The sequence below is a fragment of the Mycobacterium aquaticum genome, assembly GCF_002086485.1.
Lineage (GTDB): Bacteria > Actinomycetota > Actinomycetes > Mycobacteriales > Mycobacteriaceae > Mycobacterium > Mycobacterium aquaticum.
In genome coordinates this window covers 1-113,442 of the sequence record NZ_MVHF01000005.1, presented here as the reverse complement: position 1 = coordinate 113,442, position 113,442 = coordinate 1, and the positions used below count along the sequence as shown (strand labels likewise).

114 protein-coding genes and 2 tRNA genes (1 of these 116 only partly in view) are annotated in these 113,442 nt (G+C 67.4%); 42 read left to right on the top strand and 74 right to left on the bottom strand.

Annotated elements, in window-relative coordinates; genetic code table 11:
• Together BST13_RS07450 and mutT1 are read left to right on the top strand one after the other, a co-directional pair.
• Nucleotides 1-417: the 3' end of an RNA degradosome polyphosphate kinase gene (locus BST13_RS07450; RefSeq protein ID WP_083162173.1), read on the top strand. It extends 1,794 nt beyond the left edge of the window; 417 of the gene's 2,211 nt are visible here — the last part of the coding sequence; its start codon lies off the left edge, out of view; it ends in the stop codon at nt 415-417.
• A gap of 55 nt (nt 418-472) precedes the next feature.
• Nucleotides 473-1,405 (top strand): 8-oxo-(d)GTP phosphatase MutT1, encoded by a 933-nt coding sequence (gene mutT1 / locus BST13_RS07445; RefSeq protein ID WP_083162172.1) that lies wholly within the window; start codon nt 473-475, stop codon nt 1,403-1,405.
• Nucleotides 1,406-1,468: 63 nt separating this feature from the next.
• On the opposite strand, the gene BST13_RS07440 is transcribed toward mutT1, so the two are convergent.
• The 3 genes from BST13_RS07440 to leuC form a co-directional block, all read right to left on the bottom strand.
• Nucleotides 1,469-2,086 (bottom strand): HU family DNA-binding protein, encoded by a 618-nt coding sequence (locus tag BST13_RS07440; RefSeq protein ID WP_083162171.1) that lies wholly within the window; start codon nt 2,084-2,086, stop codon nt 1,469-1,471.
• A gap of 203 nt (nt 2,087-2,289) precedes the next feature.
• Nucleotides 2,290-2,883, bottom strand: a complete 594-nt coding sequence (gene leuD, locus BST13_RS07435; RefSeq protein WP_083162170.1) for a 3-isopropylmalate dehydratase small subunit — start codon at nt 2,881-2,883, stop codon at nt 2,290-2,292.
• A gap of 11 nt (nt 2,884-2,894) precedes the next feature.
• Nucleotides 2,895-4,337: a 3-isopropylmalate dehydratase large subunit gene (leuC, locus tag BST13_RS07430; protein ID WP_095533441.1), complete on the bottom strand. Its 1,443-nt coding sequence runs from the start codon at nt 4,335-4,337 to the stop codon at nt 2,895-2,897.
• A 98-nt stretch (nt 4,338-4,435) separates the two neighbouring features.
• Here leuC and BST13_RS07425 point away from each other — a divergent pair, with 98 nt between their 5' ends.
• Nucleotides 4,436-5,137, top strand: a complete 702-nt coding sequence (locus BST13_RS07425) for an IclR family transcriptional regulator (protein ID WP_083162169.1) — start codon at nt 4,436-4,438, stop codon at nt 5,135-5,137.
• Between the two features lie 155 nt (nt 5,138-5,292).
• Here BST13_RS07425 and BST13_RS07420 read toward each other — a convergent pair.
• The 5 genes from BST13_RS07420 to BST13_RS07400 form a co-directional block, all read right to left on the bottom strand.
• Nucleotides 5,293-5,365: transfer RNA gene (locus BST13_RS07420), tRNA-Glu, on the bottom strand.
• 58 nt (nt 5,366-5,423) lie between these two features.
• Nucleotides 5,424-5,498 (bottom strand) — tRNA-Gln (locus BST13_RS07415).
• A 115-nt stretch (nt 5,499-5,613) separates the two neighbouring features.
• Entirely contained in the window at nt 5,614-7,065 is a 1,452-nt protein-coding gene (gene gltX, locus BST13_RS07410; protein WP_083162168.1) for a glutamate--tRNA ligase, read from the bottom strand.
• Between the two features lie 37 nt (nt 7,066-7,102).
• Nucleotides 7,103-7,879, bottom strand: coding sequence for a fumarylacetoacetate hydrolase family protein (locus BST13_RS07405; protein WP_083162166.1), 777 nt, complete (start codon nt 7,877-7,879; stop codon nt 7,103-7,105).
• A 37-nt stretch (nt 7,880-7,916) separates the two neighbouring features.
• On the bottom strand, nt 7,917-9,092 hold the full coding sequence (locus BST13_RS07400; RefSeq protein WP_083162164.1) for an alpha/beta hydrolase family protein: 1,176 nt from the start codon (nt 9,090-9,092) through the stop codon (nt 7,917-7,919).
• Between the two features lie 140 nt (nt 9,093-9,232).
• Between BST13_RS07400 and BST13_RS07395 the strand changes: the two genes are divergently transcribed.
• On the top strand, nt 9,233-10,396 hold the full coding sequence (locus BST13_RS07395; protein WP_425436994.1) for an MFS transporter: 1,164 nt from the start codon (nt 9,233-9,235) through the stop codon (nt 10,394-10,396).
• A gap of 13 nt (nt 10,397-10,409) precedes the next feature.
• Here the strand turns inward: BST13_RS07395 and BST13_RS07390 are convergent, their stop codons facing one another.
• Together BST13_RS07390 and BST13_RS07385 are read right to left on the bottom strand one after the other, a co-directional pair.
• Nucleotides 10,410-11,165, bottom strand: a complete 756-nt coding sequence (locus tag BST13_RS07390) for a lytic transglycosylase domain-containing protein (RefSeq protein WP_083162160.1) — start codon at nt 11,163-11,165, stop codon at nt 10,410-10,412.
• Nucleotides 11,166-11,168: 3 nt separating this feature from the next.
• Complete coding sequence (locus BST13_RS07385; RefSeq protein WP_083162158.1) at nt 11,169-12,167, bottom strand: VWA domain-containing protein; 999 nt, start codon at nt 12,165-12,167, stop codon at nt 11,169-11,171.
• A gap of 117 nt (nt 12,168-12,284) precedes the next feature.
• Here BST13_RS07385 and BST13_RS07380 point away from each other — a divergent pair, with 117 nt between their 5' ends.
• Both BST13_RS07380 and BST13_RS07375 read left to right on the top strand, forming a co-directional pair.
• Complete coding sequence (locus BST13_RS07380) at nt 12,285-13,244, top strand: VWA domain-containing protein (RefSeq protein ID WP_083162156.1); 960 nt, start codon at nt 12,285-12,287, stop codon at nt 13,242-13,244.
• Between the two features lie 116 nt (nt 13,245-13,360).
• Nucleotides 13,361-13,555: a hypothetical protein gene (locus BST13_RS07375; protein WP_083162154.1), complete on the top strand. Its 195-nt coding sequence runs from the start codon at nt 13,361-13,363 to the stop codon at nt 13,553-13,555.
• 25 nt (nt 13,556-13,580) lie between these two features.
• Here the strand turns inward: BST13_RS07375 and BST13_RS07370 are convergent, their stop codons facing one another.
• From BST13_RS07370 to serA, 4 genes are all read right to left on the bottom strand, one after another.
• Nucleotides 13,581-14,141, bottom strand: a complete 561-nt coding sequence (locus BST13_RS07370) for a hemerythrin domain-containing protein (RefSeq protein WP_083162152.1) — start codon at nt 14,139-14,141, stop codon at nt 13,581-13,583.
• Nucleotides 14,142-14,266: 125 nt separating this feature from the next.
• Nucleotides 14,267-14,833, bottom strand: coding sequence for a hypothetical protein (locus BST13_RS07365; protein WP_083162150.1), 567 nt, complete (start codon nt 14,831-14,833; stop codon nt 14,267-14,269).
• Between the two features lie 106 nt (nt 14,834-14,939).
• Entirely contained in the window at nt 14,940-15,950 is a 1,011-nt protein-coding gene (locus BST13_RS07360) for a 3-isopropylmalate dehydrogenase (RefSeq protein WP_083162148.1), read from the bottom strand.
• Complete coding sequence (gene serA / locus BST13_RS07355; protein ID WP_083162146.1) at nt 15,947-17,533, bottom strand: phosphoglycerate dehydrogenase; 1,587 nt, start codon at nt 17,531-17,533, stop codon at nt 15,947-15,949. Before serA ends, BST13_RS07360 begins: the two co-directional genes overlap by 4 nt.
• Nucleotides 17,534-17,592: 59 nt before the next feature.
• Between serA and BST13_RS07350 the strand changes: the two genes are divergently transcribed.
• The 3 genes from BST13_RS07350 to BST13_RS07340 are packed head-to-tail and all read left to right on the top strand — an operon-like array spanning nt 17,593 to nt 20,004.
• On the top strand, nt 17,593-19,020 hold the full coding sequence (locus tag BST13_RS07350) for a phytoene desaturase family protein (protein WP_083162144.1): 1,428 nt from the start codon (nt 17,593-17,595) through the stop codon (nt 19,018-19,020).
• Nucleotides 19,017-19,616 carry an NAD(P)H:quinone oxidoreductase gene (gene wrbA, locus BST13_RS07345; RefSeq protein WP_083162142.1) on the top strand — a complete coding sequence of 200 codons (600 nt, stop codon included), beginning with the start codon at nt 19,017-19,019 and terminating at the stop codon, nt 19,614-19,616. Before BST13_RS07350 ends, wrbA begins: the two co-directional genes overlap by 4 nt.
• A 46-nt stretch (nt 19,617-19,662) precedes the next feature.
• Entirely contained in the window at nt 19,663-20,004 is a 342-nt protein-coding gene (locus tag BST13_RS07340) for a hypothetical protein (RefSeq protein ID WP_083162140.1), read from the top strand.
• Nucleotides 20,005-20,075: 71 nt separating this feature from the next.
• Here BST13_RS07340 and ilvC read toward each other — a convergent pair whose 3' ends face one another.
• The 3 genes from ilvC to BST13_RS07325 are packed head-to-tail and all read right to left on the bottom strand — an operon-like array spanning nt 20,076 to nt 23,511.
• A complete protein-coding gene (gene ilvC, locus BST13_RS07335) occupies nt 20,076-21,077 on the bottom strand; it encodes a ketol-acid reductoisomerase (RefSeq protein ID WP_211296035.1) in 1,002 nt (333 codons plus the stop codon).
• Nucleotides 21,078-21,136: 59 nt separating this feature from the next.
• Nucleotides 21,137-21,649: an acetolactate synthase small subunit gene (gene ilvN / locus BST13_RS07330; protein ID WP_083162136.1), complete on the bottom strand. Its 513-nt coding sequence runs from the start codon at nt 21,647-21,649 to the stop codon at nt 21,137-21,139.
• Nucleotides 21,649-23,511 (bottom strand): acetolactate synthase large subunit, encoded by a 1,863-nt coding sequence (locus BST13_RS07325; RefSeq protein WP_083162134.1) that lies wholly within the window; start codon nt 23,509-23,511, stop codon nt 21,649-21,651. Before BST13_RS07325 ends, ilvN begins: the two co-directional genes overlap by 1 nt.
• Nucleotides 23,512-23,807: 296 nt before the next feature.
• Between BST13_RS07325 and BST13_RS07320 the strand changes: the two genes are divergently transcribed.
• The gene (locus tag BST13_RS07320; protein ID WP_095533440.1) at nt 23,808-24,206 is read left to right on the top strand and encodes a PH domain-containing protein; all 399 of its coding nucleotides are present in this window, start codon (nt 23,808-23,810) and stop codon (nt 24,204-24,206) included.
• Nucleotides 24,207-24,241: 35 nt separating this feature from the next.
• Here BST13_RS07320 and BST13_RS07315 read toward each other — a convergent pair whose 3' ends face one another.
• Nucleotides 24,242-25,093, bottom strand: coding sequence for a DoxX family protein (locus BST13_RS07315; RefSeq protein WP_083162132.1), 852 nt, complete (start codon nt 25,091-25,093; stop codon nt 24,242-24,244).
• A gap of 146 nt (nt 25,094-25,239) precedes the next feature.
• Here BST13_RS07315 and BST13_RS07310 point away from each other — a divergent pair, with 146 nt between their 5' ends.
• Nucleotides 25,240-26,361: a PQQ-dependent sugar dehydrogenase gene (locus tag BST13_RS07310; protein WP_170064265.1), complete on the top strand. Its 1,122-nt coding sequence runs from the start codon at nt 25,240-25,242 to the stop codon at nt 26,359-26,361.
• Nucleotides 26,362-26,454: 93 nt separating this feature from the next.
• On the top strand, nt 26,455-27,081 hold the full coding sequence (locus tag BST13_RS07305; RefSeq protein ID WP_083162510.1) for a TetR/AcrR family transcriptional regulator: 627 nt from the start codon (nt 26,455-26,457) through the stop codon (nt 27,079-27,081).
• Between the two features lie 3 nt (nt 27,082-27,084).
• Here the strand turns inward: BST13_RS07305 and gatB are convergent, their stop codons facing one another.
• Nucleotides 27,085-28,590 (bottom strand): Asp-tRNA(Asn)/Glu-tRNA(Gln) amidotransferase subunit GatB, encoded by a 1,506-nt coding sequence (gatB, locus tag BST13_RS07300; RefSeq protein ID WP_083162130.1) that lies wholly within the window; start codon nt 28,588-28,590, stop codon nt 27,085-27,087.
• Nucleotides 28,591-28,614: 24 nt separating this feature from the next.
• Entirely contained in the window at nt 28,615-29,088 is a 474-nt protein-coding gene (locus BST13_RS07295) for a MarR family winged helix-turn-helix transcriptional regulator (protein ID WP_083162128.1), read from the bottom strand.
• A 74-nt stretch (nt 29,089-29,162) separates the two neighbouring features.
• On the opposite strand from BST13_RS07295, the gene BST13_RS07290 reads away from it, so the two are divergent.
• A complete protein-coding gene (locus BST13_RS07290; protein ID WP_083162508.1) occupies nt 29,163-29,855 on the top strand; it encodes an NAD(P)-dependent oxidoreductase in 693 nt (230 codons plus the stop codon).
• Between the two features lie 106 nt (nt 29,856-29,961).
• Here BST13_RS07290 and BST13_RS07285 read toward each other — a convergent pair whose 3' ends face one another.
• The 3 genes from BST13_RS07285 to gatC form a co-directional block, all read right to left on the bottom strand.
• Nucleotides 29,962-30,993: an ATP-dependent 6-phosphofructokinase gene (locus tag BST13_RS07285; protein WP_083162126.1), complete on the bottom strand. Its 1,032-nt coding sequence runs from the start codon at nt 30,991-30,993 to the stop codon at nt 29,962-29,964.
• A gap of 94 nt (nt 30,994-31,087) precedes the next feature.
• Nucleotides 31,088-32,569 carry an Asp-tRNA(Asn)/Glu-tRNA(Gln) amidotransferase subunit GatA gene (gene gatA / locus BST13_RS07280; protein ID WP_083162125.1) on the bottom strand — a complete coding sequence of 494 codons (1,482 nt, stop codon included), beginning with the start codon at nt 32,567-32,569 and terminating at the stop codon, nt 31,088-31,090.
• Nucleotides 32,566-32,865 carry an Asp-tRNA(Asn)/Glu-tRNA(Gln) amidotransferase subunit GatC gene (gene gatC, locus BST13_RS07275; RefSeq protein ID WP_083162124.1) on the bottom strand — a complete coding sequence of 100 codons (300 nt, stop codon included), beginning with the start codon at nt 32,863-32,865 and terminating at the stop codon, nt 32,566-32,568. The genes gatA and gatC overlap by 4 nt, the downstream gene beginning before the upstream one ends.
• 113 nt (nt 32,866-32,978) lie before the next feature.
• On the opposite strand from gatC, the gene BST13_RS07270 reads away from it, so the two are divergent.
• The gene (locus BST13_RS07270; RefSeq protein WP_083162506.1) at nt 32,979-33,638 is read left to right on the top strand and encodes an ACT domain-containing protein; all 660 of its coding nucleotides are present in this window, start codon (nt 32,979-32,981) and stop codon (nt 33,636-33,638) included.
• A 16-nt stretch (nt 33,639-33,654) separates the two neighbouring features.
• On the opposite strand, the gene BST13_RS07265 is transcribed toward BST13_RS07270, so the two are convergent.
• On the bottom strand, nt 33,655-34,122 hold the full coding sequence (locus BST13_RS07265; RefSeq protein WP_083162123.1) for a hypothetical protein: 468 nt from the start codon (nt 34,120-34,122) through the stop codon (nt 33,655-33,657).
• A 194-nt stretch (nt 34,123-34,316) separates the two neighbouring features.
• Between BST13_RS07265 and BST13_RS07260 the strand changes: the two genes are divergently transcribed.
• Nucleotides 34,317-34,604 (top strand): hypothetical protein, encoded by a 288-nt coding sequence (locus BST13_RS07260; protein WP_083162122.1) that lies wholly within the window; start codon nt 34,317-34,319, stop codon nt 34,602-34,604.
• A gap of 47 nt (nt 34,605-34,651) precedes the next feature.
• On the opposite strand, the gene BST13_RS07255 is transcribed toward BST13_RS07260, so the two are convergent.
• The 9 genes from BST13_RS07255 to ligA all read right to left on the bottom strand — a co-directional run bounded on the left by BST13_RS07255 (nt 34,652) and on the right by ligA (nt 46,648).
• Nucleotides 34,652-37,417 (bottom strand): helix-turn-helix transcriptional regulator, encoded by a 2,766-nt coding sequence (locus tag BST13_RS07255; RefSeq protein WP_083162121.1) that lies wholly within the window; start codon nt 37,415-37,417, stop codon nt 34,652-34,654.
• A 145-nt stretch (nt 37,418-37,562) separates the two neighbouring features.
• Nucleotides 37,563-38,645 (bottom strand): hypothetical protein, encoded by a 1,083-nt coding sequence (locus BST13_RS39020; protein ID WP_095533438.1) that lies wholly within the window; start codon nt 38,643-38,645, stop codon nt 37,563-37,565.
• Nucleotides 38,642-39,706: a vWA domain-containing protein gene (locus BST13_RS07240; protein ID WP_083162118.1), complete on the bottom strand. Its 1,065-nt coding sequence runs from the start codon at nt 39,704-39,706 to the stop codon at nt 38,642-38,644. Before BST13_RS07240 ends, BST13_RS39020 begins: the two co-directional genes overlap by 4 nt.
• A complete protein-coding gene (locus BST13_RS07235) occupies nt 39,703-40,788 on the bottom strand; it encodes a hypothetical protein (protein WP_083162117.1) in 1,086 nt (361 codons plus the stop codon). Before BST13_RS07235 ends, BST13_RS07240 begins: the two co-directional genes overlap by 4 nt.
• A complete protein-coding gene (locus BST13_RS07230) occupies nt 40,779-41,252 on the bottom strand; it encodes a hypothetical protein (protein WP_083162116.1) in 474 nt (157 codons plus the stop codon). Before BST13_RS07230 ends, BST13_RS07235 begins: the two co-directional genes overlap by 10 nt.
• Entirely contained in the window at nt 41,245-42,114 is an 870-nt protein-coding gene (locus BST13_RS07225; RefSeq protein WP_083162115.1) for a DUF58 domain-containing protein, read from the bottom strand. Before BST13_RS07225 ends, BST13_RS07230 begins: the two co-directional genes overlap by 8 nt.
• A gap of 31 nt (nt 42,115-42,145) precedes the next feature.
• Nucleotides 42,146-43,150, bottom strand: a complete 1,005-nt coding sequence (locus BST13_RS07220; RefSeq protein WP_083162114.1) for an AAA family ATPase — start codon at nt 43,148-43,150, stop codon at nt 42,146-42,148.
• A gap of 56 nt (nt 43,151-43,206) precedes the next feature.
• Nucleotides 43,207-44,421 (bottom strand): DUF4878 domain-containing protein, encoded by a 1,215-nt coding sequence (locus BST13_RS07215; RefSeq protein ID WP_083162112.1) that lies wholly within the window; start codon nt 44,419-44,421, stop codon nt 43,207-43,209.
• Nucleotides 44,422-44,578: 157 nt separating this feature from the next.
• Entirely contained in the window at nt 44,579-46,648 is a 2,070-nt protein-coding gene (gene ligA, locus BST13_RS07210; protein WP_083162110.1) for an NAD-dependent DNA ligase LigA, read from the bottom strand.
• A 53-nt stretch (nt 46,649-46,701) separates the two neighbouring features.
• Between ligA and BST13_RS07205 the strand changes: the two genes are divergently transcribed.
• Together BST13_RS07205 and BST13_RS07200 are read left to right on the top strand one after the other, a co-directional pair.
• Nucleotides 46,702-47,112, top strand: a complete 411-nt coding sequence (locus tag BST13_RS07205) for an MmcQ/YjbR family DNA-binding protein (protein WP_083162108.1) — start codon at nt 46,702-46,704, stop codon at nt 47,110-47,112.
• Nucleotides 47,109-48,686 (top strand): 4-coumarate--CoA ligase family protein, encoded by a 1,578-nt coding sequence (locus BST13_RS07200; RefSeq protein WP_083162106.1) that lies wholly within the window; start codon nt 47,109-47,111, stop codon nt 48,684-48,686. Before BST13_RS07205 ends, BST13_RS07200 begins: the two co-directional genes overlap by 4 nt.
• 3 nt (nt 48,687-48,689) lie before the next feature.
• Here the strand turns inward: BST13_RS07200 and BST13_RS07195 are convergent, their stop codons facing one another.
• The 12 genes from BST13_RS07195 to BST13_RS07140 all read right to left on the bottom strand — a co-directional run bounded on the left by BST13_RS07195 (nt 48,690) and on the right by BST13_RS07140 (nt 58,597).
• Complete coding sequence (locus BST13_RS07195) at nt 48,690-49,028, bottom strand: ArsR/SmtB family transcription factor (protein WP_245839431.1); 339 nt, start codon at nt 49,026-49,028, stop codon at nt 48,690-48,692.
• Complete coding sequence (locus tag BST13_RS07190) at nt 49,025-49,519, bottom strand: SRPBCC family protein (protein ID WP_083162104.1); 495 nt, start codon at nt 49,517-49,519, stop codon at nt 49,025-49,027. Before BST13_RS07190 ends, BST13_RS07195 begins: the two co-directional genes overlap by 4 nt.
• A gap of 100 nt (nt 49,520-49,619) precedes the next feature.
• Entirely contained in the window at nt 49,620-50,630 is a 1,011-nt protein-coding gene (locus tag BST13_RS07185) for a uroporphyrinogen decarboxylase/cobalamine-independent methonine synthase family protein (RefSeq protein ID WP_083162102.1), read from the bottom strand.
• On the bottom strand, nt 50,627-51,697 hold the full coding sequence (mnmA, locus tag BST13_RS07180) for a tRNA 2-thiouridine(34) synthase MnmA (RefSeq protein ID WP_083162100.1): 1,071 nt from the start codon (nt 51,695-51,697) through the stop codon (nt 50,627-50,629). The genes BST13_RS07185 and mnmA overlap by 4 nt, the downstream gene beginning before the upstream one ends.
• Entirely contained in the window at nt 51,694-52,899 is a 1,206-nt protein-coding gene (locus tag BST13_RS07175; protein WP_083162098.1) for a cysteine desulfurase family protein, read from the bottom strand. Before BST13_RS07175 ends, mnmA begins: the two co-directional genes overlap by 4 nt.
• Before the next feature lie 47 nt (nt 52,900-52,946).
• On the bottom strand, nt 52,947-53,729 hold the full coding sequence (locus BST13_RS07170; protein ID WP_245839427.1) for a lysophospholipid acyltransferase family protein: 783 nt from the start codon (nt 53,727-53,729) through the stop codon (nt 52,947-52,949).
• 110 nt (nt 53,730-53,839) lie between these two features.
• The gene (locus BST13_RS07165) at nt 53,840-54,676 is read right to left on the bottom strand and encodes a GNAT family N-acetyltransferase (RefSeq protein ID WP_083162094.1); all 837 of its coding nucleotides are present in this window, start codon (nt 54,674-54,676) and stop codon (nt 53,840-53,842) included.
• An 88-nt stretch (nt 54,677-54,764) separates the two neighbouring features.
• On the bottom strand, nt 54,765-55,424 hold the full coding sequence (locus BST13_RS07160; protein WP_083162092.1) for a nitroreductase: 660 nt from the start codon (nt 55,422-55,424) through the stop codon (nt 54,765-54,767).
• Nucleotides 55,424-55,834, bottom strand: coding sequence for a cupin domain-containing protein (locus tag BST13_RS07155; protein WP_083162090.1), 411 nt, complete (start codon nt 55,832-55,834; stop codon nt 55,424-55,426). Before BST13_RS07155 ends, BST13_RS07160 begins: the two co-directional genes overlap by 1 nt.
• Before the next feature lies 1 nt (nt 55,835).
• Nucleotides 55,836-56,570: an SDR family oxidoreductase gene (locus BST13_RS07150; protein WP_083162088.1), complete on the bottom strand. Its 735-nt coding sequence runs from the start codon at nt 56,568-56,570 to the stop codon at nt 55,836-55,838.
• Between the two features lie 226 nt (nt 56,571-56,796).
• Entirely contained in the window at nt 56,797-57,753 is a 957-nt protein-coding gene (locus tag BST13_RS07145; RefSeq protein WP_083162086.1) for an electron transfer flavoprotein subunit alpha/FixB family protein, read from the bottom strand.
• A gap of 52 nt (nt 57,754-57,805) precedes the next feature.
• The gene (locus tag BST13_RS07140; RefSeq protein WP_083162084.1) at nt 57,806-58,597 is read right to left on the bottom strand and encodes an electron transfer flavoprotein subunit beta/FixA family protein; all 792 of its coding nucleotides are present in this window, start codon (nt 58,595-58,597) and stop codon (nt 57,806-57,808) included.
• A gap of 211 nt (nt 58,598-58,808) precedes the next feature.
• Between BST13_RS07140 and BST13_RS07135 the strand changes: the two genes are divergently transcribed.
• From BST13_RS07135 to BST13_RS07115, 5 genes are read left to right on the top strand one after another with little or no spacing between them, the layout of a single operon-like run.
• A complete protein-coding gene (locus tag BST13_RS07135) occupies nt 58,809-59,582 on the top strand; it encodes a class I SAM-dependent methyltransferase (protein ID WP_083162082.1) in 774 nt (257 codons plus the stop codon).
• The gene (locus tag BST13_RS07130) at nt 59,579-61,123 is read left to right on the top strand and encodes a 1,4-alpha-glucan branching protein domain-containing protein (protein WP_083162080.1); all 1,545 of its coding nucleotides are present in this window, start codon (nt 59,579-59,581) and stop codon (nt 61,121-61,123) included. The genes BST13_RS07135 and BST13_RS07130 overlap by 4 nt, the downstream gene beginning before the upstream one ends.
• 26 nt (nt 61,124-61,149) lie before the next feature.
• Nucleotides 61,150-62,391 carry a glycosyltransferase family 4 protein gene (locus tag BST13_RS07125; RefSeq protein ID WP_083162078.1) on the top strand — a complete coding sequence of 414 codons (1,242 nt, stop codon included), beginning with the start codon at nt 61,150-61,152 and terminating at the stop codon, nt 62,389-62,391.
• Nucleotides 62,392-62,443: 52 nt separating this feature from the next.
• Entirely contained in the window at nt 62,444-63,820 is a 1,377-nt protein-coding gene (locus tag BST13_RS07120; RefSeq protein ID WP_083162076.1) for an MFS transporter, read from the top strand.
• Nucleotides 63,813-64,571: an ArsR/SmtB family transcription factor gene (locus tag BST13_RS07115; protein WP_083162074.1), complete on the top strand. Its 759-nt coding sequence runs from the start codon at nt 63,813-63,815 to the stop codon at nt 64,569-64,571. Before BST13_RS07120 ends, BST13_RS07115 begins: the two co-directional genes overlap by 8 nt.
• Nucleotides 64,572-64,574: 3 nt before the next feature.
• Here the strand turns inward: BST13_RS07115 and BST13_RS07110 are convergent, their stop codons facing one another.
• Nucleotides 64,575-65,420 (bottom strand): GntR family transcriptional regulator, encoded by an 846-nt coding sequence (locus BST13_RS07110; protein WP_083162072.1) that lies wholly within the window; start codon nt 65,418-65,420, stop codon nt 64,575-64,577.
• Between the two features lie 225 nt (nt 65,421-65,645).
• On the opposite strand from BST13_RS07110, the gene BST13_RS07105 reads away from it, so the two are divergent.
• Genes BST13_RS07105 through lysA form a run of 10 tightly spaced genes read left to right on the top strand, consistent with a single transcriptional unit; the run spans nt 65,646 to nt 77,216 of the window.
• A complete protein-coding gene (locus BST13_RS07105) occupies nt 65,646-67,283 on the top strand; it encodes an ABC transporter substrate-binding protein (RefSeq protein ID WP_083162070.1) in 1,638 nt (545 codons plus the stop codon).
• Nucleotides 67,284-67,299: 16 nt separating this feature from the next.
• Entirely contained in the window at nt 67,300-68,268 is a 969-nt protein-coding gene (locus BST13_RS07100) for an ABC transporter permease (protein WP_083162068.1), read from the top strand.
• Entirely contained in the window at nt 68,265-69,155 is an 891-nt protein-coding gene (locus BST13_RS07095) for an ABC transporter permease (protein ID WP_095533437.1), read from the top strand. Before BST13_RS07100 ends, BST13_RS07095 begins: the two co-directional genes overlap by 4 nt.
• Entirely contained in the window at nt 69,152-70,162 is a 1,011-nt protein-coding gene (locus BST13_RS07090; protein WP_083162066.1) for an ABC transporter ATP-binding protein, read from the top strand. Before BST13_RS07095 ends, BST13_RS07090 begins: the two co-directional genes overlap by 4 nt.
• Nucleotides 70,159-71,184 (top strand): oligopeptide/dipeptide ABC transporter ATP-binding protein, encoded by a 1,026-nt coding sequence (locus tag BST13_RS07085; protein ID WP_083162064.1) that lies wholly within the window; start codon nt 70,159-70,161, stop codon nt 71,182-71,184. The genes BST13_RS07090 and BST13_RS07085 overlap by 4 nt, the downstream gene beginning before the upstream one ends.
• Nucleotides 71,181-72,371, top strand: coding sequence for a M20 family metallopeptidase (locus tag BST13_RS07080; protein WP_083162062.1), 1,191 nt, complete (start codon nt 71,181-71,183; stop codon nt 72,369-72,371). Before BST13_RS07085 ends, BST13_RS07080 begins: the two co-directional genes overlap by 4 nt.
• Before the next feature lie 28 nt (nt 72,372-72,399).
• On the top strand, nt 72,400-73,764 hold the full coding sequence (locus tag BST13_RS07075; RefSeq protein WP_083162060.1) for an aspartate aminotransferase family protein: 1,365 nt from the start codon (nt 72,400-72,402) through the stop codon (nt 73,762-73,764).
• Entirely contained in the window at nt 73,761-75,197 is a 1,437-nt protein-coding gene (locus BST13_RS07070; protein WP_083162058.1) for a xylulokinase, read from the top strand. The genes BST13_RS07075 and BST13_RS07070 overlap by 4 nt, the downstream gene beginning before the upstream one ends.
• A 2-nt stretch (nt 75,198-75,199) precedes the next feature.
• Nucleotides 75,200-75,967, top strand: a complete 768-nt coding sequence (locus BST13_RS07065; protein WP_083162500.1) for a glucosamine-6-phosphate deaminase — start codon at nt 75,200-75,202, stop codon at nt 75,965-75,967.
• A 37-nt stretch (nt 75,968-76,004) separates the two neighbouring features.
• A complete protein-coding gene (gene lysA / locus BST13_RS07060) occupies nt 76,005-77,216 on the top strand; it encodes a diaminopimelate decarboxylase (RefSeq protein ID WP_245839426.1) in 1,212 nt (403 codons plus the stop codon).
• Here the strand turns inward: lysA and BST13_RS07055 are convergent.
• Genes BST13_RS07055 through BST13_RS07045 form a run of 3 tightly spaced genes read right to left on the bottom strand, consistent with a single transcriptional unit; the run spans nt 77,213 to nt 78,644 of the window.
• Nucleotides 77,213-77,527 carry a DUF202 domain-containing protein gene (locus BST13_RS07055; protein WP_083162056.1) on the bottom strand — a complete coding sequence of 105 codons (315 nt, stop codon included), beginning with the start codon at nt 77,525-77,527 and terminating at the stop codon, nt 77,213-77,215. The two genes, lysA and BST13_RS07055, sit on opposite strands and share 4 nt — an antisense overlap.
• Nucleotides 77,524-77,907, bottom strand: coding sequence for a YidH family protein (locus BST13_RS07050; RefSeq protein WP_083162496.1), 384 nt, complete (start codon nt 77,905-77,907; stop codon nt 77,524-77,526). The genes BST13_RS07055 and BST13_RS07050 overlap by 4 nt, the downstream gene beginning before the upstream one ends.
• The gene (locus BST13_RS07045) at nt 77,904-78,644 is read right to left on the bottom strand and encodes an acyltransferase (protein ID WP_083162054.1); all 741 of its coding nucleotides are present in this window, start codon (nt 78,642-78,644) and stop codon (nt 77,904-77,906) included. The genes BST13_RS07050 and BST13_RS07045 overlap by 4 nt, the downstream gene beginning before the upstream one ends.
• Before the next feature lie 171 nt (nt 78,645-78,815).
• Here BST13_RS07045 and BST13_RS07040 point away from each other — a divergent pair, with 171 nt between their 5' ends.
• Entirely contained in the window at nt 78,816-80,099 is a 1,284-nt protein-coding gene (locus BST13_RS07040) for an outer membrane protein assembly factor BamB family protein (protein WP_083162052.1), read from the top strand.
• 12 nt (nt 80,100-80,111) lie between these two features.
• Here the strand turns inward: BST13_RS07040 and BST13_RS07035 are convergent, their stop codons facing one another.
• The 8 genes from BST13_RS07035 to BST13_RS39290 form a co-directional block, all read right to left on the bottom strand.
• Nucleotides 80,112-80,801, bottom strand: a complete 690-nt coding sequence (locus BST13_RS07035) for an esterase (protein WP_083162050.1) — start codon at nt 80,799-80,801, stop codon at nt 80,112-80,114.
• Nucleotides 80,802-80,876: 75 nt separating this feature from the next.
• Entirely contained in the window at nt 80,877-82,079 is a 1,203-nt protein-coding gene (locus tag BST13_RS07030; protein ID WP_083162494.1) for a THUMP-like domain-containing protein, read from the bottom strand.
• Nucleotides 82,037-83,029, bottom strand: a complete 993-nt coding sequence (locus BST13_RS07025) for a class I SAM-dependent methyltransferase (RefSeq protein ID WP_083162048.1) — start codon at nt 83,027-83,029, stop codon at nt 82,037-82,039. Before BST13_RS07025 ends, BST13_RS07030 begins: the two co-directional genes overlap by 43 nt.
• 32 nt (nt 83,030-83,061) lie before the next feature.
• Nucleotides 83,062-83,727: an enoyl-CoA hydratase gene (locus BST13_RS07020; RefSeq protein WP_083162046.1), complete on the bottom strand. Its 666-nt coding sequence runs from the start codon at nt 83,725-83,727 to the stop codon at nt 83,062-83,064.
• Nucleotides 83,724-84,551, bottom strand: a complete 828-nt coding sequence (locus tag BST13_RS07015) for an NUDIX hydrolase (protein WP_083162044.1) — start codon at nt 84,549-84,551, stop codon at nt 83,724-83,726. Before BST13_RS07015 ends, BST13_RS07020 begins: the two co-directional genes overlap by 4 nt.
• On the bottom strand, nt 84,548-85,420 hold the full coding sequence (locus BST13_RS07010) for an ABC transporter ATP-binding protein (RefSeq protein ID WP_170064267.1): 873 nt from the start codon (nt 85,418-85,420) through the stop codon (nt 84,548-84,550). Before BST13_RS07010 ends, BST13_RS07015 begins: the two co-directional genes overlap by 4 nt.
• A gap of 80 nt (nt 85,421-85,500) precedes the next feature.
• Entirely contained in the window at nt 85,501-86,151 is a 651-nt protein-coding gene (gene yczE / locus BST13_RS07005; protein ID WP_083162042.1) for a membrane protein YczE, read from the bottom strand.
• The gene (locus tag BST13_RS39290; protein ID WP_095533447.1) at nt 86,151-86,297 is read right to left on the bottom strand and encodes a hypothetical protein; all 147 of its coding nucleotides are present in this window, start codon (nt 86,295-86,297) and stop codon (nt 86,151-86,153) included. Before BST13_RS39290 ends, yczE begins: the two co-directional genes overlap by 1 nt.
• 65 nt (nt 86,298-86,362) lie before the next feature.
• Between BST13_RS39290 and yczR the strand changes: the two genes are divergently transcribed.
• Nucleotides 86,363-87,802, top strand: a complete 1,440-nt coding sequence (gene yczR, locus BST13_RS07000) for a MocR-like transcription factor YczR (protein WP_083162040.1) — start codon at nt 86,363-86,365, stop codon at nt 87,800-87,802.
• Between the two features lie 6 nt (nt 87,803-87,808).
• Here the strand turns inward: yczR and BST13_RS06995 are convergent, their stop codons facing one another.
• Genes BST13_RS06995 through ctaD form a run of 3 tightly spaced genes read right to left on the bottom strand, consistent with a single transcriptional unit; the run spans nt 87,809 to nt 91,180 of the window.
• Nucleotides 87,809-88,105: a hypothetical protein gene (locus tag BST13_RS06995; protein ID WP_062830330.1), complete on the bottom strand. Its 297-nt coding sequence runs from the start codon at nt 88,103-88,105 to the stop codon at nt 87,809-87,811.
• 59 nt (nt 88,106-88,164) lie between these two features.
• The gene (serB, locus tag BST13_RS06990) at nt 88,165-89,430 is read right to left on the bottom strand and encodes a phosphoserine phosphatase SerB (protein ID WP_083162039.1); all 1,266 of its coding nucleotides are present in this window, start codon (nt 89,428-89,430) and stop codon (nt 88,165-88,167) included.
• A 22-nt stretch (nt 89,431-89,452) separates the two neighbouring features.
• A complete protein-coding gene (ctaD, locus tag BST13_RS06985) occupies nt 89,453-91,180 on the bottom strand; it encodes an aa3-type cytochrome oxidase subunit I (RefSeq protein ID WP_083162492.1) in 1,728 nt (575 codons plus the stop codon).
• A 165-nt stretch (nt 91,181-91,345) separates the two neighbouring features.
• On the opposite strand from ctaD, the gene BST13_RS06980 reads away from it, so the two are divergent.
• Nucleotides 91,346-92,413, top strand: coding sequence for an iron-siderophore ABC transporter substrate-binding protein (locus tag BST13_RS06980; RefSeq protein WP_083162037.1), 1,068 nt, complete (start codon nt 91,346-91,348; stop codon nt 92,411-92,413).
• Here BST13_RS06980 and BST13_RS06975 read toward each other — a convergent pair whose 3' ends face one another.
• From BST13_RS06975 to BST13_RS06930, 10 genes are all read right to left on the bottom strand, one after another.
• Nucleotides 92,414-93,454 (bottom strand): isopenicillin N synthase family dioxygenase, encoded by a 1,041-nt coding sequence (locus tag BST13_RS06975; RefSeq protein WP_083162035.1) that lies wholly within the window; start codon nt 93,452-93,454, stop codon nt 92,414-92,416. It abuts the gene before it with no gap.
• Nucleotides 93,451-93,987 (bottom strand): hypothetical protein, encoded by a 537-nt coding sequence (locus BST13_RS06970; protein WP_083162033.1) that lies wholly within the window; start codon nt 93,985-93,987, stop codon nt 93,451-93,453. Before BST13_RS06970 ends, BST13_RS06975 begins: the two co-directional genes overlap by 4 nt.
• Complete coding sequence (gene alc / locus BST13_RS06965) at nt 93,978-94,991, bottom strand: allantoicase (RefSeq protein WP_083162031.1); 1,014 nt, start codon at nt 94,989-94,991, stop codon at nt 93,978-93,980. The genes BST13_RS06970 and alc overlap by 10 nt, the downstream gene beginning before the upstream one ends.
• Nucleotides 94,988-96,358, bottom strand: coding sequence for an allantoinase AllB (gene allB, locus BST13_RS06960; RefSeq protein WP_245839425.1), 1,371 nt, complete (start codon nt 96,356-96,358; stop codon nt 94,988-94,990). Before allB ends, alc begins: the two co-directional genes overlap by 4 nt.
• Nucleotides 96,355-97,197, bottom strand: a complete 843-nt coding sequence (locus tag BST13_RS06955) for an N-acyl homoserine lactonase family protein (RefSeq protein ID WP_083162029.1) — start codon at nt 97,195-97,197, stop codon at nt 96,355-96,357. The genes allB and BST13_RS06955 overlap by 4 nt, the downstream gene beginning before the upstream one ends.
• Complete coding sequence (locus BST13_RS06950; protein WP_425436993.1) at nt 97,197-98,738, bottom strand: ABC transporter substrate-binding protein; 1,542 nt, start codon at nt 98,736-98,738, stop codon at nt 97,197-97,199. Before BST13_RS06950 ends, BST13_RS06955 begins: the two co-directional genes overlap by 1 nt.
• A 62-nt stretch (nt 98,739-98,800) precedes the next feature.
• A complete protein-coding gene (locus tag BST13_RS06945; RefSeq protein ID WP_083162025.1) occupies nt 98,801-99,442 on the bottom strand; it encodes a cysteine hydrolase family protein in 642 nt (213 codons plus the stop codon).
• On the bottom strand, nt 99,443-100,447 hold the full coding sequence (locus tag BST13_RS06940; protein ID WP_083162023.1) for an ABC transporter permease: 1,005 nt from the start codon (nt 100,445-100,447) through the stop codon (nt 99,443-99,445).
• Nucleotides 100,448-100,460: 13 nt separating this feature from the next.
• The gene (locus BST13_RS06935) at nt 100,461-101,330 is read right to left on the bottom strand and encodes an ABC transporter permease (RefSeq protein WP_083162021.1); all 870 of its coding nucleotides are present in this window, start codon (nt 101,328-101,330) and stop codon (nt 100,461-100,463) included.
• Entirely contained in the window at nt 101,330-103,318 is a 1,989-nt protein-coding gene (locus BST13_RS06930; protein ID WP_083162019.1) for an ABC transporter ATP-binding protein, read from the bottom strand. The genes BST13_RS06935 and BST13_RS06930 overlap by 1 nt, the downstream gene beginning before the upstream one ends.
• A gap of 211 nt (nt 103,319-103,529) precedes the next feature.
• Between BST13_RS06930 and BST13_RS06925 the strand changes: the two genes are divergently transcribed.
• The 3 genes from BST13_RS06925 to BST13_RS06915 all read left to right on the top strand — a co-directional run bounded on the left by BST13_RS06925 (nt 103,530) and on the right by BST13_RS06915 (nt 105,730).
• Nucleotides 103,530-104,231, top strand: coding sequence for a TetR/AcrR family transcriptional regulator (locus BST13_RS06925; protein ID WP_083162017.1), 702 nt, complete (start codon nt 103,530-103,532; stop codon nt 104,229-104,231).
• A gap of 9 nt (nt 104,232-104,240) precedes the next feature.
• Nucleotides 104,241-104,516 carry a YciI family protein gene (locus BST13_RS06920; protein WP_083162015.1) on the top strand — a complete coding sequence of 92 codons (276 nt, stop codon included), beginning with the start codon at nt 104,241-104,243 and terminating at the stop codon, nt 104,514-104,516.
• Between the two features lie 164 nt (nt 104,517-104,680).
• Nucleotides 104,681-105,730, top strand: a complete 1,050-nt coding sequence (locus BST13_RS06915) for an NAD(P)-dependent alcohol dehydrogenase (RefSeq protein WP_083162013.1) — start codon at nt 104,681-104,683, stop codon at nt 105,728-105,730.
• Here BST13_RS06915 and BST13_RS06910 read toward each other — a convergent pair whose 3' ends face one another.
• Nucleotides 105,731-106,066, bottom strand: coding sequence for a DUF3349 domain-containing protein (locus BST13_RS06910; protein WP_083162011.1), 336 nt, complete (start codon nt 106,064-106,066; stop codon nt 105,731-105,733).
• Nucleotides 106,067-106,217: 151 nt separating this feature from the next.
• Here BST13_RS06910 and BST13_RS06905 point away from each other — a divergent pair, with 151 nt between their 5' ends.
• The 3 genes from BST13_RS06905 to BST13_RS06895 all read left to right on the top strand — a co-directional run bounded on the left by BST13_RS06905 (nt 106,218) and on the right by BST13_RS06895 (nt 108,607).
• Nucleotides 106,218-107,669 (top strand): LLM class flavin-dependent oxidoreductase, encoded by a 1,452-nt coding sequence (locus tag BST13_RS06905; protein WP_083162009.1) that lies wholly within the window; start codon nt 106,218-106,220, stop codon nt 107,667-107,669.
• A gap of 105 nt (nt 107,670-107,774) precedes the next feature.
• A complete protein-coding gene (locus tag BST13_RS06900; RefSeq protein WP_083162007.1) occupies nt 107,775-108,146 on the top strand; it encodes a hypothetical protein in 372 nt (123 codons plus the stop codon).
• Nucleotides 108,143-108,607, top strand: a complete 465-nt coding sequence (locus BST13_RS06895) for a hypothetical protein (protein WP_083162005.1) — start codon at nt 108,143-108,145, stop codon at nt 108,605-108,607. Before BST13_RS06900 ends, BST13_RS06895 begins: the two co-directional genes overlap by 4 nt.
• Here the strand turns inward: BST13_RS06895 and nrdF are convergent.
• The 3 genes from nrdF to BST13_RS06880 form a co-directional block, all read right to left on the bottom strand.
• Nucleotides 108,604-109,566, bottom strand: coding sequence for a class 1b ribonucleoside-diphosphate reductase subunit beta (gene nrdF, locus BST13_RS06890; RefSeq protein ID WP_036422030.1), 963 nt, complete (start codon nt 109,564-109,566; stop codon nt 108,604-108,606). The two genes, BST13_RS06895 and nrdF, sit on opposite strands and share 4 nt — an antisense overlap.
• A gap of 64 nt (nt 109,567-109,630) precedes the next feature.
• Nucleotides 109,631-111,172, bottom strand: coding sequence for a flavin-containing monooxygenase (locus BST13_RS06885; protein ID WP_083162003.1), 1,542 nt, complete (start codon nt 111,170-111,172; stop codon nt 109,631-109,633).
• Between the two features lie 82 nt (nt 111,173-111,254).
• A complete protein-coding gene (locus BST13_RS06880) occupies nt 111,255-111,995 on the bottom strand; it encodes a TetR/AcrR family transcriptional regulator (protein WP_083162001.1) in 741 nt (246 codons plus the stop codon).
• Between the two features lie 151 nt (nt 111,996-112,146).
• Here BST13_RS06880 and BST13_RS06875 point away from each other — a divergent pair, with 151 nt between their 5' ends.
• Nucleotides 112,147-113,325 (top strand): NAD(P)/FAD-dependent oxidoreductase, encoded by a 1,179-nt coding sequence (locus tag BST13_RS06875; protein ID WP_083161999.1) that lies wholly within the window; start codon nt 112,147-112,149, stop codon nt 113,323-113,325.
• The last annotated feature ends 117 nt before the right edge of the window (nt 113,326-113,442 follow it).

Sequence of the window (113,442 nt, the reverse complement as noted above, 5' to 3'; positions counted from 1 at the left end):
GTGATCGACGCGTTGTACCGCGCATCGCAGGCCGGCGTCCCCGTCGAGATCGTGGTGCGCGGCATCTGCGCGCTACGGCCAGACGGCGCCGGTTATTCGGAGAACATCACGGTGCGGTCGATCCTCGGCCGCTTCCTGGAACACTCGCGGATTATTCACTTCCGCGCCATCGACGAGTTCTGGATCGGCAGCGCCGACATGATGCATCGTAATCTCGACCGGCGTGTCGAGGTGATGGCTCAGGTGAAGGACCCGCGGCTCACCGCGCAACTGAACGACGTATTCGAATCAGCCATGGACCCCGCCACCCGGTGCTGGCAACTGCAGCACGACGGCCATTGGACGGCGCTGCCGCAGGAAGGCCAGACGGTTCGCGACCACCAGGTGTCGCTGATGGAACGTCACCGGCAGCGCTGATCGGGTCGGAGCACGGGCCAGCAGCGGCGCCGGAGAATGACCTGCAGGAGTTGAGGTGTCGAACAACAACACGACCACCGGTAAGAAGGTCGTGCCCGCCGCCGGTGCGGTGCTCTGGCGCCGCAACGGCAATGTGACCAACGACAGCGCCGCTGTAGAGGTCGCTCTGATCCACCGGCCACGCTACGACGATTGGTCGCTGCCCAAGGGCAAAGTCGACCCCGGCGAAACCGAACCGGTGACCGCGGTGCGCGAGATCTACGAGGAGACGGGCCACGCCGCGCTGCTCGGCCGCAGGCTCGGTTCGGTCTCATACCCGATCCCGCCGGGCACCAAACGGGTCTGGTATTGGGCGGCCGAGGCGACCGGCGGAGACTTCGCCCCCAACGCCGAAGTGGACAAGCTGATCTGGCTGCCCGTCGAGGCGGCGATGGATCAGCTGCGGTACCCGTACGATCGAAAAGTGTTGCGGCGCTTCGTCAAATACCCGCCTGACACCAAGACCGTGTTGATCGTGCGGCACGCCACGGCGGGCAGCCGGTCGCGCTACAAGGGCGACGACCGGGCGCGTCCGTTGGACAAACACGGCCGGGCCCAGGCCGAGTCGTTGGTAGGCCAGCTGCTGTCATTCGGCGCCAGCACGCTCTACGCCGCCGACCGGGTGCGGTGCCATCAGACCATCGAGCCGCTCGCTCAGGAACTCGCGGTGGACATTCACAACGAGCCCGCGCTGACCGAAGAGGCATACGCGAGTGACCACAAGGCGACCCGCAGCCGGGTCGTCGAGATCGCCACGCGCGCCGGCACCCCGGTGATCTGCACGCAGGGCAAGGTGATTCCCGATCTCATCGCCTGGTGGTGCGAACGCGACAAGGTCCGCCCGGAGACGACCGGCAACCGCAAGGGCAGCACCTGGGTGATGTCGCTCGTCGACGGGCGACTGGTGGCCGCCGATCACCTCGGCAGTCCCCTGCCCACGAAGAAGTAACAGCCCGCACAGAAAGGCACGCCGTGAGCGCGGTAGCGGCTCACGGCGTGCCTGTCAGGGAATCTACTTGCGGCCCTTCCGAGCCGGAGCCTTGGTCGCGGCCTTCTTGGCCGGAGCCTTGGCGGCGGCCTTCTTGGCCGGAGCCTTGGCGGCGGCCTTCTTGGCCGGAGCCTTGGTCGCGGCCTTCTTGGCCGGAGCCTTGGTCGCGGCCTTCTTGGCCGGAGCCTTGGTCGCGGCCTTCTTGGCGGGGGCCTTCTTCGCCGGAGCCTTGGTGGCAGCGGCCTTGGCCGGGGCCTTCTTGGCGACGGCTGCCCGCTTGGCCGGGGCCTTCTTGGCTGCGGTGCGCTTGGCCGGGCCTGCGGTCACGCCACGCTTGACCGCGGGGCCGTCCGCCGGGAGACGCTGTGCGCCAGAGACAACCGCCTTGAACTGCGCGCCGGGACGGAATGCCGGCACCGAGGTGGGCTTGACCTTCACGGTCTCACCCGTGCGCGGGTTGCGCGCCACACGGGCTGCGCGGCGGCGCTGCTCGAAAACGCCGAAGCCGGTGATCGTGACGCTCTCGCCCTTGTGCACCGCGCGCACGATGGTGTCGACAACGTTCTCCACCGCGGCGGTAGCCTGCCGACGATCGGTGCCCAGTTTGGTTGTGAGTACGTCGATGAGCTCCGCTTTGTTCATCCAAAACCTCCGAAACCAGTGGTCCACTTTGAACCGACTAGTGGACACGGTAAACCCTGTGACCACTGATTTCCAAGAGCCACGCGCAATTTCGGGGGTAGCTAGCGAACATTCCGGCAATCCGCTTGCCCCCCTTGGACTCCTGCCGGGAGGGTGCAGAACCGGTTTGGTGGGCGGCGAATTCGGGTCGCCGAGGCCCGTGATCAGCCCTGCAGGGTGCGCGGCTTCCAGGCCGGTCTGCCCTGCTCATAGGCCTCGATCTCGGGGAGTTTCCGCAGCGTAAGGCCTATATCGTCGAGTCCTTCGAGCAGCCGCCAGGCGGTGTAATCGTCAATCCTGAACGGCACCACGACCGTTCCCGCGGTGATATTTCGATCTTGAAGATTCACAGTGATTTCCAAGCCCGGGTGCTGCTCGATGAGCTTCCAGAGCAGCTCGACGTCATCCTGAGAAACTTCCGCCGCCAATAGCCCGGCTTTGCCCGCATTGCCCCGGAAAATGTCCGCGAAGCGGGATGAGATAACCACCCGGAAGCCGTAGTCCATCAGCGCCCAGACGGCGTGCTCGCGCGACGATCCGGTGCCGAAATCGGGCCCGGCCACCAATACCGAGCCTTTGTCGAATGGCGCGAGATTCAAAATGAATGACGGATCGGAACGCCAGGCGGCGAACAACCCGTCCTCGAAACCCGTTCGGGTTACCCGCTTCAGGTAGACGGCCGGAATGATCTGATCGGTGTCGACATTGGACCGCCGCAGCGGAACGCCGATGCCGGTGTGGGTCTGAAAGGCTTCCATCGTGTACTCCTCTAGCGGGTGGTGGCGGCGGGCAGGTCGGCGGGAGATGCCAGCGTGCCGCGGACGGCAGTGGCGGCGGCGACGGCCGGCGACACCAGATGGGTCCGACCGCCCTTGCCTTGGCGGCCCTCGAAATTCCGGTTGGACGTCGAGGCGCAGCGCTGCCCCGGCGAGAGCTGATCGGGGTTCATGCCCAGGCACATCGAGCAGCCGGCCTGGCGCCACTCGGCTCCGGCGGCGATGAATACCTGGTCCAGTCCTTCGGATTCGGCCTGGGCGCGGACCCGCATCGAGCCGGGCACCACGAGCATCCGGACGCCTTCGGCGACCTTGCGGTCCCGCAGGACGTCGGCCACCACCCGCAGGTCCTCGATGCGGCCGTTGGTGCACGAGCCGACGAACACGGTGTCCACGGCGATGTCCCGCATCGCCGTACCGGGGCGAAGATCCATATAGGCCAAAGCCTTTTCCGCGGCCTGACGCTCGCCGTCGTCGCCGATCAGCTCCGGATCCGGCACCGACGCCGACAGCGGCACACCCTGGCCGGGGTTGGTACCCCAGGTCACGAACGGGCTCAACGTCGCGGCGTCCAGGTAGATCTCGGTGTCGAATTCGGCACCCTCGTCGGTACGCAGTTGACTCCACGCGGCCACCGCGGCGTCCCAGTCCGCACCCTGCGGGGCGTGCGGGCGTCCCTTGAGGAACTCGAACGTCGTCTCGTCGGGAGCGACCATACCGGCCCGCGCGCCCGCCTCGATGCTCATGTTGCAGATCGTCATCCGGCCTTCCATCGACAGGGATTCGATGGCGCTGCCCCGGTATTCGATGACGTGACCCTGACCACCGCCGGTGCCGATCTTGGCGATCACCGCCAAAATGATGTCCTTGGCGCTCACGCCGGGCGGCAGCACGCCGTCCACGTTGACCGCCATGGTCTTGAACGGCTTGAGCGGCAAGGTCTGCGTCGCCAGCACGTGTTCCACCTCAGAGGTGCCGATCCCCATCGCGATCGCACCGAACGCGCCGTGGGTGGAGGTGTGGCTGTCGCCGCACACCACCGTCATCCCCGGCTGGGTGAGGCCCAACTGGGGCCCGATGATGTGCACGATGCCCTGCTCGGCATCGCCCATCGGGTGCAGCCGGATGCCGAATTCCTCACAGTTGCGCCGCAATGTCTCGACCTGGGTGCGCGAGACCGGATCAGCGATCGGCTTGTCGATGTCGATGGTCGGGACGTTGTGGTCCTCGGTGGCGATGGTCAAGTCGGGCCGACGGACCGGCCGGCCGGCCATCCGGAGACCGTCGAAAGCCTGCGGACTGGTGACCTCGTGCACGAGGTGCAGGTCGATGTAGATCAGGTCGGGCTCCCCCTCCTGGGAGGCCACAACATGGTCGGCCCACACCTTTTCGGCCATGGTGCGCGGCTGTGCAGACGTCGGTGTCGATTGGTCCATCGCTACTACTCGATTCGATTCGGGGCACTGCTGGGCTGCAGTCAACGGGCTGGGAGCTACAGTCGCCATCTCAGTATTCGAGACGTTAGTATCTCTCTGTGAGAAATGATAGCGGCATCGGCGTGCTCGACAAAGCGGTGGGTGTGCTGCATACGGTGGCCGAGTCCCCGTGCGGGCTGGCCGAACTGTGCGAGCGGACCGGGCTCCCCCGCGCGACCGCGCATCGACTGGCGGCCGGGCTGGAGACCCATCGGATGCTGGCGCGCGACGGCGACGGTCGCTGGCGCCTGGGTCCCGCCCTGACCGAATTGGCCTCCCACGTCAACGATCCGCTCCTGGCGGCCGGTGCGGCCGTACTACCCCGGCTCCGCGAAATCACCGGCGAGAGCGTCCAGCTGTACCGCAGAGAGGGCCTGTCGCGGGTGTGTGTGGTGGCTTTGGAGCCGCCTTCGGGTCTGCGCGACACCGTGCCGGTCGGCACGCAGCTTCCGATGACGGCCGGATCGGGTGCCAAGGTCTTGCTGGCGTACGCCGACGCCGCAACGCAACAGGCGGTGCTGCCGACGGCCAAATTCACCGACCGCACACTGGCCGAGGTTCGCAAGCGCGGATGGGCGCAGAGCGCGGCCGAACGGGAGGCGGGCGTGGCGAGTGTGTCGGCACCGGTCCGCGATGGGCGGGGCAACGTGATCGCGGCGGTTTCGGTGTCGGGACCGATCGACCGGATGGGCCGTCGCCCCGGAGCCCGCTGGGCGGCCGATCTTCTCGCCGCCGCAGACGCCTTGACCCGGCGGCTGTGAGACACCTCTCATCGCGCGGAGCCGGTGTGTCGAGCCGGCGGCCCGGTGGCGGATTCGCACGAGAGTGACGTTCGCCACTACGCCGCCTGGCGGGCTCTGTTGTCCGCGCAAGCAAAAGGCGCCCGGTCCGTGTGGACCGGGCGCCTTTGCTTCTGTACCCCCGATGGGATTCGAACCCACGCTACCGCCGTGAGAGGGCGGCGTCCTAGGCCGCTAGACGACGGGGGCTAGAACTTCCGGATGGTCAGCATAGCTCAGGTGATCACGCTGACCTAATCGCTCCGGATGGCTGGGGTACCAGGACTCGAACCTAGAATGGCTGAACCAGAATCAGCTGTGTTGCCAATTACACCATACCCCATTGGCTGCCCATCACCGCAGGTCACGGGCATTTGGCCTAGATCACTCGGCGGGGATGTCCCCCGCTTGTGCTTTCCGGGCCGACGAGCAGACTACCAAAGATTTCGACCCACTTTTCACACCCCTTCCCGAGCAGCATGTAGACGCGCCAAACTGCGGTCCCGCCCGAGCAGTTCCATCGACTCGAACAGCGGCGGGCTGACCGACGCACCGGTGACGGCCACGCGGATCGGGCCGAAGGCCTTCCGCGGTTTGAGCTCGAGACCGTCGATCAGCGCACTCTTGAGCGCCGCCTCGATCGATGCCGTCGTCCACTCTCCGGCCGCCTCAAGGGCACCCAGCGCGGCATCGAGCACGGGCGCGGCCTCGGGCTTGAGCTCCTTGGCCGCGGACTTCTCGTCGAGCTCGTAGTCGGCGTCGTTGAAGAACTTCAGCAGCCCCCACGCGTCCCCGAGCACGACGATGCGGGTTTGGATCAACGCGGCCGCTTCGGCGAACGACGCGTCGTCCAGGCCCGTGTCGTGGCCGTGGGTCACGAAGTACTCACGCAGTCGCGCAGTGAACTCCTCAGGGGCCAACAACCGGATGTGTTCGGCGTTGATGGCATCGGCCTTCTTCTGGTCGAATCGGGCCGGGTTGGAGTTGACGTTGGCGACATCGAACGCGGCCACCATCTCCTCGAGGCTGAACACGTCGTGGTCGTCGGCGATGCCCCAACCCAGCAGGGCCAGGTAGTTCAGCAGCCCCTCGGGAATGAACCCGCGGTCGCGGTGCAGGAACAGGTTGGACTGCGGGTCCCGCTTGGACAGCTTCTTGTTGCCCTCCCCGAGCACGCTTGGCAGGTGCGCGAATTCGGGAACCCGCTCGGCGACGCCGATGCGCATCAGCGCGCGGTAGAGCGCGATCTGACGCGGGGTCGAGGGCATGATGTCCTCGCCGCGCAGCACGTGCGTGATCTTCATCAGCGCGTCGTCGACGGGATTGACCAACGTGTACAACGGATCCCCGTTGGCGCGCGTGATGGCGAAGTCCGGAACCGAACCGGCCGGGAACGTCGTCGGGCCGCGCACCAGATCGTTCCACGACAGGTCCTCGTCGGGCATCCGCAACCGCAACACCGGTTTGCGGCCCTCGGCGGCGAAGGCCGCGCGCTGCTCATCGGTGAGGTCACGGTCGTAGTTGTCGTAGCCCAGCTTGGGGTTTCGGCCCGCGGCGATGTGCCGGGCTTCGACCTCCTCGGGCGTCGAATACGCCTCGTACACCTCGCCGGCCGCCAACAGTCGCGCGATCACGTCGAGGTAGATCTCGCGGCGCTGCGACTGCCGGTAGGGCTCGTGCGGACCGCCTACCTCGGGCCCCTCGTCCCAGTCCAGCCCGAGCCATCGCAACGCATCGAGGATCGCGTCGTAGCTTTCCTGGCTGTCCCGTGCGGCGTCGGTGTCCTCGATGCGGAACACGAACGTGCCGCCGGTGTGTCGCGCGTACGCCCAGTTGAACAACGCGGTACGGACCAGCCCCACGTGCGGGGTACCGGTGGGTGACGGACAGAACCGAACCCTGACGGTCATTATTTCGCTCCTCGCGTCCGCGGCATCTGCTCTACCGCTACTTCTTCTTGCGCACAACAGGATTGGTGAGGGTGCCGATGCCCTCGACGGTGATGCTGACGGTGTCGCCGTCCTCGATGGGGCCGACGCCCTCGGGGGTTCCGGTGAGGATCAGATCGCCCGGCAACAGGGTCATGACCGCCGAGGCCCACTCGACGATGGCGCCGATGTCGTGGATCATCAGCGATGTGCGGCTGCGCTGCCGGACCGCTCCGTTCACCTCGGTCCGTATCTCAAGATCCGTTGGGTCGATCGAGGTGTCGATCCACGGACCCACCGGGCAGAACGTGTCGTGGCCCTTGGCGCGCATCCACTGTCCGTCCTTCTGCTGCTGATCGCGCGCCGACACGTCGTTGGCGATCGTGTACCCCAGGATGTTCTCGGCAGCCCGCGCGGCGGGGACGTCCTTGCACGGCCGTCCGATGACAACGGCGAGTTCACCCTCGTGATGGACGGGGAAAGCGTCGGCAGGCAGTTGGATCGGCACCCCTGGCCCGATGATCGCGGTGTTGGGCTTGAGGAAGATCACCGGATCCTCGGGCGCCACCCCGCCCATCTCCTCGGCGTGCGCCGCGTAGTTCTTGCCCATGCAGATCACCTTGCTGGCGAGGATGGGCGCCAGCAGCCGGACGTCGGCCAGCGGCCAGGTACGTCCGGTGAAATTGGGCGTACCGAACGGATGCTCGGCGATCTCTTTGCAGACGGCGTCTGCGTCGTCGCCCTCGATACTCACGAAGGCGACCCCGGCGGGACTGGCGATTCGACCTAGACGCATGCGGCCAGCGTAGTGACGGGCCGCAGGCCGATTGCCGTCAGCTCCCGTCGAACAACGACCGCAGGAATCCGGTGGAATCGCGCATGGACGCCAACACGGTGCCCGAGTGATCCTCGTCGGGATAGATCTTGAGGGTGACGTCCTGCCCGTTGGCGACCAGCTGATCGTTGAAGTCGATCGAGAGTTTCGGTGGCACATCGCGGTCCAGCAGCCCGACCCCGAGGAAGATCGGCCGGTCGTAGCCGCTGGTCGGCGTTCCCATGTAGGCGTCGAGCGCGTCGTCGATCCCGGGCAGGCTCGCCAGTGGGGCACGGAAGAATCCCGTCGGCGTCATCCCTGCCAGCGCCCGGTCCAGGTCGCTCTTGCAGAGCGTCTCGGACTTGGCCACCGCGTCCGATCCGGCCGGGGTCAGCACACTGTTGATGTCGAGGTCCGGTCGCGCGTCGCGCACCCCGGCGAGGATGTAGGCGGTGTAGCTGTTGGCCGCGGGCCCAAGATTCGGCGGCAAGGCCATGTCGGGGCCGGCCTGCTCGACGATCTTCTGAACATTGGCCGGCGTCCCGGTCGCCACCACACCGCGGTAGTCCAGCCCGCTGCCTCGGCTGAATTCGGTGGCCCACCGGGCGCTGTCGACAGCCGCCGCGCCACCCTGAGATTGGCCGATGATCGCCCACTTGGGCGACAGCGGTAGATCCATGTGGTGCATGGCGATCACCGAGTCGACGACACTGTGCGCGGTGGCCACGCTGTTGAGGTAGCTCATCAGGCCCGGGGTGCCCAGCCCCGCGTAGTCCGAGCCCACCACGGCGTACCCCTCGTCGAGCCAATGGGTCAGGTACTCGTCGTCGCGCTGGCTGCGTGGGTGCGCCGAAGGCGTGCAGTCGTCACCGAGCCCGACGGTGCCGTGCGCCCAGGCGACCGTCGGCCAGCCTCCCGGCGGCGCCTCGCCGTGCGGCACGAACACCGCCGCGGTGCTGACCGCCGGTGAATCATGCTGATCCACAGTCGAATACAGGATGCGATAGGCACGCGCGGCGCCGGACACCGACAAGGCCGGGTCGAGCGGCACCGTCGCGATGAGGGTTCCCGGCGCCGGGATCGGACCCGCATGGTGACGGGCGTCCAGTCCCGACCAGTTCGGCGCTTCCGCCGCCGTCGCCACCGCAGCCGTTCCGGACAACAGCGCACAGCTCACGGCTACCACGCCTGCCATCAACCGTAGTTTCACCGTGCCAGGCTATGGCTTTCGCACACCACGTCCATATATTGGGATATCAGTTCGATATTTTGAGACAGTGGTGCGACCATGGCCAGGTGGCACGCACAACGCTGGGAACCGTGCGCCGCTGGTCCATGTTGGTGATCGCCCTGTCTTCGACGACGTGCGCCAACGTGTTCATCAACGGTGCCGCATTCCTCATACCCACCCTGCACACCGAACGACACCTCGACCTGGCCCAGGCCGGCCTGCTGTCCGCCATGCCCAGTTTCGGCATGGTGACCACGCTCATCGCGTGGGGCTATGTGGTGGACCGCGCCGGCGAGCGGCTGGTTCTGGCCCTCGGCTCGGCCTTGACCGCGGCGGCCGCATTCGGCGCCGCCGCGGCGGATTCGCTTGTGGCCACGGGGGTTCTGTTGTTTCTCGGCGGCATGGCCGCCGCCAGCAGCAATTCGGCCAGCGGCCGATTGGTGGTCGGATGGTTCCCACCAGAACAGCGTGGCCTGGTCATGGGCATCCGACAGACCGCGACGCCGTTGGGAGTCGGCTTGGGCGCGTTGGTGATTCCGCGGCTGGCCCAGGCGTACGGTGTTGCGCCGGCCCTGCTGTTCCCCGCGATCGTCTGCGCGGTGGCCGCCGTCGTCAGCGCGGTCGGCGTCATCGACCCGCCGCGGCCGCCGCGGGCCGAAGCCCCGGCCGAGCATCTGGCCAACCCGTACCGGGGCTCGGCGCTGCTGTGGCGCATCCATGCCACGTCGGTGCTGCTGGTGATACCGCAGGCGCTGCTGTGGACATTCGCGTTGACCTGGTTGATCGCCGACCGCGGATGGTCGGCCGCCTCGGCAGGCGCCATCGTCACCGTGGCGCAGCTGCTGGGTGCCGGCGGCCGCATCGCCGCGGGTCGCTGGTCGGACGTCGTCGGCGAAAGGCTGCGTCCCATCCGCACAATCGCGATGGCGGCGTCGGTCACCATGGCCCTGCTGGCGCTGACCGACTGGCTGGGTTCACCGATCAGCGTCGCCCTGATGGTGATCGCCTCGGTGATCACGGTGTCCGACAACGGATTGGCCTTCACCGGTATCGCCGAGATCGCCGGGCCGTTCTGGAGCGGGCGCGCGCTGGGGGCCCAGAACACCAGTCAACTCCTGGCTTCCGGGCTCACCTCACCGATCTTCGGCGGGGTGATCGGACTGGCCGGCTACCCGGCGGCATTCGCGGTGTGCGCGGTACTACCCGCGCTGGCCGTGCCGCTGGTTCCGGTGCGGGCCGAACCACTGCGCGAAACCGCTTCGGACTGACCGGAATCGGGGCTCAGAGCGCGTGCCCGGCCGCGTAGGCCGTGGCCCAGTCCCTCACCGTACGCAGATACAACCCCGAATTGTTGTACGCCAGTAGCGCGTCCATCCACCCGATCGGATTGGACAGATCGTGTCCGCGGTAGCACAGGTAGCCCGCGGCGGCCAGGGCGGCGTCGTCGATGTTGTCGACGTTGACCACGCCGTCGTTGTGGGCGTCGACGCCGTAGAGCCGCCAGGTCTCCGGGATGAACTGCATCGGCCCCATGGCCTGGGCATAGTCGGGTGTGGCTGCGCCGGAGTCGACGATGCGCAGATTGCCGTTGGTGCCATCGAGTTTCACGCCACGGATCGGCGGCACGACGTCGCCGTTCGGCCCGATGCGGGCGCCCCGGTAGGTGCCGTTACGGCTTTCGACGGTGCCGATCCCGGCCAACGTGGTCCAGCCGATGTGACATCCCGGGTTGACGATCTCGGCCACCTTGGCCGCATACGCATACGCCTCCAACGCGGCCAGGGGTAGCTCCAGCGCCGCAGCGCGCGATGCCGCCCACGCCGCGAGTTGGTCGGCGGGCCGGCCCCTGGCCGATATGTCGATGTCGGGCACGGGATCACCGGGCGGCGGCGGGATCCCCTCGGGAATCGGTGATCCGAAATGGCCGGTGCAGCTCGAAGCCATCACGATCGCCGTGGCGGCGACGACCGCCACCGGCTGTAGCCAGCGCCTGCGTGGGGTGTCCCGTGCGCGAGGATTCCGACGCCTCGACACCATGGCCTACAACGGTAGTCGGCGATTGACGAGGATGCCCGCGGCGACCGCCGCCGTCAGCGCCAGCAGCGCCAATGCGATCCAGCTGGCGCTGGCATCCCCGCGCACAGTCTGATAACCGACCTGCTGCTCCAATGCCGAGTAGACAGAATCGAGCTCGTCGAGACTGCTTGCCTGATACGCCTGGCCGCCGGAAATATCGGCGATCTGACGCAGGCTGTTGTCGTCGGTGGGGACCGGAATCTGCTGGCCGTCCAGATCAACGCTGCCGTAGGGAGTGCCGAACGAAATCGTGGATATCGGCACATTTTGGGCTTTCGCGGCGCGCGCCGCCGTGAAAGCGCCCCTCGGCTCATCCGGATCGGACGGCACCGTCTCCTTGCCGTCGGACTCCAGCACGATCCGCGCCGGTGGTGGACCGTCGCCGCCGCCCATGACCGCCCCCGCCGTCGCGATGGCCTGCAGCGCGGTGAAGATGCCTTCCCCCGTCGCGGTGCGCGGCTCGGGCTGCAGCGTGCCGATCGCGCGCTTGACCGCATCGTGGTCGGCAGTCGGGGCCACCAGCATGACCGCGCTGGACGAGAACTTGACCAGGCCGAGATTGATGCCCGGCGTCAGCTGGTCGGCGAAGTGCGTCGCCGCCGTGCGGGCCGCCTCGATCCGGCTCGGTGCCACATCGGTGGCCGCCATCGATTCCGAGACGTCGATCACCAGCATCACCACGGCCCGATTGCGCGGGACCCGGACGTCGTCGGTGGGTCCGGCCATGGCGGTGGTCATCAAGGCGAGCGCTGCGACAAGCAGCGCGGCGGGCACGTGCCGCCACCGGCTCGACTTCTGCTCGGGAGCCACCTGATCCAGGACGGCCATGTTCGCGAAGCGCAACACACGCTTGCGCCGGGCCCGCTGTATCCACAGGTAGGCGGCGACCAGGACCAGGACAGCCATCAGGCCCAGGAAATACCACGGGTGGGCGAACCCGGAAAGACTCAGCTCGTTCAGCATGAGGATTCCGACCTTCCGATGCCGCCACCACGATCAAACATTTGCTTGAGTATATAACTGAGGTAAGAGTGCAACCCGTGACGCGACGAAGGTTTACCGCGCAGACTGGATGGTGATATGACGAGTTTTGCCGTACCGGGCGCACTGGCACTGCTGGTGGTGCCGGTCGCGCTGCTGGTGCTCTACGTCGTCGTCCAGGCCGCCAGGAAACGCCGCTTCCACAGCTTCACCGGCTCCACCGCGCCACGTCGGTGGACCCGGCACGTGCCGGTGGCCCTCGCCCTGTCCGCGACGGTGCTGCTGATCGTCGCACTGGCGGGCCCGACCCGCGACATCCACGTCGCACGCAATCGCGCGGTGATCATGCTGGTGATCGACGAGTCCCGCTCGATGGGGGCGACCGACGTGGCGCCCACGCGGCTGGCCGCCGCTCAGACCGCCGCCAAGCAATTCGCCGATCAGCTCACCCCCGGCGTCAATCTGGGTCTGGTGGCGTTCGCCGGTAACGCCGCGCTGCTGGTGTCGCCGACCCCCGACCACAAGGCCACCGTGGCGGCGCTCGACCATCTGAGCCTCGACGATTCCACGGCCACCGGTGAGGCGATATTCACCGCACTGCAATCGATCTCGTCGGTGGCCGCGGTGCTCAGCTCCGACAACACCGACGCCCCGCCCGCCCGGATCGTTCTGGAATCCGATGGCGCCGCGAACAAGCCGGCCAACCAGGACAACCCGCGCGGTGCCTACACCGCTGCGCGCGCCGCGAAAGACCAAGGGGTGCCGGTGTCCACGATCGCCTTCGGCACCAAAGACGGTGTGGTGGAACTGAAGGACGAACACATCCCGGTGCCTGTCGACGACAACATGCTCAAGCGCATCGCCAACCTCTCAGGTGGGCAGTCCTACAACGCCACCACCGTCGACGAGTTGAGCCACAACTACCAGGCCATCCAGCAGCAGATCGGCTATCAGACCATCAACGGTCCCGACCGGGGATGGTGGCTGCGCACCGGCGCCCTTGCCGCATTCCTCGCCGCGGTGTCCGCTCTGCTGATCAACCGCCGGCTGCCGGTATAGCCAGCGCTTCTCCCGATTTCGTCCCCTGCGCGTGCGGAATTGAGTAGTCGGCTACTCATGCCATTCACGGCCGAACACGCGAAGGTGATCTGGACACGCAATCAAGGGAGATCGCCATGCCACACAACGGTGTCGAAGGTGCCGCCGATCGGGCCAGAGACCGAGAACGCGCCCGCGGTCACTTGCGACTCGTTGCCGGCGCCGACGCGTCACCGGAGGGTGCTCCACCGCGGGGACGCGATGACGGCGATGTCCGGCCGCCCAACGACGATGATGCCTCCACTGCCGGCTTCACCCTCCTGACCTGGTAGCGACACCGAGCCCGGAAAACCGCTCTCAGGTCTTGCGGTGGGTCAGCGCATCGCGCAAGCGATCGATCAATCCCTCGCCGGGCGCGAGAATCTTGTTGAGCGGTGCGCGGTTTGGTGCCGAGGGATGCGGCCGAGTCGGCGCCAACCGCCTGCTGTGCTCGAACTTCTCGCCGAGATGCCGCAGGTCTGCCTCACTGCATGCGTCGCGCACTGCGGGCAACACCTCTCGTTCTTCCTCCTCGAAGTGGCGGCGAACGTCGGCGATCAGCTTGGTGATCAACTCGCCGAACTGCGCGTCGTCCATGTGGGACGCTTCGAGCCTCTTCATCACCCACTCGGCGTCGGTGTGCTCCTTGAGCTTCCGGTTGGCGACGTCATCGCCCGTGGGGAGCACCCGGCGAGCGATGGGATAGAGGTACTCCTCCTCCCCCACCGAATGCCGCACGAGTTCGGCGATGACGTGCTCGACGAGCTCACGCCGTTTCGACGGGGTGGCGCTGCTCTCGATTTCCTTGAAGACCTCGTCGACCTCACGGTGGTCGGTGATGATCATGTCGACGAGATCATGCGTGTCTGACGTCGTCATATCGACTCCTCAGCCAGGGCCGCCCGGACTACAGGCAACTCTGAGGCTAAGCCTGCCGCCTGCCAGATTCAATTAGCCCGGCTAGCGGTGAAATGCTGTGGGCTCGGCTGATTTTGGCCGATCTGTCACGTCGACGACCGGCGCGGCAGAATGAGCAATGCCGCAGCCAAGAAACACACCGCGCCGATGAACGTGCCCAGGTTGGCCACCCTCTCGTCGACGGTCACGCCGGTCTTGCGCACGAAGGCCGCCAGCGCCGACACCCCGAACGCCACACAGCCCATCATGTTGATCCAGGCCGCCCGCCAGTCGATCGAATCCGGTGCCCACAGGCCGACCGCCAGCACCGCCAACGCGCCACTGATCAGGAACGCCAGCGAGCCCGTGGCGTCGGGGGCCCACACGTAGCGGCGCTCGGCGAGCACGGCATGGGCCCACACGGCGGCACCCGTGCTCACGTTGAACAGGATGGTCCCGGCGAACTGGATGGCCGCCGACCACCATTGGACGCCACGCGGGGCGAGGGCGTACTGCATCCAGCCCGCGGCGGTGAAAAACCATGAGCCGACGAAACACAGCACATTGGTCGCCCCGGCCCCGGCCAGCAAGGGAAAGCCGGGCACGGTGGCGAGGGCGAAAAACGACGATCCGATCGCGAACAACCAGCATTGCCGCTGCAGTGTCGCGAACATCGCGGATTACGCTGAGCAGTCGACGAGCACGGCATTGACTCTGCATCTACGGCGCGAAAGCCCGAGAGAGGAACGCCGAGAATGCAGAGTCAACACGGGACCGTACTCAGAGCAGCGACAGGATCCGCTCGCCGACCTCGCTGGTGGAGAGCTTCGTGTCCCCGCGAGTGGCCAGATGCTCGGATACCGCCTTGTCCACCCGTGCCGCGGCATCGGTTTCGCCGACATGCGCCAGCAGCAGCGCGACACTCATCACCGCAGCCGTCGGATCGGCGATGCCCTGCCCCGCGATGTCCGGCGCACTGCCGTGCACAGGTTCGAACATGGACGGATTGGTCCGCGTCGCATCGATGTTGCCGCTGGCGGCCAACCCGATGCCGCCGCACACCGCGGCGGCCAGGTCGGTGATGATGTCGCCGAACAGGTTGTCGGTGACGATGACGTCGAACCGGCCGGGGTCGGTGACCATGTGGATGGTGGCCGCGTCGATGTGCTGGTAGGCAACCTCGACATCGGGGAATTCCTGACCGACCTCGGCCACCACGCGCGACCACAGGCCGCCGGCGAACGCCAGCACGTTGGTCTTGTGCACCAAGGTCAGATGCTTGCGCCGGGACTGAGCTCGCGTGAAGGCGTCCCGCACCACCCGCTCGACACCGTATGCGGTGTTGACGCTGACCTCGGTGGCCACCTCATGCGGCGTACCGACCCGCAGCGCCCCGCCGTTACCGGTGTAAGGACCTTCGGTGCCTTCGCGCACCACGACGAAGTCGATGCCCGACACGCCCGAAAGTGGGCTGCTGACACCGGGATAGAGCCGTCCGGGACGCAGGTTGACGTGGTGGTCCAACGCGAAGCGCAGCTTGAGCAGCAGGCCGCGTTCCAGCACGCCGCTGGGTACCGACGGGTCGCCGATGGCGCCGAGCAGGATGGCGTCGTAGCCGCGCAGTTCCTCGATGGTGGCCTCGGTGAGCAGTTCACCGGTCGCGTGGTAGCGCCGGGCGCCCAGGTCGTATTCGGTCTTCTCGACTCCGGGCAGCACGGCGTCGAGCACCTTGACGGCCTCGGCGATGACCTCGGGGCCGATGCCGTCGCCGGCGATGATCGCTAATCTCACGACAGATCAACCACTTCCAGCGTGCTGGCGCCGACCGCCGAGGCGATCGCGGCGCGCACGTCCTCGGGGACATCGGTATCCAGGCGCAGCATGACCGTGGCGTGGTCGCCCGTGGTGTCCTGGCTCAGCTGGGCGGCGACGATGTTGACGTTGGCGCCGCCGAGCAGCGTGCCGATCTTGCCGAGGGCTCCCGGCTGGTCGCTGTAGTTCACGATCAGGTTGTATCCCTCGGCGCGCAGGTCGAAGTTGCGTCCGTTGATCTGGACGATCTTCTCCACCAACTGCGGCCCGGACAGCGTGCCCGCCACATTGAGCGAGGAACCGTCGGCGTGGACCGCACGGACGTCGACGACGCTGCGGTGGTTGGGACTCTCGGTGGCGGTGCTGATCTCGGATGTCACCCCGCGGTCCGCGGCGAGCGCGGGTGCGTTGACGAACGTGACCTGCTCGTCGACCACCGCGGAGAACAGCCCGCGCAGCGCCGAAAGCTTCAGGATCTCAACGTCTTCGGAGGCCAGCTCACCGCGGACCTGCACGGACAGCGTCACCGGCGGCGCGTCGGAGAGGACACCGACCAACAGACCGAGCTTGCGGACCAGGTCGAGCCACGGAGCCACCTCTTCGCCGACGGCGCCACCGCCGACGTTGACAGCGTCCGGCACGAATTCGCCGGCCAGCGCCAGCTTCACACTGGCCGCGACATCGGTACCGGCCCGGTCCTGGGCCTCCTCGGTCGAGGCGCCCAGGTGCGGGGTGACGACGACCTGCGGCAGCTCGAACAGCGGGCTGTCGGTGCACGGCTCGGTGGCGAACACGTCGAGACCGGCGGCCCGGACATGACCGCTGGTGATGGCGTCGGCGAGCGCCTGCTCGTCGATCAGGCCACCGCGCGCGGCATTGACGATGATCACGCCCGGCTTGGTCTTGGCAAGGTTCTCCTTGCCGATGAGACCGGCGGTTTCCTTGGTCTTGGGCAGGTGCACCGAGATGAAGTCGGCACGGCCGAGCAGTTCGTCGAGGGACAACAATTCGATGCCGAGCTGGGCCGCGCGGGCCTGCGACACGTAGGGGTCGTACGCGACGATGTGGGCGCCGAACGCGGCGAGCCGCTGGGCGACGAGCTGGCCGATGCGGCCCAGGCCCACCACGCCGACGGTCTTGCCGAAGATCTCGGTACCGGAGAACGACGAGCGCTTCCAGGTGTGGTCGCGCAGAGTCGCGTCCGCGGCCGGGATCTGGCGAGCCGCCGAAAGCAGCAGTGCCAGGGCGTGCTCCGCGGCGCTGTGGATGTTGGAGGTCGGGGCGTTGACGACCAGCACGCCACGGGCGGTGGCGGCGTCGACGTCGACGTTGTCCAGACCGACACCGGCGCGGGCGACGATCTTGAGTTTCGGGGCGGCGGCGAGCACTTCGGCGTCGACGGTGGTGGCCGAACGCACCAGCAGGGCATCCGCCTCGGGCACCGCAGCCAGGAGTTTCTCGCGGTCCGGTCCGTCGACCCACCGGACCTCTACTTGGTCGCCGAGAGCGGCGACGGTTGATTCGGCGAGCTTGTCGGCGATCAGTACAACGGGGAGACTCACGCGGACAGCCTAGTGTGTGGGCCTTACCACGCCTGCACCGCGTGCGGTGTACTGGTGGCGTGGACGTCACCGTCGTCGGCAGCGGCCCCAACGGCTTGGCCGCAGCCGTGGTCTGTGCCCGTGCCGGCCTGTCGGTCCGGGTGATCGAAGGCCAGCCGACCGCGGGTGGCGGCACGCGGACCGCCGCCGACCCCGAGTACCCCGGCGTGGCGCACGACGTGTGCTCGGCCGTGCACCCGTTGGCCTACGCGTCACCGTTCTTCGCCGAGTTCGGGCTGGCCGACCGCATCGAACTGAACGTGCCGGAGATCTCCTACGCCAATCCGCTGCCCGGCCGGCCCGCGGCGCTGGCCTACCGCGACCTCGATCACACCTGCGCCGAGTTGACCGACGGGGCGTCGTGGCGCTGGCTCCTGGGCCCGATGGTGCAGCGCAGTGCAGCGGCTACCGCGTTCGTGCTTGGCGACAAGCGCTCGGTGCCGCCCGATCCGGTCACCTCGGCCCGGCTTGCCCTGAGAATGCTGACGCAGGGCGGCCCCGCGTGGGGACTGCTGCGGGGTGATGACGCCCGCGCGTTGTTCAGCGGCGTCGCCGCACACACGATTTCGCAGATGCCGTCGATGACGTCGTCGGGCCTGGGCATGATGCTGGCGGTGCTGGCGCACTCGGTCGGGTGGCCCGTCCCGACCGGTGGCAGCCAGGCCATCGCCGACGCGTTGATCGCCGACTTGCTGGACCACGGTGGCGAATTGGTGCTCGGCCAACCGGTCACCGAACCGCCGCGCGGAGTCGTGCTCTACGACACGCCGGCCAAGGCGTTGCTGAGCATCTACGGTGACCGGCTGCCCTCGCGGTACGCCGCGGCGTTGCGACGGCTGCGGCCCAATCCCGGCGTCGCCAAGGTCGATTTCGTGCTGGCCGACGAGATTCCCTGGCGCGACAGCCGACTGGCGCACTCGGTCACCTTCCACCTGGGCGGCACTCGCCCGCAGATGGCCCGCGCGGAGCGCGAGATCGCCGCGGGCAGGCATGCCGACTGGCCCATGGTGCTGGCCGCGTCGCCACACGTCGCCGACCCGAAACGAATTGACGCACAAGGCCGTCGGCCGTTCTGGAGTTACATACACGTACCGCGGGACTCACCGGTCGATCAAACCGAGACCGTCATCGAGATCATGGAACGCTTCGCTCCCGGATTCCGCGACATCGTCGTCGCGACCCGCGGTGTGCCCGCATCCCGGCTGTCCGAGCACAACGCCAACCTCACCGGAGGGGACATCACCGGTGGCGGCAACAGCGCATGGCGTGCCCTGGCCGGGCCGACGCTGCGGCTGAATCCGTGGGCGACGCCGGTGCCGGGCGCGTACCTCTGTTCGGCGGCCGCACCCCCCAACGGCGGCGTGCACGGCATGTCCGGCTACTACGCCGCACGCACCGCCCTGAAACGCGAGTTCGGCATCACGACCATGCCTAAGCTGGCGCCATGACCAAAGTCGCCGTCATCTACTACTCCGCCACCGGGCACGGCTCGTCCATGGCGCGCCGCGTCGCCGCCGCTGCCGAAGCCGCAGGCGCCGAGGTACGGGTGCGACCCGTCGCCGAGACCCAGACCCCGGAATCGTTCGCCCACAACCCGGCCTGGACCGCGAATTACCAAGCCACCAAGGATCTTCCGGCCGCAACCGGCGACGACATCGTCTGGGCCGACGCGGTGATCTTCGGCTCCCCCACCCGGTTCGGTTCTGTCGCTTCGCAATTGCGCGCCTTCCTCGATTCGCTCGGTGGGCTGTGGTCACAGGGCCAGCTCGCCGACAAGGTGTACGCGGGGTTCACCTCGACCAACACCCCCCACGGCGGGCAAGAGACCACGCTGCTCACCCTATACGTCACGCTGATGCACTGGGGCGGCATCATCGTGGCGCCGGGTTACACCGACCCACTCAAGTTCGTCGACGGCAACCCCTACGGCGCAAGCCTGTTGGCCAACCATGACAACATCGACGAGTTCGACGAGACCACCTACAACGCGCTCGATCATCTGGCGCGTCGCGTGGTGCACGTCGCAGATCGGCTCGGGTCGTAGGAAACTGCTGCGTCGGCGCCTCATCGGCCGGCCCTAGGGTTGTGCCGTGAGCACTTGGGGAGTCGCACGCCTGGTCGGATCCGTTCCGCACACCGACCGACTCAGGAAGCTACTGACCGTGGGCGACCTGGAGCTGTACCAGGTCAGCCCGCCGCTGTGGGGCTATCACGTGATCGCCGCCGAGCAGACCATGTGGGCCATGCGGGCGCAGTGCATCTACCCGGACGGCCGCATCGAACCTGCCGAACCCGACGACCCGGTGTCGACGGACCTGTACGGGGTCACCGGCGAGGGCCTGCAGATCGAGCGGGACGAGAAGTTGCCCGGCAGCGCCGACGGCAGGAACGTCGCCCGCACGCTGGCCGGCATCGGCTACCGGATCATTTAGAACGCGAAAGGCCAGTTATTGCACGCTTTTTCGCAGTTCGCGTGCAATAACTGGCCAGTCGACGGGTGAAATCAGGCCGTTTCGGTGATCGGCCGGTCGACCCAGCTCATCAGGTCGCGCAGCTTCTTGCCGGTGACCTCGATCGGGTGCTCGGCATTCTCCTTGCGCAGGCCCTCGAGCTCCTTGTTGCCGTTCTCGACGTTGGCGACGAGGCGCTTGACGAACGTGCCGTCCTGGATGTCCTTGAGGATGGCGCGCATGCGCTCCTTGGTGTCGGCGTCGATGACCCGCGGGCCCGACAGGTAGCCACCGAACTCCGCGGTGTCGGACACCGAGTAGTTCATCCGCGCGATGCCACCCTCGTACATCAGGTCGACGATGAGCTTGAGCTCGTGCAGCACCTCGAAGTACGCCATCTCGGGGGCGTAGCCCGCCTCGACCATGACCTCGAAGCCGGCCTTGACCAGCTCTTCGGTGCCACCGCAGAGCACGGCCTGCTCACCGAACAGGTCGGTCTCGGTCTCTTCCTTGAACGTGGTCTTGATGACGCCTGCGCGGGCACCACCGATCGCGGCGGCGTAGGACAGCGCCAGGGCCTGGCCCTCACCCTTGGGGTCCTGGTCGATGGCGATCAGGCAGGGCACGCCCTTGCCGTCGACGAACTGGCGACGCACCAGGTGGCCGGGGCCCTTGGGGGCGACCATGCCGACAGTGACGTTGGCCGGGGGCTTGATCAGACCGAAGTGGATGTTGAGGCCATGGCCGAAGAACAGCGCGTTGCCGTCCTCGAGGTTGGGCTCGATGTCGTTCTTGAAGATCTCGGCCTGAGCGGTGTCGGGCGCGAGCACCATGATCACGTCGGCCCACTTGGCCACCTCAGCCGGGGTGTCGACCTCCAGGCCCTGCTCCTCGACCTTGACGCGGGACTTCGAGCCCTCTTTCAGACCGACCTTGACCTGCACACCCGAGTCGCGCAGCGACAGCGAATGGGCGTGGCCCTGGCTGCCGTAGCCGATCACACCGACCTTGCGGCCCTGGATGATCGACAGATCCGCGTCGTCGTCGTAGAACAGTTCGATTGCCATGCGTGAGTTTTCCTTCTCTTTCCTAGCTCTACAGCTTGATTGTGACGCTACTTCGCGGTCCCGATGCCGCGCGGACCGCGTGACACCGACACCACGCCGGACTGCGCAAGCTCCCGGATACCGTACGGCTCCAGGACGCGCAATAGGGCTTCCAATTTCTCCTGCGTGCCGGTGGCCTCGACGGTCAGCGACTCGGTCGACACGTCGACGACCTTCGCCCGGAACAGGTTGACCGCTTCGATGACCTGACTGCGGGTGCTGGCATCGGCGCGCACCTTGATCAGGGCCAGCTCGCGGGCCACCGAATTGTCCTCGTCCTGCTCGACGATCTTGATCACGTTGATCAGCTTGTTGAGCTGCTTGGTGATCTGCTCCAGCGGCGAGTCCTCGACACTGACCACGATGGTCATCCGGGACATGTCCTTCTGCTCGGTCGCACCGACGGCCAGCGACTGGATGTTGTAGCCGCGCCGCGAGAACAACGACGCCACGCGCGCGAGCACGCCCGGCTTGTCTTCGACCAGCACCGACAAGGTGTGGGTGGGAGTTGCGTTATTCATCAGGCATGCCCCTCGTTGCCCTCGTCGTCAAACAACGGCCGGATGTTGCGGGCCGCCATGATCTCGTCGTTGCTGGTGCCTGCGGCGACCATCGGCCACACCTGCGCGTCGGCGCCGACGATGAAGTCGATCACCACCGGGCGGTCGTTGATGGCCTGCGCCTGCCGGATCACGTCCTCGACGTCTTCGGCACGCTCACAACGCAATCCGACGCAGCCCAGGGCCTCGGCCAGCTTGACGAAGTCCGGGATCCGGTGCGAGTGGGTGGCCAGGTTGGTCTGGCTGTAGCGCTCGTCGTAGAACAGCGTCTGCCACTGCCGCACCATGCCCAGGTTGCCGTTGTTGATCAGCGCGACCTTGATGGGCGCACCCTCGACGGCGCAGGTGGCCAACTCCTGGTTGGTCATCTGGAAGCAGCCGTCACCGTCGATGGCCCACACCTCGGCGTCGGGCCGGGCGAACTTCGCGCCCATGGCGGCCGGAACGGCGAAGCCCATGGTGCCGAGGCCACCCGAGTTCAGCCACGTGCGCGGGTTCTCGTACTTGACGAACTGCGCGGCCCACATCTGGTGCTGGCCCACGCCGGCGACATACACGGCGTCGGGCCCGGCCAGCTTGCCCAGGGTCTCGATCACGTACTCGGGGCTCAGGCTGCCGTCGCTCTGCGGGCCGTAGCTCAGCGGATAGGTGGACTTGATCCCGGACAGGTACTCCCACCAGTTGTCCAGTTTCAGCGTTGCCGCACTGGTGCCGATCTTGCGCAGCGCCTCGGTCAGATCGGTGATGACGGCCTTGACGTCGCCCACGATCGGGACGTCGGCGTGCCGGTTCTTGCCGATCTCGGCCGGGTCGATGTCGGCGTGGATCACCTTGGCATCCGGGGCGAACGAGGACAGCTGGCCCGTCACCCGGTCATCGAAGCGGGTGCCCAGTGCGATCAGCAGGTCGCTCTTCTGCAGCGCCGCCACGGCCGAGACCGTGCCGTGCATGCCAGGCATCCCCATGTGCTGGGGGTGGCTGTCCGGGAAAGCGCCGCGGGCCATGAGCGTGGTGACCACCGGGATGCCGGTCAGCTCGGCCAGTTCCAGCAACTGCTCACTGGCATCACCGCGGATGACGCCGCCACCGACATAGAGCACCGGCTTGGCGGCCTCCGAGATCAGCTTGGCGGCCTCCCGGATCTGGCGGTTGTGCGGCTTGGTGTTCGGCTTGTAGCCGGGCAGGTCGATGCGCGGCGGCCAGCTGAACGTGCACTGCCCCTGCAGGATGTCCTTGGGGATGTCGACGAGAACCGCGCCGGGCCGTCCGCTCGCCGCGATGTGGAACGCCTCGGCGATGACCTTGGGGATGTCGTCGCCGCTGCGCACCAGGAAGTTGTGCTTGGTGATCGGCATCGTGATGCCGGAGATGTCGGCTTCCTGGAAAGCGTCGGTGCCGATCAGGCTGCGTCCGACCTGACCGGTGATCGCCACCACCGGAATCGAATCCATCTGAGCGTCGGCCAGCGGTGTCACCAGATTGGTGGCACCCGGACCCGACGTCGCCATCATCACGCCGACCTTGCCGGTGGCGTGGGCGTAGCCGCTCGCGGCGTGACCGGCGCCCTGCTCGTGGCGCACCAGCACGTGGCGCAGCTTCTGCGAGTCGAAGAGCGGATCGTAGACGGGCAGCACCGCCCCGCCGGGGATGCCGAAGATGACGTCGACGCCGATCTCCTCCAGCGACCGGATGACCGCCTGGGCGCCCGTCATCTGAAGCGGCGCAACCCTTTTCGACTGGGACTGGGTGGACTGGGCGGCGGTCGACGTGCCGTTGGCAGGGCCGGCTGACTGTTCGGGCGGTCGCGTTGTCGGTGCGCTCACGGTTTCCTCTTCACGTTCTCTTCGGAAATCTCGGTTGTCAATGATGGTCAGACGCGCTGGAAGCAACAAAAAACCCCCGTCAGCAGGCTGCTGTACGAGGGTGGCGCGTCGATGCTGGTGGCTATGCCCGGCAGGGGGCCAGCGCGGCATCAACGCGCCAACCAATTACTACGAGCAATCCCGGGGTCTGCATAACCGTTGACGGTAGCTGCCGCACAGGTCGAAGGTCAAATTGCGGCCCGCCTGCGCTGACCGCCCGGGACACCGGGCCGGACCCGACGGCGCGCAGTGCAAGGATGGATGTCGTGAGTTCCCGTTCTGCAACCAAACCGGTCGTCGTCCGAATGTCGCCGATGGCGCACATCGCGGTCGGATTCTTTGCACTCGGCCTGCTGACGTTGGTGCTCACCAATCCCACGTGGGGCACGCCGCTGCTGATTCTGCCGATCGGGTTGTCCTACGCCATCATCCGCTACCGGACCGTCGCCGATCATGACAACGTGACCGCGCGCTCGCTGCTCGGCAGCCGCACGGTGGCGTGGTCGGAGATCGACGGTCTGCGGTTCGACCGGTCGTCGTGGGCCGTCGCCCACTTGCGCGACGGATCGGAACTGCGCCTGCCCGCCGTCACGTTTGCGGTGCTTCCGCTGCTCACCGAGGTGAGCGGCGGACGCGTCCCTAACCCGTACGCGTAGCGGAGCACTTCCACCACGCGTAGCGCCGAGCGCGCTCAGCGCAGCGGGTTTCCGCCGTTGAGCAGGGCCCACAGTCCGATGCCGACGCCGATGCCCACCAGCAGCGCGACGAACGATCCGACGAATGGGCGCCGGGCCCAGCCCCGTCCGGCGTCGAAGCCGTACCGCCCCGGGCCGGTCAGCACGAGCGCCGCGGCGACGGCAACGGGAATCAGCCGGTATTCGTGGCCGTCGGTGAGGAAACTCGACAACCGGGCATCCTCGTGCGCGGCCATCGCGTCGACCAGCACGCCGTTGATCAGGTAGGCCAGTGTGCCGGCCGCCGCGACAGGGGTGAACAGACCCAGGACAAGCAGCACGCCGAGGGCCAGTTCGCCGCCGGTCGCGACGTAGGTCACGATGTCGGCGTGCTGGAAGCCTGCCTGCTGCAGCCAGGTCTTGAACCCGTCCAGGCCGGGGCCGCCCCACCAGCCGAATGCCTTCTGCAGGCCGTGGATGATCAGCAGCCCGCCCACGGCCAGGCGCAGGATGAGCAAGCCGAGGTCCTGGGTGCCCCGTCGGCCCGCCGCTCTGACACGGTCGTCGAGCAGGGGGTCACGTTCGATCTCGGCGGGTTCGGCACCGTATGGGCCGAGGGGCTGCCGCAGGCCCGGCTGCACGTAGGGCAGCGGCTCGGGCTCGCCCATCAGCGGGAAACCCGACTGATCGGCCGGCTTGGCGGAGTCGTACCGCGGGATGGCGGTGGTTTCGAAATCGCCGCCGTAGGTGGCCGACGGCAGATCGTCTTCGGGGTCGACCAGGCTCGCCGTGGCAGGTCTGGCGGAGTCGCCGGTGCCCGAACTATCTGGTCTCTGCCAAGCGAGTGGGTCCTGCGAGTGACTGGTCACGCTGCCCAGGGTAAGTGCAAGTCAAGCCCGAACCGGGTATTTACCCCGGCGCTTCCGCCTGGTATTGGCCCCCGAGGTGCCGTTACCGCAAAGCACGCGGTCGCCCGGCGTGGCGAGCACTGCGCGGCAATCCGTAATCTGGCGGCATGGAATCGCGTCGGCGGATATCGGTGGTGGCCGCCGTTGTGTGTGCCGTGATGTTGGCCGGCTCGGGGTGTGCTCGGTTCAACGCGGCTCAGTCGGAGCCGTTCACCACCGAACCTCAAATGGGGCCGCCGCCGTCCTCGTCGCCGCCACCCCCTCCGCCGCTGCCGGCAAAACCTTTCCCCAAGGAATGCCCGGCGCCCGGGGTGATGCAGGGCTGCCTGGACAGCACCAGCGGTTTGATCATGGGCCCCGACAGCCAGTCGGCACTCGTCGCCGAACGGCTCACCGGAGCTGTCAAAGAGGTGTCCACCAAGGCCGAACCGAAGGTCAAGGTCGTCATCCCCGTCGATCCCTCCGGCGACGGCGGTCTGCTCGATATCGTCCTGTCCCCCACCTACGCCCAGGACCGGCTGATGTACGCCTACATCAGCACGCCGACCGACAACCGCGTCATCCGCATCGCCAACACCGATCCGCCCAAGCCGATCCTCACCGGGATCCCCAAGGGCGCGACCGGCAACACCGGCTCGCTGATCTTCACCAGTCCCACCACCTTGCTGGTGCAGACCGGTGACGCGGGCAATCCGGCCATGGCGGCCGATCCGGCCTCGCTGGCTGGCAAGGTGCTGCGGATCGAGCAGCCCACCACTGTCAATCAGGCGCCGGTCACCACCGCGTTGAGCGGCTTGGGAGCAGGCGGGGACATGTGTGTGGATCCGGCCGACGGCTCGCTGTACGTCACCGACCGCGCCCCGACCGCCGATCGACTGCAGCGGATCACCAAGGACTCGAAGGTGTCGACGGTGTGGACCTGGCCCGACCGGCCCGGGGTGGCCGGATGCGCGGCGCTCGACGGCACGGTGCTGGTGAACCTGGTCAACACCAAGAAGACCGTCGCGGTGCGGATGGCCAAGGACACCGGCGCGGTCACCGGCGAGCCGGAGGTGCTGCGGGACAACGTTCGCGGCCACGCCTGGGCGCTGCAACTCTCGCCCGACGGCAATGTGTGGGGTGCGACGGTGAACCGCACGGCCGGCGATGCCGAGAAGCTCGACGACGTGGTGTTCCCGCTGTTCCCGCAAGGTGGCGGCTTCCCCCGCAGCAACGCCGACAAGACCTGATACCCAACGCTTTTCGAGATCGCGATAGCGTCGGCAGGGCCGGCGGCGCCGACCGGACCACGCCTGCACAGCACGTCCCGTAGCATGAGCCGGATGCCCGACCGCCAGCGCCGTCGATACGCGCCGCGGCTTCCACGCGAGCAACGGCGCCAACAACTGCTCGATGCGGCCATGACAGTCCTTGCCGACTGCCCGTTGCAAGAGCTCAGCATGGAGGCCGTCGCGGAGGCAGGTGGTGTCGGTAAACCCGTGCTGTACACCGCATTTGACACCCGAGCCGAGCTGGTCGCCGCCCTGCTGACCCGCGAGCACCAGCGCGGCATGGAGCAGGTGCGCGCGGCGATGGGTACGGGCCTCTCAGACGGCGACCCCAACCGGATCTACCCCGCCGCGATGTCGGCGTTCCTGCGCTGCGCGCTGGAGAACCCGACCCGATGGCGGCTGATCCTCACGATGCCCGACAGCGTGCCCCGCGAGTATCGCGCTGCGCTGCGCACCGCCCGCTCCGAAGTCGTGACGCAGGCCGAGGAGTTGGCCAAGGCGGGCACGGCAACGGATCCGCGTCTGGCGCAACTCGACCCGGCGCTGCTCGGGCACACCATGCTCTCGTTCGCGGAGATGCTGGGTCGCCTCGCCGTCAACGATGCGACACCCTATCCCCGCGAACGACTCGAGCAATTCGCCATGGTCGCGATGACCATGTTCGCCGGAGCGGGCTGACCGCTATCCCTGGCCGCAGGCCGCCAGCACCAGCTCCCGCACGCGGGCCGCGTCGGCCGAACCCTTGGTGGCCTTCATCACGGCACCGACGACCGCACCCGCGGCCTGGACCTTGCCACCGCGGATCTTCTCGGCGATATCGGGATTGGCCGCCAACGCCTCGTCGACGGCCGCCTGGATCAGCGAATCGTCGCGCACGAGCGCCAGGCCGCGAGCCTCCATCACCTGCTCGGGCTCGCCCTCGCCGGCCAGCACGCCCTCGACCACCTGGCGGGCCAGCTTGGTGGAGAGCTTCCCGTCGTCGACCAGCTTCAGCACCGCCGCCACCTGCGCGGGCGTGATCGGCAGTGCGTCGAGTTCGACGCCACTCTCATTGGCCTTCTGCACCAGGAAGTTGCCCCACCATGCGCGCGCGCCCTCGCTGGAGGCGCCGTGCGCGACGGTGGCGGCGACCAGTTCCACGGCGCCGGCGTTGACCAGGTCGCGCATCACCTCGTCGGAGATCCCCCAGTCCTGCTGAATTCGCTTGCGCGCCAACCACGGAAGCTCCGGGATGGTGGCCCGCAGCCGGTCCACCAGCTCATCGCTCGGCGCGATCGGCTCGAGGTCGGGCTCGGGGAAGTAGCGGTAATCCTGCGCGGTCTCCTTGCTGCGGCCCGCGGTGGTGTACCCGTCCTCGTGGAAGTGGCGGGTCTCCTGCGTCACGGTGCCGCCCGCCTGCAGTACGGCGGCCTGCCTGCGCATCTCGTAGCGTACCGCCACCTCGACGCTCTTGAGCGAGTTGACGTTCTTGGTCTCGGTGCGGGTGCCGAATTCCGCGGCGCCCTTGGGCTTGAGTGACACGTTGGAGTCGCAGCGCATCGACCCCTGGTCCATCCGCACGTCGGAAACGTCCAACGCGCGCAACAGGTCCCGCAGCGCGGTGACATACGCGCGAGCGATCTCCGGTGCCCGCTCCCCAGTGCCCTCGATCGGTTTGGTGACGATCTCGATCAGCGGAACGCCTGCGCGGTTGTAATCGGCCAGCGACGTGGTGGCACCGGCGATGCGGCCGGTGTCGCTGCCCAGGTGGGTCAGCTTGCCGGTGTCCTCCTCCATGTGCGCACGTTCGATCTCGACGCGCCAGGTGGTGCCGTCGTCGAGCGGGACGTCGAGGTAGCCGTTGACCGCGATGGGCTCGTCGTACTGAGAGATCTGGTAGTTCTTGGGCTGATCGGGGTAGAAGTAGTTCTTGCGGGCAAACCGGCCCCACGGCGCGATCTGGCAGTTCAACGCCAGCCCGATGCGGATCGCCGACTCCACCGCGGCCTCGTTGAGCACCGGCAGGGAGCCGGGCAGACCGAGACACACCGGGCACACCTGGGTGTTGGGCTCGGCGCCGAACCGGTTGGCGCAGCCACAGAACATCTTGGTCGCCGTGGAGAGCTCGACGTGCACCTCCATACCCATCACGGGCTCGTAGGCGGCGAGCACGTCGTCGTAGTCAACAAGTTCCGCGGCAACAGACATGGACACGATCCTAATTGGACGGGTTCAGGCCAGGCCTGGGTGCACTCCCGGAGTCAGTCCCGCCGCGGCCGACATGCGCTGCAGCGCGGTGAGCAGGGCCGCCCGCTGCTCCTTCGACAGTGGCGCGGTGATCTGATCCTCCAGGTCACGAACCACCCGGTCCAGGCCGGGCAGCACATCGCGGGCGCTCTTGGTGAGCGACACCGCGAACGCCCTGCGGTCCGCCGGATGCGGTAGCCGCTCGACCAGGCCCTGCTCCTCCAGCGCGTCGACCATGGCCACCATCACGTTGCGGTGCAGTCCGAGGCGCACCGACAGCTCACGCTGCGACTGCCCGTCGGCCTCGGCGAGAGCGAGCAGGATCGCGGTGGCCCGCGGGTGGATGCCGAGCGATTCGAGCCGCCGTTTGAACTCGTCGGCGATGTGCGAACCGAGCTGGGACAGCAGGAACGGAATGCGCTCGTCGAGCGCGGCGATGCCGGTCGGGTCCTGCGTCATGTCCGGACACTAGCACTCGGCATGATTGTCATCTATCGTGACTATCACAACTAGTGATCAATTTGGAGGTAGTCATGCGCATCGCGATCTTCGGGGCCAACGGCGCGACCGGGCGGATCCTCACCAGGCAGGCGCTCGACGCCGGCCACGGCGTGATCGCCGTGACCCGCCATCCCGAGCAGTTCCCCATCACCGCCCCCAACCTGACCGTGGCGGGAGCCGACGTCCACGACCTCACCGCCGTCACCGCCGCGGTCGAGGGCACCGACGCCGTGCTGTCCACCCTGGGCGTCACGTTCACCATGGCACCGGTCGACACCTACTCGGTCGGCGTAGCCAACATCGTCAGCGCGATGCGCACGACCGGCGTCGATCGGCTGGCCGTCGTGAGTTCCACCGCGCTCGCCGACTATCCCGGCCGCACCGACACACCGTTCGCCTTGCGCGTGGTGCAGCCGGTGATCAGCAGCGTCTTCGGCAAGACGCTCTACGCCGACATGCGCCGGATGGAAGAGATCGTGGCCGACAGCGGACTCACTTGGACGATCGTGCGGCCCTCCGGACTTTTCGACCTGCCCTACGTCACCGAATACCTTGCCGGACAACGTGACCCGGTCGGCGCGTTCACGTCGCGCACAGACCTCGCCGACTATCTGCTGAAGCTGACCCAGTCACCGGAAACCGGTGCGACCGTGACGATTTCGACGACGGTCGACACCCCGTCAATGTGGCAGCTGCTGCGCCGCGAAGCCTTCAAGAGCGCCTGAGTTTTTCCGCCGAGTTCTTCCGCGAGCAGACATGTAAGTCCGCGACACGCGGCGTCTCGGGGACCGCCGTGTCTGCTCGCGTTGAAAACTCGCGCTGAAAACCCAGTCAGCCGAAGAACTCTGCCGCGTCGTCATACCGGTTCTGCGACACCAGCTTCAGCCTGCGCGTGGCATCGGCCAACGCCACCCGCTCGATGTTCTCGCCCCGCAGCGACACCATCATCCCGTACTCGCCGGCATGTGCGGCGTCGGCGGCATTGACCCCGAACCGAGTGGCCAGCACCCGGTCGTAGGCCGTCGGCGTGCCGCCACGCTGCACGTGACCAAGCACCGTGGTGCGCACTTCCTTCTTGATCCGCTTCTCGATCTCGACGCCGAGCTGGTGGGCGACGCCGGTGAACCGGACGTGACCGAACTCGTCGATGCCACCGTCGCGCAACTGCATCGACCCCTCGGCGGGCTTGGCGCCTTCGGCGACCACGCAGATGAAGTGCGAATCACCGCGCTGGAAGCGCTGTTTGATGAACCGGCAGACCTCTTCGACGTCGAACGGATGCTCGGGGATCAGCGTCATGTGCGCGCCGGAAGCCATGCCGGCGCTCAGTGCGATCCACCCGGCGTGGCGACCCATCACCTCGACGAGCATCACCCGCTGATGGGATTCGGCGGTACTGTGCAGGCGGTCGATGGCCTCGGTGGCGACCTGCAGCGCCGTGTCGTGGCCGAAAGTGACGTCAGTGCAATCGATGTCGTTGTCGATGGTCTTGGGCACGCCCACCACCGGAACGTTCTCCTCGGACAACCAATTCGCCGCGGTCAGCGTGCCTTCCCCGCCGATCGGGATCAGCACATCGATACCGTTGTCCTCCAACGTCTGTTTGATCCGGGGCAGCCCGGCCCGCAGCTCGTCGGGATTCACCCGCGCGGTGCCGAGCATGGTGCCGCCCTTGGCCAGCAACCGGTCGTTGCGGTCGTCGTTCTTGAGCTGAACCCGCCGGTCTTCGAGCAGACCTCGCCAACCGTCCTGGAATCCGACGACCGTCGAGCCGTACCGCACATCACAAGTACGCACCACCGCGCGGATCACCGCGTTGAGACCAGGACAGTCGCCGCCGCCGGTCAAGACTCCGATCCGCATCAGTCAGTTGCTCCTCGTGTGCGCATGTGTTCTATCTTGCCCGGCGGGCCACTGGCCTGCCGGGCAAGGGTTAAAACGGCAGGTCTCCCGGCGCCTACAGCGCGCTCGGCATCGGACCGCGAGCCGCTTCGTAGGCAGCTCCGACCCGGTAGAGCCGGTCATCGGCCAGAGCCGGGGCCATGATCTGCAGGCCGACCGGCAGGCCGTCGTCGGGCGAGAGCCCCGACGGAACCGACATGCCGCAGTGCCCGGCCAGGTTCAGCGGCAGGGTGCACAGGTCGAACAGGTACATCGCCAGCGGATCGTCGACCTTCTCCCCGATGCCGAAGGCGGTGGTAGGAGTCGTCGGGGTGACCAGAACGTCGACCGATTCGTAGGCGCGTTCCAGATCGCGGGCGATCAGCGTCCGCACCTTCTGGGCCTGGTTGTAGTACGCGTCGTAATACCCGGCCGACAGTGCGTAGGTGCCGATCATGATGCGGCGCTTGACTTCCGGGCCGAAGCCGGCCGCCCGGGTCAGCGCCATCACCTCTTCGGCGCTGTGTGTGCCGTCGTCGCCGACCCGCAGGCCGTACCTCATGGCGTCGAAGCGTGCCAGGTTGCTGGACACCTCCGAAGGCAGGATCAGGTAGTAGGCCGCCATCGCATGGTCGAAGTTGGGGCAGTCCACCTCGGTGACCTCCGCGCCGAGCGCGGTGATCTGTTCGACGGCCGCGTTGAACGACGCGAGCACGCCGGGCTGATAGCCCTCACCGCGCAGCTGCTTGACCACACCGACCCGAACACCCTTGAGGTCACCCTGTGCGCCGGCCTTGGCCGCACCCACCACGTCGGGCACGGGCACGTCGACCGACGTCGAGTCATGAGGATCGTGTCCCGCGATCACCTCGTGTAGCAGTGCTGTGTCGAGCACCGTGCGCGCACACGGGCCGCCCTGGTCCAGCGACGACGCACAGGCGATCAGCCCGTAACGACTGACCGTGCCGTAGGTGGGTTTGACACCGACGGTCGCCGTCAGCGCCGCCGGCTGCCGGATCGACCCGCCGGTGTCGGTACCGATGGCCAGCGGCGCCTGGAACGCCGCCAGCGCCGCCGCACTGCCACCACCGGAGCCGCCGGGCACCCGGTCGGTGTTCCACGGGTTGCGGGTCGGGCCGTACGCGGAGTTCTCGGTCGAGCTGCCCATCGCGAACTCGTCCATGTTGGTCTTGCCCAGGATCGGGATGCCGGCCGCGCGCAGCTTGGTGGTCACCGTCGCGTCGTACGGGGAGCGCCAGCCCTCCAGGATCTTCGACCCTGCCGTGGTCGGCGCGTCGATGGTGGTGAAGACGTCCTTGAGCGCCAATGGCACCCCGGCCAGCGGCGACGGCAGCGTCTCGCCTGCGGCGACCTTGCGGTCGACCTCGCCGGCCGCCGCCAACGCCTGCTCGGCGCCGACGTGCAGGAACGCATGGAAGCGCTCATCGGTGGCGGCGATCTGGTCCAGGTGCGCCTGGGTCACCTCGGTGGAGGTGACCTCGCCCGCGGCGATCTGGGCGCCGAGGGTCGCTGCGTCATAGCGTGTGAGATCGGTCATTCTTCTTCTCCCAGGATGCGCGGCACCGCGAACCGCCCGTCCTCCGCCTTGGGCGCCGCGGCCAGCGCCTCGTCCTGGGTCAGGCACGGCTCGACGACGTCGGGCCGCGTGACGTTGACGTCTTTGAGTGGGTTGTCGGTGGCCTCGACGCCGGTGACGTCGACGGACTGGATCCGTCCGACGTGAGCAAGGATGGCGTCGAGTTGGCCGGCGAAACTGTCCAACTCGTCATCGGTCAGCGCCAGCCGGGCCAGATGCGCCAGGTGGGCAACCTCGTCTCGGGAGATCTGCGACACGACAAAGCAGCCTAGTCACTGCACCGAACCGCGTGGCAGCGGGCAGGAGCGAAGCCGCTGCGGGCCATGCGCTCGGTATGCCCGTGCCGCGGCGTTGTGCAACAGTGTTGCGCGTGCCTTCCTATCTGCTGCGGGTCCAGCTGGAGGATCGTCCGGGCCGCCTCGGTTCTCTGGCGGTCGCGCTGGGTTCCGTAGGTGCTGACATCTTGTCGCTCGACGTCGTCGAGCGCAGCGCGGGATTCGCGATCGACGATCTGGTGGTCGAACTGCCCGCCGGGTCCATGCCCGACACCCTCATCACCGCGGCGGAGAACTTGACCGGTGTCTACGTCGACAGCATCCGGCCGCACACCGGTCTGTTGGAAGCGCACCGCGAGCTCGAACTGATCGACCACGTCGCGGCCGCCACCGGACGCGAGGCCCGGCTTCAGGTCCTTGCCGAGGAAGCGGCCCCCGTACTGCGCGTCGGTTGGTGCACGGTGCTGCGGGCGACCGCAACGGGAGTCGAGCGACTGGCCGGCAGTCACGGGGCACCCGAAACCCCTCTCCCGTCGGCACCGTGGCTGCCGCTGCAAACCGCCCAGACGCTGAACGGCACCGCGGACTGGGTACCGCAGCTGTGGCGGGACATGGACACCACCCTGGCTGCCGCACCATTGGGCGACCACGACACGGCCGTGCTGCTTGGCCGCCCGGGCGGCCCCGGGTTCCGTCCGTCGGAGGTCGCCCGGTTGGGCTACCTGGCGGGGATCGTCGCGACGATTCTGCGGTAACGACACAGACCCTGTCTCAGCCGACGTACTTCGCCTGCGCTTCGAACAGTGGGCGATACTTGGCATCGCAGTTCTGAATCGCCCAGTCGTTCAGCGCCTTCATGTTGTCTACCATCGCGTCAAGTTTGTCGGGGTCGGCGAGGTCTTCGAGAAAGCGGCGAGGCTCTGCCGGTGCCGCAGCGACGAGCTCGCTCTGCGTGACCGGCGCGTCTTTGAGCAAGTCATCGACGATCTGGTTCTGGTCGGCTGCACCACTTCCGAAGGCCGAGTTGAGGTCCCGGAGTTTGCGCGCAACCAGCTTCGCATCGAGGGTGCAGAAGTCGCTGACGCTGCTGCCGCCGGGTGCGCTTGCGGCTGCGGAGCCCCCTCCTGCCGCGCCCGCGCTCGGCTCTGCGCTGTCGCCGGCTGCGCCACACCCAGCACACAGCAGCGCGGTGACCGCTGCTGCGGCGCAGACCAGTTTGCTTGTGGTGGCAAATATCATCACTGCGCCTTTCGGTTTCGTCGCGGTCGGCGGTGGTGAGATCGACGGTAAGCGGTCGGCAGCGCCACGGATATAAGGGAAGTCCCTAAAGATCTGGCGGGCGCATCGACCTCCCGGACTCTGGGCAGACAGAAGCCGCAAGGATAGGGAAAGCCCTTATAGCTCTGCGAATGCCGACGCCATACAGTCAGCTGATGCGTCCCGCGGAACCCTGCTATCTCGTTGAGTGGTACAGCCCGAAATTTCTCGGCGCGACGCTCGCGCTGGCAGCCGAGACCCTCGATGCCACCGCGACGTCGCTGTCGACGGACAAATCTCCCATCCGGGTATCCGCCGTGATCGCCGTACCCGATGACGAGGTGGCCTTCGGTATCTTCGTGGCCGGCTCCGCTGACATCGTCACCAGAACCTGCGAGCAGGCCGGGATTCCGGCGCAGCGCGTCAGCGCAGCTGCCGACGTGGAGTTCCTCAGTCCGGCGTGAGTCACCCTATGCGGCAGAGCGGGCCAAGACCGGACCGATGGGCGCCGTTACGGCACCGGGCGGGCGATGCGCCAGCCCAATTCTGAGCGCGACCGGATACCCAACTTCCGGTAGATCCGGGACAGGTGGACCTCCACCGTCTTGGCGCTGACGAACAGCTTGGCTGCCACTTCCCGGTTACTCATGCCCGACGCCACCAACTCGGCGATACGGCGTTCGGCGTCGGTCAGTTCGTTGTCCCGGGCCGGGCGTAGATCGACACGGCCGGTGGCTTGACGAGCCTGCGCGGCCCACAGCGGCGTGCCGAGCGCCTCGAACGTTGCCAGGGCCTGCGCAAGGGTCTCGACTGCGACGCGCCGACGCCGTTGACGACGCTGCAACTGCCCCAGCACCAACTGGGTGCGCGCACGGTCGAAAGGCATTGGCAGCCTGTCATGTTCGGCCAGCGCCTGCTGCGCCACGACGACGGCCCGATCGGGCTCGCCCTGGGCGGCCAACAACAACGCCCGGCACCGGCCACCGACCGCCAGCATCCAAGGGCGGTCAAGACGACGGCCGTTTTCCTCCAAGGCGTCGATCAACGGCTCCGCTTCGGTCAGTCGGTCCAGTCCTATCATCGCCTCGACGGCATCGGGCACCCACGCGGCGACGTGGATCTCCGTCGCCTGGCGCGCCTCCCGGAAGTTGGACAGAAGGGGCTCGAGCGCCTCCAGAGCCGCCTCGAAATTGCCCAGCGATACCTCAAGGAAGCCCCGCACGGTGAGCGCCCAGCTGCTCAAAAAGCTGGACTCACACCGCCAAACCGTCGCCATGGCCTCGCCGGAATCGCTCCGGGCCTCGAGTTCACGGCCGGCGTACGCGGCACAGTGAGCTCGCATGATCAGTGAAACGACGACGTGAGTGCCCCCGAGTTGAGGAGCCCGTTCCACGACGTCGTCGGCCAGTAACGTCGCCGCGGCGACATCCCCGCGCCAAATGTCGTTGAGCGCGGCGTGGAAAGCCACAAAGGTGTAGTCGCTCTCCGCGCCGCTCTCGATGCATTGCCGCCGAATCGCGTTGAACTCATCGTGTGCCGCATCAACGTGTCCCGTGCACGCCAACAGCATCGCGTTGTGCATCCGTGGCTGGTACACCACCGAGACCGGTGCCCGACGGTCGTCCAGATCAGTTGCGCGCGAGAGGCTTTCCTGGTCGACGCCGCTGCCCTGCCAGAATTTGACCAGCGTCCGCATACTCAGCGCCTGGCTCAGCAGATCGGATCGCCCCAGCCGCGTCGCGCACGAGACCGCATCGTCGAACCCGGACGCCGCAGCCTGATGATCGCCCGAGTGATACAGGGCGAACGACAGCGGCACCAAGATCTGCGCCCGCGACGCGAGGTCGTCGTCAGCCTCGTCCAGCGCACGCTTGAGCAGCGCCGCGGCCCCCCTGTGACTTCGATCGAGTATCTCGATGGCGCCCAGCAGCCTGAACGCCTGCACGCGAACAGGTTTGGAAGCCTCTTCGTCGACCGTCCGATTGAGCAACGCCCTGGCCCGTTCGACGTCTCCGGCGTTGAACAGATCATTCGCCTGACGTATCCGGCGCTCGGGGGTGTCGCCGCCGAGTTTCGTTGCCAACTCCAGTAATTCGGCCGCAGCTGCCGGAGCTCCTCGGTTGCGCGCTCTTTCCGCGGCGAAGTCGAGGACCTGAAGTGTGTGCGCGTCGGCCCGTGTCACAGAGAGGGCGAGGTGCCGGGCACGCAGTTCTGGCTCCTCGACAACCTCGGACAACCGGCGATGCATCGCGCGCCGCTGTGCGGGGGTCGCGGACGCATACACCCCCGCCGCCAACAACGGATGCGTGAAGCGGATCCATTGACCGTCGAGCCCCACGATCTCCTTACACTCCGCATCCTTCAACAGCTCGACGACCCGCGCGTCATCCGAATTGAGCATGCGAGCAACGAGTTCCACGGTCGGTACGGCGACACACGCCACCACCAGCAGTACCTCTCGGGTGCCGGCAGCGGTATTGCGGATGCGAGCGTGGACCAACTCCGCGAGCGTGCCCGGCAACGGCATCTCGACCACTGCGGCCTGCGTGTCGATCGTCCGGGCCAGCTCCAGAGCGTAGAACGGATTTCCGCCCGAAATCTGATGAATTCGCACCATCGTCGGGCGTGGCAGATTGCGCCCGAGGCGTTCGGATATCACCCGGGACAACGTGCCGATGCTCAAAGGAGCCACCGAAATGCGGTCAACCGCATCTGCCCTGGACAACTCGAGCCACGATGCCGCGGCCCTGCTCTCCGGATCCGTGCGCACGGTGCAGAGCAGCGCCACCCGGCCGGTCATGCGTCGGGCAGCGTAGGAGAGGACCTTTCGGCTCGACGTGTCCAGCCACTGCAGATCATCGATCGCGATCAACACCAACGACTCGTCAGCCAGACGCTCGATCACCGACAAGAAACCTGCCGCCACCGCCCGCGGGTCCGTCGCCTCACATCCGCCTTCGGTGCCACGTAGCAGCACCTGATCCATCGCGATTCGCTGCGGATCGGCCAGATCCCCGTACTCGGCGACGTCGACGTCGCCCAACAGATCGGCGAGGGACACGTACGCCAGCACCGACTCCGCCGCGGCGGTGCGCGCCGACAACACCCGAATTCCCAACGTCCGCGCCTGATCGATCGCCGAGGACCACAGTGTCGTCTTTCCGATGCCGGCCTCGCCCTCCAGGAGCAGGGCCGAAGGCCAACATGCCGACGTGAGGAAGTCGCCGATCGCGCGCGACTCCTCCAGCCGATTTGCCAGCACATCGCGATTATGCACTGTGCGATTCCTTCGGGATACCCATCCGGAAACTGTGCGTCAGCTGGAAAATTGACGTCAGGCGCGCAGTCGTCGGCAACCGCGCATCAGCGCTGCGTCGAGCACTCCCGGCTGCGCGGGCAAGCGGTAGCACACGGGCTCCCGCTCACGGCGATTCCTGGTTTCCGCCGTGCGCATTGGCGTTGTCCAACAGGATCTTGAGCCGCTCCAAAGGGTTTCCGTCGCCCAGCCGCTGCCCCGGCGCCCTGCTGTTGCCGGTGCTGGGCAGCCGGTCGGGGCTGACCGGGTTGAGCGCATCGGGCCCGCCGCCGTCCGGACCGGCGATCGGCGCGTCACCACCGCTGCCCGTCGGCGGACCAGGCGTCATCGTGGGCTCCGGCGTCTCCGGCGTCGGCATGTTCGGGCCCGGTCCCGGCGGGGGCGCCGCACCGGGGCTCTGCTGACCGTCACCGGGCTGCCCCGGCCCCGGTGACGGGGGCGCGCCCGACTCCCCCGGCGTGGGCGAGGGTGACTGCGATGCGCCAGGCAATCCCGGCAGCGGCGGTGCCGAGGTCGGGGTCAGTGAGGTCGGGGCGGGCTGCGGCGTCACGGTTTGCGGCGGCGCGGACGGCGGCGGCGGCGGACGATGCAGGTTGCGCAGTTTCTCCTGCAGCCGCGGCAGCGCCTGGTCGCGGATGGCCTTGCGGTCGGCGTTGGCGTCGTCATTGCCCTCGAAACAGTGCGCCGGTGCCTCGTTGACGACGGCGATCGCGGCGTTGTACCAGCGCTCGGCCGCCTGCTTGTCGTTGCCCCGGGTGGCCAAGTCCCCCAGGGTTTCCTGCACCAGCTCCAGGTTCACCCGCACCGGGCAGGACGCGGCAGGGTCGGTGCGCGACAGCGATTCGCCGAAGCGCGCCTCGGCGTCGGTCAGCCGGCCTTCCAGAACCATCGGGTCGCCACTGGCGAACGATGTCTTCGCCGGGTCGACGACGTTGAACATCTCCAGGATCGAGATGTCGTCGCGCAGCGCATCGATGTCGTGACGGTCGAAGTCAGATGCCGCCCAGTTGCCGGCCACGACCACGCTGATCAGCTTCGCCGCAACGACCAGCAGCACGACGATGACCGGGGCGGACAACAGATATAGACGCCGCCGCAGTCGCAAGCGGTTCGGTCCCGAGCGGTAGTGCGTCAGCACCCGACGGGCCGCGGCACGCACCGCGGCGCCGGATTCCTTCATCAGCATCATGACGTGACGTCCTTGCGCGACATCCGGTTACGCCGGAACTCCCGAATGGTCAGGACGATCTCGCCGAGTACCAGCACGGCCGCCAGCATTGTGAACAGCCAGTACAGCTCCCTACGTTCTACGAGTTTCGAAGCGTGCAACGGGTTCTCGTCATCGGACCCGGCAACCGGAACCACCGCGGGCAGCACGGCCGTGATGGACTGGCCCGCCTCGCGGTGAAAATAGGGGACGCCGAGCTCTCCGGCAACCTTCTTCAACGTCGCCTCATCGAGCGTGGAGTTCAGCGGCGCACCGGTGGCCGAATCGTTCTGATAGACCTTGGTCGCTCCCACCCAACCCTGGGGCACCGGGCCCCCGGCGGACGTGCCGTAACCCAGTACCGCACCGCCGCTGACAGCCTTGTCGGGCGGGTCGAACGATGCCGACGAGGCGCGGCTGCCCGCGTCGCCCGACCCGAAGTAGAAGACCAGGCTCTTGGAGTCCTTGAATCGGCCGGCCGCCGCGTCCAGCTGCTTGGTCAGTTCGTCGCGTGCCGCGGTCGGGTCGGCCTGGTACATGGCGTCGGGTGCCACCAGCGTGTAGGGCGACAGCCCGTGCACGAGTGACTGCAGGCTCCAGGCGTCATCCGAAAGAGGCCAGTCCACGGCGGCTTTCGACGCGAAGGCGATCAATCCGAACCTGGCCCGCGGGTACTCGTTGATCAACGACGAGATGTCCGCCCGAACTCCGGTCATCCGCGATTGCCGGTCACCGAAATCCTGCACACGCATGTTCACCGAGCGGTCCACGACGAAGAACACATTGAGGTTGGGGTCGACCGCTGAGGCGCCCTTGGGCTGTTCGGCCGGGTGGTCGTCGCTGAGATCGAATCCGGGCCGGGCCGCTGCGAACACCAGCATGAGCACTGCGAGCGTCAGCCCGCCCCACCGCAACACGACCTTGCGGTACTGGCCGGTCCCGGTGCGGACCAGCACGCGATACAAGGCGATCATGCGGATGACGATGAGCAGGGCGCCGAGACCGAACAGTGCGATCGGCGCGAAGATCGGATCGAAGGTCATCGCCGCAGTACCGCCAGTGAGGCACACAGCAACACGGCCGCGACGACCGCCGCGATGAGCGCCTCCTCGGGCGCATCCCAGGACTGGCTGGTGACCACCCGGCCACTGGGCAGGACCGCCTGCGGCGGGTTGTCCCGAATCTGGTCGAGGATTCGGGTCAGGGTGGAATCACCACCGGCCTGCGCGGTTCCGGCCGGATTGAACAACGCGAATGTACCGCCGGTGGCGTCGGCGATCGATTGCAACCGGTTGTTGGCGTCCGGGGAACTCTGGGCGACATCGGAACGCGAGATCACGTTGATCTGCACACCGGCCTTGATCGCCAGGTCTTTGATGGCCTGCTCGGTGTACAGCTGCGCACGTTGTTCATCCGGTGAGCGCAGGGCACTGTAGCCGAGATAGACCAGCGACCGGCGATGCTGGCTCTTGCCTTCGAACGACGGGAAGCCGGTGAGGCACAACGCCAGGATGTCCTCGGCGCTCGGCGCGTAGTCCACGTAGGTGACTTTTTGGGCGAACTTGTCGATCCCGGTCTCCAACTCGGCACGGTCGGCATCCGACACCGGCCGATGTGTGTCCAGATCCTGTTGAATGCGAGCGAGTTTCGCGAAGTACTCGAACCGGTCGGCGGCGAAATCATGGTCGCGGGTCAGCGGCACCACCCGCAGACTCGGAGATGTCAGCCCGATCCGATGGGTGTCATACGACTTCGCCAGCTTGGCGTAGTAGTCCAGGAAGTTCGCGGTGCTCGGATCCGTGATCGGTTCGCCCACACACAACATGGTGTCCAGAGGGTGCTCGGTCTCGAATTCCTTGGTGGAGCTGGATGTCCCGACGGGCCGCGCACTGGCGACCAGCGCGGTGGCGAACGTCGCGAGCAACAGGACCCCGGTGACGATCATCGACAGGAAGTAGATCCGGTACACCCGTGCGTACTCGGGGAGGCGCGTGAGCCGGTCGACATGGGCGAGTGGGCGCAGCACCTGCTGCACCTTGGCCATCGGCAACAACGAGGCCGCGACGACGCATACCGTCAGGACGATCAGCCCGGCCAGGATTACCGGCCACCATTTCAGCGCCATGCCCGCACCATTTCCTCGGCGGACCGGCCCAGCGTCACCATGTCGGACTGTGGCGCCGCGCTGAACTGGACGTCGTTGAGCGCACGGAACAGCGGCCCGACCCCAACCAGGTCGCCGTCCGCGATGTCACCGACGTGCAGGTACTGGGCCCGGACCCCGGTGGTGACGTAGATGAAGCTGCGCAGGATCCGGCTCACGGCGGCGCCGGCCTGGGCCGGGGTGAGACCGCCGGCCAGATACTGCTCATTGGTGCGCTGCAACGACCGAGCGAACCGGCGCCGCACCAGCCACCCGTGCAGGTATCGGATCACCGGCAGGGTGCGCAGCCGAGCCGGCGCCATGGTCCACACGAAAACCCCTGTGCACCAGATGATCACCACGACAATCAGAACTATGCCGATGCCCGCCCACCAGTACGAGAACGGCAGCGGACCGCCGATGAACCGCAACAGATCATCAGGCATTGCCGAACACCTCGTTCATGTCGACGATCCGGTCCCGGATCTCGGCACTGGCGGCGATGCGGGCGAAGCAGACCTCGTGTGAGGACAGGAAGCTGTCCAGCTGGGCGACGCGAGCCTGCTCGGCGGCCCGATAGGCAGCCACGACGCGCGGCCCGAGGGTGGCTCCGTTGAGCACGAACCGCCCGGTCGCCACGTCGAATCCGTCGTGCTCCCCTTCGTCGGCCCCTACCGCAGGCATGTCGCTGACCATCAGCCAGATGATTTCGTGTTGCCCGGCAAGTGCTTTGAGTGCCGCGTCGAGGCGGGGGCCGACCTCGGGTTCGTCGGAGACCACGATGACCAGCAGCCGTCTGCGATGCGCATGTGCGACGAACTCCAGCTGCGCGACGATGTCGCTCGCGCCGACTTCACCGAGGCTGTGGTTGTAGTAGTGCTCAAGGATGCTCTCGATGTGGGTCTCCCCGCGGCGGTTGCGGATGTTCGCCGACCCCCGCGCGTCGCCGTACACCATGCCGACCTCATCGCTGCGGCCCACCGCGATGAGACCGATGGCGCCGAGCACGTTGGTCGCGACCTCGCGTTTCACCTCGCCGGCCGGCGTCAGGGCGGTCATGTTGCGGCCGGCGTCGGCGACCAACAGGATCTTGTGGTGCCGCTCCGAGACGAACCGCTTGATGAGCACCGAACCGGCGCGCGCCGTTGCCTTCCAGTCGATGTCGCGGACGTCGTCGCCGGGCACATACGGACGCAGGTCGTCGAGTTCGAGTGTCCTGGTGTGCAGCAGTGCGTAGCGGCCGCCCTCCAGGAGGCCCCGGGCGTCCGTACCGAAGTACTGCTTGGCCCGGTTGAGATACTTGCCCATATCTTCTTATTCCTCGCGTCAGCGCGATCGGTCAGGGCACGCGAACGGACTGCAGCACCGCGTCGATGACCGTTTCGGCCGTCACGCCCAGCCGCGTCGCTTCGAATCCGAGGATCAACCGGTGTCGCAGCACCCGGTACGCAAGCTTCTGAATGTCTTCGGGCAGCACATGATTGCGGCCCTGCAGCACTGCAGAGGCCCGCGCCGCGCGACTGAACGCGATGGTGGCGCGCGGGCTGGCACCGTACTGCACAAGCTTCGCCAACTGCGGCGGCAGGAACTGCTGGGGGTTACGGGTCACGTGGATGAGCTGGGTGATGTAGTGCACCAGCACGGGATCCAGGTGCACACTGCGCACGACGTTCTGCAGGCGCCGCATATCGTCCAGTCCGACAACGGGTCTCGGCTTCTCCTGGCGATCGTAGACACCCGCGTCGATCCGGAAGATGACCTCGGCCTCTTCCTGGGGGGTCGGATACCGCAGAACTTCCTTGAGCATGAAGCGGTCGGTCTGGGCTTCCGAGAGCGGATAGGTGCCCTCCTGGTCCACGGGGTTCTGGGTCGCGATGACCAGGAACGGCTCTGGGATCGGGTAGAGCGTGCCGGCGATGGTCGTCTGACGCTCCTCCATCGCCTCCAGCATGGCGCTCTGCGTTTTGGCGCTGGAGCGGTTGATCTCGTCGAGCAGCACGATATTGCTGTGCACCGGACCCAGCTGCGTCACGAACTGACCGGAGGACGAGTCGTAGATCTGTGTTCCGATGATGTCGCTTGGCAACAGATCCGGCGTGCACTGAATTCGGTTGAAGCCACCCGAGATCGCGTCGGCGACAACGCGCGCCGCCGTCGTCTTCGCCAGCCCCGGAACACTTTCCAGCAGGATGTGGCCACCGGTGAGCAGGCCGATCAACAACGATTCGCGCAAGTTTTCCTGACCGACCACCTTGGTCGCGAAGACCTGAGAAATCGCGTTGACAATCCGATGGGCGCTTTCCATCTCGTGCTGATTCGGTTGCACGCGCGCGACTGTCGTCATTGAGTTACTCCCCCCGTGATGTGCGCAAGCTCAAACGTGATGCGGCGTCGTCGCGCTCAACTCCACTTGACCGTCGGCGGAGTCTGGCTCAGGTCTGCGTCACCGAACAGCGTGAAGCTGTCGCTGCCGGTGATCCGGCCGCCGTCGCGGCCCTGAACCGAGTAGCCGAAGTTGCCGGACAACGTGACATTGGCCGACAGCGAATACTCGGAGAAACTGATCTGAGCGCCGTCCGGTGCCGGGGCCTGCCAATCCACCGTGCCGTCGACGGCGCCGTACTCATAGAGGCGCTGCGGGCAGTTCGGCGGCGACGTCGACTTGGAGCGGGCGCAGCCGTCCAGCAGGCTCTTGATATTCGCGGTGATGCTGTTCTTCGCCGAATCGCTCAACGAGAATTCGGGGCTGTTGGCGCCCGCGTAGCCCGTCAACGAGTCCAGCAGCAGCGGCTTGCCCTCGACCTTGAGATTGCTGTTGTTGGAGCCCCAGTCGACGTAGCCGGGAAACACATAGACCACAGAGGTGCCGATCGGCTTGCCGAAGGCGGTCAGGGTACTGACGGCCTTGTTGCTGGCCTGCGTCGAGTAATCCAGCCGTACCGCAGCGGAATCGAGCTTCCACTTGTTGCCCGACTTCTTCATCATGAACGTGGTGTCGGATACCTGATCCCCGAAGTTGGCGGTCACGTGCACCGAGCCGAATCCGATGCCGTTGTTCGAATCATCGCCCAAGATGCGGATATTGGAGATCGGCATCTTCTCGACCTGAGACTTGAGGATCTCGTCGGTGAGCAGTTCCTTCGATGCCGGCTGGTCTGCCCCGAAACTCAGCGCCGCTTCGGCGTCTCCCTTGGCGAGCGCCTCGAGGTAGCCCTGCACGGTCTTGCCGGCGGAATCGCCGGAGCCGCCGCCACCGCCGCGTCCGACCAGCGCCACGACAGCGACGATCACGATCACCAGGAGAACTGCCGCGCCCGCACCGATCGTGATGATCAGGGCCTTGCGGTTGCGCTTGCCGCCGGGTGGCGGGAAACCGGCGAACTGTGAATCGAACTGCGGCGGGCCGACCTGCGGCGGGGTACCGGGTTGCGGCCAGCCGGGCTGTGCCTGGGGACCCCACGCCGACTGTTGCTGCGCGCCCCAGGGTTGCGCGGCAGGCGGTTGCTGCGGGGACGGCTGCCAACCGCCAGACGGGTCCGTTCCGCCCTGCTCACCCTGGCCGCCGATCGGGCTCGGTCCGCCGTAGCCGCCTTCACCGCCTGACCAGTTCGTCACAGCAGAACTCCCAACCGCGGTTCATGCCGCACCGGCAAACCCCCACTTTCCGCGACCCGACTGTGTGCGCACGACGAGCCGGGGACTTTTATCGTTCGGAGGCATTCTAAGCAGCCGTTGATCATCACGCAGACACCAATCTGCGCGGGCTACCGGTTCAGGCGGGCCCTTCTGCGAGCAACGTCCGGAATCCGTCCTCGTCGAGGATGGGCACCCCGAGTTCGACCGCCTTGTCGTACTTCGAGCCGGGCGCGTCACCGGCGACGACGTAGGCCGTCTTTTTCGACACGGAACTGGCGGCTTTGCCACCGCGAGCGATGATGGCCTCCTTGGCCTGGTCGCGAGAGAATCCCGGCAACGAGCCGGTGACGACGATGGACAGTCCCTCCAGCGTTCGCTCGACACTGGCGTCGCGCTCGTCGGCCATCCGCACCCCGGCCGCGCGCCATTTGTCGACGATCGCGCGGTGCCAGTCGACGGTGAACCACTCGACCACCGCGGCGGCGATGGTCGGCCCGACGCCCTCGACCGCGGCGAGTCGTTCCTCGGATGCTTCGACGATGGCGTCCAGGCTGCCGAACTCGGTGGCCAACGCGCGTGCCGCGGTGGGACCTACGTGTCGAATGGACAGTGCCACCAGAACCCGCCACAGCGGTTGGGCCTTGGCCTTGTCAAGGTTGGCCAGCAGCCGCTTTCCGTTGGCGGACAGCTCGCCCGCCTTGGTGGTGAACAGGTCGGTGCGTAGCAGATCCTCGGCGGTCAGCGTGAACAGGTCACCCTCGTCGGTGATCACGCCACCGGCCAGCAGCGCCGTCGCGGCCTCGTAACCGAGCCCCTCGATGTCGAACGCGCCACGGCCCGCGACGTGAAACACACGCTCCCGCAACTGCGCAGGGCAGCTGCGGGTGTTGGGGCAGCGGATGTCGGCGTCGCCCTCCTTGGCCGGAGCCAGCCGCGTGCCGCATTCGGGACAGTTTGTGGGCATGACGAATTCGCGTTCGGATCCGTCCCGCAGATCGACGACGGGACCGAGCACCTCGGGGATGACGTCGCCGGCCTTGCGGATCACGACCGTGTCACCGATCAGCACGCCCTTGCGCTTCACCTCGGTGGCGTTGTGCAGCGTCGCGAGACCGACCGTCGAACCGGCGACCTTGACGGGCTCCATGTACGCGAATGGCGTGACCCGACCGGTGCGGCCCACGCTGACCCGGATGTCGAGCAGCTTGGTGGTGGCTTCCTCGGGCGGGTACTTGTAAGCCACCGCCCAGCGCGGGGCGCGCGACGTCGAGCCGAGTCTGCGTTGCAGCGCCACCTCGTCGACTTTGACCACCAGCCCGTCGATTTCGTGGTCGACGTCGTGGCGGTGTTCACCCCAGTAGGCGATGCGCTCGGCCACCGCGGCCACCCCGGACACCCTGGTGGTGTGCTCCGACACCGGCAGCCCCCACTGGCCCAGCGCGCGGTAGGCGTCGTGCAGTGTTTTGAAGGGGAAGCCCGTGGGACCTTCTATGTGGCCCAGGCCGTGGCAGATCATCCGCAACCGGCGCCGCGCCGTGACCGCCGGATTCTTCTGTCGCAGTGAGCCCGCCGCGCTGTTGCGCGGGTTGGCGAACGGCGGCTTGCCCTCGGCAACCAGGCCGGCGTTGAGGTCCTCGAAATCGGCGACCCGGAAGAACACCTCGCCGCGCACCTCGAGCACCGCGGGCACCGGGAACTCGTCGGACGGGGTGAGCCGCTCGGGGATGTCGTCGATGGTGCGGGCGTTGAGCGTGACGTCCTCACCGGTGCGCCCGTCGCCGCGGGTGGCGGCGCGGACCAGCCGGCCGTCGCGGTAGACGAGCGCCAGCGCCACCCCGTCGATCTTCAGCTCGCACAGGTAGTGCGCGGCGTCGCCGGTCTCGCCGCTGATCCGGGCGGCCCACGCCGACAGCTCGTCGGAGTCGAACACGTTGTCCAGCGACAGCATGCGCTCCAGATGCTCGGCCGGGGTGAAGTCGGTGGCGAAACCCGCGCCACCGACCAGCTGGGTCGGTGAATCCGGGGTCCGCAGTTCAGGGTGGGCGTCCTCGAGCCCCTGCAACTCGCGCAACATCGCGTCGAACTCCGCGTCAGAGATGATCGGCGCGTCCCTGACGTAGTACCGGAACTGGTGCTCACGTACCTCGTCGGCCAGTTCCTGCCAACGTCGCCGCAGGTCAGCGTCTTCCACGTCGCTCGAGGTCACCCCCGCAGGGTAGCCGAGGGCACCGACAGGCAAACAGCGTCTAGGGTGGCGACATGCCGCATCCGATCATGTTCAGTGACGATGATCAGGGACTGGCAGAGCTTCGCACCATCGCACTGGACTTTCCCGGGGCATTCGAGAAGGTCTCGTGGGGCAGGCCCGTGTTCTGCGCGCCGAAGATGTTCGCGATGTACGGCGGCAACGTCAAGGGCACCGGCGAGATGCGCCCTATGCCCTATTCCCTGCTGGTCAAAGTCGATGAAAGCGACCGCCGCGCGCTGGAGCAGGACCACCGGTTCTTCTTCCCGGCCTACATGGGGCCCTTCGGCTGGCTGGGCCTGGATTTCACTGCGGCGAAGGTGGATTGGGACGAAGTGACCGAACTTCTCGACGCCTCGTTCCGTTTGATCGCGCCGAAGAAACTCATCAAACAACTCGACGAACGCCGACTGGAGGCACCATGAGTTTTGCGAGTCCCTTTGCCGACGTTGAGATTCCGACTGTCAGCGTCTACGAGTACCTGTTCGCCGATCTCACCGCCGACGACGCCGGCCGGGTGGCGCTCGTCGACGCCAAGACCGGCACCGAAACCACCTGGGGCGAGCTGGTCGGCCGCATCGACGCGTTCGCGGGTGCTCTGGCGGCGCGCGGCATCGGTGTCGGCGATGTGGTTGCGCTGTTGTCCCCGAACAGTTCCGCGTTCGCCGTGGCGTTTCACGGCATCCTGCGGTCGGGTGCGACGGCGACCACCATCAACGCCCTGTTCACCGCGAAGGACATCGCCAAACAGCTGACCGATTCGAAGGCCCGGTTGTTGGTGACGGTCGATGCGCTGCTGCCCCACGCCCGCGAGGGGGCCGCGGCGGCGGGCCTGACCGAAGACCAGGTGGTGGTGCTCGACGGCGCCGGGCTGCCCGACGGTCATGCCGCACCCGACGTCAGCTTCGACCCTGCCTCACATCTGGCTGCGCTGCCGTACAGCTCGGGGACGACGGCAAATCCCAAGGGCGTCATGCTCACCCATGCCAACTTGACCGCCAACGTCGCGCAGATCAGGCCGCTGCAGGGAATGCAGGCCGACGACCGCCTGCTGGCCGTGCTGCCGTTCTTTCACATCTACGGCATGACGGTGCTGCTCAACGCGGCTCTGCACGCCCGCGCCCGGCTGATAATCATGCCCTCGTTCGATCTCGCCGAGTTTCTCGGCAACATCCAGAACCACAAGTGCACCTACGCCTACATCGCGCCCCCGGTGGCGGTCGCACTGGCCAAGCACCCGCTCGTCGATTCCTACGACCTGTCCTCGCTCAAGGGCATCATGTCGGGCGCTGCGTCGCTGGACGCCGAGCTCGGCCATGCGGTGGCGAACCGCTTGGGCTGCAACGTCGTTCAGGGCTACGGCATGAGCGAGTTGAGCCCCGTCAGCCACATCACCCCGACCGATGGCGGGCTGGCCACGATCGGCACCGTCGCGCCGCTGGACTCGTGCGGCTGGACCGTGCCCAACGCCGAGAGCAAGCTGGTCGACCCGGACACCGGGGCCGAGATCGGTATTCCGGCAGAGGGATTGAGCGCCACGGGCGAACTGTGGTTCAGGGGCCCGAACGTCATGGCCGGGTACCTGGGCAACGAGCAGGCCACCCGCGAGACCGTCGATTCCGACGGCTTCCTGCACACCGGTGACCTCGCCCAGGTCGATGCGACGGGCTGTGTCTACATCGTCGACCGCCTCAAAGAGCTCATCAAGTACAAGGGCTACCAGGTGCCACCCGCCGAGCTGGAATCCGTGCTGCTGACCCATCCGGGCATCGCTGACGCCGCGGTGATCGGCGTGCAAGATGCCGCGTCCGGCGAGGAGATCCCCAAGGCGTTCGTCGTCAAGCAGCCTGGTGCGGAGCTGACCGGCGACGAGGTGATGGCCTTCGTCGCCGGCCAGGTGGCGCCGTACAAGAAGGTGCGTCAGGTCGAGTTCATCGACGCGGTGCCGAAGTCGTCGGCAGGCAAGATCCTGCGGCGCGAGTTGCGAGCCCGCGCGTAATCGTCACTGCGGCTCCTCGACAAACGCGCGCAACCGGTCGATGGCCCGGTCCCAGCGCTTGGACAGTGCGGACAGGTACTCGCTGGCATCCGCCAACGGCTCGGGCTGGATGCGCCAAATACGTTCGCGCCCTTTGCGATCACTGGTCACCAGGCCCACCGCCTCCAGTAACAGCAGATGTTTGGTCGCCGCTTGGCGGCTAACCGGGATCACCTGGGTCAGTGCGACGGTCGAGCACGGCCCGCCGTCGCAGAGCCGGGTGACGATTCGCAGCCGGTTGGGGTCGCCGAGCGCATTGAAAACCGGGGACAGTGGCTCGGTCAAACCGCCTGCGCTGCTCACACCTGCTCACCCAGGGCGAGGTACTTGCTCACCAGCTCGGTCTGGATGGCCCAGCCCTCGCTGTTGGCCTCGTATGCAGAGACCCGCCGTTCGGCCGGAATCGCGTCGAATCCCGATTCGACGATGCGCAACAGCACTCCGTCGTCGGTCTCGGTGAGCGTGAACTCCACGAGCGTGGTGGGTTCGGCCGCATAGTCGGTGTCGGGGTCGACGGCATACGGATGCCAGCGGTATGCGAACCGCTGCTGCGGTTCCACGGCCTCGATGTACCACTTGCCCGGCTCACCTGCGTAGGGCTCCTGCCTTGCTGCCACGGCGTCGTCGACATCGGTCGGTGTCATCACGCCGTTGACGGCCTCGCCCGCGACGAACGGGCCGTCGAAGCGCACGCCGAACCACCGGCCGAACTCCTCGGAGTCGCTGATCGCGCGCCAGACCCGATCGAGCGGGGCCCGCAGGAGAACTTCTTTTTCGATTCGATCTGTACTCATATGTGCAACCTTTCAGTTGCCTATTACGGTAATCGTCAGCCCGTTCAAGCGCAACCTTTTGGTTGCTCTTGATGTCGGATCCCTTCGGGACAGTGCCGGATCAGATCCCTTCGGGATCCGCCGCGAAACCGTCAGCGGCCTTCTGTGCCAGCCCGTAGGCGATCCGCGCCCACTCGGGCGTCGCACCGGCCAGTCCACAGGCAGGGGTGATGCCGATGCGGTCCCGCAGCACGTCGCGGGCGAAACCCAACCGGTCGGTCACCGCCACAGCGGCCTTGGCCACCTCCTCGACCGACGGTCGACGTTCGGGCGCGGCGGTGGGCACCACCCCGAGCAGCACCGTGCGACCGGAGTCGACGAACTCGCCGACGCCGTCCAGATCCGCCGCGCTCAGGGTCGACACGTCGACGGAGACGGCGTGAACAGCGCTGCGCAACAAGCCTTTCCATGGCAGATCGGGTGCACAGCTGTGCACGGCGGTCTCGACGCCCACCCGCTCGACGCAACCGTCGAGCAGGCTCACGGCGACGGCCTCGTCGACCGGATGCACCGGTGACAGACTCGTCACACCCGTCAACCGCCCCGCCAGCGCGGCGGGCAACAACGGTTCGTCGAGCTGCACCACCACCGTCGTGTCCAGTCGGCGAGCCACCTCCGCGCGGTGCTGCGCCAGCCCCTCACCCAGCGACGCGGCCAGGTCGCGCAACGCGCCCTGATCGGTGATCGCCCGGTGCCCGCCGGACAGTTCCAGCGCAGCGGCCAACGTGATGGGCCCGGGCGCCTGCACCTTCACGACCCGCCCGCTGCCGCGCAATCCGGCCTTCTCCCAGGCTTCCTCGAGCGCGTCGATGTCCTCGCCCAGCAGGCTCACCGCGCGACGTAGGACGGCGCTGCGGCCCGGTGCGATGCGGTACCCGCGAGGCACGGTGTCGATACCGATGTCCACCAGCAGCGCCCCGGCCCTGCCGATCATGTCGGCGCCGATGCCGCGGGCAGGCAGTTCCACCAGATGAGTCAGCGTATGCAGTTCGCCGACGACAACCTCCGCGGCCTGCCGCGCGGCGGTTCCCGGCCAGGAGCCGATACCGGTCGCAGCTGCGAAAGCGCTCACGCGCGTGCGATGGTGGCGCTGGCGATGACCTCGTCACCGTCCGCGTCGGGACGGTAGAGCACCATGGTCTGCCCGGGTGCGACGCCGCGCAGCGGGGCCCGCAGGTTCAACACCAAGCGCCCCTCGATCAGCTCGGCCACGGTGTCGGTGATCCCGCCGTGCGCCCGCACCTGAACCACACATTCCACCGGCCCGTCGAACGCCGCGCCGCTGGTGAAGATCGGGTTCTCCCCCACCAGCTGCCGCACTTCGAGGTCTTCGGCCGACCCGACGTGAACCGTGCCGGTTTCCGCGTCGATCGCGGTCACATACCGCGGCCTGCCGTCGGCACCGGGACCGGGTATGCCCAAGCCCTTGCGCTGTCCGATGGTGAAGCCGTGGACGCCGTCGTGTTCGGCGAGCACGGTGCCCTCGGGATCGACCACCGAGCCGCGCCGCACACCGATACGCGCGCCGAGGAAAGCCTGGGTGTCGCCCGACGGGATGAAGCAGATGTCATGACTGTCCGGCTTGGCGGCCACCGCGAGACCGCGCGCAGCGGCCTCCTCACGGATCTGCGGCTTGGGTGTGTCACCGATCGGAAACAGCGCGTGCCGCAGCTGCTCGGCCGTCAACACACCGAGCACGTAGGACTGGTCCTTGTCTGCATCGACGGCGCGGCGCAGCCTGCCGTCCTGCAGGCGCGCGTAATGACCGGTTGCGACGGCATCGAAACCCAGCGCCAACGCGCGGGCCGACAGCGCCGAGAACTTGATGCGCTCGTTGCACCGCACACACGGATTGGGGGTCTCGCCGCGCGCGTAGGCCTCGACGAAGTCGTCGATCACATCGTCCTTGAACCGGTCGGCGAAATCCCATACGTAGAACGGGATGCCGAGCACATCGGCGACGCGCCGGGCGTCACCGGCATCCTCCTTGGAGCAGCATCCGCGTGACCCGGTGCGCAGAGTGCCCGGCGCGGACGACAGCGCCAGATGCACACCAACGACGTCATGACCGGCGTCGACCATGCGCGCGGCGGCCACCGAAGAATCCACGCCACCGCTCATCGCGACCAGAACCCTCATGACCGACCCGTTCCCGCGCTCGCCAGCGCAGCCTGCCGAGCCCGCTCCACCGCGGCGGGCAACACCTCCAGCGCAGCATCCACGTCCGCGTCGGTGCTGTTGTGCCCCAAGGACAGTCGCAGCGAACCCCGGGCGGTCGCCGAATCGGCGCCCATCGCGATCAGCACGTGAGAGGCCTGTGCAACGCCTGCCGTGCAAGCCGAGCCGGTCGAGCATTCGACGCCCTTGGCGTCGAGCAGCATCAGCAGCGAATCGCCTTCGCAGCCACGGAAAGTGAAGTGGGCGTTGCCCGGAAGCCGGTCCCCGTCAGTGGCACCGTTGACGTAGGTGTCGTCGATGGCCGACAACACACCCTCGATCAGCCGATCCCGCAGCGCCCGGACCCGTGCGCTGTTGACCTCCATACCCTCGATCGCCACCTTCGCAGCCGTCGCCATGCCCACCGAGCCGGCCACATACGGTGTGCCGGAACGGATGTCACGTTCCTGACCGCCACCGTGCAGCAGTGGCACACACGCCACGTCGCGGCGCAGCAGCAGCGCACCGACACCCGCGGGGCCGCCGAACTTGTGCGCGGTCACGCTCATCGCCGCCAGTCCACTGGCACCGAAGTCCACCGGGATCTGGCCGACCGCCTGGACCGCGTCGCTGTGCATCGGGACGCCGAACTCGGTGGCGACCGCAGCCAGCTCCGTGATCGGCATGATGGTGCCGACCTCGTTGTTGGCCCACATGATCGACACCAGCGCCACGTCGTCGTGCTCCTGCAGCACCGTCCGTAGGGCTTCGGGAGACACCGCACCGTCCGCGCCGACCGGCAGCCACGTCACCTCGGCGCCCTCGTGCTCGACCAGCCACTCCACGGCGTCGAGCACCGCGTGGTGTTCGACGGGGGTGGTCACGATGCGCCGCCGCGTCGGCTCGGCGTCGTGGCGGGCCCAGTAGATGCCCTTGACCGCCAGGTTGTCGCTTTCCGTGCCGCCCGCGGTGAAGATCACTTCGGAGGGTCGCGCCCCGAGCAGCTGCGCCAGCGTCTCCCGCGACTCCTCCATGCGGCGCCGGGCCTGTCGGCCGGATCCGTGCAGTGAGGATGCGTTGCCCACGGTGGCCAGCACAGCCGTCATCGCCTCGATGGCGGCAGGGTGCATCGGGGTGGTGGCGGCGTGATCGAGGTAGACCGTCCTACCTGGGGAAGGGGTCATAACGTTCCCAGGATAGCCGCCACCCGGTGAGCGCCCCGAATTGCCGGTCAGGCCACCAGGGCGTGGGCGGGTGCGCTCGGCAGAGCCTGCTCGGGACGTGCTGCCGCTTCGCACCGCCCGGCCAGATCACGGCGGTCCTCGCCGGGCAGCTGCAGTGAACAGACGTGCACGTGGCACACGGTGCGACGCGCGGTGATGACCCGCCGGACCGACGACAGCAGGGTGTCCTCGCCGACGAACGCGGGAACCGTGGACTGGCGGCCGTCGCGGTGCCGGTAGGTCAGCCGCAGCGGCTGCACGGGCCGGGCCGCGTCGATGGCGGCCTGGAACATCGCCGGCCGGAACTGTCCGTAGGCCAACCCGCACCAGGTCGTGCCCTCGGGGAACGCCACCACGGTGTGGCCGTCGGTCAAGCGCTGCGCGACGGCGTCCACGACGTCGGGCAGCCGGCGCAGGCTGCCCCGGTCGATGGGGATGACCTTCATGATGCGGGCCAGCCGGCCCAGTGCGGGCCACTCGATCAGGTCGGCGCGGGCCACGAACGACCCCGGCAGCACCGCCCCGATGGTGAAGATGTCCAGCCAGGACACATGGCCACTGACCACCAGCACGCCCTGCAGGTTGCGGATCGGCCCGCCCGACACACTGATGCGTACCCCGAAGCACCGCAGCATCATTCGGCAGTAGAACCGCTGGATGTGCGAACGTCCCGGCAGCGGCACCGCCAGCAACGGCAGACCGGGCACCAACAGCACCGCCATGATTACCCGCACGGTGGTCCGCACCCACACGACCGGCCGACGGCCGGTGTCGGCGCTGCCCGCGTGCACACAGCTGGCATCACACGAGGCCTTGGGCAACCACGAGTGTTCGAAGGGCCCTGTTTGTCCTCCTCGCGTCCGGGGCTCTGTTTGTCCTCCTCGCGTCCGGGGCGGCGTGCTCACGTCCCCATCCCATCGGCCATATCGGCTGCGGCCGACACCGAACGCAGGCGCTTGAGGTAGCGGACATCGGCCCGACGCTTGTCGAGCAGGGCCGGGAAGTCGCCCACCCCGAAGTCGGGGTCGTGGGCCGGTTCCCCGCACACCTGCGCGCCCAGCCGCAGGTAACCCCGCATCAGCGGCGGCACCGAGGTCCGCGACGGCGGGTCGATGTCGTCGAGGCCCTTGCCGTCCAGCACGACGGGCCGGTACGGGTACACGGTGAACTCCTGCGGCGCGGCGTGCCGGCGACGCACGAAGTCGCGCACGCCGCGGATCTGGGTGCCAGGAGGGCCGTCGGCGGTGCCCGCCGTCGGCACCGAGACACAGCCGGTGACGTAGTCGTAGCCGCAGCGGTCCAGGTAGGCCAGGATGCCCGCCCACATGAGCAGGACAACGGCACCGTTGCGGTGGTCGTTGCGTACCACCGCGCGGCCCATCTCCACCAGCGAGGGGCGCAGCGCGTCGAGACCCGTCACGTCGAATTCGGTGGCGGTGTAGAGCCCGCCGGCGGCGATCGCACCCGGCGGCGGCAGCATGCGGTAGCAGCCGACCAGTTCTCCGGAGTCCTCGTCCTGCACCAGCAGGTGGTCGCAGTACTCGTCGAAGCGGTCGGCGTCCCGGCCGTCGGTCGCGCCGGCCAACGCGAATCCCGGCTCGGCGGTGAACACATCGTGGCGCAGCCGCTGTGCTGCGTCGATCAGCTCGGCATCGGTGGACAACAACAGCGAGTAGCGCGGCGAATCCGCCGACGGGGTGGGACGGTCTGCGGCGATGAGTACAGATGAAGTGCTCATAACCAGCACGGTCGCCCAGCCGGGTCGCCGGATGGCGTCGCCAGCGTGACATGTCCGTGATCGCTAGGTGACGAATTGGCCTGGCCGCTCAGTCGTCGAGAAACACCACGTTCTCACTGATCGGATTGCGCGGTGTGTCCAGGTGGTTGGCCGCAAATGCCTCGTCGGCGTAGCCGATCGAGAGCCCGCACAGGATCGTCAGATCGGTTGGGATGCCGAGTTGTTCACGCAGCACGTCGGGATAGAACGAGATCGACACCTGCACGCAACTGCCGATTCCCCGTTCGTTCAACGCCAGCAGCAGGGTCTGCAGGAACATCCCGACGCCCATCGCGTCCACATTGCCGAAATCGCGGTGCATGCACACCCGCCCGGCCACCGGTGCCTTGAAGAACTCCCAGTTGTGCCGCTGCGCTGCCCAGCGGCCGGCAGCGTCGTCACGGGCGATCCCCATGGCCCCGTACACCAGGGCCCCGGTCTCTCGGCGCAGGTTGGCGAACTGCGGGGGCAGACCCGCGGAACCTATCGCCGGAGGTGCTGCCTCGACCGCGGTGAGCAGCGCGTCGACCAACCGGACGCGCCGCTCACCGGTGGCGAAGAAGACATGCCACGGCTGGGTGTTGGAGTTCGACGGCGCCCGCATCGCCAGGGCGAGCGCCTCATCGAGTAGCTCCCGTGGAACAGGCTTGTCCGGCAAGAACATTCGCGATGACCGCCGCGACCGGACGACGTCGGAGAACTCGGCCATCAGCGGACTCGTCGGTCCTTACGGGCCTCGAGTTCGTCGTCGTCGACGACGACGAGCATCGGTTGGCCGGGCACGCACAGCATGTTGACCAAGAAGCGTAGCGGTAGGTCGTCGCGATTGTTGGCGTCGGAGTAGTGGATGACGTCACCGCCGGGCTCCCAGAACGCCTCCCCCGCCTTGACCACCCGAGGCGCCTCGCCCTCCAGTTCGAAGAGCATCTCCCCTTCGAGCACATAGCCGAACGCGGGTCCGGCGGGATGACGGTGCGGCGGCGCGCCGGGTGACCCCGCGGGCCACTCGATGATGGTCGTCATCACCTCGGCATCGGCCGGGATGAACGGCGGCGTGACGGTCTGGATCACAGTCATGGCATCGCGCAGCGCTTTTTCGCGCTCTGCGGAAATGGTCATGTCAGCGCGCCGCGAGCCAGTGGGTTTCGCCGAGGATCCCGTCGTCGCCGGTGACCAGGCTGTTGTCGTCGACGGCCGTACCGAAGTACCTGGCCTGCGGGTCGATCACCACCGGCTTGTCGTCACCGCGCTTGGCCAGTACCGCACGGGCCATGTCCGCGAACGACAGCTTCTCGGGTCCGCCGATGTTGACGATTCCGCCCCGCGGCGCGGCCTGGGCCGCCTTGGCCACCTCGGCGGCGACGTCGTCGACCGCGATCAGCTGGATCCGGGCGTCGGGCACGCGCACCTCGTCCCCGACCACCAGGGTGTCGGTGATGGCCTCGGCGAACTCCTGGAACTGGGTGGCGCGCACGATCGTGTACGGCAGACCGGATTCGGTGATGATCTTCTCCTGGGCCACCTTGGCCCGCATATACCCGCTGTCGGGCAGCCCGTCGGCCCCGACGATGGACAGTGCGACGTAGTTCCCGACGCCGGTCTCCTGCGCGGCGGCGGTCAAGTTCCGCGCGGACGCGGTGAAGAAGTCCATCACCGGCCCGTCGTCGAACGACGGCGAGTTGACGACGTCGACGAGCACCTCGGCGCCGCTGAGCGCCGCCACCAACCCCTCACCGGTGACGACGTTGGCGCCCGACGACAGGGAGGCAGCGACCACGTCGTGCCCGGCTTCGGTGAGCAACCGCACGACCCGCGAACCGATCTGGCCACTGGCCCCGATCACTGTGATTTTCATTGTGCGAACACCTTTCTCTGGCGTGGCCTCGCCATGGCGAGGATCCACCCGAACACCTCGCGGCCGCAATCGTGCGCGACCCGGTCACGACATCCAGCCTGTCAGCACACGGGCAGATTGAAACCCTGGAAAGTTCGTGGTTTGGCCGGTGCCGCGACAGAAGAACCCGCACAACGAAAAACCCCGGCGCATCGGATGCGCCGGGGTTTGCCGTATGACTCGGACGTCAGCCCTTGCGAGCCTGGATGGCCTCGGTGAGCTGCGGGGTGACCTTGAACAGGTCACCGACGATGCCGAGGTCGGCGATCTCGAAGATCGGCGCCTCTTCGTCCTTGTTCACCGCGACGATCGTCTTCGACGTCTGCATGCCTGCGCGGTGCTGGATCGCCCCGGAGATGCCCAGCGCGATGTAGAGCTGCGGCGACACGGTCTTGCCGGTCTGACCGACCTGGAACTGGCCCGGGTAGTAGCCCGAGTCGACCGCGGCGCGCGAGGCACCGACAGCACCGCCGAGCGAGTCGGCGAGTGCCTCGACGATGCTGAAGTTCTCCGCGCTGCCGACGCCACGACCACCGGCGACCACGACAGTGGCCTCTGTGAGTTCGGGACGGTCGCCGGCCACGGCGGGCTCGCGCTTGGTGATCTTGGTGGCGTTCTCGGCCTGAGCCGGAACCTCGACGTTGACGACCTCACCGGCGCCGTCGGCGGGGGCGGCCTCGATCGAGCCGGGACGCACGGTGATGACCGGGGTGTCGCTGGTGACCTGGGCTTCGACGGTGAACGCGCCACCGAAGATGCTGTGGATGCCCACCGCGCCTTCCTTGACCTCGATCACGTCGACCAGCAGACCGGAACCGATGCGGGCCGCGAGCCGTCCGGCGATCTCCTTGCCGTCAGCGCTGGCGGCGATCAGCACGCCTGCGGGCGCAGCCGACTCGGCCAGGCCGGCGAGCACGTCGACCACCGGGGTGATCAGGTAGTTCTCGGCGTCGTCGGACTCGGCGACGTAGATCTTGGCGGCGCCGGCGGCCTTGAGGCCGTCCACCAGCGGCGCTGCCGTGCCCGGTTTGCCCACTACGACAGCAGCAGGCTCGCCCAGCACGCGAGCAGCGGTGATCAGTTCGGCGGTGACCTTCTTCAGGGCACCCTCGGAGTGCTCGACGAGCACAAGTACTTCAGCCATGGGATTTCTCGTTATGTCTTTCGCGTCTCGTTAGATTCGATGGAAGCAACTGCTAGATGAGTTTCTGAGCCACGAGGTAATCGGCGACCTTGGTACCGCCGTCACCCTCGTCGGTGACCTTCTCGCCGGCGGTCTTCGGCGGCTTCGGAGTCGAAGACAGCACCTTGGACCCGGCGTTGGCGACACCGACCTCGTCGGCCTCGACGCCGATCTCGGCGAGGGTGAGCACGGTGACTTCCTTCTTCTTCGCGGCCATGATGCCCTTGAAGGACGGGAAGCGGGGCTCGTTGATCTTCTCGTTGACGCTGACCACGGCGGGAAGGGGGGCTTCCAGCGTGAAGACACCGTCGTCGGTCTCGCGCTCGGCGGTGACCTTGCCGTCTTCGACAGTCAGCTTGCGCACGTGGGTGAGCTGCGGCAGGCCCAGGTACTCGGCAATCACGGCCGGCACCGCGCCGCCGACGCCGTCGGTGGCCTCGTTACCGGCGATGACCAGCTCGGTGCCCTCGATGGTGCCCAGCGCGCGGGCCAGCGCCCATGCCGTCTGGATGACGTCGGAGCCGTGCAGGTCGTCGTCCTTGAGGTGAACGGCCTTGTCGGCACCCATGGACAGGGCCTTGCGGATCGCCTCGGTGGCGCGCTCGGGACCGGCGGTCAGCACGGTGACGGTGCTGTCGCCGCCCTCGCGCTCCTTGATCAACAGCGCCTCTTCGACGGCGCGCTCGTTGATCTCGTCGAGCACGGCGTCGGCGGCCTCACGGTCAAGGGTGAAATCGCCGTCGGACAGCTTGCGCTCCGACCAAGTATCTGGGACCTGTTTGATCAGGACCACAATGTTCGTCATGACTCTGGTTCGTCCTCCTAGTGGGGCCGGGGGCCGGCCAACCGTTTACGCTTTTGCGACTACCCCATGTTACTAGTCGGTAACTTACGGAGTTCGCAGGAACACCATAGCTGGTCGCGCTAGGTATGCAGTGACCCCTATCACACGCATGCAGCAGGGAACCGTTCGCGAGTAGGCCACCAACCGGTCGACTGGGTTAGCCTGCCTTCCAATGAGCACATTTGTTGACGGTCCGGATGACGCCCTCCCTCTGACAGGCGAGCGGACCGTCCCCGGCTTGGCCGAGGAAAACTACTGGTTCCGTCGGCACGAGGTGGTCTACCAGCGGCTCGCCGAGCGCTGTACGGGGCGCGACGTGCTCGAGGCCGGCTGCGGCGAAGGATATGGCGCCGACCTGATCGCCGGCGTCGCCCGCAAGGTCATCGGCCTGGACTACGACGAAGCGACGGTCGCGCACGTGCGGGCCCGCTATCCCCGCGTCGACATCCGGCACGGCAACCTCGCCGAGCTACCACTGGCAGACGGCTCGGTCGACGTGGTGGTCAACTTCCAGGTCATCGAGCACCTGTGGGACCAGGCACAGTTCGTCGCCGAGTGCTACCGGGTGCTGCGGCCCGGCGGCGTGTTCCTGGTGTCCACCCCCAACCGCATCACCTTCTCCCCCGGTCGCGACACCCCGCTCAACCCCTTCCACACCCGCGAACTCAACGCCGCCGAGCTCACCGAACTGCTCAGCGACGCCGGATTCCGCATCGAAGAGGTGTCCGGGGTCTTTCACGGCGCCGGGCTGGCCTCGCTCGATGCCCGCCACGGCGGGTCCATCATCGACGCCCAGGTGGCCCGCGCGGTGGCCGACGCACCCTGGCCCGAACAGCTGCTCGCCGACGTCGCCGCGGTGTCCACCGACGACTTCGACATCACCCCGGCCACCGAACGCAACATCGACGACAGCCTCGACCTCGTCGCGATCGCGGTGCGCCCGTGAGTGCCCCGGCAGCCGAGCCGGTGCCGGGGCTGTTCACCCTGGTCCTGCACACACATCTGCCATGGCTGGCCCACCACGGCCGCTGGCCGGTGGGCGAAGAATGGCTCTACCAATCGTGGTCGGCGGCTTACCTGCCGCTGATGCGGGTGCTGCGCACCCTGGCCGCCGAAGACCGCAGCCACCTGATCACGCTGGGCATGACGCCGGTGGTCACCGCACAGCTCGACGACCCGTACTGCCTGACGGGTATGCACCACTGGCTGGCCAACTGGCAGCTGCGGGCCCTGGAAGCCACCACGCTGCGCGACCGGGAAGGGCTGCGCGAGTTCGGGATTCGCGAACACGCCGAAGCCGCTGCGGCAGTCGAGGACTTCACCACCCGGTGGCGGCACGGCGCAGGCCCGCTGTTGCGCGAGCTGATCGACGCCGACACCATTGAACTGCTCGGCGGCCCGCTGGCGCACCCGTTCCAGCCGCTGCTCAACCCGCGACTGCGCGAGTTCGCGCTGCGGGAGGGCCTTGCCGATGCCCGCGCGCGCTTCGCTCACACGCCGCGCGGCATCTGGGCGCCCGAATGCGCGTATGCGCCGGGTATGGAAACCGGTTATGCCGCAGCGGGTGTGGGCCATTTCATGGTCGACGGCCCGTCCCTGCACGGTGACACCGCGCTGGGCCGCCCGGTCGGAGATTCCGACGTCATCGCCTTCGGACGCGACCTGCAGGTCAGCTACCGCGTGTGGTCCCCCAAGTCCGGCTACCCGGGCCACGCCGCCTACCGCGACTTCCACACTTACGACCACACCACAGGCCTCAAACCGGCTCGGGTCACCGGACGCAACGTGGCGTCCGAGGACAAGGCACCTTACGACCCGCAGCGTGCCGACCGTGCCATCGACGACCACGTCGCGGATTTCGTCGCGGTCGTGCGGCGGCGGCTGCTCCGTGAAAGCGAGCGCATCGGCCGGCCTGCCCACGTGGTCGCGGCATTCGACACCGAGTTGTTCGGCCACTGGTGGTACGAGGGTCCGACCTGGCTCGGGCGCGTGCTGCGCGCATTGCCCGAGGCGGGCGTGCGCGTGGGCACCCTCGCCGACGCCAAGGCCGACGGATTCGTCGGTGCTCCGGTCGAATTGCCGCCCAGCTCATGGGGTTCGGGCAAGGACTGGCAGGTCTGGAACGGCGAGAAAGTCAGCGACCTGGTCCAGCTCAACGCCGAGGTCGTCGACACCGCGCTGAGCACCGTGGACAAGGCGCTCACCCAGAACGCCGCGGTGGGCTCCCCCACGCCACGCGATCACGTCGCCGACCAGATTCTGCGCGAGACCCTCCTGACGGTATCCAGCGACTGGCCGTTCATGGTCAGCAAAGACTCCGCGGCCGACTACGCGCGGTACCGCGCACACCTGCACGCCCACGCGACGCGTGAGATCTGTGATGCGCTGGCGTCGGGCCGTGGCGAACACGCGCAGCGTTTGGCCGACGGCTGGAACAAGGCCGATGGCTTGTTCGGCGCGCTGGACGCCCGCAGGCTCCCCAGATGACCACCCCGCGGAGAAAGCGCACAACCATGAAAATCCTGATGGTGTCGTGGGAATACCCGCCCGTGGTCGTCGGCGGCCTCGGCAGGCATGTGCATCACCTGGCCACCGCTCTGGTGGCGGCCGGTCACGAAGTCGTCGTGCTGAGCCGGCGACCGTCTGACACCGACCCGAGCACGCATCCGTCGACCGACGAGATCAGCGAAGGTGTCCGCGTCGTCGCCGCCGCCCAGGATCCACACGAATTCGACTTCGGGACCGACATGATGGCGTGGACGCTGGCGATGGGCCATGCCATGGTCCGCGCAGGCCTGCGCATCAAAGACGACGCGGGCGGCCCCTGGCAACCGGACCTGGTACACGCCCACGACTGGCTGGTCGCGCACCCATCCATCGCACTGGCCGAATACTTCGATGTGCCACTGGTTTCCACCATCCATGCCACCGAGGCAGGCAGGCATTCCGGCTGGGTGTCGGGCCGGATCAGCCGCCAGGTGCACGCCGCGGAGTCCTGGCTGGTGCGTGAATCCGATTCGCTCATCACGTGTTCGGCGTCGATGAGCGACGAGATCACCGAACTGTTCGGGCCCGGCTTGGCCGAGACTCGGGTGATCCGCAACGGTATCGACGCCGCACTGTGGCCGTTCGCGCGGCGTCGGCCCCGAAGGGGCCCGGCTCAGTTGCTCTACGTGGGCCGCCTGGAGTACGAGAAAGGCGTGCACGACGCGATCGCCGCCCTGCCCCGGATCCGGCGGGCACATCCTGGCACCACGCTGACCATCGCCGGGGACGGCACCCAGCAGGAGTGGCTCGTCGAAGAGGCCCGAAAGCACAAGGTGCTCAAGGCCACCCGATTCGTCGGCCGGCTGGGCCACGACGAGTTGGTGGCCGCGTTGCACAACGCCGATGCCGCCGTGCTGCCCAGCCACTACGAACCGTTCGGCATCGTGGCGCTGGAGGCCGCGGCCACCGGTACCCCGCTGGTCACCTCCAACGTCGGCGGTCTCGGCGAGGCCGTGATCAACGGGCAGACGGGGGTGTCGTTCGTGCCGCGGGACGTGGCCGGGCTGGCCGCCGCGGTCCGCGCTGTGCTCGACGATCCCGACGCTGCGCAGGTCCGGGCGATCGCCGCGCGCGACCGGCTGACCTCCGATTTCGACTGGCACACCGTGGCCGCCGAGACCGCCCAGGTCTACCTGGCGGCCAAACGCGGTGTCCGCGAGCCGCACCCGCGCCGCCCCATCGTCGAGCACGCACTGCCCGACCGCTGAGGTCGGAAATGATTCGACGGGCGTCGAATCATTCCGGTCCTAGCGTGCGGGTATGGCACTCACACGAGCCGCAGTTCTCACCCTCGTCGCCGCCTACCTGGGCCTGTTCGTCGGGCTCGTCGACGCGAACGCCGTCAACCTGGCGCTGCCGGCGATCCGCGACGATCTGGGCGGCGGCATCGCAGGCGCCCAGTGGACCATCGACGCGTACAACATCACCTTCGCCGCGGCGCTGCTGACCGCAGGTTCGCTCGGCGACCGGTTCGGCAGACGCCGGCTGCTGCAGACCGGGTTGACGCTGTTCATCGTCGCGTCGGTGGCGTGTGCCCTGGCACCGGCGCTGCCCGCGCTGCTGGCCGCCCGCGCCGTCCAGGGCCTTGGCGCGGCGATGATGTTGCCGCAGGGCCTGGCCATCACCTCGGCCGCCTTCCCGGACCCCGCGGACCGGGCCCGCTCGACCGCGGCATGGGCGTTCGCGGCCGCGAGCAGTACCGCGATCGGTCCCCTGCTCGGTGGAGTATTGGCCGACACGGCCGGCTGGCGGTGGATCTTCTGGGTCAACGCACCGGTTGGCGCGCTGGCCCTGATCCTCAGCATGCGACAGCTGCCCGAATCACGTGACCCGGCCGCCGCCCGCATCGACATACCGGGTCAGTGCCTGGCAGTGCTCGGCCTGGCCGCGCTGACGCTGGTGCTCGTCGAGGGCCACACCTGGCCGTGGCAGCGCATCGTGTCGGTCGCGCTCGTCGCTGCGTGCGCCCTTGCGGCGTTCGTCGCCGTGCAGCGCCGCAGTGTCCGGCCGATGCTGCCGCTGGATCTCTTCGGCAGTCGCCGACTGGTCGGTGCGCTGCTGGCGACGTTCACCATGACCTTCGGCATCTACGGCCTGCTGCTGGTCAACAGTTTCGCCTTCCAGCAGCAACGCGGTCTGAGCGCGCTGGCGACCGCCGTGTGGTTCCTGCCGCTGCCGGCCACGTACCTGGCGTTGATCCCGACGGCCAACGGGCTGGCCCGGCGGACCAGCGCACGCACCGCGATGACCGCCGGCCTGGGTCTGATGGCGGCGGGGCTGCTGCTGTACGCCGCGGTCGGTCCGACGGCGGCGGTGTGGCTGCTGGAGCTGTCTCTCGTGCTGGCGGGCGCGGGCCTGGCGCTGAACACCGGGCCTGCCGTGTCGCTGGCGATGTCGGCGATGCCGGTACAGCGCTCGGGTCTGGGCGCCGGGGTGGTGAATCTGTCCCGGCTGCTGGGTATCACTGTCGGTGTCGCGGTGTTGGGTAGTGCCATGGCGGCCATCGGTGGTGACCTCGGCGTCCGTGTCGCGTTGGTCGTCGGTGGGTTGTGTCAGCTGGCTGGGGCGGCCGCCGCGCTGCGGTTGGCGCGGGTTTCCACCGTCCCGGAACTCAGGAAGGAGACGTCCCATGCGTGATGTCACGGATCTGCCGTCGACTGCGGACGTCGACATCGCCGCACTGGCCGCACTGCTCGCCGATCCGGCTCGCTGCCGGGTGCTGCTGGCGCTCGACGACGGCCGCGCCCTGCCTGCCAGCGTGCTGGCCGATGAAGCCGGCATCAGCCGCTCGACCGCCAGCAGTCATCTCAACAAGCTGACCGAGGCCGGCCTGCTGAGCGTGCAGACCCACGGCAGGCACCGGTACTACCGCCTGGCCGGACCCGAAATCGGGGAACTGATCGAGCAATTGGGCCGGCTGGCGCCCGCCCGCCCGGTGACCTCACTGCGCGAAGGCACCCGAGCGGCGCGCCTACGCAGCGCGCGCACCTGCTATGACCACATCGCCGGTCGGCTCGGTGTGCAGATCATGGCCAGCCTCATCGATCACGGCGTGCTGACCGGCGGTGACGGCCGGTTCCACGACGGCGATTCCGACCGGCTGAGCAGTCCGGGACGCGATGTGCACTATGAACTCACCGCGGCGGGCGCCGACCGCTTGCGTCGTATCGGTGTTGAATTACCCACCGGCTCAAGGCCACTCGTGCGGTACTGCATCGACTGGACCGAGCAGCGCCACCACCTGGCCGGCGGCTTGGGCCGAGCGGTGCTCGACCGCTTCCTGACGGCGGGCTGGCTGCGCCGCGCGCCGCAGCACCGCGCGCTGAAAGTGACCGACACCGGGCGTGCGGCGCTGACGCGCGAGTTCGGCATCGACTGGCCTGCCTGAGGGTCAGTCCGCTCCCTGTTGCGGATCGGTCAGCGGGGCCACCGACCAGTTGGACAATTCCGAGGGCCCGAGGATGCGATGCCGCGTCTGGCCGGCCGTATAGAACGTGAATTTCGTTGCGCGGTAGCACTGTTCGAAACAGTCGAAGGCTTGGCCTGCGGAATCGAAACTGACGCCGCGGATGCGTACGACCAGCTCGCCCGGTTCGAGATCGAGCTGTTCGGCCTCCCAGCTGTTGGGTGTGTCGACCTCGAACGCCTGCTCGGTGTACTCATCGGCGAGCCCATACCGTTCCTGCAGGAAGCGGTAGAGCGACTCGCCTGCGGCGAGCCGGTCGCGGTCTATCGAGGGCACGCGGCTCAGTGGCAGCACGGCGCGTTCGAGTATCCGGTCTGCGCCGGGCCCCTGCCCGATGGTCCGTCGCCGCCAGATCTCCCACGTCGGCTGCCCGCCGTCGACACCCAGCGCCGCCGCGATGGTCGAGCTGGGCAAGCCGACCGAGATCGTTATCAACGCGGTTGTCACCGACGGGGAACGACCTTGGTTGTCGGTCAGGGTCTGCAGTAGTTCACCCGGTCGCGTCGGGTCGGCACCGATACGCGGCTCGGCGACAAAGGTTCCCAGGCCCTGATGGCGGTGGATTCTTCCGGCGCGCTCCAGCTCGTCGAGCGCACGGCGTACGGAAATGGTGCTGACGTCAGCGATCTCGGCGAGTTCAGTGGTCGACGGCAAACGATCGCCCGGGCGTAGGTCCCGTTCGGCCATGATGCTGAGCACCAGCTCCTGCACCTGTTGGTAGCGGAGCTTGCGGTCACCCCCAACCGAGCCGCTCCCCTTTTGTGTCGGCATCCGCCCTCCCAGTCCCGGTCGCTGACCGACGGCCCGCTTCCACTGAGCATACTAACTATGCATCTCTGTGAACGCGCTGATAATCGGTGCTTAACACCTCATCCGGTGGTTGAAAGCCGAAATTTTTGCGAAACACACACGACATCACACGATCACATACATACTCACAATACTGTGTATGCACAGTGATGGCACTGGCTCCGCCCCCGAAGGAGAACCCCGGCGATGCACAAGATTGACCGACGCAGCTTCCTGCGCAATTCCGCGGTGGTCGCGGCAGCTCTCGGCGGCGCAGCGGCACTGGCCGCGTGCGCACCCGAGACCGCGACGCACACCGTGCTGCGTGTCGGATCGACGACGGACATCGACTCACTGAACCCGTTCACCGCCTTCTCCACGCAGTCCTATGACGTGTTCCAGTTGCTCTACGACAAGCTCATGGAGTACGACGCCGATCTGAACGTCAAGCCCTCGCTGGCCACCGGGGTGAAAGTCGACGACGGCGGCAAGACGTACTCCTACACCCTGCGCGACGACGTCAAGTGGCAGGACGGAACCCCGTTCACAGCCGATGATGTCGTGTTCACCCTCCTGATGGTCCGCGACAACGACTACGGGACCTACGGTGCGTACTTCAAGGATCTCGTCGACGCCACGTCAACCGGAAACACTGTGCGGCTGACCTATTCGCGACCTCAGACATTGGATCCGGGGGTCATCACGCCGATCGTGCCCAAGCACATCTGGTCCGGTGTGAACAAGAACGATCTGCCCCGGTTCGCCAACGACAAGCCGGTCGGCACCGGACCGTTCGTCTTCGACTCCTGGCAGAAAGGCAACGCCGTCACCGTCACCCGCAACGACAACTGGTGGGGCGCCAAACCTGCCGCGCAGAAGGTGACGTGGACGAAGTTCGGCAGCGACGACATCGTCACCCAGGCGCTGCGCACCGGTGACATCGACATCGTCGCCGAGATCCCGCCCACCATCTTCGGCGGACTCAAAGATGCCGCCAATGTGAAAACCGATGACTTGGAATCGTTTTCGTTCCACATGATCGGCTTCAACTGCTCCACCGAAGCCAACTCGAAAGGCAACCGAATCCTGCTCGACCCAACGGTTCGTCAGGCGCTGAGTTGCGCGGTCAGCCGCCAGCAACTCGTCGAGCTCGCCCTATCGGGCTACGGGGAGCCGGGTACCGGCCTGCTCCCCGTGGCTTTCGGGGACTTCCACTACGTCCCGGCCGCAGCGGATGTCCTGGACAACAACCAGGACAAGGCCCGCAAACTGCTCGACGATGCAGGCTATGTGGACCGCAATGGCGACGGCATCCGCGAGTCGAAGGACGGTGCCCCGCTGAACTTCAGGATCCTCGCCATTGCCGACACCGCCGTCGACGTCAAAGCCGCCGAACTCTTCGCCACCGCGGCCAAGGCCGTCGGCGTCGGCGTGAAGCTGTCCACCACCGATGCCGACGCAATGGGCAGCACGGTCTTCAACACCCAGGGGCCGGACTGGGACATCGTGGTGTGGGGCTGGGATTCGGAGATGTACGACCCGTCGTATCTGCTGGGCATCGCCACCACCGACCAGATCGGCGGTAACAACGACACGTATTGGAGCAACCCGCGATACGACGAGCTCTACGAGCAGCAGCGAACGACGATCGACCGCGGTCAGCGGGTCAAGCTGGTCCAGGAGATGCAGGCGATCCATTACTCCAGCTGTCCCTACATCGTGATGTGGTATCAGAAGAAGCTCACCGGCACACGGACCGACACCTGGACAGGATGGCAGCCCATCAAGGGCGGCATGGTGTTGAACTTCCCGCGCGTGAACTACCTCGACGTGAAGCCGGCCTGAGGCGGGCTCCCAGGCGATGCTGCGTTATCTCGCAACGAAACTCACCTATCTCGCGGTCACCCTCGTCGCAGTCCTCATCACCAACTTCCTGATCTTTCACCTCATGCCCGGTGATCCTGTCACGCACATCGCACGCGGTCAGCATCTCGATGCGGCGGCGATAGCCAGGCTGCGCACGTACTACGGACTCGACCAGCCGCTCGGTTCGCAGTTCCTCACCTACGTCACTCACCTGCTGCACGGTGAATTCGGGTACTCGTACTCCTACTCGGCACCGGTCGGCCCGATCGTGGGCGACGCGCTGGTCAACACCGTGATCCTGGTGACGGTCTCGACCGTGCTTGTGGTCGGGCTCGGGGTTGTGATCGGGGTGTTCGCCGCAGCACGCCGGGGCACGCGGTCCGACCGTGGACTCGTGGTGGGATCCCTGGTGTTCTGGAGCCTGCCCACGTTCTGGGTCGGTATGTTGCTCATCTTCGTGTTCGCGGTGGCACTCAACTGGCTGCCCATCGCCGGGATGTACACCGCCGATGCGATCTACCCCACCGTGTTCACCCGGATCACCGACCTGGCAAGGCATTTGATCCTGCCGACCGCCGCGATGGTGATGGTCGACATCGCTCAGTTCGTCCTGATCACCCGGAGTTCCCTGCTGAACACACTCTCGGAGGACTTCATGACCACCGCACGCGCCAAGGGTCTGCACCCGCGCCGGGTGCTGTGGCGGCATGGGGTGCGCAATGCGCTGCTCCCCGTCGCCACCGCGACCACCCTGTACGCCAGTGCGACGGTCGGCGGCACCATCCAGGTCGAGACAGTCTTCTCGTGGCCAGGGATGGGCCAGCTGATCTACCTGTCCGTGGTGCGGCGCGACTATCCCGTGATGGAGGCGTGCTTCTTGTTGTTCGCCGTCGTGGTGGTGCTGGCCAACTTCGCCAGCGACGTCATCTACCGCGCACTGGACCCGAGGGTGAGACTGACGTGACCGAGGTGACTGTTCCCATCGCGACGGCCGGCGCCGGCTGGCGCGACGTCGCATCCAAGCTGTGGCATGACGGCATGGGCCGCACCGGTGTGCTCATGGCCCTCGCCGTCACCGTACTCGCCGTGGTGGGCCCCCTGGTCGCACCGTACGACCGTGGTGCCGTTGCGGAGTCACGGACGGGAATCCTGCAGCCGCCCAGCGGAACTCATCTGCTGGGCACCGACGAACTGGGGCGCGACGTGCTACGGCAGGTGCTCGCGGGCACCCCGATCTCCCTGGAGATCGGCCTGATCGCCACCCTCGTGACGGTCCTCATCGGCACCGTCGTCGGCATCCTCGCCGGCTGGTTCACGGGATTCGTCGACGCGGTCCTGATGCGGATCACCGATTTCTTCCTCGTGCTGCCCAACCTTCCGTTGATGATCGCGCTCGGAGCGATTGTGGGACAGAGCCTTCCGATGATCGTCCTGGTCATCGCCGTGACGAGCTGGCCGCCCACGGCCCGGATCGTGCGGTCCCAGACTCTGGCGCTACGGGAACGCGAGGTGGTCGCACGGGCCCGCACCGTCGGCCTGTCGGCGCCGGCCGTCCTGTGGAAACTGATCCTGCCCGGCGTCGCCGCACTGGTGATCGCCAACGCCGTCCTGGTGATAGCCGGATCCATCCTGGCCGAGGCCACCCTGTCATTTCTGGGTCTGGGCGATCCGTCCCGCACATCATGGGGCCAGGTACTGCACAACGCCTTCGTATCCGGCGCCGTCGGCAGCGGCTACTGGTGGTACTTCCTGCCCCCTGGTGTCGGCATCGTCGTTGTCGTGCTGGCGTTCTCGCTGATCGGCCAGGCGCTCGAACACATTCTCAATCCGAAACTGGCGGCGACCACATGAACCTGCTCGAGATTCGCAACCTGTCGGTCACATACCGGTCCGGAGCGGACGAGGTCCGCGCCGTCGACGGGATCGACCTGGACGTCGACACCGGCGAGGTCGTCGGGCTGGCCGGGGAATCCGGCTGCGGCAAAAGCACGTTGGCCCTCGCGGTGGCGCAGCTGTTACCCCGTGGTGCGCAGGTGAGTGCCGACCGGATGCAGCTGGGCGCAACCGACCTGCTCACCGTCGACGACCACGGGCTGCGCCGCCTGCGCTGGAGCCGGCTGTCCATGGTGTTCCAGGGCGCGATGAACGGTTTCAATCCCGTCATGCCCGTCGGCGCCCAGATCGCCGAGGCCATCCGGACGCATCGTCCGGACATCGGCAAGCGCGAGATCCGAACGCGCGTCGCCGAACTGCTCGGCGAGGTCGGCATCGCGGCAGGCCGGGCTGCGGACTACCCACACCAGTTCTCGGGCGGAATGAAGCAGCGGGCGATGATCGCGATGGCTCTGGCCTGTGATCCCGAACTGGTGATCGCCGACGAACCGACCACGGCGCTCGACGTCATGACGCAGGCGCAGATCCTCGAATTGATCCGGCGCCTGGCCGACGAACTCGATCTTGCGATGCTGGTGATCTCCCACGACCTGATGGTGCTCGGCGAGCTGTGCGACCGGGCGGCCGTCATGTACGCCGGCCGCATCGTCGAACGCGGGCAGGCCGACGAGGTTCTGACGCACACCGCGGTCACCGGACCTGCACATCCCTACACCCGGCAACTGCTGGCATGTTTTCCGCAACCCGGGGCGGGTGCCGCGTCGATCAGCGGAATACCCGGCAGCCCACCGGATCTCGCCCACCCGCCCGACGGGTGCCGGTTCTGCGCGCGCTGCGAGGTGGCACTACCGGAGTGCGCCGCCGAAGTCCCGGCTTTGCGTCCCGTGGCCGCAGGCACCACCCACGTCGCCGCCTGCCACCGGGTGGCATCCGATACGACGCTCGCACTGAAGGTGGCCCGATGACCGAACCGACCACCGGCAAGCCGGTCGCCGAGATCACCGATCTGCACGTGCACTTCCCGATCAGGCACGGCCGCCGTCGACTACTGGCCCGAGCGGTCGACGGCGTCGACCTCACCATCAACGAACGGGAGATCGTCGCGCTCGTGGGCGAATCAGGCTGCGGCAAGACCACGATGGCGCGCACCATAATGCGCCTGGCCGAGGCGACGTCGGGGTCGATCGCCATCGGCGGGGTCGACATCACCCACCTCGGCGGCCGGAAGCTGCGGGCGATGCGGCGAGACTTTCAGATGATCTTCCAGGATCCGTTCGAGAGCCTGCCCGCCAATTCGACCGCACTCGACCTGGTGGCCGAGGGGCTGGCGATCCACCGCCGCGACCTCGACTCCGAGGCACGGCGACAAGCCGCCCTTGCCGCGTTGGCCGCGTGCGGCCTACCGCAATCGGTCGCCGGGCGCCGCATGTTCGAACTGTCTGGTGGCCAACGCCAAAGGGTCGCCATAGCCTCCGCGGTCGCCGTCGAACCCCGCTTGCTCGTCGCCGACGAACCGGTGTCCATGCTCGATGTGTCGCTACGGGCCGGCATCCTGCGTCTACTGCTCGACATGCGGGAACGCCTCGGAATCGCAACCCTTTTCATCACCCACGACCTGGCACTGGCCGGCGTGTTCGCCGACCGGGTGGCGGTGCTGTACCTCGGCCGCATCGTCGAGCAGGGCGTGGGCGCCGAGGTGATCGCCAACCCGGCCCACCCGTACACCCGCGCGCTGGTCGACGTGATGCCCAGACCCGACGGGCGGCGGACTGCCCGAACCCTGCTCGCCGGTGAGCCGCCCAACCCCACCACCGCGATCAGCGGGTGCCGATTCGCCGCCCGCTGCCCGCTGTTCCACGCGCTCGGATCGCCCGAGCGCTGCACCACCGAGCCACCGGAGCTGCGCTCGGTCAGTACCGAACACGCTGTGGCGTGCCACTTTTGGGACACCCGAGTCCTGACAACCACTAAGGAGAACATCGCATGAGTGCCAGCCGGGAAGAAGTGATCGAGCTGCTCGACAGCCTGGTCCGCATTGATTCTGTGACACCGTGGCTCATCCCGGGAGGCGCCGGCGAGGGCGAGGTCGCGAGGTTCATGCAACGCTGGCTGACCTCGGCAGGCCTGGACGTCACGCTGGAGGATGTCGAGCCCGGCCGTCCCAACGTGCTGGCCTGGCTGCGGGGTACCGCACCCGGACCCACCATCTGCCTTACCGCCCATAGCGACACCGTGGGCTATGCGGCCTGGCCTGATCGCGCGTTGACCCCTGTGGTCGACGGTGACCGCATGATCGGCGTCGGAGTGGCCGACGACAAAGGCGGTTGCGCGGCCGCGATGCTGGCTGCCGCCGAACTGGTGCGCTGCGGAACGCCGCTGGCAGGCAACGTGCTCGTGGCGTTGGCGATCGACGAGGAAGGCGTGAGCATCGGTACCGAACACCTCGTCGCGCACCACGCCGACGAGATCGACCTGGCGATCGAACTCGAACCCGAAGGCTCGCACCTGATTTTCGGTGAGCATCAGGGGTTCGGCTGGATCGACATCGTGGTGTTCGGCGAACCCGCCCACGGTTCGGCACCGGACAAGGGTGTCGACGCCATCGTGCACATGGCTGAGGTCATCACGCGGTTGCATCGGCTCGACGAGACCCGCTGGAAGCCCAACCCCGATCCGCGCAACGGGCGCACGGTGTTCCACACCGGCACCATTGCCGGCGGTACCGACTACGCCACCTACCCGGCCGAGGTGGTCCTCGGCATCGAGATCGGCACGCAACCCGGCGAGACGCTGGCCGACCGGGTTGCCGAGATCGAGGCGATCTTTGATGAGGTCAAGGCGGTCGAGCCGCGGTTCCGCGGCGAGGTCCGGGTGCGACTGGACCGGGACCCGTTCACCGGTGCAGGCAACGACGCCCTGCTGGCGGCCCTGGCCGACGCCACCGAGGCCGTCAACGGAACCAGGGCCCAGATCACCGGCCTCAATGCCTGGACCGACGCAGCACTGCTGCAGAGCGCCGGGATTCCCACCGTGCTGTTCGGTCCCGAAGGGGGCAACTATCACGCCGCCGAGGAATGGGTGTCGATCCCCGACGTGATCGCGACGGCCGAGATCCTACGGCGCACCGTGGTCACCCTCATCGGTGTCCCGGAACCGGCCACCTCCCCATCCTGATCCCATCACCGAGAAACCAAGGAAAACAATGACTTTCACCGAGGCGTTCAACGTGCGCACGCCCAACACCCGGGCCTTGTTCGAGCGCGCAAAACGCACCATTCCCGGTGGGGCGGGTTCCACCGCGCGGCTGCCCCGCAACGGCTGGAATCCGTCGCCCCTCTTCATGGCCGAGGGCACCGGGTCCCGCCTTGTCGACGTGGACGGCAACAGCTATATCGACTACCTGCTGGGCCTCGGCCCGATGATCCTCGGGCACCGCCACCCCGGTGTCACCGCCGCCGTGCAACGTGCGATCGCCGACTACGGCACCTGCTTCGGCCTGCCGTACGAACTGGAGATCGAGGCGGCCGAGAAGGTGGTCGCCGCGGTCCCCGGCATCGAACAGGTGCGATTCACCAACTCCGGTTCGGAGGCGGTGGGCACCGCCGTACGGTTGGCGCGGGCCACCACCGGCCGGCGGCTGATCGTACGGTTCGAAGGCCACTATCACGGGTGGCAGGACACCGTGTACTGGTCCAATCACGTCGATGTGGATCTGGCCGGCCCCGCCGATCATCCGCGCCCGGTTGCCATGGGACCCGGTGTCCCGGCCGAACTGGGCGGCACTCTTGAGGTGCTCACGTGGAACGACCCGGACAGTTTCGTCAAGCTCATGGACCGCAGGGGCGACGAAGTGGCGGCGGTCCTCACCGAACCGGCGGTGTTCAACACCGGCTGCATCCTGCCCGAACCCGGGTACCTGGAATTGCTGCGCAGCGAGACCCGTAAGCACGGCGCGATGCTGATCTTCGACGAGGTGATCACCGGCTTCAGGTTCGCCCGCGGCGGCGCCCAGGAGTGGTTCGGCGTGCTGCCCGATCTGACCACCCTTGCCAAAGGCCTGGGCGGCGGGTTCCCCGTCGCGGCCGTCGGTGGTACCACGGAGGCGATGAGACTGGTTGCCGCAGGCAAGTATTCGCACTCGGGAACCTATAATGCCAACGTGGTGCAGTGCGCCGCCGTATCGGCCACCATGGACGTGCTCGCGCAACCCGGGCTCTACGAACGCCAACGCGCGCTGGGTTACCGGCTCGCCGAAGGGCTCTCGACCCTGGCTGCCGAGCGCGGGCTCGATGCCTACGTCGAGGGCCTCGGCACCGTGTTCCAACTGTGGTTCGCTGACGGCCCCATCCGCAATTGGCGCGACGCGGTGGCCCACGCCGACGAGCAACTCTTCACCCGGTGGTACCAGGAGATGCTGCTGCGAGGTGTGCTGTTCCACCCGTTGCAGTTCGAGAACCTGTTCGTCTCACTGGTACACGACGACCGCGACATCGACGAGACGCTCAACGCCGCCGCCGACGCGTTGTCGGTCGTGGCCACCGGTCGCCGCGCGGTGCACACGGCGTGAACGCTGAGCGGGTGCACATCGGGGTCGACCTCGGCACGTCGTCGCTGAAAGTCGTCGCGATCGGCCCCGACGGTGCGGTCTGCGCCTGCGCTCGCGGTGACTACCCGACGGCCAGACCGGAACCTCTTGCCGCCGAACAGAATCCACAGGACTGGTGGGCCGCGTTGGCGGCCACGCTGAACGAGGTCGCGGCCACCGTGCCTGCCGAACACTGGTCGGGTATCGGCCTGTCGGCGATGCTGCCCACCCTGGTCGCACTCGATGCCAGGGGCGCACCGAGCGGGCCGGCCATCACCTGGGAGGACGGCCGCGCCGAGCCCGAGGCCGAACTGCTGCGGGCCGAGGTCGGCGACGAGCGGCTCTACCAGCTCACCGGACAACGCGTCGACGGTCGCTATCTGGCGCCCATGCATCGGAGGCTCGACCGGCGGGGCCAGGGCGGCGTGCTGGCGGCAGCGGCCAAGGATGTGCTCTACGCAGAGCTCACCGGCGAGCTGCTGACCGATCCCAGCACCGCTGCCGGGACCGGGGTCTTCGACCTCGACCGGTACGCCTGGGACCCCGAATTGATGGTCGCGGCAGAGGTTCCGGGGCTGCCTGCGGTCGCGCCCTCGGACACCATCGCGCCGCTGTCAGCGCACTGGCGCGCAGCGTTGGGCGTCACCGCCGAGGTGCCAGTGGTGCTCGGCGCGGCCGACTCGGTGCTCGGCGCGTTCGCCATCGGTGCGCGCACGCACGGCGACGTCGCGGTCATCGCCGGGACAAGCGCGGTGGTACTGGGCATTTCGGACCACGCAGTGCGAGATACCCGGAGCCGCTACCTGATCACCCCGCTTGCCGGCGCCGGATGGGGCTTGGAGATGGATGTTCTGGCCGTCGGCTCGGCGTTCGGCGGTGTCGCTCGGCTCCTCGGCTTGTCCGGCCCGGCCGAGCTGCTGGACGCGGCAGGCACCGTCGCGCTCGGGGACGCGCCGATCTTCCTGCCCTACCTCACCCCGGGCGAGCAAGGGGCCCTGTGGGATCCCGAGCTGAGCGGCACGCTGCACGGGCTCGACCTGTCCATGGGCGCCGGTCATGTCGGGCGGGCGCTGCTGACCGGGGTGGTCGTGGAACTGCGCAGGGCGATCGCGATCGCCGAGACGGCCACCGGCCGACGCGGACCGGTGTTGCTCGGCGGCGGGGCGGCCGCCAGCCCCCTGCTGTGGCAGGACCTCGCCGATGCCACCGACAGGGACGTACTGGTGGACCGTGCCAGCCGGGATCACTCCGCGATCGGCGCCGCACTGTTCGCCGCCCAGGCTCTCGGTCGGCCGATCAACCATGCGCCGCAACTGCATCGCGTCACGCCGCGACCGGCACAGGCTGCCTGGTGGCAGCGTACGTCGAACCGTCATGACTCATTGCGCATCGCACTCGGAGGTGTCGAACTGTGACCATGTCCCCCACCGCCCGAGTGTTGGTGGTCGATGACGACGAATTCGGCACCGCGGCTGCCGATGTCGTGCTCGGGCTCCTCCCTGCCGACGAACCGAGACTCGGCATCGCGACCGGCGGCACCCCGATGCCGCTGTACGCCGAGCTTGCCCGCCGGGCGCAACGCGGCGAAATCGACCTCAGCGCAGCATATTTGATCGCCCTCGATGAATACGTCGGCCTGGGCGCACAGGACTGCCTCAGCTATTCCGCGTACGTGCACACCCACGTGGCCGTGCCGCTGGGTATCGCTGCCGACAATGTCCTGGTACCCGACGGACTGGCGCCCGATCCCAATGCCGAAGCCGAAGCATATGAGCAGCGCATCGATGACCTCGGCGGCGTCGACGTCCAGATCGCCGGTATCGGAAGCAACGGCCATCTGGCCTTCAACGAGCCGGGATCCCCGCTCGATTCCACCACCCGCGTCGTCGCGTTGTCGGGACAGACCCGCAGTGACAATGCGCGGTTCTTCGACAGCAGATCCGAAGTGCCCCATGATGCGATCACCCAGGGGCTTGCCACCATCTGCCGCGCCCGTGCGGTGGTGCTGCTGGCTCGCGGCCCCGAAAAAGCAGCTGCGCTGGCCGCGGCACTGGCAGGCCCGGTCAGCACCGAAGTGCCCGCGTCGGTGCTGCAGCGGCATCCGGCAGTGACCGTGATCGCGGACCGATCCGCGGCCACCGAACTGCCCGACCGATTGGAGACGCGTGCCCGAAATCGGTTATGACACAGCCGTTCTCGAGCTTTTCCCGGCGGGATCCAGGGTGGCCGCCGACGGTATGCTCACCGTCGGCGGCTGTCGGCTCGATGACATCGCGGCCGAGTTCGGGACGCCGACGATGGTGGTGGCCGAAACCGCGCTACGGCGCCGTGCCCGCGAATACCTGAGTGAATTCCGCAGCCGCTGGCCGCGGACCGACGTCGCGTTCGCGTCGAAGTCCTTTCCGTGCACCGCAATCCAGCGAGTGATGGCCGAGGAGGGTCTGCACCTCGACGTCGCCGGTGGCGGCGAGATCGTCACTGCCGTTGCCGCAGGCGCGGACCCGCGCCGGATGGTGCTGCACGGCAACGCCAAGACCGACGAGGAACTGCAGTTGGCCATCCACCACGGCGTCGGCCTGGTGGTAGTCGACAATTTCGACGACCTCGACCGACTGGAACGGTTGGTGCCGCGCGGTCAGGTCCAAGCGTGCCTGGTCCGGGTGATCCCCGGCGTGACCGCCGAGACCCACGCATCGGTGGCCACCGGCCACGTCGGCTCCAAGTTCGGCCTGCTGCCCGAAGACGCCCGCCGCGCCATCTCCCGCATCGAGCACAGCGCGATGCTGCACTGCGCAGGAGTGCACACGCACGTCGGATCTCAGCTGCTCTCGGCCGAACAACTCGCCGCAGCGGTGGCCCCGATCGCGGCATTGGGCGAATTCGAGACCTACGACCTCGGCGGTGGGCTCGGGGTGCGGTACACCTACGACGAGCACCCGCCCAGCGTCGCCGAGTACGCCGAGGCGATGGCTGGGCAAGCCCGGGCGCTTCTCCCGGCGGACAGCCGCATCATCGTCGAACCCGGCCGCAGCATGGTCGCGGCGAGCGCCTGCACGCTCTACCGCGTCACCACCGTCAAGCACGGTCCGATCACTCACGTCGCGGTGGATGGCGGGATGGGCGACAACCTCGAGGTGTCCCTGTACGGACAGCGGTTCGAGGCGACCCTGGCGGACCGCGTCGGCGGCGGTGGCCAGGTCAGCCTGGTGGGTCGACACTGCGAATCCGGTGACCAGCTCATCCCGTCTGTGCCGCTTCAGGATCCGCGGGTCGGCGACCTGCTCGCCGTGCCGGTGACCGGCGCGTACTGCTACACGATGTCCAATCAGTACAACGGGGCCCGCCGGATACCGGTGGTCTTCGCAGCCGACGGCGCCGCGCGCCTCGTGGTCCGCCGCGACACTTGGTCCGACCTGCTGTCCCGGGATGTCTAGAGCGGCAGCGTCAGCACCGAAACCACAGTGAGAATGAGCACGCTCACCGTCACCACATACACGTCGGGCGATGGGGTGATCCGGTCCGGCAGCGGGTCGCGCGCCAGAACGCGCTGTCTGCGCAAGCCCACCAGGTAGACCAGGAGCGCCACCGCGACCGCGACACCCGCTGCCACCAAACCGAATCCGGCCTTGTGGTCGGCAATGTCGTGAAGCATGAGCAGGGCACCGTTGCCCAGCACGGCGAAGGCCGTGCGGGTCCACGACAGTGAGGTCCGCTCGGCCTGCAGGCCCCGTTCGAAAACCCTCAACCGGAGGCCATCCGGACGATGGCGATGATCAGGATCAGCACGCCGATCAAGCACAGGCCGACCGCAAGGTAGGCCGGCGTCGGATGGCGGGGCAAAGACGTCCCGGTCCGCATCGCCCGCTCGACCTGCCGCCAGCGCCACAGGCCGACCCCGGAGGTCAGCGTCGCCAGCACCGTCAGCGCCAGGCCCAGGACATGACGCGCCTCGGGGACGCCCAGCTCGGGCACGAACTGGATGACGGCGACCGCAGCGGCCAGCAGGCCGAGCGCCGTGCGCTGCCACGCCAGGAACGTCCGCTCGTTGGCGAGTGTGAAGCGGTAATCGACAAGCTCCTGTTCCTCGCCCGAACAGGAGCCTGCGCCCTCCGCCGGCTCGTTCAGTTGCTCGCGGCCTTCTTGCGCTCGATATCGGCCAGCGCGGCAGCCAGTTCGGCCCGCTGTGCCGCCGAGGTGTCCCAGGCCAGCTTGCGGTTCTTGACCACCTTGGCCGGCGACCCGACGGCGATCGAATAGTCCGGGATGTCGCCTTTGACCACGGCGTGCGCGCCCAGCACGCAGCCGCGGCCGATCGTGGTGCCGCGCAGGACCGTGACCTTGGCCGCGATCCAGGTGTCGGGGCCGATGCGCACGGGGCTCTTGATGATGCCCTGGTCTTTGATCGGCAGCTCGATGCTGTCCATCTTGTGGTCGAAGTCGCAGACGTAGCACCAGTCGGCCATCAGGGCGGACTCGCCGAGCTCGATGTCGAGGTAGGTGTTGATGACGTTGTCGCGTCCCAGCACCACCTTGTCGCCGATCCGCAGCGAGCCCTCGTGGCACCGGATGGTGTTCTTGTCACCGATGTGCACCCAGCGGCCGATCTCCATCTGGGCCAGCTCCGGGGTGCACTGGATCTCGACGCCCTTGCCGAGGAACACCATGCCGCGGGTGATGATGTGCGGATTGGCCAGCTTGAACTTGAGCAGCCGCCAGTACCGGACCAGGTACCAGGGCGTGTAGGCGCGGTTGGCGATGACCCATCTGAGCGAGTCCATGGTGAGGAAGTTGGCCTGCCGAGGATCGCGCAGGCGGGAGCCCCGCCAGCGCTTGTGTATCGGGGCGCCCCACATCGTCGTCATGGCCCGAAAGCCTACGCGAGCGGCCTCGACCGAATTCGGGGTCGCTCCGCTCCTGCCCCCTCACATTCGTAACGGTTACCCTCAGCTTGACCACATGCGCGAACCACATGTGCCGACCGGGTGCAGCGAAGGTTCCGTGCCGACCCGTCCGGGCTCCGACGAAAGGACACCGTGATCCGCCGATACCTTGCGCTGGCGGTAGCGGCGCTGCTCACCGGCGTGCTCACCGGATGTGAGAACACCGACTCATGGGTCGACGCGCACCCTGCAGCAGGGTGGTCCGCGCAATACGGCGATGCCGCCAACAGCAGCTACAGCGCCGTGCACGGGGCCGACGCGTTGAAGCCGGCGTGGAGCCGCTCGGTCAAGGGTTCCCTGGGTGCTCAGGTGGCGCTGGGGGCGACCGGCTACCTCGCTGCCAACGCCCAGACCGCAGGCGGGTGCTCGTTGATGGTGTGGGAGTCCGACAACAACGCACGCCAGCGCTGGTGCACCCGGCTGGTGCTGGGCGGCGGCTGGTCCAGCGCGCTCTTCGACGGCTTCGACAACCTCTATGTCGGCCAACCCGGCACCATGCTGTCGTACCCGCCGACACAGTGGATCCGCTGGCGCCAGCCGGTGATCGGTATGCCCACCACCCCGCGCCTGCTCGACGACGGCCAACTGCTCGTGGTGACCCACCTGGGGCAGGTCCTGGTGTTCGACGCACACCGCGGCACCGTGGTCGGCACGCCGCTCGACCTGGTCACCGGCGTCGATCCGACCGATTCGCAGCGCGGACTGAGCGACTGCGCGCAGGGCCGGCGCGGCTGCCCGGTGGCGGCTGCGCCCGCATTCTCCAAAGCCACCAACATCGTGGTGCTGAACCTGTGGGAGCCGGGCGCCGAAAGCCCGGTCCTGGTCGGCCTGCGGTACCGCCCGAATCAGACACCGATGCTCAACCGCGAGTGGACCAGCACTGCGGTGGGCCAGGGCCCGCTGGCCAGCCCGGTGCTGTCCGCGGATGGCGCGACGGCCTACGTCAACGGCCGCGATCAACGCCTCTGGGCGATCAACACCGCCGACGGCAAGGCCAAATGGTCGGTACCGCTGAACTTTCTGGCCCAGACACCGCCTTCTGTGTCGCCCAACGGCCTCATCGTGGCCGGCGGCGGACCCGACGCCAAGCTGGTGGCCGTGCGCGACAACGGTGACAAGGGCGATGTCGTGTGGACGCGCGATGACGTCACGCCACTGACGACCACGAGCCGGGCCGCGGGCCTCGGCTACACCGTGGCGCGCGAGGGCGGGCACGGCCAGACCCTGCTGGTGTTCGACACCAGCGACGGGCACACCCTCAACAGCTATCCGCTGCCGGAGGCCACGGGCTGGCCGGTCGGTGTCTCCATCGGCCACGACCGGCGGGTGGTCGCCGCGACCAGCGACGGTCAGGTGTACGGCTTCGCCCCGGCCTGACCGGGCCCGCGGTCAGGCCAGCAAGGCCGCCAACGCATCTCGCGGCACCGACGCCTGGGTGGCACCGGCCGTCTCGGCGAACAGTTCGCCCTGGCCGAAGAAGAAGATCACCGCGTCGTCGGTGATCGCGAAGTTCTGGTAGTGCGTCGGGTCGAGCCCGGCACTGGACGGCACCGCCTGCTCCACGCCGGACTGCTTCTGCAGTTGGCGTTGCACGATCGGGAAGATCACGTCCAGCGGCTTGCTGCCCGGCTTGAACAGCGTGTCGAACGTGATGGGCGCGCGGGTCGCGAGGTTGTAGTTGAACGCCTTGTACCAGGTCTGGGGATGCGCTCCACCGACATTCTGATATACCTCGAACACCAGGCTCTGCGTGCGGGGCGGCAGCCCCGAGGTGTACCGGGTTCCCCTGGCGTCCAGCACATACGGCTGATCGCGTGACCCGGGCATCTGCGAGACGTTGACGAATCCGTCCCGGGTCTGCGTCAGGTAGTCCGTGAGGGGCTGCTGGTCGGGATAGTCGACGGGAAACGTGTAATCGAGCGTGTACGACGCGTTGGCGGTGTGCACGGTGCAGTTCAGGTCCAGGCCGATGGTGCCGCCCAGATCGGCGCACGCGTTCTGGGCGGTCGCCAGTGGCATGGAGAGCCAGCCCACCAGCACACCGGCGGCCAAAGCGGCCACTACAGGGGGAAATCGCATTGTCAGTCGTCCTCGCAGGCGATCAACTAGAGGCCGGCTCCGACTCCGGCGCGTCAACCACAGGGTACGTGGCAGTCACCGCGACGGCCGACAAACGAACGCCGTCGCGGTGCTCGCGGCGCCCGATCCCAGCCGGGTGATGACCACGGATAGTTGCTCCGAGCCGCGCAAACGCAGCCGTCGCCGCAACACATCTGGGTCCACGTTCACGCCGCGAACCAGGATTTCGACGGCACCGACCGACCGTGCCGCCAGCACCTCGCGCAGTCGACGCTCGTGATACCCGAGCTGTTCGAGCACCTCGAACCCGCGCAGCCCGGCGGGCAATTCGTCACCCGAGAGGTAGGCGATGTCCGGGTCGAGCTGCCACAGACCGTGCCGGGCCGCATAGTGCCGGACCAGTCCGGCTCGCACCACGGCGCCGTCGGGGTCGATGATCCACCGCCCGGCGGCCGCCACCGGGCAGTCGTCGGGCTCGGCGTCGGTGATCTGTTCTTCACGATCGAGCATGGTGGCTCGCCGCCGTACGCCGGGTTCGCCCAGCCCTGATGACCACAGGCATGCTTCACGCACTCCCCCGGCCAGCGAGGTGACCTCGATCTCGCCCTCGAACCCCATCTTGACGAGTTCGTCGAAATCGATTCCGGGAGCGCACTTTACGACCGTATCGCGATCGCGGTAGACGTCCAGCACAGCGTCCAGCGCGGGCGTGTAGGCGCGCGGGTCGAACCGTCGCCGGCCACCCTGGCGCCGGGCCGGGTCGAGGATCACCACGGCGTCGCGGGTGACGGGCCGCAATGCGTCGGCCCGGCACAGCGGCACACCGGGCACGTTGTTGGCGGCCATCGCCAGCCGTACCGGGTCGAGATCGCTGCCCACCAATTCGGCGGCCGAATTTTGCAGTGCCACAAGCTCACTGCCGATCGAGCAGGTCGCGTCGTGCACCCGGGCTCCGGCCAGTCGGCGGGCGCGGTGCGCAGCCACGGGCGCCGCGGTGGCCTGCTGTAGCGCCTCGTCGGTGAACAGCCAGTGCGCCGGGTCGTCGAATTTGGCCGCGGCCCGACGGCGCAACTGCACGGTCTCCACCAGCACCGCCGCCCGGTCACCGAATTGTGTGCGGAGAGAGGCGATGTCACCGACCAGGGCGGCGGCCGCCAAAGTCAGCTCTGCGGCCGCGGCGAGAGCCAGCCGACCCTCGCGCGACCGCAGATAACCGACATCGGCGACAGTGAACGCTACGACGGCTTGACCCCGGTGACCATCACGTTGTAGAACCAGCCCTTTGGCACAACGCGGCGCCACACGTTGGCGTCCACCCAGCTCAGCGCCATCCAGCTGTTGAAGGCGAACTTGGCCCAGCCCCAACCCAATCGGCCCGGAGGCACCGCGGCTTCGAACGTCCGCACCGGCCAGCCCAGCATCGCCGCGGTGAACTCTTCGCTGGCGGTACGGACCTCGACCGCGCCGGCGTTGGTGGCCATGCGCTCCAGATCGGCCGGGTCGAAGGTGTGCAGATCGACCACGGCCTCCAGCGCCGCGGCGCGGGACGACTCGTCGAGTTCGGCCTGCGGGCGGCGCCAGCCGTCGAGGCCCGGCAGCTTGGTGACATTGGTGGTGGCGTGCCAGGTCAGCGTGGACAGCTCACGTGCGTAGCGGTTACCCACGGTGGTGGGCTCACCGGCGAAGACGAATCGGCCACCCGGCTTGAGCACGCGGACCACCTCGCGCAGCGAGAGTTCGACGTCGGGGATGTGGTGCAGCACGGCGTGCCCGACCACCAGGTCGAAGGTGTTGTCCTCGTACGGGATGCGCTCGGCGTCGGCGACGCGACCGTCGATGTCCAGGCCGAGCGACTGCCCGTTGCGGGTCGCGACCTTGACCATGCCGGGTGACAGGTCGGTCACCGAGCCACGCCGGGCGACGCCCGACTGGATCAGGTTGAGCAGGAAGAAGCCGGTGCCGCAGCCCAGTTCCAGGGCGCGCTCGTAGGGCAGTTCGCGCTGCTCGTCCTCGGGCACGATGGCGTCGAAGCGGCCGCGGGCATAGTCGATGCAGCGCTGGTCGTACGAGATCGACCACTTCTCGTCGTAGGTCTCGGCTTCCCAGTCGTGGTAGAGCACCTGGGCGAGCTTGCTGTCGTGCATCGCGGCCTCGACCTGTTCGGCCGTGGCGTGCGGGTTAGGAGCCGGCATGTCAGCCTCGGTGCCGGATTCCTTGATCTCTGTCATGCAGGGCAGCCTAATAGTCCGCGCTGCGCGGGTCAGTCCCGGTCGGTGCGCCCGTCGACAGCCGCCTTGGCCGCGGCCAGCGCCGCCACCGGATGCTCGATGAACCGGCGCGCCCACGCCAGCGCCGCGTCGTACACGTGATCGGGTGCCACCATCTCGTCGACCAGCCCCAACGACACCGCTTCCTCAGCCCCGACGAACCGCCCGCTGAAGGCCAGCTCCTTGGCCTTACCGGCGCCGATCGCGCCGGCCAGCCGCACACCGGCACCGCCGCGGGGCGCCAACCCCGCGAGGATCTCGGTCGCGCCGAACTTCACGTTGTCACCGCTGACCCGCCAGTCCGCAGCCAGCGCCAACGCCAAACCGCTGCCGAGGGCGTATCCCGTGATCGCCGCGACGGTCGGCCGCGGGATCGCCGCAACGGCCTCCAGGCAGTCGTGCAGCACCTTGTCGGCCACGGTGGTCTCGGCGGCGTCGAGCGTGCGCAGCTCCGGTACGTCGTCGCCGGCACAGAAGATCTCGTGACCGCCGAACAGCACGACCGCCGCGATGTCGGGGCGCTCGGCCAGTTCCCCGGCCGCAGCCTTGAGCTCCCGGTACACCTGCCGCGTCAGCGCGTTGGTCGGTGGCCGCGACAGCAGCAGCGTCGCGATCCCTGGCTCCGCCTCGCTGGTGACGATGCTGACGAACTCGTTCATGGGGTGCCACCCGGTGTCTCTGGAGAACGGCGGTTACGCGCCGCGTTGTAGCGTTCCCCGTCGAAGAACTCGATCTCCCAATTGCCGTCCTTGACGGCCAGATGGGGTTCGACGGCGACGATCTTGCGTTCGACGGCCAGCACCTCGGCGACCGTGTGTCCGTTCAGCGAGTCCAGCTGGGTCCACGTCGGCGGGAGCAGGAACGTCCGGCCCTCCGCGAAGTCGTCGAGCCCGGCTTGCGGGGTGCTCCAGAACGCGCGGTCACTCTCGGTGTTCTCGCCGTCGGCGCGCTGTCCCTCCGGCAGGGCACCGACGAAGAAGTATGTGTCGTAGCGCCGGGTGCGTTCCTCTTTCGGAGTCACCCAGTTCGCCCACGGCCGCAGCAGGTCGGCGCGCAGGACCAGCTTCTCCTGGCGCAGGAAGTCGCCGAACGACAGCTCGTTGCTGGCCAGCGCGGCCCTGGCGTCGCGGTACACCGACGCGTCGCCGACGATGCCGTCGGGATCGTTGTCAGGGCCGGCGAACAGCACGCCCGACTCCTCGAACGTCTCCCGGGCCGCGGCACACACGAGCGCCTCGGCCAGTCCGGCGTCGACGCCGAGCCGCTCGGCCCACCACGACGGTTCGGGGCCGAACCACGCGATGTCGGCATTGCGGTCGCGGTCGTCGACCCCGCCGCCGGGGAACACCATGACGCCACCGGCGAATTCCATCGCGGCGTGCCTGCGCATCAGGAACACCTCGATCTGAGAGGCGGCGCCGAGGGGCGCTTCGCGCACGAGCATCACCGTCGCGGCAGGCCTGGGGACCAAAGGATCGGTCATGCGCGCCGCCTGTGCGCCGCCCGGCTGCGGATCCGTCGCGCGAAGTACCGCCCGTCGATCACGTCCAGGGCGATCGACTGGCCGAAGGCCTTGGACAGGTTCTCCGCCGTCAGCACATCGGTTAGCAGTCCGGCGGCGACGACGGCGCCCTCGGAGAGGATCAGCGCGTGGCTGAAGCCCGGAGGGATCTCTTCGACATGGTGGGTGACCAGCACGAGCGCCGGCGCGTCGGGATCGGCGGCCAGATCAGCGAGCCGGGCCACGAGTTCTTCTCGCCCGCCGAGGTCGAGCCCGGCCGCGGGTTCGTCGAGCAGCAGCAGTTCGGGATCGGTCATCAGCGACCGGGCGATGAGCACCCGTTTGCGCTCGCCCTCCGAGAGCGTGCCGTAGGTGCGGTCGGCCAGGTGCTCGGCGCCGACGCTCTCCAGCATGTCGACGGCCTGCGCGTAGTCGACGTCTTCGTAGTTCTCCCGCCATCGGCCCAGCACCGCATAGCCCGCGGAGACCACCAGGTCGCGCACCAGTTCGTCGTCGGGAATCCGTTGTGACAGGGCCGAACTGCTCAACCCGACGCGGGAGCGCAGCTCGGCCATGTCCGTGCGGCCCAGCCGTTCCCCGAGCACGTAGGCCGTGCCTGAGGACGGGTGTTCGGTGGCTGCGGCGATCCTCAGCAGCGACGTCTTGCCTGCCCCGTTGGGACCGATCACCACCCAGCGTTCATCGAGTTCGACGGCCCAGGTGACCGGCCCGACAAGGGTGTTCCCACCTCGTCGGAGCGTGACCCTGGCGAAGTCGATCAGCAGGTCTTCGCTGCCGGCACCGTCGGCTGCATCTTGTCCGGTTTCGGGCACTCGCCCATCGTATTGAATCCTCCCCCTCGTGAAATAAGGGGGATTCCTAGCTCACGCCGCCTGGCCGTCCAACGATGCTTGAACTGCCGGCGAAGAATTCAAACGATGGGCTCGGCTAGCTCCGTTCTGGTCCTCGCAGGCTCGCGCCTGCCGCTGAAATCGTGGAACAGGATGGCGCGCGGGGTGAACTTGAGGATGAGCTGCACCAGCGGGCCGATGCCGAACGCGTAGACGAGGGTGCCGACGCCGACCGAACCGCCGAGCAGCCAGCCCACCGTCAGCACGGTCGCTTCAATCACTGTTCGCACCAAGCGGATCGACAGCCCGGTACGGGCGACCAGGCCGGTCATCAGACCGTCGCGCGGACCCGGACCCAGTCCGGCCCCGATGTAGAGCACGGTACTGATGCCGTTGAGCACCACGGCGCCGAGCATCATCGCGATCCGCAGCGGCATGGCGTGCGGCGCGGGCAGCACGGCGAGGGTGGCGTCGACGGTGATCGCGATGACGATGACGTTGGCGACAGTGCCGATGCCGGGTTTGTTGCGCAGCGGGATCCAGGCCAGCAGCACGACGACTCCGACGACGGCCGAGGCGAGCCCGATGGTCAGCGGCGTGTGCCGGGTCAGGCCCTGATGGAAGACGTCCCACGGGTCCAGCCCCAGGCCGGCGCGCACCATCATGCCCATCGACATGCCGTATCCGCACAGACCGATCAGCAGCAGCGTGCCTCGTTTGAGCGCGGTCATCAGGCGTGGTCCGGGAATCGGGCGCGGATGGCGTCGAGTTCGCTGGACACCCGGCGGGCGTCGATGTCGCAGTCGGCGACGCCGTTGCGCGGGTCGTACAGACGACGGAGATTTTCCGCGAGCCGCGATATCCAAATCGTTCTCATGCCCCCGATCATTCCGACCAACTGGCTTGCTCATCAATAGCCAGTTGGCGAATACTGGCCTCATTATGAGTAGCGATATGGCCGCACGTGCCCTCGATGTGGACCTTTTGGCCCGCGAACTCGGCAACTGGCGCACCTCCAGTCTCAGCGGACCCGCCTATCTGGGGCTGGCCGACGCCATCCGGTTGTTGATCGTCGACGGCCGCTTGCCGGTCGGGTCGCGGCTGCCCAGCGAGCGGGCCCTCGCCGATGCGCTGCGGGTTTCGCGCACCACTGTCACCGCGGCGTTCACCCAGTTGCGTGACGACGGCTATCTCAACGCGCGCCGCGGAGCCCGCAGCACCGCAGCGCTACCCCTGCGGTCCGAAGTGGTCACCGAACCGACTCAGCCGACCGTCAGCCTGGCCGCTGCGGCACTTTCGGCGCCGTGCGCCGCGGTGCTCGACGCATTCGCCGAAGCCGCCCACGACATCACCCCGTATCTGCACGAGCCGGGCCACGAGCTCACCGGCGTCACCGCACTGCGCGAGGCGATCGCCGCGCGGTACTGCGAGCGCGGGCTGCCCACCGATGCAGACCAGATCATGGTGACCAGTGGCGCCCAGCACGCGATCGGCCTGATCCTGGCGACGCACACCCAGGCCGGCGACCGCGTGCTCGTCGAGCAACCCACGTATCACGGTGCGCTGTCGGCGATTACGCATGCCGGGGCACGTCCGGTGCCGGTGTCGCTCACCGAGGAGGGCTGGGAACTCGACGCCGTGCACGCCGCGCTGCGTCAGTTGGCGCCGAGCCTGGCCTACCTGATTCCCGACTGCCACAACCCCACCGGGTTCACCCTCGACGCCGAGGGGCGGACCCGGCTGGGGCAGATCATCTCGGAAACGCGCACCCGCACGATCGTCGACGAGTCGATCATCGACATGTGGATCGATGCGCCACCGCCCGCCCCGCTGGCGGTCTCTGTGCCGCGCGATGACCTGGTGCTGACCGTCGGCTCGATGTCGAAGTCGTTCTGGGGCGGTCTACGGGTGGGTTGGATCCGCGCCGACCGTGCCACGCTGGCGACCATCACCGCCATCCGCCCGTCGCTTGACCTCGGCACGCCCATTCTCGAACAGCTCACGGCGGCAAGGCTTCTCGCAGCGCGCGAGCAGATCCTGCCGGAACGACGCGAGCTGCTCAACGACCGCAGGCAGTACCTGGTGTCGCTGCTGGAACGCGAACTCCCCGACTGGCAACCCGGCGACGGCCGCGGCGGGATGTCACTGTGGGTTCGGCTGCCCGCCCCGATGAGCACAGCGTTGTCCGCCAGTGCGTCGCGGTTGGGCCTCGACCTGCCCGCCGGTCCGAGATTCGGGGTGGACGGCACGCTGGAACGGTTCATCCGGCTGCCCTACGCCCTGCCGGAGCCTCAGTTGGAGGAGGCGGTCGAGCTGATGGCGCGCGCGTGGCGCAGCATCACTGGGGTCAGCAGCCCGCAGCAGCCGACACTGGTGGTCTAGAACGACCTACTGCTGCTGGGAGAGCGCCAAACAGGTGCCGTAATGCTCGATGGTGCACGGGATACCGTTGACCGACGGCAGCTGACCGGGCGCATTCACCACACCCGAGCCTTCGCTGGCCGGCGTGAGCACCGGCACCACGCCGCCGCCCGACGGGCCGCTGACGCAGACTCCCTCGAACTTCGACGGGACCGTGCCAGAGGGACACGGCTTGGCATCGGCCTGAGAGGCGAATGCCAGTTGTCCCAGGGCCGCCGCGACGGCGAAACCACCGACCAGAACTGCGTGCTTCACCTTCGCCATATCGACACCCTACGTGACAGCGTTACAGGACGCGGGTGGAACCCCGCCGTGGGAGTGCCTCAGTCTTCGGGGATCTCGACGCGACGCACCATGCCGTCGATCGCGTCGGCGGCTTCGATCTCGCCGCGGGTGATGCCCAGGATGAACAAGACCGTGTCCAGGTAGGGATGGCTCAGCGACGCGTCGGCAACCTCGCGCAGCGCCGGCTTGGCGTTGAACGCCACACCCAGGCCCGCCGCGGCCAGCATGTCGATGTCGTTGGCGCCGTCCCCGACGGCAACCGTCTGTTCCATCGGCACCCCGGCCTGGCTGGCGAAGTCGCGCAAGGCTTTCGCTTTGCCGGGCCGGTCCACGATCGGCCCGATCACCCGCCCGGTGAGCTTGCCGTCGACGACCTCCAGGTGGTTGGCCGCGACGTAATCGAGCATCAACTCCTCGGCCAGCGGTTCGATCACCTGGCGGAATCCGCCGGACACCACGCCGCAGTGGAAGCCGAGCCTGCGCAGCGTCCGGATGGTGGTCCGCGCGCCTGGGGTCAGCTCGAGCTGTTCGGCGACGTCGTCGAGCACCTCGGCGGGCAGCCCCGCCAAGGTCGCCACCCGGCGGTGCAGGGACTCCGCGAAGTCCAGTTCACCGCGCATGGCGGCCTCGGTGACAGCAGCCACCTCGGCCTCCTTGCCGACCCGCTGGGCCAGCATCTCGATGACCTCACCCTGGATGAGCGTGGAGTCGACGTCGAACACGATGAGCCGTTTGGCGCGACGCGACAGGCTGTAGTCCTCGAGCGCTATGTCCACGCCCTCGTCCACGGCCACCTGTGCCATCGCGGCCTGCAACTCGGCGTAGGCCGCTGCGGACGGCACCGAGACCCGCAGTTCCAGGCCCGTCACCGGGTAGTCGGAGACCCCGCGGATCGTGTCGATGTTGACGCCCAGCGCCGCCGCCTCGCGCGCCACCACACCGAACGACTGTGCGGTGATCGGTCGGCCCAGCACCACGATGGTGTGGGTCGACGGATCACGCAGCACCGGCAGGTCGTCACTGCGCTCGATCGTCACGTCCAGCCCGACGCCGTGGATCGCGGCCTCGACGTCGCTACGCAAACCACCGCCGTCAACCACCTCGGCCGGTGCCGCGACCAGCACACCGAGGGTGAGCCGGCCGCGGATGACGACCTGTTCGACGTTGCGCAAGTCCACCTGGTGGCGGGACAGCACCTCGAACAATGCTGACGTGACGCCGGGTTGATCGACTCCGGTGACGGTGATGAGGACCGATGACCGCTCGCGCGAAGAGCCGTTAGGAGAAGCCACCTTTCGACTCATCTCCCCCAGTAGCCGCCTGTCGTCAGCTGGACCGGTCCGCGGTTTCGAGCTCAGGGTGATGCGAGCGGCCCACGTGGGACTCGGCGCGCATCCGCTCGACCATGTGCGGGTAGTGCAGCTCGAACGCCGGACGCTCCGACCGGATGCGGGGCAGCTCGGTGAAGTTGTGCCGCGGCGGCGGGCAAGAGGTCGCCCACTCCAGCGAGTTGCCGTAACCCCACGGATCATCGACCGTGACGGGCTCGCCGTAGCGCCAGCTCTTGAACACGTTCCACGTGAACGGCAATACCGAGATACCCAGGATGAACGATCCGATCGTCGAGACCACGTTCAGCGTGGTGAACCCGTCGCTGGCCAGGTAGTCGGCGTAGCGGCGCGGCATGCCCTCGTCACCCAGCCAGTGCTGCACCAGGAACGTGGTGTGGAAGCCGATGAAGGTCAGCCAGAAGTGCAGCTTGCCCAGGCGCTCGTCGAGCAGCCGGCCCGTCATCTTCGGGAACCAGAAGTAGATACCCGCGTAGGTGGCGAACACGATGGTGCCGAACAGCACGTAGTGGAAGTGCGCGATGACGAAGTAGCTGTCGGTGACGTGGAAGTCCAGCGGCGGGCTGGCCAACAGCACACCGGACAGACCGCCCAGGGTGAAGGTGATCAAGAAGCCCACCGAGAACAGCATCGGCGTCTCGAAGGTCAACTGCCCCTTCCACATGGTGCCGATCCAGTTGAAGAACTTGATGCCGGTCGGCACCGCGATCAGGAACGTCATGAACGAGAAGAACGGCAGCAGGACCGCGCCGGTGGCGTACATGTGGTGCGCCCACACCGCGACCGACAGGGCCGCGATGCTGATGGTCGCGTAGATCAGCGTGGTGTAACCGAAGATCGGCTTGCGGCTGAAGACCGGGAAGATCTCACTGACGATGCCGAAGAACGGCAGCGCGATGATGTACACCTCGGGGTGGCCGAAGAACCAGAAGAGGTGCTGCCACAACAGGACACCGCCGTTGGCCGGGTCGTAGATGTGCGCGCCGAGGTGACGGTCGGCGGCAAGGCCGAACAGCGCGGCGGTCAGGATCGGGAACGCGATCAGCACCAGGATCGAGGTCACCAGGATGTTCCAGGTGAACACCGGCATCCGGAACATCGTCATACCCGGAGCGCGCATGCACACCACGGTGGTGACCATGTTGACGCCACCGAGGATGGTGCCGAGACCACCGACGGCCAGGCCCATGATCCACAGGTCACCGCCCGGTCCGGGCGAGTGGATTGCGTCGGTGAGCGGCGAGTAGGCCGTCCAGCCGAAGTCAGCGGCGCCGCCGGGGGTGATGAAGCCGCCCATGGCGATCAGCGCGCCGAACAGGAACAGCCAGAACGACAGTGCGTTCAGGCGCGGGAACGCCACGTCGGGCGCCCCGATCTGCAGCGGCAGCACCAGGTTGGCGAAGCCGAACACGATCGGTGTCGCGTAGAACAGCAGCATCACCGTGCCGTGCATGGTGAACAGCTGGTTGAACTGCTCGTTGGACAGGAACTGCAAACCGGGCAACGCCAATTCGGTACGCATCAGCAGTGCCATGAGCCCGCCGATGAAGAAGAAGGCGAAGCACGCGACGCAGTACATGATGCCGATCAGCTTGTGATCGGTGGTCGTGATGAGCTTGTAGGCCAGGTTGCCCTTGGGGCCCATCCGTTCCGGAAAAGGACGACGTGCCTCGAGTTCTCCGATTGGGGGCGCTTCGGCTACCAAGAGATCCTCCAAAGATCAGTCGGGAAATCCCGCATATCGAACTGAATCCTAACCCTCCCGAAGCCCCGCGCGCCCGTGGGTCCTACAAACTGTCGTAATCAGCCCGGAAGTTCTCAGCGCGGCGGCCTGACCAGCTGGGAAGCGCCAGAATGTTACCGTCGCCCCGTGTTGATCCACCGCCCGCGTGTCGTAGCTGCGCTGATCACCGTGACCGCCGCACTGTCCGCCGGTTGCGGCTCAGAAAGCGCGGCCCCGCAGGGCCAGGCGTCGATCAGCACGAGCGTGACGAAGATCGCCGACGCCGGCGTGTTGGGCAATCAGCGCCGTCCTGACGAGTCGTGTGCACCCGCACCGGCTCCCGCGGACCCGGCCTCACGCGACGTTCACAACGCCGAGGGCAACGGCATCCCCCCGACCACGCAGATATCCGGGGATCCACAACGCATCGTCGTGCTGTCCGGTGATCAACTCGACGCGTTGTGCGCGTTGGGCCTGCAGTCTCGCGTCGTCGCAGCCGCCACGCCCGTGGGTTCCGACAGTCAACCGTCGTACCTCGGTAAGACCGTGCACGACGTCGCGGCGGTCGGCGACCGCAACGCACCGGATCTCTCCGCCATCTCGGCGGCCCACCCCGACCTGATCCTGGGGTCGCAGGCCCTGACGCCGGACGCGTTCGGCGCGCTGGCGGCGATCGCACCGACTGTCTTCACCGGCGCGCCCGGCGCCGGCTGGCAGGACACGCTGCGCACGGTCGGCGCGGCGACCGGACGTGCCGACGCGGCGGGCGACCTGGTCGACAAGTTCAATGACGCGGCCCGCAAGACCGGCACCGACAACGACGCCGCGCACTTTCAGGCCTCCGTGGTACAACTGACCGAGAACACCGTGCGGGTCTACGGAGCCAACAACTTCCCCGGCAGCGTGTTGGCCGCGGTCGGGCTGGACCGGCCCGCCGCCCAGCGGTTCACCGACAAGCCGTTCGAGGAACTGCCCACCTCCGGTCGTGACTTCTCGATCGCCGACGCCGACATCGTGTACGTGTCCTTCGCGTCGCCTGCCGCGCGCGATCGCGCCACGGCGATTCTGGACAGTCCGGCGTGGCGGGCATTGTCCGCAACGAAGGACAACCGGGTGTTCGTGGTCAACAACGAGGTCTGGCAGACCGGCCAGAACATCGTCGCGGCCCGCGGCATCCTCGACGACCTGCGCTGGGTGAACGCGCCGATCAACTGATCAGCCGCCGGCGCCCTGCAACGCCTGCTGTCCGAACTGCCCGAGGCCCAGCGATCCGTCCGGCAGCACCACTTCCCCGTCCTCGATTCGCCGCCGCAGATAGGCGAACGTCTGTGCGGTCTGGGCGAACAGGTGCTCACCGGCCCGTAACCCGGGACGCCGGGCTGTCTCGGTGGTGACGAACTGCGGCAGCGGCTTGACCTCGGTGTCGTAGTCGACGTTGAAGAACAGTGGGAACGAATACCGCTCCTCGGCGACCTTGCGGACCCGGTGGCTGGTCGCCACGAACGCCCCGTTGGTCCACAGCTCGAGCAGGTCGCCGATGTTGACGACGTATGCGCCGTCGACCGGCGGGACGTCGATCCACTCCCCCGCCCCGTTGAGCACCTCCAAACCGGGTGCGGTGGGCTTGAGCAAGGTGAAGCATTCGTAGTCGGTGTGCGCACCGATGCCGATGCTGTCCAGCGCATCGGGGTTGTACGGATAGTGGATGAGCCGTAACTGGCTCGGCGTCTTGGTCGCGTGCCGGGAGAACACCTCGGGGTCCTCCCCGAGCGCCACCGCGAACGCCCGCAGCAGCCGCTGTCCCACCGCCAGCAGCGCCTGGTAGTAGGCGGTGACGGCCGCGGCGAAGCCCGGCAGCTCGGGCCACGTGTTCGGCCCGAGCATCGGGTTGCCGGAAAGGTAGTCCGGGTCGTCGGCAGGCAGGTCGAGAGCGGTGTCGAAGGCTTCTTTCAGATCGGGGACGGTGCCCTCGAATCCCTCCTCGCCGACGGGTACATAGCCGCGGTGGCACGGCGACAGACCGATGTAGCTGCGCATCTTTTCTTCCAGCGGCAGCGCGAAGAATTCCTTGACGGCGGCCAGCATGGCGTCGAACAGGGACTCGTCGATGCCGGTGCCCCTGATGTAGAAGAAGCCGACATCGGCTGCCGCTCGGCCGATCTCGGCAGCCACTCGGTCCTGTTCGGCGCTCTCGGGTGAGTACAGTCCGCTGATGTCGATGACGGGCACCGACGTGAATGACGTCACGCCACTCATGAATCCACCTTCCCTTCCGTTCGATCCACCGTCCAGTGCACGCCGTTGGCCTGGATCTTGTTGCCGGAGTTCATGATTCCGAGCGATCGGTAGTCGGCGGCGCCGACGGTGCCGATCAGCACCTGCTCGCAGTCGGCCCAGCCGAACAGCGCACCCACCCGGACCAGCAGTGCCGGGGTGCCGCCCGGACCGGACAGATGCAGTGCACCTGTGGGGACGACCTCCCCGGCGTCGCGCACCCAGTGCTCGACGTAGTCCTCGTGCACGCCGGTCTCGATGAGAACGTCGCCTTCCCAGCGCATCTCACCCGCATCCGGGAACGGGCCCGGGGGTTGTAGGTCGACCGCGCGGTGCCATTCGAAGATGTTGCCGTTCTGCGCCAGGGTGCCTGCGAAGCCGCGCGAGTCGACATAAGCGGTCGGACCCTGCAGCCACAGGACGCCCGGGTTCTCGTCGTGGGTGCCGTCCGCCCCGATCAACAGGGTGCGGCGCCACAGCCCGGTGCAGTCGGCCATGGACACCGTCACGAGCATTCCTTCCACCGGCGCTGCAGCGTGCGTAGTCCGTCCGCCGTGGGCACCCCGAATGCCCGCACCCTGGCGATCCCCCCGTCCGGGTAGGCCTGTACGCGCAGCGCTGTCACGCCGGCAACATCGATCGGGAAGCGTTGGCGCGCATCGGGAATCAGCGAGGTACGCGCCAACACTGGGATATCGAACGCGACCGTCCCCCAGCCATGTTCGCGATCGGGCCGACAGCTGCTGCCCAGCACCGACACCTCGAGGCTGGCGTTGAACACGAAGTACGAGGTGTCGATCTCGACCTGCCGCAGGTCGGCGGGCACCGCGAACGAGATGATCACCGCGTCGTGGGTGTCGGGTCCGATATCGCGGCGCCTGCGGGTCTCCCAGCCCTCACCCATGTTGTGCGGCCGATTCGGGGCGATGAGCGAGGTGGCGCTGGAATAGAAATTGTCGCTGCACCATTCGACGCGTCCGCCCTGTTCCACGCCGGACACCTCGACGGTGACACCAGCCCACAGCGCCGGGTCCGGGATGACCTCGCCGTAGGCCCGCAACCGCGCGACCCCGCCGTCGGACTGCAAGCGCAGCCGCAGATGCGTCCACCGACGCCGGTCCGTCACGGCCAACAGATTGTGTGAATCCCCTTTGAGAACCGTCATTTCCACGATCGATGTCCAGGCCACCGTAGGTGCTGTCGGATCCGCGGTGCGCTCCAATGCGCAGGCGTACACGGCGGCGGCGGTCGGGTGGTTACCTGAGAAGAACCGGGTATCCACATCGACGGCGTGCAGCCGGCCGGGCGCGCCGAGCCGGATGATCGCCCAGTCACCGCCGGTTCCGGCGTGCCGCTTGGTCTCCCAACCGTCCACCACTTCGCCACGCAGGTCATATATTCCGGGAACGAAGGCGGGTTCGGTCGGATCGACGAGCCGCTCCTTGAACCCGAAGGATTCGTCACTGGCGGCCACGACGCTGCCGCCGACGGTCCGGGAGGCGAGATCGACGTCGGTCACAATCCGATGGCTTTCGAAAGTGGCCAGTGGCTGCGCGGGTTGTCCGGCCCGGGCGCGTAGATCCCAGCCTTGCTGGTGGACTGGCCCAGCCCGGCCGGCACCCCGCCCACCCAGGTCTGCAACACCGAACCGCGCAGACGGACACCGTCGTACGGGCTCACCGGGTGCCGGTGGCGCAGTTCGCTAGCACGGACGGTGTCCTCCGCGTCGGGATCGAAGGCGCACAGATCGGCCCGCAGCCCCACCGCAATCCGACCCCGGTCCGGGTAGCCGGCCAGCGCGGCGGGGCGTTCCGACATCCACCGGCTCAACTCGGCAATGCCGAAACCTCGCGCCACAGCCTGGGTCCACACGGCGCGGGGCCCAAGCTGCAGCGAGCTGACCCCGCCGAAAGCGCTCCCGAAGTCACCCGAGGCCTTGTACTGCGGGTCACACGGCGAATGATCGGACACCACGAGATCCAGGGTCCCGTCGGCGAGCGCCGCCCACAGCAGTTCTCGGTTCACACCGTCCCGGATCGGTGGGCACGCGGCGAACTCGGTGCCGCCGTCGGGTACCTCCTCAGCGCCGAAAGTCAGGTAGTGCGGACAGGTTTCGGCCGTGACGGCGACGCCGTCGGCTTTCGCCGCGGCCAGCAGGGGCAGCACCCGGCCACTGGACACGTGGACGATGTGCACGCGAGTGCCGGTCTCCCGTGCGGTGTCGACGACCAGGCCCACGGCGTCCTCCTCAGCGGCGTCGGGGCGTGACGCCAGAAACGACCGGTAGCCGCCCCCCACCGGACGTGGGCTGGCGTCGAGCACCGCGGGGCTCTCCGCGTGCACCAGCAGCAGCGAACCCAGTTCGGCGATGCGGACCATGGCGGCACGGAACTGCTCGGGAGTCAGGTGCGGGAAGTTCGGATTGCCCGAATCGGCGAGGAAGCACTTGAAGCCACGCACCCCGGCCTGTGCCAGCGCGGCGAGCTGGTCCAGGTTGTCTGGGACGACGCCACCCCAGAACCCGACGCTGACAGCGCAGTTACCTTCAGCCGCTGCCTCTTTCACACGCAAGGCAGCGGCGCTCGTGGTCACCGGATCGGAGTCCAGCGGCATGTCGACGATTGTGGCGATACCTCCCGCCGCGGCTGCCGTGGTGGCCGTGGCGAAACCTTCCCAGTCGGTGCCGGGATCGTTGACGTGGACATGGGTGTCGACGAACGCGGGCAGCAGGGCGACCGGGCCGGGCAGCCGGACATCGTGGACCGCCGGGCAGTCTGCATCCAGGTCACCCAGGAAGGCGATGTGCCCACCGCTGATGCCCACTGATGCCGGGACCAGGTGCCCATCGACGAGCACCCGGTCGGCACGCAGCACGTACTGGATCACAGCGGACCGAATCTGCGGTGGAAATGCTCCGTGAGCTCTGGCCACACGTGTGGATCATGGCCGGGTATCAGCTGAAATCCCCTGTCCGCAGCCAACTTCTTGAGCCGGCGGATCGGCTCGACCGTGTCCTGCGGATCCACGTCGATGAAACCACCGATGGGGAGTTCCTGCTCGATGTTCTCGGTGAGATCGGCGGCGTCGAAGGCGAACACATACCCTTCGGCACCGGCGATCCCCCTTACCGATTCGTCGAGTTCCACCACGAAACTCTGATGGCCCGGCGTGTGCCCATAGGTCGGCACCGCTGTGACACCTGGGGCAACCTCGGCCTCCCCGTCGGCCAGGCGCCAGTCGATGTTCGGGTCGTCGAAGTCCACCCGCACGATCGCATTGCGTTCCGGCTCAGGGTGGTTCGACAGCCCGTACTCGAGTTCGCGGCGCTGGGCGTGCACCGGCACCTTGCCGGCGAACAGCTTCAGCCCACCCGCGTGATCGTGGTGCAGGTGGCTGACGGCCACAGTGTGGATCGCGTCGAAATCCACACCGACCTCGGCGAGCCGCTGTTCGATCGGCTCGCCGGGTCCGGGCAGCACCGGACGGTATTCCACGGTCGGGAAGAACCGCCGGTAGAGCGCCGGATCCCGCACCAGGGCGGTGTTGAACCCGGTGTCCAGCAGCACCCAGCCACCATCGGTCTGCAACAGCACGCCGGGGACGGGTTCGCGCATCCGCTCTTCGGGCGGAGCCCCGTACACCGACACCGATTTCGGCAGTTCCTCCCAGCCCAGGGTCAGCAGAATGATGCGGCGCACCCCGCTCTTGTGTAAGAGCGTGGCCATCAGCCGACCGACAGCGCGGCCAGCCGCAGGGAGTTCGGGTTGGTCACCACGTGCGCCTGTTCGACGCCCTTCAACCACGGCTGGGCGACCATGAAGTCGTTGACGTCGGCGACGTTGAGCCAGCAGCCCGTCTTGACCGCTTCCGTACCGGCAGTGGAGAAGTCGGCGGCCGTGTCCGCGGGCAGTCCCTTGGCCAAGGCTGCGGTGACCGCCGGCGCCGAGCACCCGAAGAAGTTCAGACCGCCGCTGGCATCCCACGAGATATGGCCCCAGGTGTATGGCGACGGCGCGTCCGGCCACCCGAGGTAGGTCATGATCTCCGGCGCGGACTGCCCGTCACTGCCGACCCAGCCGTAGATTTCCGATGTCGGGTAGGCCTGCACCTTGGCGTTGAGCCCGGCCGCGGCCAGCTGGGTCTGAATCAGGTTGCTGATCAACTGATTGTCCGGGTTGCTGGAGTCATAGCCGATGGTGACGGCCTTTTGGTCGGCGGGCAGTCCTGCGGCGATACCGGACAGCGCCGACGGATCGTGCGGCACGGTCTGCTTGCCGAATTCGGCGGCCATCATGTTCGGCGGGTAGATCTGCTCGGCAGTCTTGCCGCGGCCGAAGTAGGTCTGCTTGACCAGTTCGTCGACGTCGATGGCCTGCAACACCGCGGTGCGGTTCTTCGTGTCGGTCATCATGCCTTTGCGGGGGTTGACGTACACGTAGTTCGACATCATGGTCGGCAGTGAGTAGTTCGCGAACGACTTGTTGTCCAGGTACGACTGCACGGCCGAGGACGGCAGGTCGTGGAGGATCGCGGCGATCTGACCGTTGTTGAACTGCAACTGCTGCGCCGACACGTCGGTGATGACCGGAAGATCGACCTTCTCGAAGTAGGGCTTGGCGCCCCAGTAGTCGCCGAAGGCGGTCAGTTCGTACTTCGAGCCGACCTCGGCGGCAGTCAGGGTGTAGGGGCCGGTGCCCAGATCGTGGTTGGTGAGGTAGCCCTGCGCGTTGTCGCTGCCGCCGTTCTTCTTCAGCCCCTCCGGGCTGAGCATGCGCGGTCCGTACGGACAGGCCAGGTAGTCCAGAAACGCCGAGTTCGACGCCTTGAGCGTGACGGTTACACCGTAATCACCCTGGGTGGTAACCGATTCGACGTCGGTGACCATGTAGGCCGGGCCCTGGTTCACCGCCGCCCTCCTGTCGAAGGAGGCCTTCACCGCGGCCGAGGTGAACGGGGTGCCGTCATGGAACTTGACGCCTTCGCGCAGCTTGAAGCTGAACACCCTGTTATCCGGTGAGGCCGTCCACTCGGTCGCCAGCAGCGGCTCCAGCACGGGCTTGTCGGTGCCCGCCTTGTATTGCAAGAGGCCCTCGTAGGTGTTCGTGGTGAGTAGCAGACCCTGTCCGGCGTAGTAGACGTCGGGGTCGGGCGGTTGTCCCGGATCCTGCAGGAATGACAGGTGCAGCACCTTGTCGGTCGGGGCGGCGTTGGGAGTGCTGCTGCCACCGGAATTCGATCCGCCGCAAGCGGTCAGGGTCGCGGTCATGATCGCACCGACCGCCAATACCTTGATTCCTCCTCGCGTGCGGGGCAGCGTACGTAGCTTCATCATCGGGCGGCTCCTTCGAGGACGGGGGTGGCGAGTTCTTCGAACGCGGTGAGGATCTCCTCGGTGGTCCGCATCGCACCGGACTGCAGGTACTCCATGGCATCGAGCGCTGCGTCGTGCCGGTACTCCGATGAGCCTCCGACGCAGTCACTGACGACGCGCACGTAGAAGTCGCGCTGGTGCGCGTCGGCGAAGGTGTAGTGCACGCAGACATCGGTGAGGCCGCCGATGAGGATCAGGGTGTCGGCCTTCAGGCCGGACAGCACGATCTCGAATTCGGTTCCGATGAAACCGGAGTAGCGGCGCTTGACGATGTGGAACTCGTGGTTGGGTCCGTCCAGGTCGGGCAGCAATTCGGGGTGCAGCGGGGTGCCGGGCCGGCCGTCGATACAGTGCGGGCCTTCGAAGCCGTCGAGTTCGCGGCCGAAGTCGACGCCGTTGGCCCGGTGCACTTCCTGGAAGAAGACGATCGGGATGCGCGCCGCGCGGGCGGCGTCGATCAGCTGTCGCGCGTTGGCGATCCGGTCGGCATAGCCGGGCATGTGCGCGATGCCCACCTCCTCGGCCGGCATATCGCCGGATTCCTGCATGTCGACCACGACAAGCACGGGATTGCCCACGATGAGTGGCTGTTTCGGCATCTAACCTCCTGTGACTGCGATGCGGGGATCTGCGGCGGCCTGGAGCAGGTCCACGGCCGTGTTGATGACGACGTAGAGGGCGCCCAGCATCAGCGTGACGCCGGCGATGGCCGGGAAGTCCGCGACCGGGATGCTCTGCGCGATGTACTGGCCGATACCGGGCCAGCCGAACACCTGCTCAACCACCAGGACACCCGAGAACATCAGTCCCACTTGGAGTCCCGTCATCGACAAGGCTGCGCCGACCGAGTTGCGCAGCACGTGCCGGGCCATGATCCGGCTCTCGGACAGGCCTTTGGCCCGCGCGGTGCGGGCGTAGTCGCTGTCGATGTCGGCCATCAAGCTGCTGCGCAATACCCGGCCGATCGCCACGGCCGGGCCGATCGCGATGACCAGTGCCGGCAGGATCAGGTGGTGCAACGCATCGGCGACCACGTCGAACCGGGCGTGCAGCAGACCGTCGACGGTGAGCAGCCCGGTCGGCCCTTCGGGCGGATTCGTCACTCCCACCCGGCCGTTCGCCGGCACCCAGCCCAGGGTCTGATAGAAGACGATGAGCCCGAGGATGCCCAGCAGGAACATCGGCGCCGACGATCCGGTGTACAGCACCGCGCGCAGTATCCCGGCCCCGCGCCACTTCAGGGTGGTGCTGAACGCGAGCAGCACGGCCAGCGCGATCGCGAGGGCCAGCCCATAGAGCGCGAGTTCCAGGGTGGCCGGGAAGAACGAACCGAGGTCGGACACCACGGCGTGCCGGGTGCGGTAGGACGTGCCCAGATCGCCGCTGACGGCGCCGGTCAGGTAATGCCAGAACTGCACCAGCACAGGGTCGTTGAGCCCCAGCGCTTCCCGCCGCGCGGCAACGGCTTGAGCCGAGGCCTGGGCGCCCAGCTGAGCCTTGACCGGATCCAGCGGCGAGATGTTCTGCAGGACGAACAGCACCGCGGTCAGCCCGACGAGGATGGCCACCATGGCACCCAGCCGGGAGGCGATGAATGTCTTCATATGCGGGCGGCTCCTAGTTGTTCTTCATCAGATTGCGCAGACAGTCGCCGGCGACGTTGGCAATCAACGCAAGCACCAGCACCCCGAGCCCCGGCATCACCGGGATCCACCACTGCTGCAGGAAGTAGCTGAGGTTGCGGGCTGAGTCGGCGCCCAATTCTGGTGCAGGCGCGGCCTGTCCGAGGCCCAGGAAGGACAACGCCGCCAGGGTGAGGATCAACGTGCCGACGTCCAGACTGGCCGCCACGAGCGCGTTCGGCACCGCACCCGGCAGCAGGTGTCGCACAGCGAGCCGGAATGGGCTGACACCAGCCAGTTTCGCCGCTTCGACGTGCGGCCGGGCGGCCAGCCGGGCCACCTCGCCGCGCACCAGCCGGGCGTAGAACGGCCACCAGACGATGGACACCGCGATCAGGGTGTGCAGGAAGCCCGGCCCGAGCGCCGCCACCACCGCGATCGCCAGCACCGGTGCGGGCAGGGACAAAAAGCCGTCGGTGATGCGCATCAGCGTGGCGTCAACCCAACCTCCGGTCGCACCGGCGATCAGGCCGACCAGCCCGCCGATCAGCAGGCCCAGCGCCACCACTGCCAGCGCGGCGAACCAGCTGGACCGAGCGCCGTAGAGCACCCGGGACAGGATGTCGCGGCCCACACTGTCGGTGCCGAGCAGGAATCCGTTCTTGCCCGGGGCCTGCAGCGGCATGCTCACCGGGGTCAGCGGGTCGTGCGGCGCGAGCAGCGGTACCGCGACGGCGATCAGCGTCACCACGATCACCAAAGAGAACCCGGTCCAGTTGACGATCATCGACCGGGACTGCGGCAGGGCGAGTCGCCACCGCCCGCTGTCGCGGACCAGGCCGGGAACCGAGACTGCGATAGCCATCAGAGCGCCTTCCGTTCGATGCAGGCGACCTGGTGCGGATTGCCGGGGAAGCCTTCGAGGCGGACGTCGAGTTGGTCACCGCCGCAGGCGTCGACGGAGATCGGGCAGCGCGGGTGGAAGGCGCATCCGGGCGGCGGCGCCAGCGGGCTGGCCGGTTCCCCTGGCAGCACCCGGGATTCGCATCCGAGGTCGGGGATCGAGTCGACCAACGCGCGGGTGTACGGGTGGGCGGGATCGCCGATGACCTGCTCGGCGGGGCCGACTTCGACAATCCGACCGAGGTACATGACGGCGATCCGGTCGGCGACCACCCGGGCCACCGACAAGTCGTGCGTCACGAGCACCACGGACATGTCCAGGCTGCGGCGCAGGTCACCGATCAGGTTGAGCACCGATGCGGCCAGCGAGACATCCAACGCACTGGTCGGTTCGTCGCACAGCAGCACCGACGGCGGCACGACAGTGGCCCGTGCCAGCGAAACCCGTTGGCGCTGACCGCCGGAGAGCTGCCCGGCCCGCGACTTGGCGACCTCGGCGGGCAGCCCGACCCGGGCCAGCACCTCGATGACGGCATCGCGGCGCTGCGCGCGCGACATCCCGGTGCCGCGCAGCCGCTCGGCGATGAGTTCGCCGACCGACAGCCACGGGGTCAGGGACGCGCCCGCGTCCTGGAACACCATCTGCGGTCGCTGGTTCCCCGCGAGTTTCACACTGCCGGAGCTGGCCTTCTCCAGGCCGGCGATCACCCGCAGCAGCGTTGATTTTCCCGATCCGCTTTCCCCGACGAGTGCCACCGATTCGCCGTGCCCGACCCGCAGTGTCACGCCGCGCAGTGCCTGCAGCTTGCCGCGCCGGGCGACGGAGAAGGTCTTGATGATTTCGGTCAGTTCGATCGACGGCGGCTGATCGGTGTTCGGCTTCGAAATCGACTGCTCGGCAACGGGTTCCTGGTTGGCTGGGTTCTCGACGTCGGTGCGCTGCCGTGCCGGTAGCACACATGCACTGACCCGCGCGGGCCCCACCGAGATCGGATCGGGTGGAGCCTTCGTGCAATCGTCGGTGGCGAGTTCGCAACGCGGGACGAAGGCGCAGCCCGGCAGCGGTGCCAGTGGGCTGGGCACCGACCCCGGCAGTGCGGCGAGCCGCCGGCCGCGCGGTGTCTGCAACGTCAGCCGGGAACGCAGCAGGCCCTGGGTATAGGGGTGCGCCGGGTTCTGGAGAACCTCTGCGGCGGGCCCGATCTCGGCGATGCGGCCCGCGTAGAGCACTGCGATACGGTCCGATATCTGGGCGGCTACCCCGAGGTCGTGGGTGATGAACACAATGCTGCAACCGATCTGGTCGCGCAGCCCCCGCAATAGCTGCAAAACCTGGGCCTGGACGGTGACATCGAGTGCGGTGGTGGGTTCGTCGGCGATGATCAGCTCGGGGTCGCCCGCGATGGCCATCGCGATCATCACGCGCTGACGCAGTCCGCCGGACAGTTCATGCGGGAAGCAGCGCATCCGCCGGGCTGGATCAGGGATGCCGACCGCCGTCAACAGGCGCAGCGCCTCGTCGTCGCTACCGGTGGCCTCGGCGACCTGCTTGCCGATCCGCATGGTGGGGTTCAGAGAGGTCATCGGATCCTGAAACACCGCGCCCAGGTCCAGCCGGCGAACCTTTCGCAGCGCCTTGCCGTCACCGTTGATCATGTCGGAATTCGCAACGCGGACCGTCCCGTCGACCTTCGCGTTCGGTAGCAGGCCGAGCATCGTGAACCCCAGAACCGTCTTGCCGGAACCGGATTCACCGACCAGCCCGACGATCTCGCCCGGTGCGATCGCCAGCGAGACCCCGCGCAGCGCACGTACGTCACGGCCGTTGCGGCGGAAGGTGACGTTCAGGTCACCGACCGTCGCGACAGGCTGTGTGCTCGACGGCGCCGTGGCCGGTACGGCCGAACCGTCGACCGGTGGCGGTGCAGCCGCGATCGTGGCCTCGCGCATCGTGGCCTCCCGGAAGTGAATTGGGGATACCGCGCCACCACCGTGTGCCGCAGCCTGTCGCTCGACAGTTTTCACGGACGCCGGCGAGATCGGGTGTCGCGGACGTAAATCAATCAGCGACTTCGGTAACAGTCACGTGTCACGCGTTTCTATCGGGTGACAGATAGCTGCGGATCTCCGTCACGTACTGACGATGGGCCACGATGGCCGTATGCCGCTCACCAGAGCAGGGCGTCCGCGCCTGCACGATCAGCGGCGTCCGGGGTTGACGGCACGCGACGAAATCCTTGATGCCGCAGGGGAATTGTTCACCACAACGGGATACGCGGGTACGTCGACACGGACGATCGCAGAAGCGGTCGGCATGCGTCAGGCGTCCCTGTACCACCACTTCAAAACCAAGGACGACATTCTGTGTGCACTGCTGGAACAGACAGTCGCCCCGACTCTTGGATTCGTCCCCAGCCTGCTCAGCGCCGAGCCCGCGTTGACAGCTGCAGAACACCTGCACGCGCTCGCGGCATTCGACGGCGCCCAGCTGATGTCCGGGCGATGGAATCTCGGGGCGCTTTACCTCCTGCCCGAACTGCGGGACGCCAAGTTGCAGCCGTTCTGGTCGGAGCGCGAACGGCTGCGACTGCACTATCTGGATCTGAGCCTGGCTGTCGTCAACCGCACCGGAATCCCCATGCCCGCCGCGGATCTGCCCTTTCGTCTCGTCGAATCCCTGGTCAACATGTGGTCGATGCCGGCAGGTCCGCAACGGGCTGAACTACCGTTCCACGTGGCCGACGCCTGCGTGCGAGTGCTGGGGCTCTCCGACGATGCCGCCGCGGACCGCCGCGAACGCAGTCATCACGAGATCGACCGGCATAGCCGGGGGGCATGCAGGGTCCCGCCCGGGCCCGCATAGTCTGCATCCGTGTTTCACATCCTGACGCTGACCTACCTGAAGCCGGTCGAAGTTGTCGACCAGACCCGGGCGGCGCATGTCGCATGGCTCAACGACGAGGTGGCCGCCGGCCGCATCCTGCTCGCGGGCCGTCTGGAACCGCTGAGCGGCGGCGTGTTGATCACCGGCGACATCAGCGTTGAGGATGCCCAGCAGATCATCGACACCGATCCATACACGCTGGAGGGGCTCGTGAGCTACGAGCGGGTGTCGTTCAACGGGTCGATCCGCGCGCCCGGGCTCTGAGCCGCCGCTCCCAGCCCATCTTCAGGGAGCGAAGTCACAGTCGATGGGGGGACTAATGTCGACATCGCGATGGTTGCAGGTGTCGGGCCGCGTTCTGCGGCGCTCCAGTTACCTGGGCCAATGTCCCCAGACGCATGTACTGACGACGATCGAAGAGGGCTGTGATGAGCACTGTTTCCGCGTATGCCGCGACCTCGGCAACCGAGCCGCTGACCAAGACCACCATCACCCGTCGCGAGGTAGGGCCCCACGACGTGGCATTCGACATCCACTTCGCGGGCATCTGTCACTCCGACATCCACACCGTGAAGGCCGAGTGGGGCCAGCCCAACTACCCCGTCGTGCCGGGTCATGAGATCGCCGGCGTGGTGACCGAGGTCGGCTCGGAGGTCACCAAGTACAAGGTCGGCGACCACGTGGGTGTCGGCTGCTTCGTCGATTCCTGCCGCGAATGCGACAACTGCAAGGCCGGACTGCAGCAGTACTGCACCGGGACCGGCATGGTCGGCACGTACAACGCGATCGGCCGCGACGGCACGCCCACGCACGGCGGCTACAGCGGCGCGATCGTCGTCGACGAGAACTACGTGCTGCGTATCCCCGACAGCATCCCGTTGGACAAGGCCGCTCCCCTGCTGTGCGCGGGCATCACCCTGTACTCTCCGCTGCGGCACTGGAACGCCGGCCCCGGCAAGAAGGTCGCCGTCATCGGTCTGGGCGGCCTCGGGCACATGGGTGTCAAGATCGCCCACGCGATGGGCGCGCACGTCACCGTGCTGTCGCAGTCGCTGAAGAAGATGGAGGACGGTCTGCGGCTCGGCGCCGACGAGTACTACGCGACCAGCGATCCGGACACCTTCACCAAGCTGGCAGGCAAGTTCGACCTGATCCTCAACACCGTGTCGGCCAACCTCGACATGGGCGCCTACCTGGGCCTGCTGGCCACCGACGGCACGCTCGTCGAGCTGGGCGCGCCGGAGAAGCCGCTGGTGGTGCCGTTCTTCCCGCTGGGCGCCTACCGGCGCAGCCTGTCCGGTTCGATGATCGGCGGCATCCCGGAGACCCAGGAGATGCTCGACTTCTGCGCCGAGCATGACGTGACCCCCGAGATCGAGGTCATCGCTCCCGACTACATCAACGAGGCGTACGAGCGCGTGCTCTCCAGCGATGTGCGGTACCGGTTCGTCATCGATACCGCTTCGCTGCGCGGCTAGTTACTCCGAAGCACCCGCATCGCGATCGACGCCGGCCAGGGGCCAACCGACGGCGGCCAGCTTGGCCGCCACCCGGTTGATGTTCTCCGGGCCGGCGTCGTGCTCGGTGACCTCGGAGATGAATTCCGCGATCACGTCGCGGTCGATCTTTCCGTCCACCAGCGACGCGGTGCCGTTCGCGGTGATGTTGCGGACGACCTCTTTGAGCTGGTCGTCGGTCAGCGGCGTGGCGCGCAGCAACGCCAGTAGCGGCACGCGGTCCGTGCCGGGAACGCCTTCCGGGTAGCCGGCGCGCAGCCAGTTCAGGATCGAGGTCACGAGAGACTGTGCGGTCACCACGCAAGTCTCATATCACGCGGCCGTCGGCACCACCTGAAGATCAGACAGTTCCCAGGTATTCACTGCTCGTTAATCCTTGAGCAGTGAAAAACAATCCGGCTGAACACAACCGGTGACTCCCCCGCCGAGCACGGGCAGGCTCGGCGCGGTGACCCGTGTGATCCGCTTCAACGCCTTCGACATGAACTGCGTCGCCCACCAGTCCCCCGGACTCTGGCGCCACCCGGCCGACCAGTCCTGGCGCTACAAGGACATCACCTACTGGACGGAACTGGCAAAGCTGTTGGAACGCGGCCGTTTTGACGGACTGTTCATCGCCGACGTGCTCGGCACCTATGACGTCTACGGCGGCAGCGATGAAGCCGCGATCCGCCAGGCCGCCCAGATTCCGGTCGGTGATCCGATGCTGTTGGTCTCGGCGATGGCGCTGGTCACCGAGAATCTGGGGTTCGGCATCACCACCGGCACCGGCTTCGAGCATCCCTATCCGTTCGCCCGGCGGATGTCGACGCTGGATCACCTGACCAACGGCCGCATCGGCTGGAACGTCGTCACCGGCTATCTGCCTGCGGCGGCACGCAATATGGGCCAGACCGACCAGCCCGCGCACGATGCCCGTTATGACCATGCCGACGAGTACCTCGAGGTGCTCTACAAGTTGTGGGAAGGTTCGTGGGAGGACGACGCGGTGGTGCGCGACGCCGAACGCGGCGTGTTCACCGATCCGGCCAAGGTGCACCACATCGGCCATTCCGGAACGCATTTCAGCGTTCCGGGGGTACATCTCGCAGAGCCGTCGACGCAACGCACCCCGGTGATCTACCAGGCCGGGTCGTCGCCGCGCGGAGTGCGCTTCGCCGCCGAGAACGCCGAGGCCATCTTCACCGCGGCACCCACCAAAGCCATTCTGCGCGATACGGTTTCGACGATCCGCTCGGAACTTGAGCTGGCCGGCCGCGATCCGTACGCTGCCAAAATCTTCAACCTCACCACGATCATCACTGCCGAGACCGATGAGGAAGCCGCGGCCAAGCACGCCGAGTATCTGTCCTACGGCGATCCCGAGGGTGCACTGGTGTTCATGTCCGGGTGGATGGGGGTCGACCTGGCCCGCTACGGGCTCGACGAGCCGATCGGCAACGTCGACTCGAACGCGATCCTGTCGGCGGTCAAGGCCTTCCAGTCCGCCGATCCGGACGGCCGCGAGTGGGCGGTGCGCGACATCGCCGAATGGGGCGAGATCGGCGGGATGGGCCCGCGCATCGTGGGATCCGGTGCACGCGTTGCCGATACGCTGCAGGAGTGGGTCGACGAGACCGATGTCGACGGCTTCAACCTGGCGTACGCCATCACCCCCGGCTCGTTCGCGGATTTCGTCGAGTACGTGGTCCCGGTGCTCACGGCACGCGGCGCCTACCAGACCGAGTACGCGCCGGGCAGCTTGCGCAACAAGCTACTGGGGCGCGGCGACCGGCTCGCCGATGAGCACCGCGGCGCCAGTTACCGTGTGGGCGCAGCGAATTCGACCATCATCGAGCGTCCCACCACAGTGCCGTCGTCGTCGGCTTCCACCGCCGCCCAGCCGGCACGAGGGCGGTAACTCGACACAGGTTGAACACAGGGAACTGCCAGCAATCTGCGCAATCGAACCCGTGGCGACGGCGAATCGTGCTTACATTAGCCGCTACGCCACAAGGGAGACGACATGTCAGGTAAGGCAGCCCTTTTGATTGTGTCCGCAAGCATCGCGACCACTGTCGCGTTGACCGGCTGCGGTGGCTCCACATCGGCCGACAGCACCAGTACGACATCCGGTGCGGCGGCGTCCACCACCGCCGCCCCGGTGACCGCAGCCCCCGCCGCCAAGGTGTCGGCCAACACCGCATCGCAGGACGACATCGCCGCTGCGCTCAAAGCCGCCGGGGTGAGCAACCCGTCCCGGTGGGCAGCGGAGGTCGTCGAATACCGGCCGTACCCTGCTGACGATCCGAACCTGGGCAAGCTGCGCGACAACCTGGCGAAGTACAACCCCGGGCAGGAGACCGTGGACAAGATCGTGTCCGCGTTGACCCCATGACTTCCCGCCGCAGGGCGGGGCTCGTCCGCGCAGCCCTGTTCGCGTTGACCGTCGTGGGTATCCTCGCGACGGCCTTCGAACTGGCCAGCGAGCGGCACTGGAACAACCCGGAGCAACTGATCCCGTGGGTCGCCCTCGCGGTGCTCGCGGTGGCCACGGTCCTGACCGCACTGCCCGCGCGCGGTGCGCAGCTGATCTCTCGCATCCTGGTGCTGGTCGTGCTCGGCGCGTCGGCCTACGGGGTGCTCGATCATGTTGCGGTGAACCATGATTCGGGGCCGCTCGACCAGCGCTACGCCGACACCTGGGAGTCCATGCCGGCCACCCAGCAGTGGTGGTATGCCGCCACCAAGACGGTCGGGCCCGCACCGACCCTGGCGCCCGGCGTCCTGGCGCAGACGTCGCTGTTGCTGTTGCTCGCGGGGCTGATCAAGCTGCCGCCCCGCGAGCCCGAGGCTTAGAAGTCCCAGTCCTCGTCTTCGGTGTTGACGGCCTTGCCGATGACGTAGGAGGACCCCGAACCTGAGAAGAAGTCGTGGTTCTCGTCGGCGTTGGGGCTCAGGGCCGACAGGATCGCCGGGTTCACGTCGGTCTCGTCCTTGGGGAACAGCGCCTCGTAGCCGAGGTTCATCAACGCCTTGTTGGCGTTGTACCGCAAGAACTTCTTGACGTCTTCGGTGAGCCCGACCTCGTCGTAGAGGTCCTGGGTGTACTCGACCTCGTTGTCGTAGAGCTCGAAGAGCAGCTCGTACGTGTAATCCTTGAGCTCCGAACGCTTTTCCTCATCGACCAGGGCCAGCCCGCGCTGGTATTTGTAGCCGATGTAGTAGCCGTGCACGGCTTCGTCGCGGATGATCAGCCGGATCATGTCGGCGGTGTTGGTCAGCTTGGCCCGGCTGCTCCAGTACATCGGCAAATAAAAGCCCGAGTAGAAGAGGAAGCTCTCGAGCAGCGTCGAGGCCACCTTGCGCTTGAGCGGCTCGTCACCCTTGTAGTACTGCATGACGATCTCGGCCTTGCGTTGCAGGTTCGGGTTCTCCTCCGACCAGCGGAACGCGTCGTCGATCTCGGCGGTCGAGCACAGTGTCGAGAAGATGTTGCTGTAGCTGCGGGCGTGCACCGACTCCATGAACGCGATGTTGGTGTAGACGGCTTCCTCGTGCGGCGTGAGCGCGTCGGGGATCAGGCTGACCGCGCCGACAGTGCCCTGGATGGTGTCCAGCAGCGTCAGGCCGGTGAACACGCGCATGGTCATCTGCTTCTCGTGGGCGGTCAGCGTGCCCCAGGACGGAATGTCGTTGGACACCGGCACCTTCTCGGGCAACCAGAAATTGCCGGTCAGTCGGTCCCAGACCTCGGCGTCCTTGTCGTCCTGCAGGCGGTTCCAGTTGATCGCTGACACCCGGTCGATCAGCTTCATGCCTTCACTCACCAGAACTCCATTTCCGCAGGTCACTTTGTCTGCCCTGACACTACCCCTGGTGCTAAGCGCCCGCGGGGACCCCGACATCTAGTGCTTTCGTGTCGCGTCCGTCCCGCAGAAAATCGAACTCCGACGGATCCAGATTGCGGGTGGCCAGCCAGTACTGCCACGTCATGCCGCTCCACAGGGTGCGGTTGACGCCGTGCTCGTCCATGTACCAGCTCTTGCAACCACCGGTGTTCCACACCGTGCCGGTCAGTTCGTGCTGCAACTGGGCATTGAACTCGTCCTGGGCGCGCCGGCTCGGTGCCAGCGCTTGGGCGCCCGCGTGGTCGACTGCGGAGATCGCCTGCGCGACGTAGCGGATCTGCTGCTCGATCATGAACACCACCGAGTTGTGGCCGAGGCCGGTGTTCGGTCCCAACAGGAAGAACAGGTTGGGCATGCCGGCCACCGCGATGCCGCGGTGCGCCTCGACGCCGCTCCGATTCCAGCGGTCCACCAGGTCCTCGCCACGGGGACCCTTGATGTCGACGTACGTGTACGAATCGGCGACGTGGAAACCGGTCGCCCACACCACGACATCGACAGGGTGCTCGACACCGTCGGCAGTGACGATGCCGGTCGGGGTCATGCGCGTGATGCGCTCGGTGATCACCTGGGTCTTGGGGTTGGCGATGCCGCGGTAGTAGGTGTCGGAGTTGAGAATTCGCTTGCAGCCCGCGCGGTAGGTGGGCGTGAGCTTGCGGCGCAGCTCCGGGTCTTTGATGCTGCGGTTGATGTTGTAGCGGCCCATCATCTCGCCGATCTTGAGCAGCCGCGGCTGTTTGGTCATGGCGAACCCGACACCCTCGTGGATCCAGTAGATAGCGGCACGCAGCAACGCCCGGGTGCCGGGGACATAGCTGAAGACGCGGCGCATCCACAGCGGGAAGGTGTTGTTGACGCGCGGCATCACCCAGGCAGGGGTGCGTTGGTAGAGCTGCAGTTCGGCGACGTCCTTGACGATCTCGGGCACGATCTGGATGGCGCTGGCGCCTGTGCCGACGACGGCAACGCGCTTGCCGTTGATGTCGACGCTGTGGTCCCACTGCGCGGAATGGAAAGCGGTGCCGGTGAATTCGTCACGGCCCTCGATGTCGGGGATCTGCGGGATGTGAAGGGCACCGGCGCCGGAGATGAGGAACTGGGCGATGTACTCCTGGCCGGTGTCGGTGAACACGTGCCAGCGCAGTTCGTCGTCGTCCCAGTGCGCCCGGTCCACGTGGGTGTTGAACCGGATGTAACGCCGCAGCCCGTACTTGGCCGTCACCCCCAGCAGGTAGTCCTGGATCTCCGGTTGGAACGACCACATGTGGCTCCAGTCGGCTTTCGGCTCGAACGAGAACGAGTACATGTGCGACGGGATGTCGCAGGCGCAGCCCGGGTAGGTGTTGTCGCGCCAGGTCCCGCCGATCTCGTCGGCCTTCTCCAGGATGAGGAAGTCCACCCCGCGGCGCTGCAACTCGATACCCATGCCCAAGCCGGAGAACCCGCTTCCGATGATCAGGGCCCGGGTCCGAACAGGTTGCTGGGTCTGCGGGGTTTGCTCGGCAGCCGTCATGGCTTCAGGTCCTTTCCTGGGAACACCGGTACCGGATATCCGCCAGTCTGCGGACCTGAGACGCAGCTGTCAACGAACCTGGTCAGCCAACGTGTTCGCGGCGCTGCACACCTTCGTGCAGTGGCAGATCTGGGTCGATCCAGATGCCCAGCAACTCACACGTTCCGTTGATCGAGCCCACCATGATCGTGGTGAGATGCGCGACGAATTCGTCGATCGGCATCCGGCGCGGGCTGTCCTCTTCGCTGCCCAGCCACCAGTCGGTGGCCGAGGCCGCGGCACCGAACATGGCGAATGCCGCCAGCTCCATCGCCGCCCCGTCGAGTTCCATCTCACGCAGTTCGTTGGAGAACATGTCGGCCATCGCCAGGGTGATCCCGCGGCCCTCGTTGAGCGCCCGCATGGTCGACTCGCTCTGCTCGGCAAAGCGGCCCTGGATCAGGAACCGCAGCACATTCGGATGCTCGTCGACCAGGCGCACATACTGCTCGACGCTGCGTCGGATGACCTCGCGGGCCGGGTCGGCGGCCAGGTTGATCGACGGGAAGATGGCCGCCCACAGCATGTCGCGCAGGCGCTCGCCGATGGCCTGGAACAGGTCGGACTTGTCGGCGAAATGGCGGTAGATCTTCGGCTTGGCGGTGCCGGCTTCCTCCGCGATCTCGCGCAGGCTCAGCTCGGGGCCCAGCCGGTCGATGGCCCGGAACGCGGCCTCGACGATTTCGGACCGCACCCGCTTTCGATGCTCACGCCAGCGCTCGCTGCGGGCGTCTACTTTGACGCCCGCTTCGCCGCTGGTATGTGGTCTCACCCCTCGCCGCACGCGATCACTGTACTCGCCCTGATAGCGCTGACCTGCCCAGACCGACCTATGATCCGCAAACAACCCCTCTGAGCGGCGGTTGTACCAGTCACGCCGGACACAGCCGGCTTCGGTACTATCGCTGCGACACTCAACCGATGAGACGAGGCTCATGACGCAGCGATACGACCTGGTCATTGCCGGTGGCGGCCCCTCCGGGTCGGCCGCGGCGTGGCAGGCCGCACAGACCGGCGCCAAGGTGGTCGTCCTGGACAAGGCGCAGTTCCCGCGGGACAAGCCCTGTGGCGATGGTCTCACCGCCCGGGCGGTGAGCTACCTGCAGAAGATGGGCTTGGCCGACGAGGTCGCCAAGTTCCATCGGATCAACAAGGTCACCGTGTACAGCCCCAGCGAGTGGGAGCTGTCGTTCCCGCGCCGTCCCGGCATGCCCAACCACGGCCACACCGTCAGCCGTACCGAATTGGACACCCTGCTGCTCAAGCACGCCGAGTCGGCGGGCGCCGAGGTGCGTCAGGGCTCCGAGGTGGCAGGTCCCGAGTTCGACGCCAACGGCCGAGTGGTGGGCGTCGTGCTCAAGAGCGGCGAGAAGGTGTACGGCGACGCGGTCATCGCGGCCGACGGTGCCTACTCCCCCATCAAGCGGGCGCTGAAGATCGACTCCCAGTACAACGGCTACTCGGCGATCGCGATCCGTTCGGAGATGCACGCCAACCGACCCGACTCCGACAGCTTCGACATCTATCTCAAGCTGCTGTTCCAGGGCGATCAGCTGCCGGGCTACGGCTGGGTGTTCCCGATGGGCGGCGGCCGCTTCAACATCGGCCTCGGCTACGTCAACAGCTACAAGAACTGGCAGTCCATCAACGCCACCCAGTTCCTCGGCGACTTCCTCCGGACGCTTCCCCGCGAGTGGGAGTTGCCGCCGATCGAGGAGCTCAAGAAGAACAAGAGCGTGCGGGCCTGGCGATTGCCCATGGGCTTCACGGCCTGGCCGCCCTGGCGTCCCGGTGTGCTGTTCGTCGGCGACTCGCTGGGTGCTGGCAAGCCGGTATCCGGCGCCGGTATCTCCAAGGCGCTCGAATCCGGTTTGACCGCAGGCGAATGCGCCATCGCGGCACTGACCAATGGTGGCCCCGACGATTTCACCAACTACGCGCAGCGCATGCAGGCGACGTGGGGTCGGGAGTACCGGCGCGGCCGCTTCTTCCACAAGCTTGCGGGGATTCCGGGGGTCGCCGGTGCGGGCCTCAAGGCGCTGGACAACCACACCTTCCGCGACCTGCTGCTGAAGTCGATGTACAAGAAGGCGCAGAGCCCTCAGCACACCTAGTCAGCCGGCTGCGCCGAGTGGCCAGTTGTGGCACGCCTTTCGGGCTGTTGCGGAATCGTGTGGGGGTCAGTGCAACGGATCTCGTCAGTGGTGGCGGGTGGCCGGGCCCGAGGTCGG

Coding starts and splice junctions, on each gene's coding strand:
- BST13_RS07065 (WP_083162500.1), top strand. CDS start 75,200: ATGTCCCCCACCGCCCGAGTGTTGGTGGTCGATGACGACGAATTCGGC.
- BST13_RS07440 (WP_083162171.1), bottom strand. CDS start 2,086: ATGAACAAAGCGGAGCTCATCGACGTACTCACAACCAAACTGGGCACC.
- BST13_RS06970 (WP_083162033.1), bottom strand. CDS start 93,987: ATGCTCGTGACGGTGTCCATGGCCGACTGCACCGGGCTGTGGCGCCGC.
- BST13_RS06975 (WP_083162035.1), bottom strand. CDS start 93,454: ATGAGTGGCGTGACGTCATTCACGTCGGTGCCCGTCATCGACATCAGC.
- BST13_RS07295 (WP_083162128.1), bottom strand. CDS start 29,088: ATGACGCAGGACCCGACCGGCATCGCCGCGCTCGACGAGCGCATTCCG.
- BST13_RS07260 (WP_083162122.1), top strand. CDS start 34,317: ATGCGTCCCGCGGAACCCTGCTATCTCGTTGAGTGGTACAGCCCGAAA.
- BST13_RS06955 (WP_083162029.1), bottom strand. CDS start 97,197: ATGGCCACGCTCTTACACAAGAGCGGGGTGCGCCGCATCATTCTGCTG.
- BST13_RS07370 (WP_083162152.1), bottom strand. CDS start 14,141: ATGACGACGTCAGACACGCATGATCTCGTCGACATGATCATCACCGAC.
- leuD (WP_083162170.1), bottom strand. CDS start 2,883: ATGGAAGCCTTTCAGACCCACACCGGCATCGGCGTTCCGCTGCGGCGG.
- yczE (WP_083162042.1), bottom strand. CDS start 86,151: ATGACCGCGCTCAAACGAGGCACGCTGCTGCTGATCGGTCTGTGCGGA.
- BST13_RS07155 (WP_083162090.1), bottom strand. CDS start 55,834: ATGACCATTTCCGCAGAGCGCGAAAAAGCGCTGCGCGATGCCATGACT.
- nrdF (WP_036422030.1), bottom strand. CDS start 109,566: ATGAAGCTGATCGACCGGGTGTCAGCGATCAACTGGAACCGCCTGCAG.
- BST13_RS07320 (WP_095533440.1), top strand. CDS start 23,808: ATGGATGTCGTGAGTTCCCGTTCTGCAACCAAACCGGTCGTCGTCCGA.
- BST13_RS07290 (WP_083162508.1), top strand. CDS start 29,163: ATGCGCATCGCGATCTTCGGGGCCAACGGCGCGACCGGGCGGATCCTC.
- BST13_RS07390 (WP_083162160.1), bottom strand. CDS start 11,165: ATGGTGTCGAGGCGTCGGAATCCTCGCGCACGGGACACCCCACGCAGG.
- BST13_RS07075 (WP_083162060.1), top strand. CDS start 72,400: ATGACTTTCACCGAGGCGTTCAACGTGCGCACGCCCAACACCCGGGCC.
- BST13_RS07240 (WP_083162118.1), bottom strand. CDS start 39,706: ATGACCTTCGATCCGATCTTCGCGCCGATCGCACTGTTCGGTCTCGGC.
- BST13_RS07145 (WP_083162086.1), bottom strand. CDS start 57,753: ATGGCTGAAGTACTTGTGCTCGTCGAGCACTCCGAGGGTGCCCTGAAG.
- BST13_RS07165 (WP_083162094.1), bottom strand. CDS start 54,676: ATGAGCACTTCATCTGTACTCATCGCCGCAGACCGTCCCACCCCGTCG.
- BST13_RS07015 (WP_083162044.1), bottom strand. CDS start 84,551: ATGACCGATCCTTTGGTCCCCAGGCCTGCCGCGACGGTGATGCTCGTG.
- BST13_RS07125 (WP_083162078.1), top strand. CDS start 61,150: ATGAAAATCCTGATGGTGTCGTGGGAATACCCGCCCGTGGTCGTCGGC.
- BST13_RS07220 (WP_083162114.1), bottom strand. CDS start 43,150: ATGACGACAGTCGCGCGCGTGCAACCGAATCAGCACGAGATGGAAAGC.
- BST13_RS07105 (WP_083162070.1), top strand. CDS start 65,646: ATGCACAAGATTGACCGACGCAGCTTCCTGCGCAATTCCGCGGTGGTC.
- BST13_RS07230 (WP_083162116.1), bottom strand. CDS start 41,252: ATGCCTGATGATCTGTTGCGGTTCATCGGCGGTCCGCTGCCGTTCTCG.
- BST13_RS07395 (WP_425436994.1), top strand. CDS start 9,233: ATGTTGGTGATCGCCCTGTCTTCGACGACGTGCGCCAACGTGTTCATC.
- BST13_RS07365 (WP_083162150.1), bottom strand. CDS start 14,833: ATGTTCGCGACACTGCAGCGGCAATGCTGGTTGTTCGCGATCGGATCG.
- BST13_RS07405 (WP_083162166.1), bottom strand. CDS start 7,879: ATGCGTCTAGGTCGAATCGCCAGTCCCGCCGGGGTCGCCTTCGTGAGT.
- BST13_RS07115 (WP_083162074.1), top strand. CDS start 63,813: ATGCGTGATGTCACGGATCTGCCGTCGACTGCGGACGTCGACATCGCC.
- ilvN (WP_083162136.1), bottom strand. CDS start 21,649: ATGAATAACGCAACTCCCACCCACACCTTGTCGGTGCTGGTCGAAGAC.
- BST13_RS07080 (WP_083162062.1), top strand. CDS start 71,181: ATGAGTGCCAGCCGGGAAGAAGTGATCGAGCTGCTCGACAGCCTGGTC.
- BST13_RS07085 (WP_083162064.1), top strand. CDS start 70,159: ATGACCGAACCGACCACCGGCAAGCCGGTCGCCGAGATCACCGATCTG.
- leuC (WP_095533441.1), bottom strand. CDS start 4,337: ATGGACCAATCGACACCGACGTCTGCACAGCCGCGCACCATGGCCGAA.
- BST13_RS06900 (WP_083162007.1), top strand. CDS start 107,775: ATGTCAGGTAAGGCAGCCCTTTTGATTGTGTCCGCAAGCATCGCGACC.
- BST13_RS07150 (WP_083162088.1), bottom strand. CDS start 56,570: ATGAAAATCACAGTGATCGGGGCCAGTGGCCAGATCGGTTCGCGGGTC.
- BST13_RS07110 (WP_083162072.1), bottom strand. CDS start 65,420: ATGCCGACACAAAAGGGGAGCGGCTCGGTTGGGGGTGACCGCAAGCTC.
- BST13_RS07120 (WP_083162076.1), top strand. CDS start 62,444: ATGGCACTCACACGAGCCGCAGTTCTCACCCTCGTCGCCGCCTACCTG.
- BST13_RS07190 (WP_083162104.1), bottom strand. CDS start 49,519: ATGAGTACAGATCGAATCGAAAAAGAAGTTCTCCTGCGGGCCCCGCTC.
- BST13_RS06935 (WP_083162021.1), bottom strand. CDS start 101,330: ATGGCTATCGCAGTCTCGGTTCCCGGCCTGGTCCGCGACAGCGGGCGG.
- BST13_RS07160 (WP_083162092.1), bottom strand. CDS start 55,424: ATGGCCGAGTTCTCCGACGTCGTCCGGTCGCGGCGGTCATCGCGAATG.
- BST13_RS07205 (WP_083162108.1), top strand. CDS start 46,702: ATGCCGCATCCGATCATGTTCAGTGACGATGATCAGGGACTGGCAGAG.
- BST13_RS07305 (WP_083162510.1), top strand. CDS start 26,455: ATGCCCGACCGCCAGCGCCGTCGATACGCGCCGCGGCTTCCACGCGAG.
- BST13_RS07135 (WP_083162082.1), top strand. CDS start 58,809: ATGAGCACATTTGTTGACGGTCCGGATGACGCCCTCCCTCTGACAGGC.
- gltX (WP_083162168.1), bottom strand. CDS start 7,065: ATGACCGTCAGGGTTCGGTTCTGTCCGTCACCCACCGGTACCCCGCAC.
- BST13_RS07020 (WP_083162046.1), bottom strand. CDS start 83,727: ATGAACGAGTTCGTCAGCATCGTCACCAGCGAGGCGGAGCCAGGGATC.
- BST13_RS07375 (WP_083162154.1), top strand. CDS start 13,361: ATGCCACACAACGGTGTCGAAGGTGCCGCCGATCGGGCCAGAGACCGA.
- BST13_RS06950 (WP_425436993.1), bottom strand. CDS start 98,738: ATGACCGCGACCCTGACCGCTTGCGGCGGATCGAATTCCGGTGGCAGC.
- BST13_RS07045 (WP_083162054.1), bottom strand. CDS start 78,644: ATGACGACGATGTGGGGCGCCCCGATACACAAGCGCTGGCGGGGCTCC.
- yczR (WP_083162040.1), top strand. CDS start 86,363: ATGAGTAGCGATATGGCCGCACGTGCCCTCGATGTGGACCTTTTGGCC.
- BST13_RS07385 (WP_083162158.1), bottom strand. CDS start 12,167: ATGCTGAACGAGCTGAGTCTTTCCGGGTTCGCCCACCCGTGGTATTTC.
- BST13_RS39290 (WP_095533447.1), bottom strand. CDS start 86,297: ATGAGAACGATTTGGATATCGCGGCTCGCGGAAAATCTCCGTCGTCTG.
- BST13_RS07265 (WP_083162123.1), bottom strand. CDS start 34,122: ATGATATTTGCCACCACAAGCAAACTGGTCTGCGCCGCAGCAGCGGTC.
- BST13_RS07035 (WP_083162050.1), bottom strand. CDS start 80,801: ATGCGATTTCCCCCTGTAGTGGCCGCTTTGGCCGCCGGTGTGCTGGTG.
- mnmA (WP_083162100.1), bottom strand. CDS start 51,697: ATGAGGGTTCTGGTCGCGATGAGCGGTGGCGTGGATTCTTCGGTGGCC.
- wrbA (WP_083162142.1), top strand. CDS start 19,017: ATGACCAAAGTCGCCGTCATCTACTACTCCGCCACCGGGCACGGCTCG.
- gatA (WP_083162125.1), bottom strand. CDS start 32,569: ATGACCGATCTCACACGCTATGACGCAGCGACCCTCGGCGCCCAGATC.
- serB (WP_083162039.1), bottom strand. CDS start 89,430: ATGAGTCGAAAGGTGGCTTCTCCTAACGGCTCTTCGCGCGAGCGGTCA.
- BST13_RS06925 (WP_083162017.1), top strand. CDS start 103,530: ATGCCGCTCACCAGAGCAGGGCGTCCGCGCCTGCACGATCAGCGGCGT.
- BST13_RS07380 (WP_083162156.1), top strand. CDS start 12,285: ATGACGAGTTTTGCCGTACCGGGCGCACTGGCACTGCTGGTGGTGCCG.
- BST13_RS06945 (WP_083162025.1), bottom strand. CDS start 99,442: ATGCCGAAACAGCCACTCATCGTGGGCAATCCCGTGCTTGTCGTGGTC.
- BST13_RS39020 (WP_095533438.1), bottom strand. CDS start 38,645: ATGATGCTGATGAAGGAATCCGGCGCCGCGGTGCGTGCCGCGGCCCGT.
- BST13_RS06915 (WP_083162013.1), top strand. CDS start 104,681: ATGAGCACTGTTTCCGCGTATGCCGCGACCTCGGCAACCGAGCCGCTG.
- BST13_RS07285 (WP_083162126.1), bottom strand. CDS start 30,993: ATGCGGATCGGAGTCTTGACCGGCGGCGGCGACTGTCCTGGTCTCAAC.
- BST13_RS07090 (WP_083162066.1), top strand. CDS start 69,152: ATGAACCTGCTCGAGATTCGCAACCTGTCGGTCACATACCGGTCCGGA.
- BST13_RS06995 (WP_062830330.1), bottom strand. CDS start 88,105: ATGGCGAAGGTGAAGCACGCAGTTCTGGTCGGTGGTTTCGCCGTCGCG.
- BST13_RS07025 (WP_083162048.1), bottom strand. CDS start 83,029: ATGACAGAGATCAAGGAATCCGGCACCGAGGCTGACATGCCGGCTCCT.
- BST13_RS07310 (WP_170064265.1), top strand. CDS start 25,240: ATGGAATCGCGTCGGCGGATATCGGTGGTGGCCGCCGTTGTGTGTGCC.
- BST13_RS07225 (WP_083162115.1), bottom strand. CDS start 42,114: ATGGGCAAGTATCTCAACCGGGCCAAGCAGTACTTCGGTACGGACGCC.
- BST13_RS06895 (WP_083162005.1), top strand. CDS start 108,143: ATGACTTCCCGCCGCAGGGCGGGGCTCGTCCGCGCAGCCCTGTTCGCG.
- BST13_RS07140 (WP_083162084.1), bottom strand. CDS start 58,597: ATGACGAACATTGTGGTCCTGATCAAACAGGTCCCAGATACTTGGTCG.
- gatB (WP_083162130.1), bottom strand. CDS start 28,590: ATGTCTGTTGCCGCGGAACTTGTTGACTACGACGACGTGCTCGCCGCC.
- BST13_RS07175 (WP_083162098.1), bottom strand. CDS start 52,899: ATGACCCCTTCCCCAGGTAGGACGGTCTACCTCGATCACGCCGCCACC.
- BST13_RS07200 (WP_083162106.1), top strand. CDS start 47,109: ATGAGTTTTGCGAGTCCCTTTGCCGACGTTGAGATTCCGACTGTCAGC.
- BST13_RS06875 (WP_083161999.1), top strand. CDS start 112,147: ATGACGCAGCGATACGACCTGGTCATTGCCGGTGGCGGCCCCTCCGGG.
- BST13_RS07100 (WP_083162068.1), top strand. CDS start 67,300: ATGCTGCGTTATCTCGCAACGAAACTCACCTATCTCGCGGTCACCCTC.
- BST13_RS06930 (WP_083162019.1), bottom strand. CDS start 103,318: ATGCGCGAGGCCACGATCGCGGCTGCACCGCCACCGGTCGACGGTTCG.
- BST13_RS07400 (WP_083162164.1), bottom strand. CDS start 9,092: ATGGCAGGCGTGGTAGCCGTGAGCTGTGCGCTGTTGTCCGGAACGGCT.
- BST13_RS07235 (WP_083162117.1), bottom strand. CDS start 40,788: ATGGCGCTGAAATGGTGGCCGGTAATCCTGGCCGGGCTGATCGTCCTG.
- BST13_RS06885 (WP_083162003.1), bottom strand. CDS start 111,172: ATGACGGCTGCCGAGCAAACCCCGCAGACCCAGCAACCTGTTCGGACC.
- BST13_RS06940 (WP_083162023.1), bottom strand. CDS start 100,447: ATGAAGACATTCATCGCCTCCCGGCTGGGTGCCATGGTGGCCATCCTC.